Below are 112,729 nucleotides of genomic sequence, written 5' to 3'. Positions count from 1 at the left end.
GCGCGCAGCGATAATTATCGCCCGGCTGTGACGACATCCCGAATCCGGGTCACGGATCGCGATGACCCGGTTTTTACGTACAACGACCTTGGGCAGGCGGATCAATGGACGGTTGCGCGTTCGGCGCTGAACAACGCAGGGTCACGTTGGTTGCCCGTGCGCCACCCGGCGCTATATGCAGGCGAAGTCTTTACGACGTTTGCACGCAGTCACGGAATTAGGCTGAGCGCGCCAAAAGAAATCGGAGCCATCCCTGCGGACGCAACCCAAGTGGTCGCAATCCAAAGTGAACCCTTGACCGAAATGATGCGTGCGATGCTGCGGTATTCGACAAATATTACTGCCGAAGCCGCAGGTCTGACAGCGACGACGATGCAAACCGGGCAAAAATGGGGCTTGCGGGCATCGTCTGCACGCATGGCGCGCTGGGCCGGGCGACGGGCTGATGGAATTGCCCCTGTATTCGCCGATCATTCAGGGTTGGGCGATGCGGCGCGGGTGACACCTGCAGATATGGCGCAATTTTTAACCGCGCCTGATGTCGCCGAAACTTTGCATCCGATCATGAAAGATATTCCCGTCCGTGATCGCAACGGTGACGCGCTTGCCTCTGTGGCAGGTGCGGTGCAGGCAAAGACGGGTACGTTGAATTTCGTGTCGAACTTGGCTGGATATTTGCGTGCCCACGATGGGCGTAAACTGGCCTTTGTTATTTTTGCGTCTGATATGGTTGCCCGCGAAATTGGGAAGCTTGAAGGCAGTGAGCAGCCCAGTGGCGCGCGCAGCTGGAACCGCGCAGCGCATCGGCTACAGCATCGGATTTTGCGCTACTGGACGACGGGCGTTTAGATCGTCTGGTGCCGCGCACGTGCGCCGCGTTCAATTGCGGCGGCATGCAGCCGGTCAAGATCCAGTTCTTCGCGAATTTCTTCCAACATGCGGCCTTCTTGCTCGTCGATCAGCCCATCGGCCGCAGCAACATCGCATGACAGCGCATAAGCCGTTTCAAACAAGCGCTCAGGCAACGCATCGCGGATCAGGCCGAACAACGCCTCAAGCCCGTCTTCTTGCTCAAGTAGGTCAAATACCATCTTTGACATGCGTGGCAGGCGTTCAGGATCATACCCTGAAAACACGGGCAGCATGTTAATCGCATTGCTAATCTTGACCAATTCAGACGTGCGGATGTTTTCATCCGACGCAGAGACCGCAATCATCAGCGCGGCAAGCGCGTCTTGGGCTGTCATCGGGGCGTCATCGTTCATGCTGTTTCCTTTATCTATGTGACCCATTTATTGACGCTGCCGCGCTGTCGCAATAGGGAGAGCGCAAACAATGGCGCCATTGGGGTGCCGATCAGACGTGAGAAATATCATGACCAATATGCGCGACGCGGCGATGACATCCAAGGCTTGGCCCTTTGAAGAGGCGCGCCGTGTGCTCAAACGGTATGAAAAGAAGGAACCCGAGAAAGGGTATGTGCTGTTTGAAACGGGCTATGGCCCGTCTGGCCTGCCGCATATCGGCACCTTTGGTGAGGTAAGCCGCACAACGATGGTGCGTCGTGCCTTTGAGATGATTTCTGACATCCCGACGAAATTGCTGTGCTTTTCGGATGATATGGACGGAATGCGCAAAATTCCGGGGAACGTGCCGGACCCGGCCGCATTAGAACCGTTCATCCAAAAACCGCTGACAGCCGTGCCCGATCCATTTGGCACGCATGGCAGTTTCGGTGATCATATGAATGCGCGGCTGAATAATTTTCTGGACACGTTTGGGTTTGAATATGAATTCGCGTCGTCGACCGAATATTACCAGTCAGGCAAGATGGACGCGATCCTGCTGAAGGCTGCCGAAAAATACGATGACGTGATGGCGATCATGCTCAAATCATTGCGCGAAGAACGTCGCCAGACCTATTCGATCTTTTTGCCGATCAGCCCGACGACGGGTCAGGTGCTTTATGTGCCTATGAAAGAAGTCACCAAAGACGGCAACATCACGTTTACGGATGTTGATGGCACGGATGTGACGATGCCGGTCACTGGCGGGAACTGTAAATTGCAGTGGAAACCAGACTTTGGCGCGCGTTGGGCGGCACTTGGCGTTGATTTCGAAATGTACGGCAAAGACCATGCGACCAATACCGCGATCTACGGCGGGATTTGCCGTGCGTTGGGGGGGCGTCCACCGGAAAACTTTACCTATGAGTTGTTCCTTGACGCCGATGGGCACAAGATTTCCAAGACATCGGGTAATGGCCTGACGATCGACGAATGGCTGACCTATGCATCCACCGAAAGCCTGTCGTATTTCATGTACCTAAAACCCAAAACGGCAAAACGGATGCATTTTGATGTGATCCCCAAGGCTGTTGATGAATATCACCAACAGCTACGAGCCTACCCAGATCAAGATGACAAAGGCCAGTTGAATAACCCAGTTTTCCATATCCACGGTGATAACGTACCTGCCTCTGACATGGTTGTGCCATTTGCAATGTTGTTGAACCTTGCGTCGGTTTCGGGTGCGGAAGACAAAGAAACGCTTTGGGGCTTTATCCAGCGTTATGCGCCCGACGCGTCCGCTGAAAACAATCCGCAAATGGATCAGGCCGCGGGCTTTGCCGTCAGCTATTACAACGATTTTGTGAAACCGACCAAAACCTACCGTGCCCCAACCGATCAAGAACGCGCCGCAATGGAAGATATGGTCGCGCGGCTTAAGGTTTGGGATGGCGGGTTGGACGCCGAAGCTTTGCAAACGATGGTGTTCGCGGTTGGTAAAGATCATGAATTTGATCCGTTACGCAACTGGTTTACCGCCCTTTACGAGGTTCTATTGGGCGCGTCCCAGGGGCCACGTTTTGGTGGTTTCATCGCGCTTTACGGCGTTGAAGAAACAATCAAATTGATCGAAGCACAGCTCGCAGCCTGAATTTTATAAATACGATCTTAAAGGCCGGGTTCACGCCCGGCCTTTTTGCGTTGCGCGCCCCACCGTGACGGTGGTGTCAGGGCTACTTTAGCAGTTTCACATACCTCTTTGGCCGCGGTGCCGCATGACGCGGAACCCAATTGCACGCCCTGTCAGAGAAGGTTTTTCAATGAATAAAGCGATTACAGACGGAATTGTATTTCAACCGCTGCCGTTCTCGGCGGGGCTTGGTGTTTGGTCCAGCGGCGAAGGCACGCCGGGGTCTGACACCTATGCGATTAGCGGATCGGGCGTGTTTGTCGCTGCAGATGCGGATTTCGCAGGGTGTCTTGAGATTCTTAAGGTCGATCCGATAGCGCATGTGCGCTACATGACCGAAACGCCGATTCTGCCGGGCTGTTATTTGCGTGTGACGGCAAAGGTTAAAGCGATCTCTGGCCCGTTGGCAGGGGTGCGCGTGTCTGGTTGGGCGGGGGTGACCGGGGGCGCTGCTGCTGCGGGTCTGCCCAGCTACGGCCCCGAGGTGCAGCTAACGACATATGGCGAAGTGGTTGAAATCACAGCTATCATCGGCACAGGTGATCGGACAGGCGTGGACATGCTGTGGACGGGTGCAGATTATGGACATCTTGGGATTGATTTGACCGGGCCGACAGGGGGTGTTGTGCGCGTTGACGACATTCAGATCGAAGATGTCAGCGCGGTGTTCACCCGCGATCTTCTCGCGATTGTTGATGTGCTTGATTACGGCGCAAAGGGGGATGGGGTCACCGATGATAGCGCCGCATTTGAGGCGGCAGATACCGTTGCCGATGGCCGCACCGTCATGGTGCCACCGGGGAATTACCTGCTGCAAAACGACGTCACGATGGAAAACCATGTGAAGTTCGAAGGCCGGATCATTCAGGACCCGACTTACCGGTTCATCATGCAACGTGGCTATAATTACGATGCCTATCTTGATGCTTTTCAGAACGAAGAACTGGCTTTCAAGAAAGCCTATCAAGCGTTGATCAACTTTGCAGATCACGAATCGCTTGATCTTTGTGGGCGCCGTGTGGCCTTGACCGAACCCGTTGATATGCAGGCATGTGACCCGACGCGGCTTGAATATGCGACACGGCGGGTTGTGCGCAATGGGCAGTTCCAACCGGTGTCAGGTGCCGCTTGGGACACGGAAATTTTCACGTCAACCGCAAGCTATGCCGCCGTGAACGATTTGGAACTGACCAATGTCGTTGATATCGCCAATATTCCGGTGGGTTCATTGGTTTCCGGGAATGGTGTTGGGCGCGAAATCTATGTGAGCGCCGTTGACGTGCCCGGTCAAAGCCTGACGCTCAGCGCGCCGCTATATGATGCGGAAGGCAGCCAAAACTTCACCTTCACCCGCTTTAAATACCTGCTCGATTTTTCGGGCTACGACAAGCTGAACCAGTTCGTGTTGGATGACATCGAATTTCAGGGGTCTGGTATCGCGAGTGGGATCATGCTTGCCCCGGCTGGGCTGACGTTTCACCTGCGTGATTGCTTTGTGAATAAGCCCAAAGATCGTGGGCTTACATCGCCGGGGCGCGGGTGTCAGGGGATGATGATTGACCGTTGTCAGTTTATTTCAGACGAGCAATCCTTGCCCGTCGCGGCACGGGTCAGCATCGGGTTCAACGCCAATGCAAACGATGTAAAAATCCGCGATAACCGGGTCAACCGGTTTAAGCATTTTTGTATTTTGTCGGGGTCTGGTTCGTTGATTACAGCCAACCATTGGTTTCATGGTGACGATGAGGTTTTGGGCGTGCGCAAGGGTGGGGTGATCATCACATCACCGAACCCCAAAACCATTTTCACTGGCAACTACTGCGACAATAATTTCATTGAATGGACCAATGAACATAGCAGCGACCCGGCACTTGGTGTGCAGTTTTCCTTCGGCGGGCTGACGATTACGGGCAATATTTTCTTGACTAGCGATGTCGCGTCTTGGGCGAATTTTATTGTGATTAAACCTTACGGCCCGGGGCATTATATTAGCGGCTTTGCGGTCCTAGGGAATGTGTTCCGTTCGTCGAACGGCCAGATTGATCGGGTTGAACGGGTGGATACAACGTTTGCTGATCTTGATTATAGCCGGACGCGCGGGCTCGAATTTCGGGGTAATACGTTCCACAACGTGCATGAACCTGTGGCGAACCCGGTGACCTTGGAACATGACCAAGCCACTGAGGCGCTGACTTGGGTCATGGACACAGGTGCGGCGCTGCCGTTTGAAGGCCATGCGCTTTATGTGGATAGCGTGCTGCCTGATGGGGCAATCACCAATAGCGCGGGAACACGTATTCATGAATTGCCTTGGGCCGAGGGCGGGCAGGGGGCTGACAATCGAACGGTGCATCTGAATTGGGGAACCGCCGTCAAAGGACGTGCGCGCTATCATGTGCGGATGGATAACCCGTATTGATGGCATGATGTGAACGGGTTTCAGGGGGCGCATTTTGCGCCCCTATTGCGTTTTGGATGCCGTGCTGCCGCATTTTTGGGCGGTTGGGCTATTCCGCGTCAAAATTTGTGCGCTTTCGTGGCGTTTTGCTGGAAACTACTGCGTGATTTTTGGCAGTTTGAACGGCGAAAGATTAATCGTCGAGGCCAGCCCATTACCTATGCCGCCCAAATACACGCAGCCGACGCCGTGCCAACTGGCCCGCGCGCAAAGGGCGCATTGGTATTGACCGCGAAACGTCGCGGGGCCGAGACGGTGATTGCTGATTTACGGCAAGAAGGATCGCTCAAGGCGTTGTTTCCGCGTGTGCGCGGCGATGCACTGGACGCTGTGTTCCTAAATACAGCGGGCGGTCTGACAGGTGGCGATCAGATGCAGTTTGACGTGACCGCAAGCGCGGGCGCGCATATCACCTTGTCGTCGCAAGCCGCTGAACGCGGCTACCGTGCACACCCCGGTCAGATCGCGCAGTCAAAGGTCGCTTTGAACGTCGGATCAGGGGGGCGCATCGATTGGATCCCCCAAGAAACCATTCTGTTCGAAAGTGCGGCGCTTGACCGGCAGATGCATGTGCATCTGGCCGCGGACGCAACGGCACTTATTGTTGAACCTGTCATCTTTGGCCGCCCTGCAATGGGTGAAGATGTGCGGAACTTGCGTTTTACCGATCAATGGCGGATTTGGCGTGACAATAAATTGGTTTTTGCGGATGCGCTGCGATTGATTGGCGACGCCAAAACCCATCTGCAACGCCGGGCGATTGCAGGCAATGCCGGGGCAATGGCGACGATTGTCTTGGCGGGGCCGCAAGCGCAAAAACTTGATTTACCTGAAACCTGTGGCGCAAGTTTGATTGCAGATGATTTGCTTTTGGTGCGGCTTTTGGCCGAAGATGGGTTTGCGCTGCGCCGCATTCTAATTCCTGTTGTTGAGGCGCTGTCATGCGCGCCGATCCCCCGAGTTTGGAGACTATAGACCATGCAACTGACCCCGCGTGAAAAAGACAAACTATTGATCGCCATGGCGGCCGAGGTCGCGCGCAAGCGTCTGGCCCGTGGCGTCAAGCTGAACTACCCCGAAGCGATTGCGCTGATCACCGATGCCGTTGTCGAAGGCGCGCGTGATGGGCGGTCCGTCGCTGACATGATGCAGGCGGGTGCCGCTGTGATCACCCGCGATCAGGTCATGGATGGCATCGCCGAAATGATCCACGAAGTGCAGGTCGAAGCGACATTCCCAGACGGGACAAAATTGGTGACAGTGCATGACCCGATCCGTTGATTTTTTGAGTATTTTTAGCAAGATGATGAGAGGGGGAGCGCAATGAAACCCGGTGAATTGATCGTCGCAGAGGGCGATATTACATTAAATGCAGGCGCCGAAGTTGTGGTGATGGAAGTGGCCAATACAGGCGACCGCCCCGTACAAGTCGGATCGCATTTTCATTTTGCAGAAACCAACCCTGCGTTGGATTTTGACCGCGCAGCCGCACATGGCTTGCGTTTGGATATCGCTGCGGGCACCGCCGTGCGGTTTGAACCGGGGCAACGCCGCGAAGTATCACTGATCCCGATGTCCGGCGCGCGCCGCGTATTTGGGTTTAATGCAAACGTGATGGGGGATCTTTAAGATGCCAGCAGTAATTTCGCGCCGTGACTATGCGGCTATGTTTGGGCCCACAGTGGGCGATAAGGTTCGGCTTGCCGATACGGATTTGATTATCGAAGTTGAGCGTGATTTGACCGCCGAAGCTGCGGGTGCAGCTGTCACTGGCGGGTCGGGTGGCAACGCTTTGTATTATGGTGAAGAGGTCAAGTTCGGCGGTGGTAAAGTCATTCGCGACGGCATGGGCCAATCGCAAGCGACCCGCGCTGAAGGGGCCGTTGATACGGTCATCACCAATGCGCTGATCGTGGATTGGACCGGTATTATCAAGGCGGATGTTGGCCTAAAGGGCGGCGTGATCGTTGCTATCGGTAAGGCGGGTAATCCAGATACCCAACCGGGCGTGGATATCATCGTGGGCCCCGGAACCGAGGCGATTGCAGGCGAGGGCCGTATTCTGACGGCTGGCGGGATCGACAGCCATATCCACTTTATCTGCCCGCAACAGATTGAGGATGCGTTGCATTCCGGCCTGACCACGATGATCGGCGGCGGCACTGGCCCGGCGCATGGGACGCTGGCGACGACCTGCACGCCTGGGCCTTGGCACCTGGGTCGGATGATGCAGTCAGCTGATGCCTTTCCGATGAACCTTGCCTTCGCGGGGAAGGGTAATGCGTCTTTGCCTGCCGCATTGGAAGAACAAGTGTTGGGCGGCGCATCTTGCCTTAAGTTGCACGAAGACTGGGGGACCACCCCTGCGGCTATCGATAACTGCTTGTGTGTCGCAGACGCGATGGACGTGCAGGTGATGATCCACACCGATACACTGAATGAATCTGGCTTTGTCGAAAACACTGTGGGGGCCATGAAAGGCCGCACGATCCACGCCTTCCATACCGAAGGTGCCGGTGGTGGGCACGCGCCTGATATCATTAAAATTTGCGGTGAGGCGCATGTGCTGCCGTCCTCTACCAATCCAACACGGCCCTTTACGGTGAACACGGTGGATGAGCATCTCGATATGTTGATGGTTTGCCATCATCTTGATAAATCCATCCCCGAAGATGTCGCTTTTGCCGAAAGCCGTATCCGCCGGGAAACCATTGCCGCCGAAGATATTTTGCACGACATGGGCGCATTTTCGATTATCGCATCCGACAGCCAGGCGATGGGTCGCGTCGGTGAAGTGCTGATCCGCACGTGGCAAACGGCTGATAAAATGAAGAAACAGCGCGGTAGCCTGCCCGAGGAAACCGGTGATAACGACAACATGCGTGTGCGCCGTTATATCGCGAAATATACAATTAACCCTGCCATTGCGCATGGGATTTCGGCGCATGTTGGCTCAATCGAGGTGGGCAAACGTGCGGATCTAGTGCTGTGGAACCCCGCGTTCTTTGGAGTGAAACCTGAAATGATTCTGATGGGTGGCACGATTGTCGCGGCACAGATGGGCGATCCGAATGCGTCCATTCCGACGCCGCAGCCCGTTTACACGCGCCCGATGTTTGGTGCCTACGGCCGGTCGGTTGAAAATTCCGCAGTGACCTTTGTCAGTGCAGCGGCCCAAGACGACGGGTTGCGTGACAAACTGGGGCTGGCGAAACAAACATTGCCGGTGTCCAACACCCGTGGGATCGGCAAGCGTGATCTGAAACTGAACGATGCGATGCCACATATGGAAGTAAACCCCGAAACCTACGAAGTGCGCGCTGATGGTGAATTGCTCACCTGTGAACCGGCGAAAGAATTGCCAATGGCGCAGCGGTATTTCCTATTTTGATGTGGATGACGTTACGTCTGGGGGGCTTGATTGCTGCGATGCAGCATTTTAACATGGGTCTTAGGGAGGAAACCATCGCTTTGAATGAGGCACGATATGGCTTTCCAGACAGACAACACAATGATCACGAACCGCGAAATGGCGACCGAATTGGTCAAAGCCAGTGTGCGCGAAACGCTGCGCTTACCGCTGACGGCGGCGCGTTTTGTGTATCGACTAACGACGCGCAGATAAAATTACGCTACCTTTTGGCAAAACCAAAGGGGAGCGTTATGATGAAACATCTATTTTGCCTTGCTGCATTGGCTGGGCCCGCTTGGGCGGATTGCCCGGTCGCGGCTGATTTGGCGGCGGGGATCACGTTCCAAATGGGTCCGGACGTGTCAGAGACCTATCAAATGTTGTCCGCGGATCAGGTGGCGTTAACCAGTACCTATTCGGATGGCTATGTCTCGCGTGCGCTGCTGGGACAGGGCGTCTATTTGCTCGAATTTGTCGAAATCGACAATGGGGTTCCTGCGTTAGATACGCGGGTGGACTATGTGTTCAGCATCCTTCCCGATGAGATGCCGGCCCCTGAACCGGGCGGGGTCTTTTTAGGGCGTATGACTGTGTCTGACAGCGCGGGTACATATGAAGATAAGGTGGTCGCGCGCTGGGGTGCTCTTGAGCAGCGGACATATGGCGATTGTACCTATGATATGATTGCGGGCACGCTCGCTTCATCGGGCGATGGGTATCCTTATGAAGAGGGAATACACTATCTGCCAGAGCTGGGCATCGGGTATCTTGCCACTTATTTGGATGTCGAAACGGACGAGATGGATGTCTATGAGGTCACCGGCATTGTGCCGGTTGGAAAATAAACATGCAGGCGGTTGCCCATCACACACATCGTCATGCGCACGGCCCTGTCGCCGACAGTGTTTCGCTGACCTATGATGCGCGGCTTTTGCGGCGCAAGCGGTTGGTGACAACGGGCGGAGAGCCGTTTTTGGTTGATCTTGCCCAGACGACATCAGTTGATGCGGGCCATGTTTTTGTGCTGGATGACGGCCGTGAAATTGGTGTCACCGCTGCCGATGAACCGCTGATGCGGATCAACGGCGATTTGGTGCGGCTCGGCTGGCATATCGGCAATCGTCATGCGCCCTGTGCAATATTACCTGATGCGCTGGTTGTGCAGCGTGAAAAAGTCATGCGCGCGATGTTGGAACAATTGGGTGCAACTGTGACTGATTTTGACGGGCCGTTTACCCCCGAAGGCGGGGCATATGGGCATGGCCGCACAATGGGCCATGATCACAGCCATTCTCATGCACATTGATCACCTTTTAACTCTGACCCAATGGCTGTCACCCGCCTATCCAATTGGTGCATTTGCTTGGTCTCATGGGTTGGAACGTGCTGTGCAACGCGGCGATGTGGAAGGGGCGCAAGGTTTGCAAGACTGGTTGGTAGATGTGCTGACCCATGGGGCCGGGCGCACGGACGCGATTTTGCTTTGCGTGGCACATGGGGCGGATGATGTGACCGAAGTCGCAGCTCTCGCCGCGGTATTGGCCCCATCCCAAGAACGCCGGATGGAGACCATGCAGCAAGGGGCGGCTTTTGCCGCAACAACCCGTGCGGTCTGGCATTTAGACCTACCGGATATGGCGTATCCAGTGGCGGTTGGGCGGGCCGTTGGGCTGATGGGGGTGCCTGCTGCGCAAACAGCGCAGGTTTGGTTGCAATGCTTTGCGAGCAATCTGGTGCAGGCCGCGCAGCGGCTGATGCCGCTCGGCCAAACCGAAGGGCAGCGTATTTTGGCGGCACTCGCGCCGATCTGTCGCGATATAGGCATGCAGGCCGCGCATTCTGATCTCGGTGCGATTGGCTCATCAACCCTCGCTGTTGATATCGCATCGATGCAGCACGAAACCCAAAGCCCACGTATTTTTCGATCCTAAGTAGAAAGCCATCATCATGTCACCGCACGGACCATTGCGCGTTGGAATTGGGGGGCCTGTTGGGGCCGGTAAAACCACACTGACCGCCGCGCTTGCTAAAGCGCTGAAAGATCAGTTCAGCCTTGGTGTGATTACCAACGATATCTACACCCAAGAAGATGCCGAAGCCTTGATGCGCATGCAAATCTTGCCTGCTGATCGGGTTATGGGCGTCGAAACTGGCGGCTGCCCGCATACGGCGATCCGCGAGGATGCGTCGATCAACCTTGCCGCTATTTCTGAAATGCGCGCGCGTCATGCCGATCTAGAACTGGTGTTAATCGAAAGTGGCGGTGACAATCTGTCGGCGACCTTTAGCCCGGAATTGGCGGATGTGACGATCTATGTGATCGATGTGGCTGCCGGCGAAGAGATCCCGCGCAAGGGTGGTCCGGCGATTACGCGTTCGGATATTCTTGTGATCAATAAAACAGATCTGGCACCGCACGTCGGCGCCTCGCTCGATGTTATGGCACGGGATGCGGCCAAAATGCGCGGCGATCTTCCCGTTGTTTTTGCAAGCCTGCGCAATGGGCAAGGCGTTGAGGCGGTAATTACTCTGCTGCGCGAAATCGGGGGATTGTAGCGGTTGTCCATATATCCACTCTGATCGCCGGATCTTGATCTTCGGTCAACGATTGTACAGCCCCAACACTGATTGAGGTGCGGTCATTGAGGTGGAAAATCACTGCGGGGTTGATTTTGGCATAGGTGTTATCATTGCCACCTTGTCCGGTCTGCAATTGCGCCATGACTGTCCAGTGATCGTTAAAATGGTGGCCCCATGTGAGGTCCGCCTTCGCAAGCCAAGCTTGGTCAATCGTACCGTAAGTGGCGCTGGTATCAACAGTTAGCCACCCACTATCCAGCCCGCGTCCCCACGAAACACCGCCGCGCGTCAGATATTCAATGCCCCCAAATGCATCCATACGCCCGCCTAACCCGATTTGCGCCCCGAAAACATTATCGCCCGCAGGCTGCCCGATTGGAAAGCTGGCAAAGGCAACGGCGGATTGGGTGCCCTCAAGCACCGTCGCGTGATAGTCGATGCCTAGGGTAACTATGCCGTTCAACCCGTATTCGCCATAGAACGTCGGATCGAAATTCACCGGTGCTTGCGGGTTTTCCGAAAGCATAAAGCTTCCACCGCTTGCGAAGAACAGCTGACCTTTCTCACGCGCCCAAGGCCCGGCACAAAGCGGTGTGGCACATAGAATTGTAGATATGAGCGTAACCAATAAACGCATGCGCGACCCTTTACCTGCGCCAAGCCTGCGTTGTTGTGGTTAATTTCTAATTAAGATTGTTAGGCTCGGAAATCGGTGCGCGCCTGTGGAGAGGCTAGTCAAAAATATTACAAAACGCACGCCTCGCGGGTGTCAAGATTGACAAATTGCACATCGGGCTGGCTAGAAACCTTGGATTCCTGACCATTGTGATCATGATATGCGGCGGAGGGACTCGGCCGTGGGCTTGGGTCAAAAAACACGTCACTCGGGGGGAGATACCATGACCGATCAAACATCCAAGATGTATCCGCCGTCAGCGGAAATGGCTGCCAATGCGCATGCAGATAAGGCGACCTATGACGCGATGTACGCGCAATCAATTTCAGACCCCGAAGGTTTTTGGGCCGAACACGGCAAGCGTTTGGAATGGATCAAACCATTTACAAAGGTTAAGAACACCAGCTTTGAGCCGGGTGACATCGACATCAAATGGTTCGAAGACGGCACGCTGAACGTCGCCGCCAACTGTATCGACCGCCATCTTGAAACCCGTGGTGATCAAACCGCGATCATCTGGGAACCCGATAGCCCCGATGATGAGGCGCAGCACATCACCTACAAAGAGCTGTATGCGCGCACCTGCAAAATGGCGAATGTGCTCAAAGAAATGGGCGTCACTAAGGGCGACCGCGTTGTGCTCTATCTGCCAATGATCCCCGAAGCCGCCTATGCGATGTTGGCTTGTGCGCGGATCGGGGCGATCCACTCGATCGTGTTCGCCGGATTCTCTGCAGAAGCTTTGGGCGCGCGGGTCAATGCTTGTGACGCGAAAGTTGTGATTACATCTGACGGTGCGCCACGTGGTGGCCGTGTGACTAACCTCAAAGACAGTGTGAACCAAGCCTTGCTGCATGACTATCACGATGTGAAATGTCTTGTTGTCAAACGCACTGGCCAGCAAATTGCTTGGCGTGGGGAAGGTGATTACTGGCTGCACGAGATGGAAGAAAAAGTCAGCGCAGACTGCCCACCTGCTGAGATGAACGCCGAAGATCCGCTGTTCATCCTTTACACATCCGGATCAACTGGGCAGCCCAAAGGCGTTGTACACTCCTCCGGCGGCTATCTCGTTTATGCGTCAATGACGCAGCAATACACATTCGATTACCATGATGGTGACGTGTTCTGGTGTACCGCTGATGTTGGCTGGGTCACGGGGCACAGCTATATTGTCTACGGTCCGCTGGCCAATGGCGCGACCACGGTGATGTTCGAAGGCGTGCCGACCTACCCAGACGCGGGCCGGTTTTGGCAGGTTTGCGAAAAGCACAAGGTCAATCAATTCTATACCGCTCCAACGGCGATCCGGGCATTGATGGGACAAGGCACAAAATTCGTTGAAAAATACGACCTTTCTGATCTTAAAGTGCTGGGCACAGTGGGTGAGCCGATTAACCCAGAAGCTTGGAACTGGTACAATGATGTTGTTGGCAAAGGCATCGTGCCGATCGTCGACACATGGTGGCAGACTGAAACTGGCGGTCACTTGTTGACACCATTGCCGGGCGCAACGTCGACGAAACCGGGATCTGCGACTGTGCCATTCTTTGGCGTACAGCCGGTGATTTTGGAGCCCACGTCAGGCGAAGAAATTCACGACACCGCAGCAGAAGGCGTGCTATGCATGAAAGATAGCTGGCCCGCCCAAATGCGCACCGTTTGGGGCGATCATGAACGGTTCGAGAAAACCTATTTCAGCGATTACAAAGGTTACTACTTTACTGGCGACGGCTGTAAGCGCGACGAAGATGGATATTACTGGATCACTGGCCGGGTTGATGACGTGATCAACGTATCCGGTCACCGGATGGGGACCGCCGAAGTCGAAAGCGCACTTGTCGCCCATTCCAAAGTCGCTGAAGCCGCCGTCGTTGGCTATCCGCATGCGATTAAGGGGCAGGGGATCTACGCCTATGTCACCTTGATGTCGGGCGAGGAACCGACAGATGCGCTGCGCAAAGAACTGGAAGTCTGGGTGCGCGCTGAAATCGGCCCAATCGCCAAGCCTGACCTGATACAATGGGCGCCGGGGCTGCCAAAAACTCGCTCTGGCAAAATCATGCGTCGGATCCTACGCAAGATCGCTGAAAACGATCACGCAACATTGGGTGATATTTCGACGCTGGCGGACCCATCCGTGGTCGATGACCTGATCGAAAACCGGATGAACAAAGGCTAGCACCTGAGTCCAACAAATTCAGAAAGGCCGCGCAATTTGTTTGCGCGGCCTTTTGTTTTGCTTAGAAGTGGCCATGCCGTATTTCAATGAGCTATCGACCATAGCCGTGTTCGGCCTGTAATGCGCCCATTTCATCTATAAAACATGCGTTAATGCTATCAAATGTGCCTTCTTCATATCTGCGAAGATCTACAATATTGCGTGCAAGGTCCGCTTCGGCGCGGGGGCTGTTCCAATAGGTTTCATTCGGTATGATGCTCGTCCGTGGGCTTCGCATGGCGAATGGACCCATGGCATAAAGCATACTAGCGCCAACGGCGATACAGGTTTCAGAAGTTGAACCGCAATGGTTATCGCAAAACTGAGTTATCGGTGTCCATGAAGCAATTTGGCGACCCAATCGCGTGACGTCAGAAAGGCGTTCAATATCTTCTAGAATTTCACGTGGCGCAGGTGGCAACCAAACCATCTCGGATTGTTCGAAAATATCATTGTCAAGAATGCTTGTCGCAACACGTGCCGATCCAGCATATCGACCGGCATTTCCACTATTTGACTGATAAAGAGCCCAAAGCAGCAGCACATCGACTTCGGGTGGCAGCAGCGCGTCCATACCCTGGAGGGCTTCGATCAACGCGTCTGCCTCGCCTAGGTACAGCATGGATTGTGCCGCTAGAAGCGCGACTTCTATTTCGCCCGCGCTGATGAGGACCGATATTGCGGGGGCCTTTTCTCTGATCTGCGTGACCTGTAGGAGCGCAGTTGCCAATGGCTCGGTATCCTCTGCAAAGGTCAGCCATGATCTTCCCGAAAGGCCGCCCGGCGCTCTAAGTAGCGCGATGCGGTCAGCACGTTCCAGATCCGCAGTTACAGGGGAATGCAAGCCTCCTCTGGATGCAATCCCGGACAGCAGTATTTGTGCCGCTGGATTTTCCGCACGTGCCAGTACTGCCAGTGCTTCCAGTGCGATAAGGTCATCGCCGGCCAGCCAGCTATCAACGGCGGCAACAAATTCGGGCGCGTCCAAACCTGCAATAGGTGCGTTTTCGGCCGTGGCGGCTTTCGCAAAAAAATTGAACAAGTTATGGCGGCAAGAAAGCAATACAGTTTCATTTTTATCGACCTATTGAGCAGAAATGTATTTGCGATTTTTGCTACTTAAAGTGGAAACCGCAAGTGATAACACTTCAAAATGCGTTCGCGTTTGTAGGGTATTTGCAGAACCGCGAGCGCTCAGTCTTACTCGGCCTCAAATGCACCTATTTCACTTACCAGCAGCCTAACTGAAGATGATTTTTCGAGATCGAGAAACCAAAAACGGCCCGGCTTTGATCTCAAGCCGGGCCGCTTTTTTTCATTTTGATATGCTGCGCGCCTTAGTGCTCTTCTTCGGTGCTGTGGATTACAAGGTTTTCTAAGAATGCGATAAGCTCTTCTTGGTTCTCAGCGGGGAGTGCGACGTAGGCATCGCGGCTTTGTGCGCCTTCTCCGCCATGCAGCAAGATTGCTTCATTCAACGTGGTGGCGCGTCCGTCATGTAGCCATGGTCCTGTTGAACCAACGCTAGCAAGCGAGCGTGTCATGAACATTTCGGCACCGATCCCTAAGGGGGCAGATGGGTCTGCGAGGTCTGTGCCCATGTCGTGCCGTTTCAAATCAGTATACCAATTCACCACACCACGCCCCGATGCATCGCTCTTGATTGCGCCCAGATGATAGGCTTCGCCTGATGCCAGCGTGACCTGATTGTTTGGCGGGTCTGAGAGCATGTCGAACGACATCACCACATCAGGACGCAGCCCCCGATCCGCTGGATGCGAGCCATCTGGGAATGTGACGTCGTAGAAACCAGGGGTTTGGCTCGGTTCACGGAAAGTTGGATCGTTCAGGACCATTTCTTGAGTGTGGCAGCTGTTGCAGCCGACCGTTACAAAATGTTCCTGACCTGTCATGATTGCCGCCCGATCGTCCGCGGCCAAAGTCACTTGGCCGATATCGGCAAGCTCTATTAAGCTGGTTGGCCGTTCCAATGCGGCCATATAGATCGTCAATGCGGTGAGGTCGCCAACACTCAGTTCGTTTGTGACGCCGTCGAAATCGCCGTCAGCGTCGCCAACCATTTCAACGCCTTGCAGGCCCATTTCATTATGGGCTGCCCCACGGGTAAAGCTGCGCAGGGTTGCTTCGTTGCCTTTCCAGCCAAAGGGTTTGACTACAAGATCATCGTCCACCCCAGACAGGCCTGCGGTATTGATGGCGACAGAACATGGCGCTTCGGTCGTCCGTGTGAATTCCAGCGTGCCGAAGGTGACGCCCTTGGTGATCAGCACTGTCGTTGCACTGCCTTGTGTGCAGGCCTGCATCCGTCCTGCCTCGCGCTGCAGGTACAGATCGAGGCTCATTTCTTCGGCCAATCGTTGTGGGATAGCCAGCGCAAATAGCGGTGTGGTGTTGCGTTCTAGGTACTGTGACGGATCGCCTGTGTGTGCGGGGTCCAGTACCACGTTCAACGCGATCCCCCCTGCACCATTGGCCAATGGTGCGTTGTGGCAACCAATACACTGCGTCGAATTTGCACCGCCTTCGCGGGCCGGGAAATGCGTGGCCCATTCACCCGGTCCGTTTAAATCCGCGCGCGGGAACCGGCTGAACCGACGACCTTCGCCAATATTGGCCCCGACACCTTGGATGGCAGTAAAATCGGCTTCGGTCAGTTCATCGCCCATTTCAAACGCAAATTCAAAGGCGACATCACGCTGCCCATTGGCTACAAGGTCGTTAAGATAGAGCTGATCAATAGGCGCGAGCTCAAACTCTTCTTCACTTTCAGCGGCAACTTCGGCGACGGCTTCGATGGTTTCCGTTTCGGCGTCGATAGGGTGTTCAACATTCGCGGACGCGACAAATGCGGTCAAGTCGCCGGGTTGTGTCGTTTGAAAAAAAATGAATCCGCCCGCCAACAGGCCGACAAAGATCAGTGCTTTGATAATGTTCATTGTATTCTTGCGTCCCCAAAGAATCCTCTGATCTTAAGCAGATCACCATCGTACTGGTGCAATCAACGCGGATCTTTTCCGATAGCAGTTGTCGGCGTGAACTCGCCGCGATCAATCCTAAGTGGACTAATTATTAGTCGCGATTATTCAGAGTCGAGCAATTTCACCTCGCGCTGCGGGAACGGGATGCTGATGTTATTCTCAGCAAAAGCATCCCACAGGGCAAGAAACACATTGCCCCGGATATTGGTGAGACCGCCTGTTGGGTCGGTGATCCAAAACCGCAGAATGTAGTCGACCGAACTGTCGCCAAACCCGACGATATGGCAGACGGTTGGGCGCGAAGTCAGCACCCGGTCGACGCTTTGTGCGGCCGCGATGGCGATCTTGCGGACCTCATGTGGGTTGTCCGCATATGACGTTCCGAAATTGATATCGAGCCGCACAAATTCGTTGGAATGCGACCAGTTTACCACTTGCCCAGTGATCAGATCTTCGTTCGGGATCAGGTATTCTTTGCCGTCACGGGTGACAACAGACACATAACGCGCGCCAAGCGCGTTGATCCACCCAAAGGTTTCGCCAAGGCTGATTACATCACCCGGTTTGATGGATTTATCCAGCAAGATAATCACGCCCGACACAAGGTTTGACACGACCTTTTGCAAACCAAAGCCGAGGCCCACACCAATCGCACCTGACAGCACCGCAAGCCCGGTCAGGTCAATCCCAAGTGCTTGGACGCCGAAGTAGAATGCAGCGCTATAGATTACGATTTGTAGGCCCTTAATGATGAGCACCTGCATCGATGGGCTGATGTCAGGGTTGGCGCGCACCCGGTTCGCTGTCGTTGCCGTAAAGAACCGTGCCACGCTGATGAGCACACCAAGAATGACCAATGATTGCACTAGCAAGAGCATCGAAAACCTGATCTCGCCCACAGTGAACCCTGCGCTATTGAGCAGCCGTTCAGTGGGCGCAAGCAGCCCCAATATGCGCAGGCTGACATAGGTCCAAGCCCCATAGCGGACGGTTTTGCGTAATAGCGGACTCTTGATGAGCCGGGTGGCAAAGACAACCGCGAGCCATGCAAAAGCAAGCGTGCCAATGATCCCAAGCAGGTAACTGCGGCTGTTCCATGTGACCTCTCGCATCACAAATATGGTGAGCCAAATCAACGCCACAAAAAAGATCGCGCGCAGCCGTTGATTGATCACCACAAGAATACGAATACGCCATTTCGGCCAGTTTTCACGCGCGGCCATCCACGCCCTGATCCGCGGCCCTAGCGCGGCCCGAAGCACATGCGCCAAGACAAAAAGCCCAAGCGCGATCCCAAGCTGATAGATATTCCACGGGCGGATAAATCCGTCGGCAAATTGGCTGACATAGGCGAACAGATCGTTGCCAATTGTAAGAACCTGCTCCAACTGCGCATCCCCTGAAAGGCTGTCCGTTGTTTCTGGTCCGTCGCTATGCCCTGCCATGTCAATCTACCATGTTTTGCGCCAGTCTTGCACGCCATGGGCGGTCGGGCAAGCTGGGCAATGTTAAGGCTTGCTGTGTGACAAGCGTAAGGTTAACAAAAGCATAAAGTTATTCACCTATAGGGTGTTTTTATGTATATTACTTTGGCCGTATTGCTGGCGACCTTTGGCGTGATCATGTTGTCGGTAGAAGACGATGAAGATGATGAAACAGACGGCGAAATCACTGGCACAAGTGGCGCTGACGAAATTTCGGGGACCGACGGTGACGACATCATTCGTGGTTGGGCGGGCGATGACATAATTGACGGCGGGGCCGGTGACGACGAAATTCGTCCGGGCGAAGGCGACGATGTCGTTTATGGTGGTGACGGGCGCGATTGGATCATTGGCAGCCCCGGCAATGACGAGCTGTAGGCCAAGTTGGTGGCGACCGCGTGTTTGGTGGCGACGGTAACGATATCATCGACGGGGGCTATGGGTCTGATCGGCTTGGCGGGCAGGACGGAGATGACACCATTTTCGGCGGGTTTGATTCTCGTGACGAAGGTGGCGTGATTGTCCCCGCGTTGCAGGCGACAGATACGATCACTGGCGGCGACGGTGATGATACGATTTATATTTGGGGCGGCGATGGCACGGCTGACGGTGAGGATGGGTCAGACGATCTGGTTCTCGTGACCGGTTCAGCCTCATTGACTGCCGGCGCGGGCGATGGCGATGATTTCTATGTGCTGGCCAATGTCACCGATGATCAATTGACCTCTGCGACCATCGAAGATTTTGATCCAGGCCGGGATACGCTCACATTGACGTTGGATCATGTGCCAGAGGGCGGCACATTACCGGATGTCGATGTCACGTTGACGCAAACCACGGTCGATGGGGTGAATGGCGTTATGGTCGAAGCCGTTTACACTGGTTCTGGTGATGTCCCCGGTGATTTCGAAGGTGCGGTTGCTTTCTTGAAAGGTGTTACAACGGATCAGCTTGACGCAACGAATGTCTCGGTTGTTTCAACCGAAGAAGCTGACCTCTTCGATGCAGAGGCAACAATGGCTGCAATCGCCTGAATTTGACCGCCTGACCCTTGCGAGAAGGCGCTTCCATGTGTATTTGACCCGTTATGAAACAGGTTTTTGACATGGATGACCGTGCCCGGCTGCCTTGGCGGTTTTACGGCGCGAGCTGCACGATACTAGCTAAGGGTTAATCCCCTTGCCAATTCCGCACGCCTGAAGACATCTGAAAATTTGATACGGGAGAGGACAATGTCCCCCAAAACGCTCTATGATAAAATCTGGGATGCGCATGTCGCACACGAAGCTGACGACGGCACATGCTTGCTTTATATTGACCGCCACTTGGTTCACGAAGTGACCAGCCCGCAGGCCTTTGAAGGCTTGCGCATGGCTGGCCGCACAGTACGTGCGCCAGAAAAGACGATCGCGGTGCCTGATCACAACGTGCCGACGACATTGGACCGTGCGAATGCGGCCACAATGACTGAAGACAGCCGTATTCAGGTTGCCGCACTTGATACAAACGCCAAAGAATTTGGCCTGCACTATTACCCTGTGTCCGATGTCCGTCAGGGCGTTGTGCATATTGTTGGCCCTGAACAGGGGTGGACCTTGCCCGGCATGACGGTCGTTTGTGGGGACAGCCACACAGCAACCCACGGCGCGTTTGGGTCATTGGCACATGGGATCGGGACTTCCGAGGTCGAACATGTTCTGGCCACGCAAACGCTGATCCAGAAAAAGTCCAAAAACATGAAAGTTGAGATCACCGGCAAACTTGCGCCTGGTGTGACCGCCAAAGACATCACGATGGCTGTGATCGGCGAAACTGGTACTGCTGGCGGAACTGGCTATGTGATTGAATATTGCGGTGAAGCCATCCAAAGCCTGTCAATGGAAGGTCGGATGACGGTCTGTAACATGGCCATCGAGGGCGGCGCACGCGCTGGTCTGATCGCCCCCGATGAGACCACATACGCCTACTGTAAGGGTCGCCCACATGCGCCAAAAGGTGCGGATTGGGACGCGGCGTTGGAATATTGGAAAACGCTTTACACTGACGAAGGCGCGCATTTTGACAAAGTCCTGACCATCCGTGGCGAAGATATCGCACCACTGGTCACATGGGGGACATCACCCGAAGACGTGCTGCCGATCACTGGTGTGGTTCCTGATCCAAGCAGCTTTGAGGGCGGTAAAGCCGGGGCTGTGCAGCGTTCAATTGAGTATATGGGGCTGGAAGTTGGTCAAAAACTGTCCGACATCAAAATCGACACGGTGTTTATCGGCTCTTGCACCAACGGCCGGATTGAAGATTTCCGCGCTGCGGCCGCTGTGCTGAAAGGCAAAAAAATCAAAGAGGGGATGCGCGCAATGGTCGTACCCGGTTCTGGTCTGGTGCGTGCCCAAGCCGAAGAAGAAGGCATCGCCCAAATCTTTATCGATGCGGGATTTGAATGGCGGCTTGCGGGCTGTTCCATGTGCCTTGCGATGAACCCTGACCAATTGGCGCCGGGCGAACGCTGTGCATCAACATCCAATCGCAACTTTGAAGGCCGCCAAGGCTATCAAGGGCGCACACACCTGATGTCACCCGCAATGGCCGCAGCCGCTGCAATCACTGGTCACCTGACCGATATCCGGGAGATGAACTAATGGAAAAATTCACCACACTGAGCGGCATCGCTGCGCCACTGCCATTGGTCAACATCGACACCGATATGATCATTCCCAAGCAGTTTTTGAAAACCATCAAACGCTCGGGCCTTGGTGCGAACCTGTTTGATGAAATGCGGTTTGATCGTGACGGCACGGAAATCGCTGATTTTGTGCTCAACAAGCCACAGTACCGCGACGCGCAAATTCTTGTCGCTGGCGACAACTTTGGCTGCGGCTCGTCGCGCGAACACGCGCCTTGGGCGATTGCAGATTTCGGGATCACTTGCGTGATTTCAACATCGTTCGCAGATATCTTCTACAATAACTGCTTTAAGAACGGCATCTTGCCAATTGCGCTGTCACAAGAACAGGTGGATGTGTTGATGAAAGACGCTGAAAAAGGTTCAAACGCGCGGATCGAAGTTGATCTTGAAGCGCAAACCATCACGTCATCAGATGGCGATGTGTTTAGCTTTGAGGTGGATGCGTTCAAGAAACACTGCTTGCTTAACGGGTTGGATGACATTGGGTTGTCGCTCGAAAAAGTGGCTGCAATTGACAGCTTTGAAGCCACAGCAGCCGCAGAGCGCCCGTGGGTGTGATCCGCTTTTAATTGTTTTTGAAGAGGCCGCGAAACGTCGCGGCCTTTTCTATTTTAGAGACAATGCATGAATTTCATTGCATAATTCTTCAAATTCGTGACACTTCGTGGATAATGTGGTTTTTAGGGGCTTCTTACATGAATGCCCATTGGGACTGAGGCTTTTAAAAATATCCGCATGTACTTCGGATAGATACTATGTTGAAGTTGCATAATAAAATGCAATCTGCGTACAATACGTAGCGAGATTTAATCGCTAGATCTATGAGGGGATTGATCAGCGTGTTTACCCGCCTATCAGGTGCAATCATACGTGCCTTTATGGTCGTGATACTTGTCGTGATGCCCGCGCTTCTGCTGCCGCGCGACGCGCAGGACAATCTTCAAATCGTTGTGCTTTTTGCTATTTTCGCTGCAATCTTTACGATCGCTGAATATAGTTCTGCCAGTCCGAGCATCATTGAATTTCGTGAAGCGCCACCGTTTAATCGGGTGCGCTTTACAACCCTATTTGCCACAGTTCTGTGCCTGTCGATGGTATTTCGGGGTTATGTCAGCCCCTCGGGGATCACTGAGCTTTTTCAGCAAGCGGGGGCGGGCATCGGTGCTGCGGCTGATTTTCCCTATTCGCCAGTGCGGCTCATGGTTTTGATGTTGCCGCAAGATACCTCTGCGCAGATGGTGGCCCGTGTGCGTGACGGGGCTGGGCTAAGCTATATGATCTCGGCCTTTGCTATCATCTGGTTTGTGATCGTTTTAAGGCTGCAGCAATGGCCGCGCCGCGAAGGGCCGTTTAATGTTTGGGTAAACTTGCCGACCTTCAATTCGGCAGGCGGTGACGTTGTCGAACGGCTGGAGCGAGACGGCCGCATTAACGTTATATTAGGGTTCTTGCTGCCATTCTTGGTACCGGCTGTGCTCAAGCTCTTTGCGAGCTTTGGCACGCCTGTTCGTTTGGATGATATGCATACGCTGCTTTGGATGGTTGCCGCATGGGCCTTTTTGCCTGCAAGTATTTTGATGCGCGGCGTCGCACTCAGCCGTGTCGCGCAAATGATCCGTATGCAACGAAATGCGGCATCACAACGCACTGCCTCATCTGGGCATTATATGGGCTAACCCTGATTGGTTCGCCACAGGCGAGCCTTGCAGAAACGCTCCGCATTGCGACATATGCGGCCCCGCTCAGCCGTGCGGGCCCCGGCCTATTATTGCGTGACATCGAAAAAGGCGAAGACTCGCAAATCGCAGAAATTGCGCAGGTGATCACTGACATCGATCCTGACGTGCTTGTGCTGACCGATATTGACTACGACCGTGACGGTCTTGCGCTCGCGGCTTTTGCAGGATTGTTGGGGGCCGACTATGCCTATCAATTTGCGGGGCCCTCAAACGCTGGACTGCCGACAGGACAGGATCTTGATGGGAACAATCATCTGGGCGAGGCGCGCGACGCGCAAGGATACGGTACGTTTTCTGGCGACGGCGGAATCGCGATATTGTCGCAGTTTCCACTTGGGGAGGTGACGGATTTATCAGATATTCTATGGCGCGACCTGCCCGGCGCGACATTGCCGCCCATGCCTGCAGATGTAGCAGCGGTTCAGCGGCTTTCGTCAACCAGCCATTGGATTGTGCCTGTCATGTTGGCCGACGGCCCAGTGCATGTTTTGGCGTTCGCGGCGACGCCCCCGGTCTTTGATGGCCCCGAGGATCGTAACGGGCTGCGCAATCGGGACGAGCTGCGCCTGTGGACGCATGTATTTGACGGGGCTTACGGCCCGCCGCCCAGCAGCTTCGTGATTGCGGGCAATGCCAATCTTGACCCGTTGGCTGGCGATGGGTTGCGGTCTGCGATGGCCGCATTTTTGGCCGATCCGCGGCTGCAAGACCCCTTGCCTGGAATTGCCACTGCCGCGTGGTCTGATCGGCCAGAATTGGGGGCGCTGCGGGTCAGTTATGTGCTGCCCTCGCAAGATTGGAGAGTGGTTGACGCAGGCGTTTACATGCCTGCGCCTGATGACCCGTCACTGCTTGACCGGAGTTTGGGTGCGGGCCCTCATTGGCTCGTCTGGGTAGATATCGCGCGGTAAGCCCGCATACATGACGGTTGCAATATCCGTGGCTTTGAAATCCGGCAAAATACTGTTGAACTTCGTCGCCGAAACTTGATGGGGCATGGCGTAGAGATAACGCATTTCTTTCATTTCGCGCGCAAGCTCCCAAACGGGTGACAATAGTCGCATCACCCACCACGGAAATGTAGTCAGTTTAATGGATCGACCAACGTGAGTTTCGAGCGCGTCCTTTAACTGATCGTTTGTGAACGCATGTCCGGGAAACGGGATATCTTCAAAGGTATCCAACTGATGACGCTGCTCGGCGAGCATGACCGCCGCGCGGGCCCAATCAGGTGTGTAGCAATAGGCTTGCAACGTTGCGGGCGGTCCCATGCTTGTCAGTTTACTTTTGCGCATGGTTGCGACACTCATGATATCGCCATTGCCATTGGGGTCGATAAAGTTTCCAGCGCGTAGCAGGATCGTTTGCACGCCAGATTCAGCATATGTTTTTTCCATCGCGACCCGAATTTCACCTTTGCGCGTGTTTGGGCGGTGTGGGGTGTTTTCATCAAGCGTGCCAGGATTATCGCCAAAGTTATAGAGATTGGCCGGAACAATCACGGTCGCCCCACTGGCCTTTGCGGCTGTGATAACCTGCGCAGTTATCTGAGGGATGAGCAGTGACCAGTTGTGATAGTTGGGCGGGTTCAACCCGTTGACAATGACATCCGCGCCCATCGCCGCGCGGGTCATATCATCAGTTTTGCGGTCATATTGGCGGACACTCCACCCCGCATTTTCGAAAGCGGCGATCGACGTTGACTTTCCGCTGCCCAAATTGCCGGTATGGCTAACCGCCCATGCGGCGATGCGTCAGACCCCCCGGATAAGGCGGGTTTGGAACCTGTTAGAGCAAGGCTTGCGGCCCTTGGTATCTTGAACATTTGGTATGGGCGCGCTAGGCCTCGTGCAACTTATGCAACCAAGGACCAGACATATGGCAAACCCCTCCCTTTTGATCCTCGCCGGTGACGGCATCGGCCCCGAAGTTATGGACGAGGTGAAGCGCGTTATCGGCTGGTTTGGTGACAAACGCGGTGTGACGTTTGACGTGTCCGAGGACCTTGTCGGCGGCGCAGCCTATGACAAACACGGCGTGCCGCTGCACGACGACACAATGGCCAAAGCGCAAGAAGTTGACGCCGTTCTTTTGGGCGCCGTGGGCGGCCCGAAATACGACGACCTTGATTTCAGCGTAAAGCCGGAACGCGGCTTGCTGCGTTTGCGCAAAGAAATGGACTTGTTCGCAAACCTGCGCCCGGCGCAATGTTTTGACGCGCTTGCAGATTTTTCTTCGCTGAAGCCTGAGTTGGTTTCGGGTCTGGATATCATGATCGTGCGCGAATTGACTTCTGGCGTTTACTTTGGCGAGCCGCGCGGCATCCATATGGAAGATAACCTGCGTGTGGGCGTCAACACCCAGCGCTACACCGAAGCCGAGATTGAGCGCGGCGCGCGTGCAGCGTTTGAACTGGCGATGAAACGCGACAAACGCCTATGTTCGATGGAAAAAGCGAACGTGATGGAATCGGGCATTTTGTGGCGTGATGTCGTGACCGAAGTGCACGCAGATTACCCCGAAGTTGAATTGTCTCATATGTACGCTGACAACGGCGCGATGCAGTTGGTGCGCGCGCCTAAGCAGTTCGACGTGATCTATACAGACAACCTGTTTGGCGATATTTTGTCAGATTGCGCGGCGATGTTGACCGGCTCGCTTGGCATGTTGCCCTCGGCGTCCTTGGGTGTGCCAATGGCAAACGGGCGCCCAAAGGCGATGTATGAACCGGTTCACGGGTCAGCACCTGACATCACGGGCCAAGCTAAGGCTAACCCAATCGCGTGCATCTTGTCGTTCGCAATGGCGCTTCGCTATTCGTTCGACATGGGAACCGAAGCGGATCGTCTCGAAGCGGCGATCGAAACGGTATTGGCGAATGGCGCCCGCACAGGCGACCTGATGGGGCCAGAAGGCGGCACGCCGCTTTCGACCACGCAAATGGGTGATGTGATCTTGGAAGCGCTCGACGCGTCACTGTAACTAGCGGCGCATCGCCTAAGCCCCTTACGGGTTTGGACCGTCTTTTGCCCGCCCTTGTCGATTGATGCCCATATAGGCCGATCTTGACAGGGGCGGGCAATTTCTTTTTGTCTATACTTAACAACTGCCAGAAAGTTCCAAGATGTCCTCTAATGTCAAAGGCGCCCTTTTTGCGCTGATCGCCTTTGCGGTTTTTGCGACCCATGACGTGATTATCAAAGTTCTTGGAGCGACTTACGCACCATTCCAGATTGTGTTTTTTAGCGTCTTGCTTAGTTTTCCGTTGGCGACTGTGATGCTGATACGAGACACAACACCGGGGAATTTGCTACCGGCGCATCCTTGGTGGATGGCGTTGCGCACTGCGGCGGCCACGGTCACTGGTGTTTGCGCATTCTATGCGTTTTCGGTCCTGCCGTTGGCGCAGGTCTATGCAATTCTTTTCGCGACACCACTGTTAATCACGGTGCTTGCGATCCCTGTTTTGGGTGAGAAAGTACGGTTGCGACGCTGGCTCGCCGTACTTCTAGGTTTGGTTGGGGTTTTGGTTGTTTTACGCCCGGGAGATACAGACCTGACGCTTGGGCATCTCGCCGCGTTGGCGTCGGCTGTTGGCGGGGCGATTGCGTCAATCACTGTACGCAAAATCGGTGCCGATGAACGCCCGATTGTGATGATGATCTATCCGATGGTCGCGAACTTTGTTCTTATGGCCTGCACCTTGCCATTTTTCTACAAACCAATGCCGATTGAACACCTCGGGATGCTTGGGGTGATCGCACTGTTTGCGTGGGTCGCAAGTTTCTTGGTTATTTTGGCCTATCGCGCGGGCGAAGCCGCAATTATCGCGCCAATGCAATACAGCCAAATTGTTTGGGCGACTATATTTGGAATGCTGTTTTTCGAAGAAACACCCGATATTTATACGGGCGTTGGTGCCAGCATTATTATCGTCAGCGGGCTGTATATTGTGTTGCGCGAAAGCAGAGGGACCTCTGAAAACACCCCGGTTCTGCGCAATAGGTCGCGCAGTGTCACCGGGGCTGCCCCGCGTGTAAGCCTGTTTATGCGCGCGTTGGGGCAAACGCCGCCCCGTCAGGGCGACGTCAAGGAGTAGTTACTTGCGGTCTTCTGGCGGCGCAAAGCTGTCAGCGCTCGCGCGTGTCCAGCGTTCTTTATAGATGACTTCGTCGCTGCTATCGTCAAGCAAGAAACCGACGGGCAGATATTTGTAGACATCGTTTGCTTCGGTCATTTGCCCGTCACCGCGGCGCGTCATAAAGTGGTATGGTAAAAAATCGCAAGGATCGCTGAGCCCGGCGGCACCGGCCATTTCACCTAGTGCTTTCAACGTGTTGGCGTGGAAGCGTGCCACACGTTTTGCTTTGTCTCCAACATTCAACGCTTGCTGACGTAGGGGATCTTGGGTGGTGACACCAACGGGGCAGTGGTTAGTGTGACAAGCCTGCGCCTGAATACAGCCGATTGCAAACATATAACCGCGCGCAGAGTTGCACCAATCCGCGCCAAGCGACAAGGCGCGCGCGATGTCAAACGCACTGACGATTTTCCCTGCGGCACCGACCTTTATCTGGTCCCGGATACCCGCGCCGCGCAAAGTATTGTGAACAAATGTCAGCCCTTCGACCATCGGCATTCCGACATGATTGGAAAATTCAAGCGGGGCGGCACCCGTGCCGCCTTCGGTGCCATCCACGACGATGAAATCTGGAATAATCCCAGTCTCGAGCATGGCTTTGACCATGCACATAAACTCGCGGCGGTGGCCGATGCATAACTTAAACCCAACCGGTTTGCCGCCCGATTTTTCGCGTAAAAGCCCGATGAAATCCATCAGTTCAAGCGGTGACGAAAACGCGCTATGCGCTGCAGGCGACACGCAATCTACGCCCATCGGGATATCACGTGCTTCGGCGATTTCAGGTGTGATTTTGGAGGCGGGGAGCATCCCGCCATGGCCGGGTTTTGCGCCTTGGCTGAGCTTAATTTCGATCATTTTAACCTGATCTTTAGAGGCTTGCTTTGCGAATTTTTCGGCAGAGAACGACCCGTCGTCATTGCGGCAACCAAAATAACCCGACCCGATTTCATAGATCAGATCACCACCGGGCTCGCGATGGTAACGGCTGATACCACCTTCGCCAGTGTCATGTGCAAATCCGCCAATTTTTGCGCCTGTATTCAATGCCTGAATGGCGTTGGCCGAGAGCGACCCAAAGCTCATCGCAGAAATATTGTACAGCGACGCGCTGTAGGGCTGTTTACAGTCAGGGCCGCCGACGGTGACGCGAAAATCCGTATCGGTAAAATGCACGGGCTGGACTGAATGGGTCAGCCAAGAATATCCAGCTTCGTATACTTTTTCCTGCGTGCCAAATGGACGTTTATCTTCGGCTCCTTTTGAGCGTTGATAGACAAGCGAGCGTTGTTCACGGCTAAAGGGTTGTTCTTCTTGATCACTTTCGATCAGGTATTGCCGTATTTCGGGACGAATTTGTTCGAACAGATAGCGTAAATGCCCCAGCACGGGGTAATTGCGCAAAATCGAATGGTGGTTCTGACGCATGTCGCGGATACCGACAAGCGTCAGCGCCGCAAATATCACGCATAGAATAAACACCCAAGGGAACCAAAGCCCCAAGAAGAATGTGATCAACGTTAAGACGGCCACAACGGTAATCGTTGTATAACGCTGGAGCGTAATTATTTTCTGCACAACAAGTTCTCCCCATATTCACCAGAATACTTAGGTCGCAAAACTTGATTACGAAAGCGTTTCTTTGTGAAATTTAGAAGTTAGGCGTTACACCGGGTAGGTCGAGCGCCTTGATCAACTCGCGCAGTTCTTGGCGGGCCGCCACGTTTGAAATGTTCATCCCTTTGACCCCAATGTCGCGTAAATCCAGCAAGGTCAGTCCGCGCGGGAACAGTTCACGGAAAATGACCCGCTCGTTAAAACCGGGGGCCGTGCGGAACCCAACACGTTTAGCAAGTTTGGTAATGGCGCGTTGCATTTTTTCTTTGTTCACCATGGCTTGGGCGCCCATACGGTTGCGCACAACCACCCAATCAATTGGCTTTAACCCGGCCTGCGCGCGCAGTTGTCGCGCATTCCAGACCATTTCGGAATAGACTGATGGCCCGGTGATTTCGTCACCATCGCTATCGACATGCGCGAGCAGGTCAAAGTCAACAAAGCTATCATTCAGCGGGGTGATCAGCGTATCAGCAAGGCTATGCGCGACTTGGCTCAGCCGGGTGTGTGATCCCGGACAGTCGATCAAGATGAAATCATTGTCGGATTCCATTTCGGAAACCGCCATTGACAAACGATGGTCAAAGGCGTTTTCGCCGGGTTTCAAGCTGGTTTGATCGATTTCGGGTAGTTCGTGGTAACTGGGCGACGGCAGGTCTAACCCTTTCTGGGTTAGAAACTGCTGACGGTTCGCGACGTAGCGCCCAAGCGTTTTTTGCCGTAAATCAAGGTCAAGGGTCCCGACGCGGTGCCCCATACGCGCCAAGGCCGTCGCGACATGCATTGACACGGTAGATTTCCCCGCGCCGCCTTTTTCATTTCCGACGACAATTATATGTGCCACGCAATCTATCCCCACAGAATATGCTTTGGCACACTATATGCGGTGGGGATACGTAGGGGAAGTGATGAGGTGTGTGAATCTCGCTTTTACGTGCCGTGTCGGATACACATTGCAACGCGCCCTTGACAGAAGTGTTAACAAAGCCCATGTGCAGGGTAACCGATGCAAGCTGCCGCGTGAGCAGAGCGAGACGCATAGTCATTCGCAAGGCATCGTTAACTTCCAGGTTCCCACATCACGCAGGGGTCCCGCGCCAAATCGGCGCCCGGACGATGCGGTTCAGGCTGTCAGCATATGGCGCAACCTTGCTTTGGATTCACAGCGTTCGGCTGTGTGCCCATACCTTTGCGCGGGTTTTGACGATCCGCTGAACAGATAGGATATCCATCACATGGATTTTGATATGCTGGGGCTAGCGCCCCGCCTTGTAAATGTACTCAAAGAACAAGGGATCACCGATCCCACGCCCATTCAAACCCAAGCCATTCCGCATGCCATGAACGGCCGGGATGTGATGGGTTTAGCCCAGACGGGCACCGGGAAAACGGCGGCCTTTGGCCTGCCGATGATCAACGCACTGATGAAGGCAGGCGTTAAGCCAAGCCCAAAGACGGCGCGTGGGCTGATCCTTGCGCCGACACGCGAATTGGCCAAACAGATTTCCGAGAACCTGACCGCTTATACCAAAGGGAGCCACCTGAAAGTGGCGCTTGTGGTTGGTGGCGCTGGGATTTCGGCGCAAACCAAACGGCTTGCTGCGGGTGTTGACCTGCTGGTTGCGACGCCTGGCCGTTTGATCGACCTGATCGACCGCCGCGCAGTGCGTTTGGACGAAACAATTTACCTTGTTTTGGACGAAGCCGACCAAATGCTTGACATGGGCTTTATCCATGCGCTGCGCCAAATCGCGCCACTACTTGCCAAAGAGCGCCAGACGATGATGTTCTCGGCGACGATGCCGAAACTGATGTCAGAATTGGCGTCGACCTACCTTAAAGATGCGGTGCGCGTGCAGGTAAACCCACCGGGACAGGCGGCCAAGAAAATCGCGCAATCCGTGCATTTTGTGGCGCAAGCGGCTAAGACCGATTTGCTGATCGAGCTTCTGGACAAGCATCGCGATGAATTGGCGCTTGTTTTTGGGCGGACCAAGCACGGTTGTGAAAAACTGTATAAAGTCCTTGAAAGCAAAGGCTTTGCCGCCGCATCGATCCACGGCAACAAAAGCCAAGGCCAGCGCGACCGGGCGATCACCGCATTTAAATCCGGCAAAGTCCGGGTACTTGTGGCTACCGATGTCGCGGCGCGCGGGATCGACATTCCTGATGTGCGTCACGTCTACAACTATGACATGCCCAATGTTGCGGACAATTATGTTCACCGGATTGGTCGGACGGCACGTGCAGGCGCAGAAGGCTGCGCCATTGCATTGGTTGCACCCGACGAGATGATCGAGCTGCAAGACATCGAAAAAGTGATGAAGGAAACAATTCCGGTCGCTTCTGGGCGCCCGTGGGAAATCAAACCTGGTCAGAAAAAACGCCCTAACGGTGGTGGCGGTGGCGGCCGCCGTGGCGGCGGAGGTGGCGGTCGTCACGCAGGCGGTGGGAAACCCGGCGGCGGCAAGCCCGGTGGTGGGCGTCGGCGCAATGGCGGCGGCGGTGGCGGGCGTTCGCGCGCAGCCTAAGGAAAACTTCCGCCTCGGGATAATCTCGGGGCGGCTACCCGTATTTACGAAATGCTTCCATCTCAATCGCGAGTTTTGTGTGGAGTTCGGAGAGGACGAGCATTTCCTCTTTACGTGTGGCCATATCGGTCAGCGTTTTTAGGCGCTCTTGCGATGCAAGAATTTGTTGACGCAAGATTACAGCTGGTGATTTCGCGTCAGCCTCGCGCATGATTCGGTTTAGGACGGCATTTTGCGGATCATCCAAACCGGGCAGGGGCTTGCCTGCGCCAGTAAGATCGTCGAAATCACCGCGCTTTTCAGCATTTGTGACGATTTGATCGATGAGGCTGCTAAGTGGGTGGTGCATATGGGTCGCGAAGCCTGTTCTATTTACTCAGAGTATAAAGCAGATTTTTCGAAAATATGTTCGCTGAACTTTATTCTCTTTCTTGAAAGGAGATGCTTTAGTGATGGCATGATGGATTATTTAAATTCTGTCTTAAGCCTTGCAGTTCGGCAGTCGTTTTTCTTGTGGTTACTAATCCAGCCGTAGCATGCGTCGTACCTGCCGAAAACCCGATAGACCTCCGGCGCCTCCTTTCCGCTGATATCATTGTGAGTGGCCTTATCAAAGGCTATTCCTATGTCTACAATGTAGGTCAGTATGGTCCGCGGCGCTACGCCGTGATTGACTTCACGGCCTTAGAGAGCCTCAAAGGCAATGCGCCGTCCGAGATTTCGTTTGTTTGGAACCATTTGGATTTTGGCGACCAATTGGGATGAGGCACAGACCATAGAGCGCCGTCGATGCCCGGCGAATCCGTCTCAAACAGCTATGTCGTGGCGTTGGAAGGAAGGTTGCCATTTGTCCGTCCATTGATGCGTGGAAGTGGCGAAGAACAACCTACACAGGATCCACTCGACTTAACCGTTATGGATGAGCTCTGTGGCGGTGTATATCTATTCAGCGCGGATAGCGAAGCCGCAAGGGCGATAGAGTTTTCGTTTGCTGATGACGTGGATCGTGAAATTGAAGCGGATGTGTTGGAGCGTTATCTACGTATCAATGGTGGCTCATATTAATCAACAAGCAACGCAAAACGCCGCACATTTGCATGCGCGGCGTTTGGAATACGTAGGGTGGATCTTGATCCACCGCGCTGTTTAGAAGCCCAAACCAGCGTATTTGTTTTTGAACTTAGAAACACGACCGCCAGCATCCATCAGACGGGTTGAGCCGCCGTTCCATGCTGGGTGCACAGATGGGTCGATGTCGAGCGCCATTTGGTCGCCTTCTTTGCCCCAAGTGGATTTCATCTGAACCACTGTGCCATCGGTCATTTTGACGTCGATGAAGTGGTAATCGGGATGGATATCTTTTTTCATGACAGCAATCCTTACGCTTGGGCGCCCTTAGGCGCTTTGTAGTTGGTGACTTCTGCGATACGTGCGGATTTACCACGGCGCGAGCGCAGGTAGTAAAGTTTCGCGCGACGTACGCGACCACGGCGAACCACGGTGATGTTGTCGATGTTTGTTGAATGCAGTGGGAACACACGTTCCACGCCTTCACCAAAGGAAATCTTGCGAACTGTGAACGAACCAGCAATGCCTTTGCCGTTCTTACGGGCGATGCAAACGCCTTCGTAGTTCTGCACACGGGTACGTGTGCCTTCGGTTACTTTGTAACCAACGCGGATGGTGTCACCCGCTTTAAAATCGGGGATTTCTTTCCCCAGCGCAGCAACTTGCTCCGCTTCGAGTTGTGCAATCAGATCCATCTGACGGCTCCTTTGAAATACTTGCGGTTATCCGCAATGTTTGTTTGCGTGGCTCAGAGCTCTGCGTCGTTACCGGGTCCGCCTTTGCGCCCGCCAGAGATGCGTCATCATTGTTTATTGTGGTTGTCCGGTCCGACTGGTGAGTTAAGGATCAACGCAGACCCGCTCAAAACCCAGATGGTTCCATAAACCAACACCCGGAATCAGCAAGCCGACCGGGAATGGCTGCGTATAGGATGATAAGGGGGGGCGATCAAGGGTAAGAACGGACGGAGTTACTTCTTGCCCGCTAGCGTAAACCGGGAATAATGATGATCCGAACTAACCCAAAGCCAGCAACACCTAACCAAAAAAGAACAAACGCTACTTTTGAGGCCACGGTATCCGAAATAATTCTCGCAGGGGGCTGTATCCGCGTCATCAACCGTGAAGGTGGTCGCAGGCAGAAAGCCGTCATCGTCGCTATAAATATGAGTGCGGGCACGCCAATAGAGAGCGATGTCGCAAGTTGGCTATCTGGCGCAGACATTTCTTTCCACAAATTCGATTGGGCGGCTGCGCTCTTGGAAATTAAGTAAACCGAGCCAAGAAATACTATAACTATGAGATATGTTATTGCTTCAAATTTGGTAAATCTCTTAGGAAAATGCATAAATTTTCTTTGCTACTTTATTTGTATTTAGTTCATCTAATTCTTCTTATGCTGTTCCCACAAATCCGGCCGTCGCTCCTGCGTGATCTTCTCTGACATCTCGCGCCGCCATTGCGCAATCTTCGCGTGGTTGCCGGAAAGCAGCACTTCGGGGATCGCGTGGCCCTGCCATTCGGCGGGTTTGGTGTATTGCGGGTGCTCTAACAGGCCGTTGGAGTGGCTTTCCTCGACCGCGCTTTCGGCGTTGCCTAGTACGCCGGGCAGCAGCCGCACGGTGGCATCGATCATGGCTTGGGCGGCGATTTCACCGCCGGTCATGACAAAATCACCCAAGGAAACCTCTTGGATGCCAAAATGTTGTAAAATGCGCTCATCCACGCCTTCAAACCGACCGCATAACATGGTCACCCCATCCGTGCGCGCCCAGTTGCGGGCCATGTTCTGGTCAAACCGCTGTCCGCGCGGGCTGAGGTAGACCATTGGCATCACGCCTGTGGCCCCGGCGCGCGCATCCCTGATTGCAGCCTCTAGCACATCGGCGCGTAGCACCATACCTGCGCCACCACCAGCCGGGGTATCATCGACATTGCGATGTTTGCCGATGCCATATTCGCGCAGATCATAGGTTTGCATTTGCCAACGCCCGTCTTGTAACGCTTTTCCGGTCAGGCTTTCGCCCAAAACCCCAGGAAAGGCCTGTGGAAACAGCGTCAGGATTTGCGCGGTCCATGATCCGGCAAGTTCAGGCGTATCGGTCATCAGCTCACGGGGTTTCAGCGTGGGCCGGACGGAAATGCGACCAGCAGCTTTGCCAGCGGGTTTGGGGGGCGTTTGTTCAGACATAGGCAGGTTCTAGGGGATGACACCGTTCTGGGAAAGGGGCAACATTGGCCAGAGGGGTAATGGATGAGCACAGATTTCAACAGATTGCTGGATCGCGGGACCGAACAAAACGCCGCCATCGCGCGGTGGGATGCGGCGCAGGCGCAGAGCGCGTTGCTGCGACAAATCACGCGTGGCGCTTTGCTGGGTGCAAAAGCCCACACAGGCGTTTTCGCGGCAGTTTATCAAGGTGAACAGGTCGTTGTGCGCCATATCGCGCGACCGAACGCGCCTGATCTCGTGGCGAAGATGCAGAGCGATTTGGCTTTGGTTGGCCTGCAGATGTGCGCGGGCGATTGCCAGATTAATCAGCTCATTGCCGCAGACCCGCAGCATGGGGTTCTGGTCGTGTCGCGCGTGCCGGGGGTGCCTTATCATGGGGCGCTATTGGACCAAGCGGGACGTTGGCATGCGACATACGTTGGTCAACGCCGCGCAGAGGCACATCTTTCGGCGATGTATTGGCAAAAGAAGCTAAAGATGATCCCTCGCAATGGATTGGAAGGGGATGATTGGACGTTGGCGCAAGAGTTGCGCGAAGACCTGCGGTTTCAGACCCACGCGCTTAAAGGTGCCAGGATTTGTCGGGTCGCGGGGCATGGTGATTTCGCGCCGCATAATTTTCGGATCGAGTCCCGGGTGCTTTACGGGTTTGACACGGGCACGGCGGCCAAAGTGCCGCTGGCGCGCGAATTGGCCCATTTTTTACATCATGTTGCATTAAAATCTGAGGCAATATCCGGCGCGTTGGGGATTGAGGCCACGCAGGTGGCGGCTTTTGCGCAGGCTGCTGCCTTGCCCGAGGGGGAAGTCGATACGGTTTTGCGCTATTTTTATGGCTGGTATCTGTACCGGGCGTTTTTACGCTATGCACGCAATGCGGGGCGGCGCGAAAAGCTGCGCGCGCTTATTCAGCGGTATCTTGATCCGCTTGGGTAAACAGCCCTTCGGGCGGGTCAGCGATGATGCGGCCCGCAGAGAGATCAACGGTGGGCACGGCGGCTTTTGTGAAGGGCAGTAGGATTGTGTCAGATTGCCCCGGCACGATCAGTTCAAGCAGATCGCCCGCGCCATGGTCCATGACATTCTTAACGGTGCCCAATGTCACGCCGCCTGTATCCAGCACGGTCAGGCCGATCAGATCGGCATAGTAATACTCATCGTCAGGCAGCGACGGTAGCACATCCCGATCAGCATATAGGCTGAGGTTGCGCAGCGCGTCGGCGTCTTCTTTGGTGGTGATACCGTCGACGCGGGCGGTAAATCCGTTCTTGAGCTGACCGGTCAGAACCATCTGGTCAAAGGAACGGCCACGTTCGGTATAAAGTGGGGTGTAATCGGCGATTGCCGCGGGATCCGCGCAAAAGGACTTAAGACGGATTTCGCCTTTGACGCCAAAAGAGCCGCCAAGCGTGCCAACAATTACGCGGTCAGTCATTTGGGATATCCGATCTTATGCACATTTGTTGGGTCCATTGTCCGTTCGCGTTTTCGCAATTGGCCTGCACATTGCTGCGTTCAGTCATCACACCCGCAATAAAAGCAGCTGCGGTGAAAATCACAAGGCGAAGCAAACGAAACATGGCATTTCCCGAAAGGGAGAGGGTGTTGCCCGACACGATTGGCCGGGCAACAAAAACGTCTTACTCTTCAGCGGGTGCTGCTTCTTCGGCAGGTGCGTTTGCAGCTTCTTCAGCGGCTTTTGCTTTCTCGGCTTTTTCTTCAGCGCGGGCTTGTGCAGCCTTGCCTGGTGTACCCTTTTTCGGGTTAGAGCGGTCTTTCTTCGGCAGTTCACCTGCTGCTTCGAGCATACGTGATACGCGGTCAGTTGGTTGCGCGCCTTCAGACAGCCAGTATTTCACGCGGTCGATGTCCATTTTCACACGGTCTTCGCTGTCTTTTGGCAACATTGGGTTATATGTGCCCAGTTTTTCGATGAAACGGCCATCGCGTGGCATACGGCTGTCAGCCGCAACGATTGCGTAGTGAGGACGTTTCTTAGAGCCGCCGCGTGCGAGACGAATTTTCATAGCCATGGTGTAGTTCTCCTATAAATGGCAGGGGTTAGGTGGATTAAAATCCACCCTACGATTGGTGTTGTTTGTGGTGTTGGATCACTTCTTGAATAATGAAATTCAAGAATTTCTTGGCAAATTCCGGGTCAAGGTCGGCCCGGTTTGCAAGGTCGGTTAGCCGTGCGATCTGATGCTCTTCGCGTGTCGGATCGGATGGCGGAAGGTCATGTTCGGCTTTCAATTTACCGACGGCTTGGGTGTGTTTGAACCGTTCGCCTAATGTGTAGACAAGGATCGCATCCAAACGATCAATGCTTTCGCGGTGGCCTTTGAGGACCTCTGCGGCGCGTGTGGTGGCGTCAGACATTGGATGCTCCTTTCGTGTGGCGGTAAACAAGGCAGTTGTCACCTTTGGGTGTCGCCGCGTTTGGGTCGCGTACTGCGCCAAGCGATTCGGCGACACGGATGGACTCCGCGTTTTCGCGGCCGATATAGCTGACGATGCTTTGCAGCAGGGTTGTCGCGAATGTGTAATCGATCATCGCGCGGGCCGCTTCTTGTGCGATCCCGCGTCCGGTAAATCCGTCGAACAAGAACCACCCGCATTCGGGTTCAGGGAAGTGGGGCGGATGTACCAGCCCAGCACCTCCCGCAAATTTCCCGTTTTCCGTAATTGCGAGCGATCCAAAACCATAGAGCGCCCATGTGGCGATATCGTTGGTGAACCAATCCCACGCTTTGTCTTTGTTAATCGGCCCATCCATATGGACAGCGCGATCGCTGCCCATAAACGCGGCATAGGCGTCAAAATCGTCGCGGGCAAAGGGCCGTAGAACCAGTCGATCTGTGTAAAGCGTTGGGATCATGTGATAGCCCCCGCTGCTTGGGCGGTGGCGCGCGGGTCGTCAAAGCGCAAGTGGCGCATGATGATCACGTTTTGATCGTCGATCGTATCGCGCCGTTCCTCAACCGCGCCAAGCCGCGTGGCGAGTGCCAACGAACGTGTATTATTAGGTGCGATCAGCGAGATCAGTGGCTCTAGCCCCAAGACTTGGCCTGCCCATTCGCGCACAGCGCATGCTGCTTCAAACGCATAGGATTTGCCTTCGAACCCGTCAAACATGTGCCACGCCATTTCGGGTTGGGGCCAGTCGATGTGGTTCAAAATACCGACGCGACCTGTGGCCATGCCTGTTGCTTTTTCAGTGACGGTAAAGAACCCGTACCCGTGCCAGTTCCAATGGCCGATCCCAGCGAGAAAACCGCGCCATGCATCACGTGTCGAAACTGCCCCACCCACTGTTTCCATACGCACAGACCCAGTCGCCCATGCGGTGAATGCCGCAAGGTCGCGCTTTTGCGGGCCACGCAGGACCAGACGTGCTGTGGAAAGGGTGGGGGCGGGTGTCATCGTTTACTTTTTCTTCCCGAAACCGGACAAGCCAGGGGGCAGCCCCATGCCACCGCCAAGACCCGGCAGACCGCCGGGCATTTTACCTTGCAGGGCTTTGGCGGCCTCTTCCATGGCTTTGGCGTCGTTCATATCGGGCATTCCGCCACCGCCGGGCATGCCGCCGCCTTTGCCGAACATGCCTTTCATGGCCTGTTTCAGCATCCCGCCTTTGCCCATCTTTTTCATCATATCGGCCATTTGGCGGTGCTGTTTGACCAGCTTGTTTAGCTCTGACACCTCAAGACCTGCGCCTTTGGCGATCCGCTTTTTGCGGGACGCGGCCAGTAGATCGGGGTTGGCGCGCTCTTTCTTGGTCATCGAATTGATCAGTGCGATCTGGCGCTTAAGAATGCTGTCATCCATGCCAGCCGCGGCCATCTGCTTGCCCATTTTGGCCGCGCCGGGCATCATTCCCATCATGCCTTCCATGCCGCCCATTTTCATCATCTGTTCAAGCTGCATCTTGAGGTCGTTCATGTTGAAACGACCCTTTTGGAACCGCTTCATCATACGTTCGGCTTGCTCAGCCTCGATGGTTTCTTGGGCTTTTTCGACAAGTGCGACGATGTCACCCATGCCAAGAATGCGGCCCGCGATCCGTTCAGGTTCAAAGGTTTCGATCGCGTCCAGCTTTTCACCAACACCGACAAAGCGGATCGGTTTGCCAGTGATTGCGCGCATCGAAAGCGCTGCACCACCGCGCCCGTCACCGTCCATCCGGGTCAGGACAACGCCAGAGACGCCGATTTTATCGTCGAATTCTTGGGCGACATTCACCGCGTCTTGTCCGGTCAGGCCATCGACGACCAACAGGGTCTCGCGTGGGTTGGCGACATCACGTACTGCAGCCGCTTGGGCAATCAATTCTTGGTCAATATGCAGGCGGCCTGCGGTATCGAGCATATAGACATCATAACCGCCAAGGCTGGCTTGGGTCTTGGCGCGTTTGGCGATCGCAACCGGGTCTTCGCCTTTGACGATCGGCAATGTGTCGACGCCGATTTGCGCGCCCAAGATTTGCAGCTGCTCCATCGCCGCCGGGCGGTTCACATCCAATGATGCCATCAACACGCGTTTGCCTTCACGTTCTTTCAAACGTTTGGCCAGCTTTGCGGTGGTCGTGGTTTTACCCGACCCTTGCAAACCGACCATCAGGATCGGGGCAGGTGGGCTGTCGATTTTTAACGCGCCGGGGTCTTCGGAGCCGGTCAATACATGTTGCAGCTCGTCATGGACGATCTTAACGACCTGCTGGCCGGGGGTGATCGATTTGGTGACGGCTTGGCCGGTTGCTTTTTCTTGGACCGCTTTGACAAAGTCACGCGCGACGGGCAGCGAAACGTCGGCCTCAAGTAGGGCCACACGCACTTCGCGCAGTGCGGTTTTGACGTCGTCGTCAGAAAGCGCACCCTGTTTGGTGAGCTTGTCAAAGACGCCTGATAGGCGGTCGGATAGATTCTCAAACATAGGCCTTGGCCCCTCGCGTCGTTTCGGTTGCCTCGCGTATATAGGAACGCAAAGCTTAAAGCAGTAGCGCCCCCGTGGGCATTACCCAATGCAGTGCGCCCCCGTGGGCGCAACGCGCTGACGGAGGGCGATCCCCTAGAAATCGGGGACCGGAAAGCTGGCGCTATCCGGGTGTTGGGTGGCGTTTATGCTGCCGCGCGGTTCGTGTCAACATCCCGTGCCGCGCAAAGCCTGCGCCTAAGCTGCGACGGGTAGCAGATCCTTGGCCACATGGACTGTAATATCGTCAATCCCCACAAACCGCAGTACTTGGCGCAGGTGTGGTGTCGCAAAATCAAACGGCGCATCTATTGGGGTTCCGCCTGATGCAACGGCAACGATGGCTTTCTTCCCGTTGATCAAGCCAATTGGCCCGTTTTCGGTGTAAGAAAAGGTCACACCGGGGCGTGCGATCAGGTCGACCCATGCCTTTAGTGCGGCGGGCATGCCGAAGTTATAGATCGGCATGCCGATCACGACGATATCAGCGGCTTCAATCTCGGCGATTAAAATGTCGGATAGGGCAAGTGATGCTGTATCGGCGACCGAGCGATCCTCAGCAGGGACCAGTCGTGCGTTGATCCATTGGCTGTTCACCTGTGGCATTGGTGTGATTGCCAAATCACGTGTGATGATCTTTGTTGGCGAAAGGTCCGCGATGATTTGTGCTGTGGCGGCGCGGCTCACGGAGCCATCTGTTATGCCAGACGACGCGATGTGAAGAACTGTAGTCATGGGGTTTCCCTTTGGAATGAAATACGATGCATTGAGGTTATGCGCTTGCAAATTCGAACGATACACCCGATTGTGAACAATCACTGTTTGTCAGCGCACAGGAAATCCGATGGATAATTGGGACGAAATTCGTACGGCCTATCAGGTCGCACGCAAAGGGACGGTCAGCGGGGCTGCAGATTCGCTTGGGGTGCACCATGCGACGGTAATCCGCCACATCGATGCGCTCGAACAGCGGTTGGGTGTCAAACTGTTTCAACGCCATGCGCGGGGCTATACGGCGACGGAAGCAGGGCAAGACCTTTTACAAGTCGCACAAGCCACCGATGATCAGTTCACGCAGCTTGCGGGCCGGATCAAAGGGCAGGGCGAAGGCGTGTCAGGCGATTTGGTCGTCACATCGCTTGAAATGATGTCTGATATCCTGACGCCGATTCTTATTGGGTTTCAAACCAGCCATCCTGAGGTGCGTGTGCGGTTCCGCACGGGCGACCGCGTGTTTCGGCTTGAATACGGCGAGGCACATGTTGCGATCCGCGCAGGCCGGATGCCTGACGAGCCTGACAATGTGGTGCAACCGTTTGTTACGCAGGGCATGGTGCTTGTTGCTGCGGAACCCTATATCGCGAAATACGGGCTGCCAGAGGATATCGCTGCGTTCAAGGACCACTATTTCGTTGGCCCTGACGATGAAAAAAGCCGCGCACCTTTTGCAAAATGGATGCGCGAGAATGTCCCGACCAATCGGATAGTTTATCTCGCCAGCGAAAACCGACATATGCGTGATGCAGTTTTGGCAGGGGCGGGCATTGGCTTTGTGCAGCGCCACCTGTTGCAGCGCGACATTGGCTTGACAGAAGTAATTCCGCCTTCCAATGAATGGGAAACCAAGCTCTGGCTCGTGACACATGTTGATTTGCACCGGACCGCAAAAGTGCAGGCATTTTTGACCTATCTTAAGAACGAAATAAAAGGTCTTTCTGACGCATGACACCTACACATGCTGGGCATCTTGCGATGCTGCTGTTTTCTGTCTTGATTGCCGGTTCTTTTTCACTGGGTGCGCTTGCGGCCAATGATATTGCGCCGCTTGCCTTGAACGCGGTGCGGTTTTGGATCGCTTGCGTGATTATCGGCGTCGCGGCCTTGGTCACAACAGGAATCCCGCGCAGTGCTTTGTGTGCCCCTTGGCGCTATGTGATGCTCGCGGTCTTCTTTACCACCTATTTCGTGCTGATGTTTGAGGGGTTGAAAACTGCGGCGCCAGTCAGCGCGGCGGCCGTGTTTACATTGACCCCCATTTTATCCGCCGCCTTTGGCTGGCTTTTATTGCGGCAGGTTTTGACCGGGCGCATGGCGCTTGCGCTTGCAATTGGGGCCGCCGGTGCGGTCTGGGTGATTTTTCGGGCCGATATTGCAGCGATCCTACGGTTTGAGATCGGCAAAGGCGAAGCTATCTACTTCTGGGGCTGCGTCTCGCATGCGGTTTACACGCCTATGGTGCGTAAGTTGAACCGAGGCGAACCAACCTTGGTCTTTACCTTTGGGACGCTATTGGCGGGCGCAACGATCCTAACCGCCGTCGGATGGCGCGACCTGATGGCGACTGATTGGATGCAGTTGCCTGAGGTTGTTTGGGTCGCAATTATCTATACGGCGGTCGTCGCCAGTGCGATGACATTCACGCTGCTTCAGTTCGCGGCTCTGCGGCTGCCAAGTTCCAAGGTCATGGCCTATACTTACCTGACCCCATCATGGGTGATTGTTTGGGATATTGCGCTGGGCCATGCGGCGCCACCGGCGCTGGTCTTAGTCGGGCTTGGTCTGACAGTCGTGGCACTGGTGATGCTGCTGCGCGACTAGCTGTCACCCAACTCATTTGTCAAAAACACTTCAAATGCGTCCAAGTCGATCGCGCCCATCTGCCCAAAGGCTTGCATCCAGACAGAGGCTTCGCGCAACGCATCTGGTTCGAGTTTGCACCATTTCACCCGGCCACGCTTTTCTTGGCTAATCAGCCCGGCCGCTGTGAGCACGCCGAGATGTTTTGAAATCGCAGCGAGCGACATTTCAAATGGGTCGGCCACATCTGTCACGGCCATGTCATCTTCGAGCAACATCGCGAGGATGCTCCGGCGGGTGGGGTCGGCAAGGGCCGAAAATGCAAGATCAAGTTTGCTGTTCATAGCGCGATTAAGCGTGAACCTTGCGAAACGTCAACCAATTGGTTGAATGTTGTTTGCAGCTGGATTGCCTCGGGCCGCGCAAATTGACGCACCCAAATTTATAGATTTTCGTTTAAATACAGCATGGTAGTGCGCGCTCACGATTACTTGACTCTGTGCCGCCGCAGACCTAAACCATGGCCAACCTTCCGAGGGACCTTGAAATGCCTGATCAGGACCACGCAGAACGCCTTAAGGCGCTAGATGCAAAGATCGCAGCGCTCAAAGCGCCAGAGCAAGTCAAGGACCATTCAGAAGAACACTACTCCCAAGCGCAGCTTGCGTGGCGGATGGTGATAGAGCTCGTGGCTGGTCTTGGGATCGGCTTTGGCATCGGATATGGGCTGGATACCTTGTTTGGGACCATGCCAATTTTTCTGGTGCTGTTCATATTGTTTGGCCTCGCGGCTGGTGTTCTCACCATGATGCGATCAGCCAAAGAAATACAAACGAAGCAGCAACAAGCTGCGGAAGAAGAGGGTGACGCAAGTGGCGACTGAAACAGAAGCAGCTTCCGAAGGTGGTCTGGTCTTTCATCCGTTGGATCAATTCATTCCTACGTCCCTGTTCGGTGACGGTGCCGTGCATTGGTACACGCCTTCTAACCTGACATTGTGGTTGGCGATTCTTGTGCTTGCTGTTGTCGGCGTTTTCGTTTTGGGTAGCCGCGGTCGGGGCATCGTTCCATCGCGTATGCAATCCGTAGGCGAATTGATGTACGGCTTTGTTTACAAGATGATCGAAGACGTGACCGGCAAAGACGCCGTCAAATACTTCCCCTACATCATGACATTGTTCGTGTTTGTGCTGTTCGCCAACTACTTGGCGCTACTGCCAATGTCATACAGCCCGACATCCATGATCGCGATTACAGCGGTTCTTGGTTTTGGTGTCTTTATCGCCATCACGGTTCTTGGCTTTGTTAAGCACGGCGCGGCCTTCCTTGGTTTGTTCTGGATGAAAGACGCGCCGGGCTTCTTGCGCCCGATCATCGCGATCATCGAAGTTATCTCTTACTTCGTACGTCCGGTCAGCCTGTCCATTCGTTTGGCGGGTAACATCACAGCGGGTCACGTTGTGATCAAAGTTTTCGCAGGTTTCGCCGCGCTGACATTGGCGAGCCCTGCAGCGATCCTTGGTATTGTCGCCATCTACGGACTTGAGATCCTGGTGGCCGGTATTCAGGCGTATGTTTTCACGATCTTGACGTGTGTCTATCTAAAAGACGCGCTTCATCCCGCACACTAATCACCACAAGGGTGGGATGTCCTGCCCTTTACTAAACTTCCAATCGTAAGGAGAATTCTCATGGAAGGCGATATCGCAAGCATCGGTGCCGGTCTGGCAGCAATCGGTTCAGGCATTGCAGCCATCGGCGTAGGCAACGTTGCAGGTAACTACCTGGCAGGCGCACTGCGCAACCCATCAGCTGCTGCTTCGCAGACAGCGACACTGTTTATCGGCCTCGCATTCGCCGAAGCTCTGGGGATCTTCTCGTTCCTCGTCGCGCTTCTGCTGAAGTTCGCTTAAGAACAAGCCGTTATCCTTACGTCTGGTTGGTGCAGTGATCTGCGCCAGCCAGTAAAATCAAAAGGTATTCGGGGGCCACGATGGCAACAGACACACACGAAACCGTAGCAAGCGCATGCTTGGACTCGCACGGCGGTGCCATCGGTATGCCGCAGCTTTGCGGTGAATGGATTCCACACCAGATTTTCTGGCTTCTTGTTGCACTGGCTGCAACATTCTTTGTGATGTCACGCATCGCACTGCCCCGCATCGCTGCGGTTCTTGCAGAGCGTTCGGGCACAATCACAAACGACCTTGCCGCAGCAGAAGAGCTTAAGAGCAAAGCTGCCGAAGCCGAAGCTGCTTATGACAAGGCGCTTGTTGATGCACGTGCACAGGCCCAGCAGATCGTTGCTGAAGCCAAAGCAGAAATTCAATCAGAGCTGGACGTTGAGCTTGCAAAAGCCGACGCGCAGATTGCTGAAAAAGCAGCCGAAAGTGAAACGGCGATTGCCGAAATTCGCGACGGTGCTGTTAAATCGGTCACAGAAGTCGCCAAAGCAACAGCCAAGGAATTGGTTGCAGCAATGGGCGGTACAGCCGACGCAAAAACAATCACCGCTGCGGTGTCAGCTCGGATGAAAGGGTAGACCATGCGCTTTATATTTACCGCACTCCTCGCCCTGAGCGCATCACCTGCACTCGCGGCTGGCGGCGAATATGGTTTCTTTTCTTTAAGAAATACAGATTTCGTCGTGATCATCGCCTTTTTGATCTTGGTCGGCATCATGCTGTATCTCAAGGTGCCTAGCTCTGTCGGTGGCATGCTTGATAAGCGCGCTGTTGCGATTAAGTCCGAGTTGGACGAAGCCAAGGCACTGCGAGAAGAAGCACAATCTTTGTTGGCCTCATATGAGCGCAAGCAAAAAGAAGTCGCCGAGCAAGCGGAACGCATTGTCGCTTCTGCCAAGGACGAAGCGACCAATGCCGCCGCCGAAGCCAAGGCCGACATTGCAACGTCAATCACACGTCGTCTAGCAGCCGCTGAAGAGCAAATTGCAAGCGCCCAGGCTGCTGCCGTCAAAGACGTGCGCGATCAGGCGATCACGGTTGCGGTTGGCGCTGCCAAGGACGTGATTGCCAAGCAGATGGATGCAAAATCTGCCGGTTCATTGATCGATGATTCAATCGCGACGGTTGCCGACAAGCTGCACTAAGCGGCACCACATAACTGATTGAAAATCCCGGATGCCTGCCAGCATCCGGGATTTTTCGTTGACAGTCATGTGCGGCCCCGAAACAATTTGGCAATGCGGATCGCGGAAACAACACGATGACAGGTCTTTATCGGGCGCTTGGTGCGGTCGCCGCCTATTATGCTATCCTTGTTATTGCGACAGTGCTGCATTTTCGTATTGGTCAAGCACCGTCTGATACCGGCGCTGTATTGATGGCGCTCCTACCTGTGCAAATCGCGCTGTTTTTGCTCTGCGTGGTTGCTGTGCATCCGTTTGGTTGGCGCTCTGTTGGGTTTGGGCGATTTCGTCCAGCCGGGGCGATCTGGCTTCTGCCCTCGATTGCGGTAATGGCGCTAATGTTGGGCGCGCTCTTGCCGTATCTAAGCAGCATCACGATGCCGCCGCGTACGGTCATGCTGTTGCTCACGGTGCCGCTGCTCATCGGGATGACCGAGGAATTCATGTTTCGCGGTGTCCTATTGCGTGCCGCAATGACGCGATTACCGCTGTTTGGCGCGATGCTGCTGAGCGCTGTGCTATTTGCGTCTATGCACGGAATCATTGGGATCGGTGGCCAACCGGCATTGATCACCCTTCAGCAAATGGGCTTTGCGTTTCTTGTCGGGATCTTCTTAGCGCCAATCGCGATTGCGTCAGGTACGTTGTGGGTTGTGATCATCTGGCATGCGGCTTGGGATATGTTGGTTTACGCAAGTCAAATGGCGGGGATTGTGCACCACTTTGCGTTAATCGGAATCATGATCCAGACCTTGGTTTCTGTATGGCTTTGGGCGCGTTTGGTGCGTGCGGATCAGCGCGACACTTCGTGATCAAGCCGCTTTTGTGCAAAGGTTTCATTCCGGTCCGATTTCTGTTGGTCGGAAAGCGACCCTTCGACATAATTCAAATGCGCCTCTACTGCGGATCGCGCAGCAGCCGGATCGCGGGCCTGCAACGCTTCATTGATCGCCCGGTGTTGGCCAAGCAATGTGTCGCGAGTGGTGCGTTGTTTGAACATGACCGAGCGGTTGTAAAATACGCCCTCGCGCAGCAATTCATACATCGACCGCATCATGTGCAGCATGATGATATTATGGCTGGCCTCGATGATGGACAGGTGGAAATCCGCATCAAGAAACGCCTCGTCCGCCGGGTTCCGTTTTTCATGGGCGGCTTCCATTTTTTGAAAAATGGTGTTGATCAAGGCAAGATCAGTGTCGCTGGCAAGACGGGCCGCACGTTCGGCAGCAAGCCCCTCCATGTCGCGGCGAAAAGAGATGTAGTCAAACACGGCCTCAACATGGGTGGAAAACAGTGTCACAAGTGCGGGCGCAAAGGCCGAGCCAAGCACATCGGCGACATAGACACCTGCACCGGCCTTAGACGTTAGCAGGCCACGAGACTGAAGATCGGCCAAGGCTTCCCGCAGGGAAGGGCGGGACACACCCATGCGGTCGCTCAATTCGCGCTCTGACGGTAGCCGTTCACCGGGGCGTAAAATGCCTCGCAGGATCAACCCTTCGATTTGGCGAATGACGCCATGCGATAGTTTCTCTTGTTGTACCGGTTCGAATGGCATTGGCGCGGCCCCTGATGAATTGGTCAATTTATATGACCGGCCGGGCGATTTCACAACGAAAAAGGGGCCGCAGTTTTGCGACCCCTTTTCGAAGTGTGGGTAAACGTAGGTTTAGCTTGGCGTGATGATGATCTCAACGCGGCGGTTTGCGGCGCGGCCAGACGCGTTCTGGTTTGACGCAATTGGCTGATCTTCACCCGCACCGATGGCGCGAATACGTGAAGACGATACACCACCGCTGCGCAGTACACCGGCAACAGCCTGTGCGCGACGCTGTGAAAGGTCGAAGTTATAGGCAGCGGTACCAGTGTTGTCGGTGTGGCCGACCACGTTCACAGTTGTGTTCGGGTAGTTGTTCAGCGATTGCGCGACAATGCGCAGATCGGTTTGTGACGCGCCAGAAACCGCGGTGCTGTCAGTCGCGAACAAGATGTCTTGGGACAGGGTGACGATCAAATTATCGCCCTGACGTGTAACGCCAACACCGTTGCCAAGGCTCGCACGAAGCTCTTCGGCTTGCTTGTCCATGTTGTTGCCAATAGCTGCGCCAATGCCGGCACCAGCTGCTGCAGTCAAAAGGGCAGCGCGGTTGCGATCCGCGTTAGAGCGATCACGGTTGGTCAATAGGCCAGCCGCAGCACCCGCAGCAGCACCGATCAACGCGCCTTGCTGGGCGTTTTGGTTGCCATTGGGTGCGGTGCCGTCACAGGCGGTGACAAACATCAAAGCCGAAGCCGCGATCGCAAGAGGAAGTTTTGAAATAATCATCGTTTTGTTTTCCATTCGATATGGGTGCGCAAATTGCGCGTTCTGGATAGCCCAGCTTATGCGGTGATTGCCAGTGTTATCCAATAGCGTGCTTTGCATCGGACAGGATCCGCCTGTTTTTAGGCGCATTTTGAATCTGTGAGCGTTAGAAGCGTCACACTAAACTGAAACGAAAATTATTTTGGCGTTGTCAGAAGTGAATGAACCACGGTTGTGATGTCGCGCGCGACGTTTTCTCGGGTGAGCGCGTTTCTATGAATCCCGAACGCGCAAGACAGGATGAGATGCGTTAGCTCGCTCGGGTTCGTGTATCCTTCCTCGGAAAGCATGCCCTCGATCCGTTTGGCGACGTCTGTGTTCAGCTTTTCAAACGCCTCGCCTGCGTAAAGGACCTTGTCTTCCATCATCTGGGCGACGTGAGGGGATTGAAGCATATCGAAAACAACGCAGTATTTGGCCACCAAAGCGGCAGTGAGGCGGTCCTCAACGCTCCCTGATTTCGAAAACTTCTCGTCCATCAATGCCCGCAATTCATCCAGTATAGATGCAATCACAGCCTGAAAAATTGCGTTTTTGTCTTTGTAACGGCTGTACAGGGTCGGTTTGGCAATCCCTGCAACATCCGAAATGGCCGCCATTGTCGTCGCGCGCAGACCGCGTTCAAAGAATAGGGTCTTCGCAGCGCTGAGTATCTGATTTTGTCGTTGATCTATCATGGGGCCAACATCTGTTTCTCGCGCACTGGCGTCAATTGCAGAAAATAAATAGTGTCGGGTTGAAATTACGATATGAACGATTATTGTATGAATCGTAAAATTGGAGAATGAGATGAAAACGGTACTACTTACAGGCGTCACAGGCTTTCTGGGCGGCCATCTGGCGGTGGCTTTGCTGCGCGAAGGCTATAAGGTTCGCGGTAGCTTACGGACACCGTCACGCAGCGGCGCGACCGTCGAAGCCATCAAGGCCGCCGGTGGTGATGTCAGTCATCTTGAATTTGTAGAGCTTGATCTGACCAAGGATGCAGGCTGGGCCGAGGCCTGCAATGGCGTGGATTATTTGGTTCACGCGGCATCCCCTTTCGTTACGTCCATGCCCAAGGATAAGGCGGAACTGATCACCCCAGCGGTTGAGGGCACGCAGCGTGCGTTGACTGCAGCCCGTGATGCGGGTGTTGCAAGGGTCGTATTGACGTCATCTATCGCAGCGATTGTGCCGGGACGAGGCAAATCAGGGCCAAGTCATTTGGACGCCTCAGATTGGGCTGACCCTGTCGGAGGCGTGAATGCATATGTGGAAAGCAAAATTCGCGCTGAACAGAAGGCATGGGATATTCTTAAACCAGGCGCGACCAAGACAGAGCTGGCCGTGATCAATCCTGCCTTTATCGTCGGTCCATTGCTGGATTCTGATCCGGGAACGTCGGGTGCGCTGTTTCAGCGGTTCTTACGTGGCAAAGTCCCGGTTGCGCCGCATCTATATCTGCACTCGATTGATGTGCGTGATTTGGCGGATATGCATGTCGCAGCACTTACCGACCCTGCGGCCGCTGGCGCGCGCACGATCGCCAGCTTCGAATCGTATTCGATTATGCAGATGGCGACCTGCCTGAAAAAGCCGTTCCCAGCTTACAGCAAAAAGATGCCAAAGTTTCAGGCACCCAATTGGTTCATCCGGCTTGTCGCCTTGTTTGATGCGGACATGCGAGGAAGCCTCAAAGAACTGGGCTATAATCCGATCTTGGACGAAGCACCCGGTCGCGCGTTATTGGGCCGCGCGCCAATCCCCATTGCCGACAGCTATGTCGCGACAGCGCAAAGTTTGATTGATCGCGACTTGGTTTGATACACCAAGATTAAGGAATAGGGTGTGACTCACAGGTAAGGCGCCACGCCCCAACTCTTATTGGAAGGTGGTTATCAAGCAACACCCGAAACTGGCCCCCGGCGCAAGGAAGCGAAAGGTCACTTCGTCCCGGATGAGCAGACTTGTGTATTTTAAGTCCCTCGCGTTACCTAGGTTTTTGCCACAACGTTGAAAACCTTCCAGACGATTTCATAAAGCGACATCCGCCCGCGCAGATTCCCATGCAAGGATTGCGCGTTTTACTGGAAGGCCCCAGTGGTATCCGCCAAGCGCGCCGGATTTGCGGAGCGCACGGTGGCAGGGGATGAGCAGGCTGACAGGGTTGCGCCCAACGGCGGTGCCGACGGCGCGGACGGCTTTGGGGTTGCCGATAGATTGCGCGATTTCAGAATAGGTTGTGACATGGCCTGTAGGGATGCGCAGCAGGGCTTCCCACACTTTCAATTGAAACGGTGCGCCGATCATATGCAACTGCGTTTCGCCCGTCATGCCAAGGGCCGCCGTGGCCCAAACGCGCAAGATGTCTGAGTTTTCGAGAAAATTCGCGTTTGGCCAACGTGAAGCCATATCCGCCATTGCAGGGTCGGGTCCTGTTTCGCCAGCAAAGGCTAGCCCACATATTCCGCGGTCCGTGCCCATCACCAAAGCAGGCCCAAAGAGGCTATCAAACCACCCCCAATAGATCGTCAAATCCGCGCCGCCTTGGGCATAGTCGCCGGGGCTCATGGCCTCCCACCGGACAAATAAATCATGCAGGCGTCCACTGCCCGACAGGCCGACCGAATGCGCGGTATCAAGCATGGTGAACCGATCGCGCAGCAACGTTTTGGCGTGGCCGAGTATCAAGTACTGTTGGTAGCGTTTGGGCGATACACCTACCCATGTTGAAAACAGGCGTTGGAAATGCGCAGGGCTCATTTGCATATCGGCTGCGAGGTCCGCGAGGCTCAGCTGCGTTTCGCCAGCGGCGTCGATTACATCAATCGCGCGGCGCATGACCTGATAGTGGTAGGGTTCATTGTGTTCCATGGCTGCTAACCTAGGAAGAATACCACTCGAACGCGACCCGAATATTGCGCATCTGCGCCTTGCCCCTTTGGCCGTGGCAAGGCATACCCGGGCCATGGTAAAACAGCTTGATTATCACACAATCCGCGAGATTTTTACGCGCTTTCATACGGCCGAACCCGAACCCGAGGGCGAGCTTGAGCACGTGAACGTCTATACGTTGGTGGTTGCGGTGGCGCTTTCGGCGCAGGCCACAGATGTTGGGGTCAATAAGGCGACGCGCGAACTGTTCAAAATTGCGGATACGCCACAAAAGATGCTTGATCTTGGACTGGACGGCGTGACTGAGCACATTAAAACCATCGGGCTGTTTCGTCAAAAGGCGAAAAACGTCATTAAGATGAGCCAAATTTTGGTCGATGATTTCGAGGGCGTGGTGCCCAATTCGCGCGCTGCCTTGCAATCATTGCCGGGTGTTGGCCGCAAGACGGCTAATGTTGTTTTAAATATGTGGTGGCATCAACCTGCACAGGCGGTTGACACGCATATCTTTCGCTTTGGAAACCGGAGTGGTGTGGCTGTTGGCAAAGATGTCGATGCGGTTGAACGCGCGATTGAGGATCACATCCCCGCTGACTTCCAGCAGCATGCGCACCACTGGATGATTCTTCACGGGCGCTATACATGCGTCGCCAGAAAACCCAAATGCGCGGCCTGTTTGATCCGTGATCTCTGTTTATTCGAGGATAAAAACCTATGAAAAAGTTTCAAGTTGTCGGCATCGGCAATGCAATGGTCGATGTGTTGGCCCGCGCCGAAGACGCGTTTCTTGAAAAGGCCGGGATCGGCAAGGGCATCATGCAATTGATCGATATGGACCGGGCTGTGTCGCTTTATGCGCAGGTCGGTCCCGCCAAAGAAATCAGCGGTGGATCAGCGGCGAACACCATCGCGGGGATTGCCCACTTGGGCGGGCGGACGGCCTATGTTGGCAAAGTCAAAGACGACCAATTGGGTGCCATTTTTGCACATGATTTGCGCGCGCAGGGCGCCGTGTATGAAACGACCTTGGCCCCAAAAACTGAAGAGGCCGAAACAGGCCGCTGCATCGTGATCGTCACACCCGATGGTGAACGGTCAATGAATACCTATCTCGGGGTCACTGAATTCTTGTCGCCAGACGACATTGATGTTGCCCAAATGGCCGAAGCCGAATGGATTTATCTGGAAGGTTACCGATTTGACGGACCAGACAGCCATGCGGCCTTTGCCAAGGCGATTGACGCCTGCAAAGGGGCAGGGGGCAAAGTATCTATCACCCTGTCCGACCCGTTCTGTATTGATCGTCACCGCGACGCGTTTCGTGCCATGATCAAGGTTCATGTGGATCTGCTGTTCTGTAACCGCGCGGAAATGCTTTCCATGTACGAAACCGACGATTTTGATGCGGCCTTGGGTAAAGCCGCGGCCGAGGTCGCAATTGTCGCCTGTACGGATAGCGAAAATGGTGTGCACGTCTTGGCGGATGGGCAGCGTTGGCAAGTGCCGGCTGTTGCCACGCAGATCGTTGATGCCACGGGCGCGGGCGATTTGTTTGCAGGTGCGTTCCTTTGGGGGCTGACAAACGGTTACGACCTAGAGACCTGCGGTAAGATGGGCAACGTCGCTGCATCCGAAGTCATCAGCCACATTGGCGCGCGGCCCGAAGCAGACTTGAGCGCGCTGTTTTCTGATCACGGGCTAATCTAAAGCCGCCATACGAAACCAATTTGGGGCCGGGTGCAGCGATGCGTCCGGCTTTTTTTGTCGGTTTTATTATTCCGAGTAAAAAACTCGGATTGACATTGTTGATTGAATTGCTCAGGTAAGACGCACCACTCACGCCAGCGCCATGCAGGCAAGCAAACTGATCTACCGACCCAGAGGAAATCTCACATGACCCGCAACTATCTTCTTTCAACTGCGCTTGGCCTGTGCATCGCGACCCCGGCATTGGCTGTGGAAAAGGCTGATGTGTTGAACACATATGCCGATATCGCAGCGGCAGGCTACGACGATTCACGCATCACAGCTGTTGCATTGCAGGCCGCTGTGGACGCTTTGATCGCTGATCCATCCGCAGAGGCGCTTCAGGCTGCAAAATCGGCTTGGCTTGCGGCGCGCGTCCCTTACCAGCAAACCGAAGTTTTCCGTTTCGGCAATGCGATTGTTGACGACTGGGAAGGCAAAGTGAACGCTTGGCCGCTCGACGAGGGCCTAATTGATTATGTTGACCTGTCCTACGGTGGCGCGACTGACGAAAACCATTTTGCGGCTTTGAACGTGGTGGCAAGCCCTGCATTCACATTGTCTGGCACCGAAGTTGACGCCGCTGCAATCACACCCGAACTGCTCGCCGAAACACTGCACGAGGCGGATGGCGTCGAATCAAACGTTGCTACGGGCTATCACGCGGTTGAATTCCTACTTTGGGGGCAAGATCTGAACGGCCACGGCGCAGGTGCGGGCAACCGCCCATGGACAGACTACGCGGCTGGCGAAGACTGCACTAATGGCAACTGTGACCGTCGTGCGGAATATCTCAAAGCAGCCACTGATTTGCTGGTGTCTGACCTTGAATGGATGACCGCACAATGGGTTGACGGCGGCGCTGCACGCGCAGAGCTGACAGAAACAGACGCGACAGGCATTTCCGCAATGCTGACAGGCATGGGGTCACTTTCTTACGGTGAAACTGCTGGCGAACGTATGCGGCTTGGCCTGATGCTGAACGATCCAGAGGAAGAGCATGACTGCTTCTCTGACAACACGCACAACAGCCACTACTACGATGGTTTGGGCATCCAGAACGTCTATTTGGGTGAATACATCCGCGTTGACGGCACATTGGTTTCTGGCCCATCACTGTCTGACTTGGTCGCAGAAACAGACGCCGCATTGGACACGGAAGTGCAAGCAAAACTGTCTGCAACTATGTTGGGACTTGGCCGGATCAAATCGGCTGCCGAAGCTGGCTTTGCATACGACCAAATGCTGGAACGCGGCAACGCAGCCGGTGAAGAACTTGTTATGGGTGGCGTCAACGGTCTGATCGACCAAACACGGTCGTTTGAACGTGTGGTTGCTGCACTTGGCGTTGATCAAATCGAATTTGAAGGCTCTGACAGCCTCGATTCACCAGAAGCTGTTTTCGAATAGAAACGCAGTTTAAATCAGATTAGTCTGGGGCGGTACTCTGCAAGGGGTGCCGCCCTTTTCCGTCGGAGCCAACATGCCCAAGACACCAAACCCCTGTATCGATGTGTGTAAGTTCAAACGCGAAGGGCATTGCATTGGATGTTCAATGACCAAGGCGCAGAAATCGATCTATAAGGGGCTGAAAAAAGATGGTCAGCGGGCAGGGTTCGTGACCATGCTGATGGCGCAACAAAACGTCATGGGCAAATACGCTGGGTGGCGCATTGCCTACGCTAAAAAATGCACGAAAAAAGGCGCCGAAGCGCCTTTTGACCTCACGAATGAAACGATTGATTAGGCGAGATGCGACCGCAAGAACCACGCGAATTTTTCGTGGGTTTGTCCGCGCGCGATGCACAGGTCTTCTGTCAACGTATCGCCGTGTGATGACGCAAGTTCGCCGCATCCGGCCAATGTTGCGGCCAGCGTTTCTTGGGCCTCAAGCATCATTTTGATCATTTCTTCCGCCGAAGCAGTGCCCTCGAATTCGGAAACCTTTGAGCGTTTGATCATGCCGGACAGCGTGCCTTCGGCATGTGCGTCGATGGCTTTGATCCGTTCAGCAAGATCGTCTTGCGCGACGAAGTGATCTTCGTACATTTTTTGGAACAGATCGTGCAGCGGACCGAATGCCATACCTGTCACGTTCCAATGGAAATTTTGTGCAAGCATCGTTGCAACCGCAGTTTCGGCAACAGTTTGGTTCAGCGCTTCAGCGATGGCTGCTTTGGCGTCAGTGCTCAGCGTGATAGCTGTTTGAGTCATGTCAGACCCTCCTGAAATACGAAAAATGGCGCTGGCTGGCGAAAAGCTGGCTTGCTTATCACCTTATTTACACCACTAACCCCGAAAGCCAAGAAGTTTTTAGAATAATTCTAAACTTTAGGGAATTGCTCGGATATTCCACGGATAAGAAAACCGATATTTCGTTGGTGTTCATGGGGCACACGCGACCGGATCAAAAACGCAAAGCTATCACCGTCGCCGCGTTTGATCGCGCTGAGCGCCTGTACGAGCCACGCTTCATCAAACGAGATCTCCGCTGTTCCGGGCCGAAAGAACGTCGTTGCCCGCGACGTGGCCTGACGCAAACCTTTGATCAACGCACGCGCATGCGCATCGCGCGCGGTTTCTGGCTGGGTGGAAAGTAGCGCGCAGGCTTTAAACAAATCCATTTGCGCGGCAACCCGGCATTCCAAAGCGACGACGCGGAGCGTATTAAGAACGTCGCGCCATTGTGTCGTCATATCTGGCTGCTGGGCCGATCCTTCTGTCGAAGGTCGTGCCATCATGTCGCAGCTTAACATCAGGTTTGCCATAAAAAGTGACTCGCGCATTTCGTATTCTGACTATAACTATCGGAAATATTCCGAGCAAGAAAGACACCCCGTGCGAAATCGTGCAAATATTCTAAGGCTGGCTCTCATTTGCTTGCCAATCGAGGTCTATGCAGACGTCCTGGATGAGCCGCATTTGAACATTGTGCCGCGCACTGCTGCAGAACAAGCGCGCATTGACGCAGTTACAACGCCGACCACTGATTTCACGGCACCGTCAGCGTTTGAGGAAAACCCAGGTGGGGCGGCAACCGTGCGTGCACGCAGTGACGCAAATGCATTTTCGCAGCCATCGGGCAACATCAGTTTTGAGGACGAGCTTACGTTTAAAGTGGGCAACGGTTTTTTCCGTAAGCTTTGGGTCTCTTCGCCGTCGTCCACGCTGGCCTCTGACGGGCTTGGACCGCTTTACAATGCGCGGTCTTGCCAGCGCTGCCACATCAAAGATGGCCGTGGACATACGCCCGCGAATGCGGAAGATAGTGCTGTTTCCTTGTTTCTGCGTGTGTCAATTCCCGGTGGATTTGATGCAAAAACGGCTGATATTGATGACTACATTGCGACTTTGCCAGACCCAACCTATGGGCGTCAGTTACAGGATTTCGCTGTGCAGGGGCACCCGGCGGAATATCGGCTGGATGTGACTTATACTGAGCAACCGACCACAATGGCGGGCGGCGAAATCGTATCCCTGCGCGCGCCGACATATACGGCCGCGGATCTCGGCTATGGCCCGATGCACCCTGATGCGATGATCAGCCCCCGTGTTGCACCGCAGATGATCGGGCTGGGCTTGCTAGAGGCGATCCCAGCTGCGGATATTTTGGCAAACGCAGACCCCGAAGATGCGGATCGTGACGGCATATCAGGACGTGCAAACATCGTTTGGTCATTGGAGTTTGATCAACCTATGCTCGGGCGTTTCGGGCTAAAGGCAGGGACGCCAACGGTGCGCCATCAATCGGCAGCCGCTTTTTCGGGCGATATCGGGATTTCCTCACCACTTTTCCCAAATGGTGCGGGCGAATGCACGCCGGCGCAGCAAGATTGCCTGACCGCGCCGCATGGCGATGGGGATGTCCGCGTTACCGAAGTTGATGCAATTGGGATGGATTTGATTACTTTTTACAGCAGCAATCTTGGCGTCCCCGCGCGCCGGGATGTTGGTGATCCGCAGGTTTTGCGTGGCAAAGAGCTGTTTTATCAAACTGGCTGTATTTCTTGTCATACCCCAAGTTTCGTAACCCATCGTCAGGAACCTGAAACCGCGCAAAGCTTTCAATTGATCTGGCCTTATTCCGATATGTTACTACATGACATGGGCGAGGGGCTGGCTGATCAACGCCCCGAAGCCCGCGCGACCGGGACCGAATGGCGCACGCCGCCCCTATGGGGGATCGGGTTGACTGAACAGGTCGGCGGCCACAGTAATTTCTTGCACGACGGCCGCGCGCGCAACCTGACGGAAGCGATCCTCTGGCATGGGGGCGAAGCACAGGCTATGCGTGACACAGTGATTGAAATGTCCAAGCACGACCGCGACGATCTGATCGCATTTCTGGAGAGCCTATGAAACGACTATTGTTAGCATTTTCGGTAACCATGTTGGCGACCGGGGCACCAGCGCAAACGTTACCTGATTTGACCTCTGCGGCGCTCGATACGCATATCTTGCCCGGATACGAACGGCTTGCGGCGCAAGCACAGGTTCTCGCGGATGTGGCGCAGGATGATTGCGATGCGGAATCGCCCGTACTGACGGCAGCATACGGCGACGCGTTTGATGCCTGGATCGGGGTCAGCCATATGCGTTTCGGCCCGTCAGAAGTCGACGACCGCGCCTTTGCATTGGCGTTTTGGCCGGACAGTCGGGGTGTGACCCCGCGGTCATTGTTAACCTTGATCAGTGACGAGGACCCGATTGGGTTGGATGCGGCTGCCTATGCCGATGTTTCAATTGCAGCGCGCGGGTTCTATGCGCTTGAATTTCTACTCTATGATGATGCGGTCGCGACGGCTGGCAGTGACAGCTATCGCTGCGCGTTGATCCAGACGGTCACAGCGGATATTGCCACACTCACCCAAGCGATTGATGCGGAATGGCGTGATAGCTACGCCGATCTTTTACGCCACCCCTCTGACACGGGCATTTACCGGACCGACGAAGAAGCCGCACAAGAGCTGTTTAAAGCGGTTTCAACGGGGCTTGAGTTTCTGGGAGACACACGGCTTGGTCGCCCCTTAGGGACATTCGACCGCCCGCGTCCAACACGGGCCGAGGTTTGGCGTTCTCAGCGGTCTCAGCGCCATGTCACGCTTTCACTTGCGGCGCTGCGTGAATTGGCGCTTGTTCTGTCCGCCGATGATGTACAGGTGCACGGCGCGTTGGGGAATGCGTTTGATCGGGCGCAAGATCGGATCACGCGGATCGATGATCCAGCGTTTGCGGGGGTTTCTGATCCGTCCGGGCGATTTGTCATCGAAGTTCTTCAGCAAGAGATATCGGCGATCCGCACGGTGGTGCGCAATGATCTGGGGCCAAAGCTAGGCGTTGTGGCCGGGTTTAACGCGTTGGATGGCGATTAAAATGACCAGCAGACGGCAGTTCTTGGCTGGGCTTTTGGCGACAGGATTGGTGCCAAAACCAACTTGGGCGGATGCAGGATCGCCGCAGTATCTTTCGGCGGGGGCGTTGTCGGATGGATCATATGTGTTGTGCGGCATTGGCGCACCGAATGATGTCTTGTTTCAAATTCCGCTGCCCGCACGCGGGCATGCCGCTGCGGCCCATCCAACACGGCCAGAGGCCGTCGCTTTTGCCCGCCGACCAGGCACATTTGCGATTGTGATCGACTGTGCGACAGGCATGGAAAAATCCAACATGGCCGCCCCAGAGGGCCGCCATTTTTACGGGCACGGCGCGTTTTCGGCGGACGGCCATTGGCTATTCACGACAGAAAATGACTTTGAGGCTGGGCAAGGCCGGGTTGGTGTTTGGGATGTGCAGGCGGGCTACCGCCGGGTCGATGAATTCGCAAGCGGCGGCGTCGGCCCACATGAAATCAAACGAATGCCTGGCACGAATACTTTGGTCATCGCAAATGGCGGGATTGATACGCATCCCGATAGTGGGCGTACCAAGCTTAATATCGCGACGATGGAACCGAATCTTACCTATATCCAAGACGGGCAAATCGTTGATAGCGTCGCGCTTTCCCATGACCTGCACAAAAATTCTATCCGCCATATTGATATCGCGGATGGGCAGGTTGCCTTTGGGATGCAGTGGCAAGGCGATGGGGAGCAGAATGTATTGGCCGGGCTGCATCGGCAAGGTGGGGCGATCAACCTGCTGACGGCCCCCACCGCACAAAGCCGCCAGATGCGCGGCTACGTTGGAAGTATCGCGTTTTCGCGGGGGGGTAAACATATCGCGCTGACCTCGCCAGTTGGCGGCGTGACGCAAGTGTACGACGTCGCGACAAATATGCTCAGCCATCAATTCATAGCGCCGGATGCGGGCGGGGTTGCCGCACGTGGTGCCGGGTTTATCATCACCAACGGGCAAGGCCAGTTGGGACAGATTGATCAAGGCGCGCTGCACATCGGGGCCGGCGTTTCGCTTGCTTGGGACAATCATATTGTGCCGGTCGGCGTATAATATGCAATAAAGATCAGGTGGTGCGCTTGCTTTGATCTGCATGCATGACTAGATCAATCGTTGCCGTGGACGCGCTTGTGTGGCATGAAATAAAAAAATAAACTGAACGAAAGGGTTTAGGTCGTGACAGACTATACCTCCCGCCGCACAATGATGGTCGACACGCAGGTGCGCCCTTCAGATGTGACCAAGTTCCCGATCATTGATGCGATGTTGGCTGTGCCACGCGAAAAATTTGTGCCGGACAGTATGCGCGAGGCTGCATATGTCGGTGAAAACTTGGATATCGGCGGCGGGCGTACCCTGCTTGAGGCGCGCACATTCGGAAAAATGCTTGATGCGCTTGATATTCAGCCGCAGCACTTTGCCTTGGATTTGGCCTGTGGGCTAGGGTATTCCACCGCGATTTTGGCGCATATGTGCGACTTTGTTGTGGGCGTCGAAGATGATGAAGCCCGCGCCGAAGAGGCGCAAACCTTGCTATCTGCCCAAGGGATCGACAATGCGGCTGTGATGTCTGGCGCATCGGCGGCTGGCTCCGAGAAATCCGGCCCTTACGATATTATCATCGTGCAAGGCGCGGTCGAGACTGTGCCTGATACGGTAATCGCGCAGCTACGCGAAGGTGGGCGGATCGCTTGTATTTTCGCTGAAGGCAGCCTTGGGGTCGTGCACGTTGGCTATAAGTTGGATGGTGTCATGAACTGGCGGTTTGCATTTAACGCGAGCGCGCCTGTTGTTGCGGGCTTTGAAAAAACGGCAGAATTCGCGCTTTAGTGCGCTTCTATATATTCGGGCGCGATGCGCGACAAATAAAGTGAGTAAGAACCCATGATGAAACGCAATCGTTTTGCTGCGCTCGCAGTTATGACTTCAGTTGTTTTCGGGTCTGCCGCAAGCGCAGAAACGCTGTCGGCGGCGCTGACCGCAGCTTACAACAATTCTGGTTTGCTTGAACAAAACAGGGCGCTGTTGCGGGCCGCTGATGAAGATGTGGCACAGTCTGTTGCCGCAACACTGCCGGTGATCGCTTGGTCTCTTTCGGCGTCAAGTACGGCCAGCGGGTCCTTGACGGGATCGGATCGCATAATCACTAACTCGGGACTGGCCGCAATCAGTGGCAGTCTGACCCTATACGATGGCGGGTTGAACCGGCTCTCTATCGACGCCCAAAAAGAACTGGTGCTCAGCACGCGCCAGACATTGCGCGGCATTGAGCAAGATGTGCTACTGCGCGCTGTGCAGGCCTATATGGATGTGCGGCGCAACCAAGAATTTGTGCAGCTTCGTGAAAGCAATGTGCGCGTGATTACACAAGAATACCGCGCGGCCCAAGATCGGTTTGATGTCGGTGAAGTCACGCGCACTGACGTCGCATCGGCCGAAGCGCGGCTTGCCGCGGCACGCAGCCTGTTAGCGGCTGCACAGGGTGCTTTGGTACAGTCGATGGAGGAATATAACGCGGCAATCGGTCATATGCCGGGAAGTGCGCCAGCGGTTTCCCCAGCCCCCGTATCGCAAACTGTCACGCAGGCAAAAGAATTTGCGGTGCGCAACCATCCCAGCGTGCTTGAAGTGCAGCATTCTGTTGCCGCAGCAGAGCTGAACATCCGTCGCGGCGAAATTGCCGTCGTGCCGACAGTGGAACTTGATGGGTCAATCTACACCGATGAAGAAGGCAATGATGGCGGATCAATTGAGCTGAGCATCGGCGGTCCCATCTATTACGGTGGTCAAATTGCAAGTGTGATGCGCCAATTGATCGCGAATCGTGACGCTGCCCGCGCTGGTCTTTATGTCACGACGGCCGCCGTCGAGCAGCAGGTCGGGAACAGCTATGCATCGCTGCAGATCGCACAGGCCTCGCGGCTTTCGTCCGATCAGCAGATCAGCGCCGCGCGCGTCGCGTTTGAAGGTGTGCGTGAAGAGGCGACCTTGGGATCACGCACCACGCTTGAGGTGTTGAACGCCGAGCAAGAGCTTCTGGATGCGCAAGCCAGCCGGATTTCGAGTCAAGCAGATGAGGTGATTGCATCTTATGCGGTTTTGGCCGCGATGGGACTGTTGACCGCAGAGCATTTGCGGCTTCCGGTACAGCAATATGATCCGACTGAATACTACAATTTGGTTAAGGATTCGCCGGCGCTATTGTCCGAACAAGGCCGGTCACTTGACCGCGTGTTGCGCGCGATCGGCGAGGAATAAGCTAATAGTTGTTTAACGCCTCGTTATCAGTTAACTTTTTAAGTGTAGATACGGAACGAGGGTGACAACATGTCCAACACGGCACGCACAGGAAATGTTGACGATGCATTGCTGAAGTCTGTGCGCAATCTTGTGTCTGTTCGTACAGGCGAAGAGCCTGCGCCAAGCGGCGTCGTTGAACGTTTGGTTCTGACGCCTGCGCTTCGCGTTGATACGCATGCAGACGCATCTGAAGCTGCCGTTACACCTGAAATAGAAGATGAATCCACGTTCCGTCACGCGGATGAGGTCAGCAAAATCCTCGTTTTGGATTCGGCCAAACGCTCGGAGCGCGCCGGGCTAGAGGCAACGATTGCTGAGCTTGAAGCGGCGGTCACGTCACAAGCCGAAGACTGGGAAGCGGACGAAGGCGAGAACCTTGATGAAACTGAATGGGCGGCAGCGGCATTTCAGTCGCGGCTTGTTGATTCGTCATCACTGGCAGAATATTCGCCAATCATGCGCGAAGCACTGGGGCTTGAGCAGGATGTCGCTGATGCAGGTAGCCCGGCTGTCGGGATCGATGAAGAGGCATTGCGCGGGTTAGTTGTCGAAATCGTGCACCAGGAATTGAGCGGCGAATTGGGTGAACGGATCACTCGCAACGTCCGTAAATTGGTTCGCCGCGAAATTAACCGCGTGTTGGTGAGCAAGGGACTCGACTAAATCGGGCCTGCAAGGTCAATCAAAAGATTCAAATCCATATGTGTTTCTAGATGGTCCGCTAGCGCGTCTAACGTTTGTTCAAGACCCTGCGCATAGTTGTGGTCTTCGACTGGTTTTCCTAGACCTGCCAAAAAGGCGGTGCGGAACTGATCTGCCGCAAACAAACCATGCATATAACACCCTTTGATCTGCCCGTTTGCGGATGCGGCGCCTTCCGCGCGCCCCTCAAGCGACAGCCAGGTGCGTTCACAATCTGGGCCACCGGTTTCGCCGATGTGGATTTCATAGCCGTGGACGGTGTCCCCGGTAGGAAGATAGGTCGCTTGGGACAACGCGAGCCGTTTGTGTGGCTTCATAATTGTCTTAACATCAAGCAGGCTTAGCCCTTTGACCCGGCGAGGCGGACCTTCGATCCCGTCATCGTCAAAAATGTCAGTGCCCAACATCTGATAGCCGCCGCAAATCCCCAAAACCTGCCCGCCGCGCCTGACGTGGGCTTGCAGATCGATGTCCCAGCCTTGCGCCCGAAAGTCTGCCAAGTCTGCGATTGTGGATTTTGAGCCCGGAATAATGACCAAATCAGCGTCACCGGGCAGGGGACGGCCCGGTTCGATAATTTCGACGCTGACTCCGGGGGTTGCCGAAAGAGGATCAAGATCATCGAAATTGGCAATTCGGTTCAAACGAGGCACCGCGATTTTGATCCCGTCACCTTTGTGGCTGGCGATATCCATGACGTCTTCAGCAGGCAGGCGCCAGGCATCCGCAAACCATGGGATCACTCCAAGATCGGCCCATCCGGTGCGGGCAGCGATTGTGTTCATGCCTTCCGCAAACAGGCTGGTGTCGCCGCGGAATTTGTTGACTGCAAATCCTTTGATCCAGGCGCGGTCGTCTTCGGGCAAAACCACATGGGTGCCAACCAATTGCGCTATGACCCCGCCGCGATCAATATCGCCTACCAGTACCACGGGAACGCCTGCCGCAGCGGCAAACCCCATATTCGCGATATCGCCTTTGCGCAGGTTAACTTCAGCGGGGCTGCCTGCGCCTTCGACGATGACCAGATCACGCCCAGCGCCGATGCGTGCAAAGCTTTGTAGCACGGCAGGCATGAGCTTGGCCTTTTGGCTGCCGTAATCGCGTGCCCTGAGCGTGGCATAGCGCTTGCCCTGTACGATCACCTGTGCGCCGGTGTCAGTTTCGGGTTTGAGCAAGACAGGGTTCATGTCCACGAGCGGTTCTAACCCGCATGCAAGCGCCTGAAGCGCCTGTGCGCGGCCTATTTCACCACCATCAGCGGTGACGGCGGCATTGTTGGACATGTTTTGTGGCTTAAACGGCGCGACAGACAGCCCGCGTCTGACACAGGCGCGCGCGATGCCCGCGACCACCATGGATTTACCGACGTTAGATCCGGCCCCTTGGATCATGATTGCTTTGGTCATTGCGCCCCACTTTCATCGCGACACTAGGGATAGGAAAATGCCGGGGAAAGCCACAAACGAAAACGCAGCCCCAAAGGGCCGCGTTTTCATAAAACGTTTACCTAGGCAAGTGTATTGGCTAGGCAGCGCGTGCTTCCTGTTCGGCCGCGTTGCGACGTTCGCTTTCTTCACGTGACAGGGCAACAGAGGTGCGCACACCCTTGCCGACAAAGTCCATCAAGCCGCTGACAACGCGCTCGTTCGGGTCAATCCCCGCGCAAGACAGGACTTCGCGTCCGTCGCGTGATCGTGCCCAACGGGCGATTTGTTCGGGGCCGTTGCCATATTTTTTGTCATCGGCAATCGCGTCATCAAGCGCGGCAAGCACAACAGCGGCGAATAATTTGCGTGCACGGTTACCTTGTTCGTTGTTGAAGGCGGTACCGTCGACGAAATCTCTCATCATGCTTCCTTTATTTTGCTCTTGTAGTTCCCGAGTGAGGGGCAATATGCATGTTTGAACCCGATTCGGGGGCTCTCTTTTGGAATGGCAGCCATGCAATTTTTGCATGGCTAAGAGTGCCGTTCGCCTGATCTTGCCAGCTCACCGCCCACGATATATAGGCCTTGTTGAACACCAATCAACCTTTCTAATCGCGAAGTGAAGTCTTAGATGCCTAAAATTAACGGTAATGAAATCCGTCCCGGCAATGTGTTGGAACATGAAGGTGGTCTTTGGGCTGCTGTCAAAATTGACCACGTGAAACCCGGCAAGGGCGGCGCTTTTGCACAGGTGGAACTGAAAAACCTGCGCGACGGCCGTAAGTTGAATGAACGCTTCCGCTCTGCCGATAAGGTTGAACGCGTCACGCTTGAACAAAAGGACCAACAGTTCTTGTTCGAAGCCGATGAGATGCTGACGTTTATGGACACGCAAACCTATGACCAGATTGCATTGCCTGCGGATATTCTTGGGGACCGTCGTCCGTTCTTGCAGGACGGCATGACTGTTAAAATCGAATATTACGGTGAAGAAGCATTGAACGTGACCTTGCCGCAAAAAGTCGTCTGCAAGATTGCCGAAACAGAGCCGGTGGTCAAAGGCCAGACAGCTGCGAACAGCTTTAAGCCTGCGACTTTGGACAATGGCGTGCGCGTGATGATCCCGCCATTCGTCGGCCAAGACGAAAGCATCGTCGTCAACACAGAGATTTTCGAATACGTCGAACGCGCGTAACGCGTCGGGCGAACGAAAGATCAAAGGCCGCCAATTTGGCGGTCTTTCTTGTTTTAGCGATGAAAGTTCCCATTCTTGGGGCAAGAAACAGCAGGAAGGGCTGTCGTGAAAAAAGATACGGTTCCCCGCAAAGCGACACTTGATTTACAACCTTTGGCCAAGGCGTTTGACCAGAGCTTTGCGCAAAGCGGGTTGGTCTCCGCGGGCTTTGGGTTTCAGCAAAGCGACGATGCCCCGCAAATTTATGTGGGTGGCACCCAAAGCACGACCGATGCAACCCCGGTATCTGTTGGTGCGGCTTGGCACATCGGATCAATTACAAAGACCTTTACCGCCGTGCTGGCGTTCATGTTGTCCCAAGACGGGCTGATCGACCTTGATGCCCCGGTGAAAGACTATCTGCCCGAATACGCCGCGGATATGGATCCGAGCTGGCGTGAGATCACGCTGACCCAAGTTCTGTCGCATCGGGCAGGTCTACGTTCGAATCCGGACCGGGCAAGCATGCGGGCGCTTTATGACGGGGCGCTTGATCAGTACCAATTTTTGTCGGCGTGTTGGCGTGCCCCATTGCCCCAAAATCCCGGCACATTTCTATATTCGAATATTGGGTACATCTTCGCGGCCCATGTGATGGAGACTGTATCTGGGCAATCTTGGGAAGATTTGCTGCGCGATCGGATTATTGCGCCGCTTGGTCTGGCGTCATTCGGGATCGGACCACCCGCTGATATTTGCGGGCATCGATCCGTTCTGGGGCTTTTTAAGCGCCCCCTTGCGCCCGATGCGCGCATGGCCGACAACCCTGCGCTTTTCTCGCCTGCCGGGCGGATGCATCTGTCGATTCCTGATATGTTGATCTGGGGGCGGTTCTTGCTGACAGCACATCGTGGCGAAACCGCTTTGCTCCAGGCTTCTAGCGTTCAACGCATGATGGATACCGGCGACGGTGACTATGGGGCGGGTCTTATGCGGTTTCAGATCCCGGGCACGGATCAAATTGCTTGGGGGCATGATGGATCGAACCGTCTGTGGTACGGGCTTTTGGCGCTTGTGCCCGAGAAGGATGCGGTCGCGTTTGTGATTAGCGGCGAAGGCCGCATCAACAAAGTTGCCAAGCTTGGCGTTGCCTTATTGGATACCGCGCTTGCTGTTAAGGCGTGATCTTGGCCGTTGCGGCTGTCAAAGGACCAATGGCGCGGTCAAAGCGTAGATAGGCAATCGCGTAGTCCCCGGACTGCGTGAAAAGCGTTCCAACGGTTTTGCCATCTGCATTTACGATCTCCGTTCCTATGGGGGCGGCGCCATCAATGCTAACCCCCGCAAGCCCTTTGCGCAGCGCGGTTTTATGTTTCATCCGAGCGATGATCTCTTGGCCGACATAGCAGCCTTTTTTGAAATCGACGCCATTAAGCCGCTCAAACCCGGCCTCAAGAACATACGTCTCTGGTGTCAGTTCTATTCCAGTTTGCGGGATCATATGGGCAACGCGCAAGGCGTCCCAATCGGTGGCGTCACTGACGTCCGTCTCACTATAGGCGCGCCAGCCCAAGTCGGGATGCCGGGGGTCTTGCAATGCGTTTTCAGGGGCGGGGCCAGTCCCGCGTGACGCGATCAATGCGGTTTCTTCAATCGTTACGGCCGCGCGCAAGCGGTACATCATCAGGCGTTGCGCGAGCGTTGGCGCGTGGCTTTTCGCGACATCGATCAGCAACCGGTCTTCTTGGCCGATCACAAAGAAATCCGCGATGTATTTTCCCTGCGGGGTCAAAAGCGCGGCGTAGATGATGCCACCTGTGGCTTTTTCCACGTCATTGGTAATCAGCCCTTGCAGGAATGACACGCGATCAGCCCCGCCGATAGAGAGTATAGTGCGGTCAGTCATGATCGTCGCTTTTCTCTTGAGAGAATTGTAAGTGGTACAGGTCGGCGTAGATACCGCCGCGTGCGATTAGCTCGTCATGGGTGCCTTGATCAACAGCGCGACCATGATCCATCACCACGATCGAATCCGCGTTGCGCACAGTTGATAGGCGGTGCGCAATCACCAGTGTTGTGCGCCCGGTCGAAAGCTGTTCAAGCGCTGATTGGACAATGGCCTCTGATTTGGTGTCCAGCGCGCTTGTTGCCTCGTCGAGCAGCAAGATCGGTGTGTCGCGCAATAGCGCGCGCGCGATCGCGACACGTTGGCGTTGACCGCCCGACAGGTTCGATCCGCGCGGGCCTGCAGGGCTGTCCAGCCCGTTTGGCAGCATGGGCAAGAAATCACTGATATGGGCTGCATCAAGAACCGCTTTTAGGCGCTCGTTGGACACGTCTTCGCGGCCAAGTAGAATGTTATCGCGCAAGGTTTCATCAAAAAGTGCCGCGTCCTGGGCGACAACCGAAAATTGTCCGCGTAGATCTGCGAGGTCAAAATCTTTGATCTCAGTTCCGGCGATGGTGACACTGCCCGATGTGGGTTCAACAAGCCGGGTCAACACGTTAAAGATTGTGCTTTTTCCCGCGCCGGATGCCCCGACAAGCGCGGTGGTTTTCCCTGCCTTTGCGACGAAACCAGTACCGCGCAGCACCGGCAGCTCTCCGTAGTGCATATTCACGGCATCAAGCACAATTTCAGGGCAGCCCGCAGTGACAGTTGCGGGGGCCTTTGGTGATACTATCGATGGTTTGAGGTTCAACACCTGCTGAAGACGCTCAACGCTGGCTGCGGCCATTTGCCATTGACCGCTCATTGCGCCAAGGCGGCGCAGCGGGTCAAATGCGAGCGACATTGACGTAAAGAACGCCATAAACTCACCATTGGTTTTTTCGCCCGCCATGATCTCGGTGCCACCATATAGCATCACGCCCATAAACCCGATCCCGGTCATCACATCAATAAGCGCAGGAACGGTGGCTTGCCCTGCGGCGGTGCGGACGTTGGCTTTGATGGCCTCTTTGATCAACCGACTGTAACGATTTCCTTGATATTCTTCGAGCGCGTTCAGCTTGATCGGGTTGATGCCGTGGAATACTTCGTCCAAGCGGGTGGAAATTTTTCCAGCGATTTCACGCGCGTGGCGGGCGCGCCTGCGGATATAAGATTGCACCATCAGCGAAGGCATCACCAGTATCGGGATGCCGACTACAGCGATCAACGTCCATCGCCAGTCGAGCCACATTGCAAAGCCAAACAAGCCAATCAGTGAAACTAGGTCACGACCAAGCGCGGTGATAATGCCGCTCCAGATGGAATTAATCGAGCTGACATCGCCTTGGACCCGTTCGATCAGTTGGCCCGGAGGATGAACCGCGTAAAATGCGCTGTCGAGCGTCATCATATGGCGCAGCAGATGTTTGCGCATGCTCGCCGCAGTCAGTTGCACGATTAGCGCCATTAACAATTTCTGAGCACTAGACGTAATTGCGCGAACAATAAAAATGCCCAAAACCCCAAATGCCACAAAGTACAGGGCTTTTACATCGCCCGCAGTGAACACATCATCAAACATCGGCAGGATCATCCGCGGAATCACCGCGAGCATGGAACCTTCGATCATCATGAAAAAAATCGCAGCCACCAAAAGCCACTTGTGCGGGCGCAGATAATCTTTCCACAGCCACCAAAATAGCGTGAGTGTAGATTGCGATTTGCTAGGGTCTATAGGGGGGAGAGGCGCGGCCATCGCGTGTCCTTTAGATCATGTTCATGCACGTCTAATCTTAAATAGGGGGGCGGGGCAAGTTCGCTAGACTTGACGCCGCTTAACTTGGGCGTACTGTCGGCCAGTAACCACTATCGAAAGCACTCCCATGTCTCTGTCTTACGGTCGCCAATATCTGGCGATTCCCGGTCCCTCGGTGATTCCTGATTCTGTCTTGCAAGCGATGCACCGCGCGTCGCCCAATATCTATGAAGGCGAATTGCATGATCTTACGGCGAGCCTGATCCCGGATCTGAAATATGTTGCGATGACCGACCACAATGTCGCGATATACATCGGCAACGGGCATGCCGCCTGGGAGGCCGCGTTGGCCAATGTCGTGGCCCCCGGCGATACGGTGCTTGTACTTGCAACCGGTCGCTTTGGCATCGGTTGGGGGGAAATGGCCGAAGGCGTTGGCGCGCAGGTCGAGATCATGGATTTTGGTGCGCAAACGGCCATCGATTTGGCCCGCGTCGAAGAGGTCCTTGCCGCCGATACCGCTGGCCGGATCAAAGCAGTCATGGCCGTTCATGTTGATACGTCCACAAGCATAAAAAATGACATCGCGGGGCTGCGGGCGGTTATGGACCGCGCTGGGCATTCTGCGCTTTTGATGGCCGATTGTATCGCGTCGCTAGGATGCGACCGGTTTGAAATGGATGCTTGGGGTGTCGATGTCATGGTGTCGGCCTGCCAAAAAGGGCTGATGACGCCTGCCGGGATCAGCTTTGTGTTTTTTAACGACAAGGCAGAAGCGGCACAAAGCGCCACGGTATCCCGCTATTGGGATTGGCGCCCGCGTATCAAGCCAGAGGTCTACTATCAGTATTTTGCAGGCACCGCGCCAACGCATCACCTGTACGGGTTGCGCGCAGCACTTGACCTGATCAAAGCCGAAGGACGCGACGCCGTCTTTGCGCGGCACGCTAAAATCGCGCAAGCCGTCTGGGCCGCGATTGACGTCTGGGGTGCCGATGGGCCGATGGCGCTGAACGTGGCCGACCCTGTACAGCGGTCCCATGCCGTAACATCGGTTGCAATGGGATCATCCGCAGCAAAGGACCTGCGCCGCTGGACCGAAGAGAAATGCGGGCTAACGCTTGGGATCGGCTTGGGGCGTGACCCGGAAGAAGATTACTTCCGTATCGGCCACATGGGGCACCTAAGCGGGCATATGATTATGGGTGCGCTGGGGGCGATCGACGCCGGGCTTAAAGCACTCAACATCCCGCACGGACGCGGTGCACTTGATGCGGCGTCAGAGGTAATTGCGACCGCCTAAGTGAGGTGCAGCTTCATTTTGCTATTTTGAGTTGAACTGGGTACGCTTCATTTGTGACGTGCTTGTTCAGCGAGGGGTAGTGAGTTGGAAGTTTTACTAGCAATCGGATTGTGCGCGGCGTTCTTTTGGATATTGGCGGGTCGCAAAAATAAACATGGCCCGCCACCCACTTCGCGCAGGGTGCCGCCCAAAGTGCGGCCCGTACAAAACCGCGCCCCATTTCAGGCGAAAACCGCGCATAAAGTATCACCCGGATATACTTTGCGTGGGAAGGCTTATGTTGTTGATGGCGACACTGTGGTCATTCAGAAAAAGCAGATACGCCTCTACGGAATTGATGCACCCGAAATGGACCACCCTTATGGTAAAAAGCCAAATGGGCCTTGTTTAACATGTGCAAGGGGCATGTTATTCGGGCGGATATAAGTGAAACCGACGCCTATGGGCGCAATGTTGCGCGCTGCTATCTCGAAGATGGTCGCGATCTATCTGAAGAAATGGTCAAACAAGGGTTGGCGATTGACTGGCCAAAATTTTCGGGTGGTCGTTACGCGTCCCATGAGGTCACTGATGTGCGTAAAAAACTTTGGCTCGCGGACGCGCGCCAAAAAGGCAGAATGCATGTCTGGGAAGAGTATGAAGCGCGGCAAAAGAACCGCGCTGAATCACTAGACTAACCCCGCATCACGCCCAGCGCCCTTGGCAACGCCGCTGCAAACGCATCCATTTCCTCGGACGTTCCGCAGCTGACCCTGATGCAGCGGTCTTGCGGGGCGACGAAGGGCATCCGTACGAAAATGCCTTCGGCGATCAGGGCCGCCAGCACGCGCCGCGCGAAATCGCCGTCTTGGCCGCAATCAACGGCGACAAAGTTCGTGGCTGACGGCAGGCTTGTCAGCCCGTTGTCACTTACGATTTGTGCGATACGGGCGCGTGATTGCGCGATTTCAGCCGTGACATGGGCAAGCCAACCTTGATCTTCCAGCGCAGCAAGCGCCCCCGCCTGTGAAATCCGTCCCATGCCAAAATGATTGCGGACCTTGTTGAAGGCGTCAATCACTTCGGCTGCGCCAATGGCATAACCGACGCGCGCACCCGCCATGCCATGTGCCTTTGAAAACGTGCGCATCCGGATCAGGTTCGGATTGTCGATCTGCATTGAGGGGGCGGTGCCGTCGGGGGCCATTTCGATATAGGCTTCGTCAAGCACGAGTAATGACCCGTCAGGGACATCATCGATCATCCGGTCGATCACGTCTGCGCTGTGCCATGTCCCCATCGGGTTGTCGGGGTTGGCGATATAGATCAGCTTGGCGTCAACCTCGCGGGCCTTTGCGATCAGGGATGCCGGGTCTTCATGGTCATCGACATAGGGCACTTTGTGTAGCACCCCGCCAAAACCCGCGACGTGGTAGTTGAACGTGGGGTAGGCCCCGTCGGAAGTCACTACCGCGTCACCTTGTCCAACATAAAGCCGCACAAGCACGCCAAGCAGCGTATCAATGCCTTCGCCAACCATGATGTTTTCGGGTGCTACACCGTGATGCGCGGCCAAGGCGGCGCGCAGGTCATGGCTCTCGGGGTCGGCGTACTTCCAGACCTCTGACGCGGCTTTTTGCATTGCGGCGATTGCGCGGGGCGAAGGGCCGAACGTGTTCTCATTCGCACCTAGGCGGGCGATGAACGGCTTGCCGTTCGCGCGTTCAGCGGCCTCTGGGCCGACGAACGGAACAGAGGCAGGCAATGATTGGGCGAGGCGGGTCAGTGCAGGTTTTGTCATGGGCGCTAGATAAGCCGGGGCTTGAAACCAATGCAATCGTGATTATCTGAGAATTATTCGCAACAAGGGGGGTATAAGATGAAGTTATCACGCCGCGGGTTCCTCGCTAGCACAGGCGCAGCCGTCGCTATGCGCGCCGCCCCACAGATTGCCAGCAAGACTGGTGGCCGCAGGGTATTGACGTTGGTCTATGATAAAGGGCTGGGGATGATGCGCGCGGTTGAGCGGGTGGTGCGCTAGGTACAGCTGTATTCCAGATACTTTTGAACATATTGAACGAAGATACAGAATTAGCTGTCGATCCACAGCGGAACAATGATCTCGAAGCAGCGCGCTGAAGTGACGGGTAATTTGTAAGTAAAAAACAACCTAGTCTCACCGTTGCCCGTGTTGTCATGCTCGGATGCGACAACCAAGTCATCTGAATCGTAAAGCTGACAAATAACCATTTCTCCAAACTGGGTGTCGGGAATAACTATTTCGTAAGGATGTACCAATATCTTTGGATGTGATCTGAGTTCCACGTCATGAATTTCTTCATAGACGATCCCATCAGAGGATGGATCGTCAAAACCTCCTCGGTATTGAGCCAGTGCTGCGCCACTCGAAGCTGAAAAAAAGTACTAACACCACAGTTGACAGGAGGGTTCGAGAATTCATTTCTACACCGGTCGATTTGAAAGTGCTCGCCACATTTCGGCGAGCACTTTTAGTTTCACCCAATCTCTTTCAACCGCGCGATTGCCGCCTTGATCTGCGCTTCTTCGCCTTCGCGTAGGCTCAGATTTTCTTTGGCTTCGGCCACAACCTCATCCGGGGCGGAGGCCACGAATTTAGGGTTGCCCAGCCGTCCGCGCAAACCGCCCAGTTCTTTGGCCAGCTTTTGCAGCGTCTTTTCTAGCCGTGCGATTTCTTCGGGCACGTCGATCAGATCGGCGAGCGGTAGGCCGAATGTGCCGCCCTCCATTGGGATCGTGACGCAGCCCTTTGGGAAGGCGTCGACAGCTGTCAGGCTTTCGATCCGTGCGAGCCGTTGGATCAGCACATGGTTGTTGTCCCATGCGGATTGGCCTTTTGCGTCGAGTCCGGTCACGACCAGCGGCACCTTGGCACCCGCAGGAACGTGGCTTTGCGCGCGGGCAGAGCGGGTGTTGTCGATTAGGTCGATCACCCAGTTCATTTCGCGGTCTGCGTCTGCATCGACTAATTCCGCCGCCGTGTAGGTCGGCCAATCGGCGTGGACCAGCATTTTAGCACGGCTGTCGGCAAGGCCCCAAAGTTCTTCGGTGATGAACGGCATGATCGGGTGCAGCAGGATCAGGCATTGGTCCAGTACCCAGCGCAGGGTGGTTTGGGTTTCGAGTTTAACTGCTTCGTCATCGCCTTTAAGCAGTGGTTTCGCGAATTCGAGATACCAGTCGCAGACCTTGCCCCATGTGAAGGCATAAAGCGCGTTGGCCGCGTCGTTGAAGCGATAAGCGGTAAGTGCTGCATCAACCTCTTCACGGACTTTTGCGGTTTCGCCGATGATCCATTTGTTCAGCGTGGTGTTTGGTTGCGGCAAAGCGGCGTCACCGGGGTAAGGGACTTGATAATCCGGGTGCACAGCCAACCCAAAGGCATTCCAAAGTTTGGTGCCAAAGTTGCGGTAGCCCTTGATCCGGTCTTCTGAAATTTTCAGCACGCCGCCAAGTGCACCCATCTGCGCGTTTGAGAACCGCAGCGCGTCCGCACCGTATTCATTGATCATGTCCAGCGGGTCGATGACGTTGCCCTTGGTCTTGGACATTTTCTCGCCCTTTGCGTCACGCACAAGCTGGTGCAAATAGACGGTGTGGAACGGGTCATCTTTCAGGACGGCTTGCGACATCATCATCATCCGGGCAACCCAGAAGAACAGGATGTCTTGGCCAGTGATCAACACGTCACCGGGGAAATATTTCATCGCGTCGTTATCTTCGGGCCAACCGAGCGTACCGAAGGGCCAAAGGCCAGACGAGAACCACGTGTCGAGCACGTCAGGATCGCGCCAAACGGGGAATTCCAGTTTGGTCGGATCTTGCGTGACGTTATACGCGGCAAGCCCCGCTGAGAAACGATCAATCGCTTCGGCTTTATCCGCAACCTCGACCACCGTCGCATGGCTGATGGGGCTAGGAGTATCGGCATTGTCAAAGACGAAGGCTGATTTGACGCTGTCGAAATCGGTTGCGCAATGCATGACGGTGCCGCGATGGACGATACCATCCAGAAGCAGGCCAAGGATTTCAACCTCATCCAGATCGCCAGACGGGTTGTGTTCATCTTCAACCCCAAGGTCGAGCCCATACCAAACCGGGATTTGATGCCCCCACCAGAGTTGTCGCGAGATGCACCAAGGTTCGATGTTCTCTAACCAATGGTAAAATACTTTTTCGCCTGATTCAGGCATGATTTTGGTCCGACCTGTTTTCACCGCGTCCAGCGCAGGGCCGACGATTTTATCGGTGTCGACGAACCATTGGTCGGTCAGCGCAGGCTCGATTACGACCTTTGACCGGTCGCCAAACGGCTGCATGATTTTCTTGGCTTCGACAAATGGCACGGTCTCGGTCACTTCGACCTTATTGCCATCTTCGTCTTTTTCAGTGCGGGTCACATCGTGCATGACCGCGTTGCCTTCGGCAGTAATATCTTCAACGACCTTTTTACGCGCCTCAAAACGGTCCAGCCCGCGGTATTCCTCGGGGACCATGTTCATCGCGGCGATCATTGCCTCGTCGAATTCCTGTTCGCCGTTAGCAATGGCTTGGGCGGTTGCGGCTTCTTCCACATAGGGCGCGCCGTCGGAGCGCATCGCGCCTTTCGTATCCATCAAGGAATACATCGGAATGCCGCCGCGTTTGGCGACTTCATAGTCGTTGAAATCATGCGCGCCGGTGATTTTCACCGCACCAGACCCGAAATTCATATCAGGGTAAGGGTCGGTGATGATCGGGATCAGGCGGCGCTGTTCCTTGGGGCCGACAGGAATTTCGCATAGCTTGCCAACAATCGGGGCATAGCGTGCGTCATCTTTATGCACGGCAACCGCGCCGTCACCCAACATGGTTTCGGGGCGCGTTGTTGCGATTGAGATATAATCGCGGGTCTCGCGGAGGGTGACGTTGCCGTCTTCGTCTTTTTCGACGTATTCATAGGTTTCACCACCCGCGAGCGGATATTTAAAGTGCCACATATGGCCGTCGACTTCGATGTTTTCGACCTCAAGATCGGAAATCGCTGTTTCAAAATGCGGGTCCCAGTTGACCAGACGTTTGCCGCGATAGATCAGCCCGTCGTTGTACATCTGCACAAAAACTTTCAGCACGGCATCGTGAAAATTGCCGGGCCTTTCGCTTGCGGGTGCGCTTTCGGCACCGGACATGGTGAATGCGGACCGTGACCAGTCCATACTATCGCCCAAACGACGGGCCTGCTGTTCGATGACGCCGCCTTTGTCGCCTTTCCATTCCCAGACTTTTTCAAGAAACTTTTCGCGGCCCAATTCCGTGCGCTTAGGCTGACCTGTCGCGGCAAGCTCTTTTTCGACCATCAATTGCGTCGCGATGCCCGCGTGATCAAGTCCGGGCTGCCACAGCGTGTCGTAGCCTTGCATCCGTTTCCAGCGCGTCAGGATATCCATCAGCGTGTGGTTAAACGCGTGCCCGACGTGCAAATGGCCCGTGACATTGGGTGGCGGCAATTGAATACAAAAGGTTTCATCGCGGCTGGCGTTTGCGCCTGCCTTAAATGCGCCCGCGTTTTCCCACATCTCGTAGATGCGTGCCTCGGCGGTTTTTGCGTCGAATGTCTTGTCCATGGCCATTGTCACGTTCCCAATATTCTTTGGAACCGAATACCCAATGGCTGGGTCAAGGGAAAGGGGCTATAGCTGGTTATAGATGCTGACGGCCAATTGGTTGAGCGCGTCACGGTCCACATCACCGACAATCGCATAGCTTAGGTTTGCGTCTTCCCAGTAGAAACTGCCAGTTTCGCCGGTTTGGTTGTAGTTAAACGATGCCAATTGCCCGGTGGCCCCTTGCACGGCGAACAGGGTGATACGCTTGCCGCCTGCGTCTTCATACATGAATTGTGCGGCGGGGCCTTCTGTCGCGGACACCAAGCGCCCGCCGACAAGCGTAAACCCATTTGCGGTCAGGTCGGGGGCTTGAAGCGGTTCGCCCACGCGGTTGGAGAGCCAACGTACAAGCGTTTCTTCTTCAGAGGCTGCGACCTCAACGGGCCGGTGCGGATCGATGCTATAGATGGCGTGGGCTTGCACGGCTTCTTGGACAAGGCTGGCCATCAAGAGGGGATCGGTTTGATTGCCGCGGGCGATCCAGCCGCCGGTCATGCCTACGGCCAGCATTGCGATGGATGCTGCAATGGCGGACCATGACAGCCCGGTCGGCGCATTGATGTTGGCTGGCTCCGCCGGGAACGCAGGCATCACCGGCGGGGTATCGCGCGCGGGGTACAGCGCATTGATCGCATCGTTTTGTTGTTCCCACGCGGTTACATCGTCCAGCGCATCGGGGTTTTCGTTCAAATAGGCCTCGACCAAGGCCATATCCGCATCATCCAACTGCCCGTCCACAAAGGCGTGCAGCATGTCGGCTGTGATTTTATCGTTCAACGCGCTCATGATACTGGGCTTTCAACTGGTTGCATTGCCGCCTTGAGTGCGGCGCGTGCACGCCCCAAACGAGACATAAGCGTCCCGATAGGAATATCCAATGTTGCGGCCGCGTCCTTATAGCTGAGTCCACCGACCACCACACTAAGCAGGGCTTCGCGTTGCTCTTCGGGCAGGGTGGCCATCGCACGTGCTGTTTCCGCAAGCGCAAGTTGGTCATCTAGCGTATCAGCGGCGGGCACCGTTTGCGCAATATCCTCAAGCGGCGCAGTCGCATGACGGCGTGCAGGCGCGCGCAACTGCGTCCGGTATGTATTCAGCAAGACCTTCATTGCCCAAGCTTTGACCGTGCCAGTGGGTTCCCACATCGCACGTTTGCGCCAAGCCCGTTCAACCGCGTCTTGCAAAAGATCATCCGCAGCGTCACGGTTCCGGGTCAACGCAAATGCGTAGCGCCACAGATCCGGCATGCAGTCCGAGATTTGCTGTTGAAAGTTGCTCATCTTGGGGGCGTGCATCCGTGACCAATTGCTGTCCCGGCCGACCGTAGCGGCCGGGACGCGATAGGTAAAGCTGTTCGGGCCTAAGGGCGCGCAAGATGCCAATTCCCGCCGACGCCGTCGCCTGTTGTGTCGCCCGGAGCGCGGTCATTCACCCAAAGGTACAGCGGTTGGCCGTCATAGGCCCATTGCATGCTACCATCATTACGGGTGATCACAGTAAACGCGTCTGATGCTGTCGCATCCGCTGCTGCAGCCAGTGGCGGCCAGTTGACGGCACAGCCGCCGTTACATGCGGATGTCGTGGCCGTGTCTGGGTCAAATGTATACAGGCTCATGCCGTCTGCATTTGTCAGAATGCCGTTTGTGTCGATAGCTGGCGCGCTTGCATGGCCCGCTGCATATGCGTCATCACATGCGGCAAGACCTACGATTGTTGTCAAAGCAAGAATAGAAAGTTTCATAAAAATACTCCGGTTTTGTTTGGTGTCGCTGCCGGCCTATCCGGTCAGTTACTATACCAATGCGCGAAGGCCGGGTTTTAATCCCGAGATTTGAATTTTTTTCGCACAAAGCTGTCTATGGACATCGCACGACGCGTGTTTAGGGTAGTGCGCAGAACGCCAAAATCGGGATCAAGCGGATGGAAAAATTCGGAAAAAGCCAATCGGTAAAGCGGGTCGAAGATGTGCGGTTCGTGACCGGGCATGGCCGCTATATCGATGACATCGCGCCGCAGAACGCGCTTTACGCATATTTTTTGCGGTCATCCGTTGCACATGGTGTGATTGCCGCGCTTGATCTTGACGACGCGCGGGATATGCCCGGTGTGCAGTTGATTGTCACGGTAGATGACTTGATCGCGGCAGGTGTCGAAATTGGTCTTGGAGCAGCAGTTGTCAAAAATCGCGATGGCACGCGCGGCGCAAAACCTGTGCGACCGATACTCGCGCAAGGGCGCGTGCGCCACGTCGGCGAGGCGATTGCCATGATCGTCGCGGATAGTTTGGCCGAGGCCAAGGATGCGGCAGAGGTCATCGGGCTTGAGATTGACGATTTGCCCGTGCATGTGGATTTGGTGGCTGGGGGCGATGCGATCCATGCAGAGGCACCCAAAAACCAAGCATTCGATTTTGGTTTGGGCGATGAGGCCGCGACTAAAGCAGCTATTGCCAGTGCGGCACATGTGGTCACGACAGACGTTGTCGATAACCGTATCATCGTGAACGCAATGGAGCCGCGCGGGTGTTTTGCTGAGGTCGTAGATGGTCGTTTGCATCTGGCCTTTGGCGGGCAAGGCGTTTGGGGGCTCAAAAATGATCTGGCGATGCACTTTGGGATGGATAAAGCTGATATTCGTGTGACGAACCCGGACGTCGGGGGGGGATTCGGGATGAAAGGCATGCGCTATCCTGAATATTTCGCGGTCGCCCATGCTGCGCGCGTGTTGGACCGACCTGTGCGCTGGATGTCCGAGCGGACAGAGGCGATGTTATCCGATAATGCGGGCCGCGATTTGACCACAAAGGCGACACTGGCGTTTGATGGAAACTACCGCATTGTGGCCTATCACTTGGATACAGTCGCGAATATGGGGGCCTATAATTCGGGTTATGCTCAGCCGATCCAGACCGAACTGTTTTCCAAGGTCCTGATGGGCACCTATGATGTGCAAACCGCCTATATGGGCTGCATTGGGGTGTTCACAAATACGACCCCTGTGGATGCGTATCGTGGTGCGGGGCGCCCCGAAGCAATCTTTGTGCTAGAGCGCGCGATGGACGAAGCCGCGCGTCAAATGGGTGTTGATCCTTGGGCCCTGCGCGAAAAAAATTTCATCAAACCGGATCAATTTCCCTACACATCTGTAACTGGCGTGACCTATGACGTGGGTGATTTCGCAAAGGTGCTGCACCGGGCCGCGTCTGTGGCTGATCGCGACGGGTTCGCCACCCGTAAAGCTGCCAGCGCGGCCAAAGGGCTTCTGCGTGGGCAGGGGCTTTGTTACTATATCGAAAGCATTTTGGGCGACACCGAAGAAACCACAAAGGTCGCATTCACGGATGATGGGGCGCTTATTTTCGTTGGCACCCAATCCAATGGGCAAGGGCATGAAACTGTCTATGCACAGTTCCTAGCGGATCAAACGGGAATCCCGGCGGATCAGATCACAGTGGTGCAAGGCGATAGCGACCAAATCGCCAAAGGTGGCGGCACAGGTGGGTCACGTTCGGTGACGGTGCAAAACACCGCGACTTTGGCAACGGTCGGGGTGATCATCGACGCGTTCCGCGCGTTCTTGGCGACGGACCAAGGCGTTGACGCCACGGTTATCAGTTTTGATGATGAAAGGTTCCGTATCGCAGGATCAAACCTGACACCAACGATGCTTGAAGTCGCTGAAATGGCCCGTGATGCCGGGCGCGATGATTTGTTGACGCATACGGCGACAATTGATCTCGAAAACCGGAGCTTTCCAAATGGGGCGCATATTGCAGAGGCCGAGATTGACCCTGAAACCGGCGTTGTCGCTGTCGATCGTTACACAGTGGTCGATGACTTTGGGAATTTGATCAACCCGATGCTGGCAGAAGGCCAAGTCCACGGCGGCGTCGCCCAAGGGATCGGGCAAGCGCTGACAGAACGGGTGGTGTTTGACGAAACTGGGCAATTGTTGACCGCAACATTTATGGATTACGGGATGCCGCGCGCGGATGACATTCCGATGATCCGTTTTGCGACGGAAAGCACGCCTTCACTGAACAACCCGATGGGGATGAAAGGCTGTGGCGAGGCAGGTACCGTTGGGGCGCTGGCGGCCGTGGCGAATGCGGTTGTGGATGCGCTGTGGGATGTTGGGGTGCGGCGGGTCGATATGCCCTTTACGCCACACCGAATCTGGAAAGCCATCGTAGAGGCAAAGAAAAACAGTGCAGCTGCGTGATTGGCTTTTTGGGCTTTTCGGGCGGCGTGCGCGCACCGAAGAAGGGGGCATTCGCGGGCGTGGGCCTGCGACCCATGTCGTTGTGCTTGATGGGACGCGGTCGTCACTTGAGCCAGGATGCGAAACCAATGCTGGGATCACATTTAAGCTGCTCAACGAGGTCAGCGCGCGCACCAATCTGACCGTCTATTACGAAGCGGGCATTCAATGGCGCGACTGGTCGGGTACATGGGATGTGATCACGGGCAAGGGGATCAACCGGCAAATTAAACGTGCTTATGGCGTGATCGCGTCGCGGTATCGGCCCGGCGATAAGATCATTCTGGTCGGCTATTCGCGCGGCGCTTATGCTGTGCGTTCGCTCGCGGGGGTGATTGACGGTATTGGGTTGCTCAAGCCGGAACATGCAACGGTGCGCGGGGTACGCCAAGCCTACCGGCATTACCGCAACGGCGATACGCGCCCAGTAGCGGCGCGATTTCGCGAACTTTACTGCCATGACGATGTGAAAATCGAAGCGGTTGCCGTTTGGGATACGGTCAAAGCGCTGGGAGTGCGGTTGCCAATCTTATGGCGTTGGACGCCCACACAGCACGGGTTCCATAACCATGCGCTAGGCGCGCATGTGTTGAACGGGTTTCATGCGCTGGCGTTGGATGAACGCCGCATGGCTTACGCGCCGGTGATGTGGCAACGACCGGACGATTGGCTCGGTCATATGGAACAGGTCTGGTTTCGCGGAAATCACGCGGACATTGGCGGGCAGGTGGGTGAACACCCGCAGGCGCGACCTTTGGCGAATATACCACTGGTTTGGATGCTTGATCGGTTGTCAGATTGTGGCGTGCCTTTGCCCGACGGCTGGCGGGTACGGTTCGCGCAAGACGTGGATGCCCCGTCGATTGGCCATTGGCGCGGCTGGTCAAAGGTGTTTCTGGCGCGCCGCAAACGTGTGGTCGGGCGGTGCGCCTCGGAACGGTTGCACGAGACGATTGCGCCGGCTGCTTTAGCCGGGGTTGAACTGCATGATCAGGCAAGTAGTTGACCCGGTTGCATAAAGCTTGCCATCCGCGACGCCTTTGATTTCACCATGCGAAACCCCGGTGGACCGCCCCGCGTGATCCAAAATCCCGGTAGCAATGATTTCCATGCCGATAGGGATCGCGCGGATCAGGTTCACCTTATACTCAAGGGTTGTATAAACCGCACCCTTTGGCACAGCGGTCATCACTGCGCAGGCCATACAACTGTCAAGCAGGGTCCCGTACCAGCCGCCATGTACGCCGCCCATCGGATTTGTGTGCTGATACTCTGGACGGCCACGAAATGTCACTTTACCCGGGGAAACAGTATCAAGTTGGTAATTCATGCCCCGCGCAATCGGCGCGCCTAGGCCGGGTTCGGTAAGCATTGTCTGAAGATATTCCAACCCCGACATGGATAGCATCCGGTCGCGGTCGGGCAGGGTATAGGGGGTAGTTGTCATCAGGGCCTCGGGCGTTGTTCGGCCTAAGGCTGACGTTTTAAGCGACGTTCTGCAAGCTCGCTTTTGGGGTCACACCAAGCGCATGGCAGACATCGCGGGTTAATTCAGGACGGTTGAGCGTATAGAAATGCATGTGTTCAACGCCGCCTTGGCGCAGGTCATCGCATAGTTCTGTTGCAAGTGCTGTTGCCAATAGATCCGTCGTGCCGTCGCGTGTCGCGTTTTCAAAGGCGTCCGTGACGACCTGTGGGATCGTAGTGCCGCACATCTTGGCAAAGCGTTGGGTGCCCGCCCAGTTTTCAATCGGCAAGATACCGGGCAAGATAGGGGCGTCGATACCCGCCTTTACACAGGCATCGCGAAACCGGAAAAACGTGTCGGCCTCGAAGAAAAACTGCGTGATCGCTGATGTCGCGCCTGCATCGATCTTGCGTTTCAGAAACGCGATGTCAGCGGCTTGGTCTACGGCTTCGGGGTGCTTTTCGGGGTAGGCGCCAACGCGGATGTTAAATTTACCCGTGTCTGCAAGCGCGCCGATCAATTCAACAGAGCTTGCAAAACCTTCGGCATGCGGGGTGAACCCATCTGCTCCTTTAGGAGCATCGCCGCGCAGGGCCACGATTTCGCGCACACCTTCTTGTGCGTAGCCTTCGGCGATCTCAAGCGTTTCTGCTTTGGTTGCGTCGACACATGTCAAATGCGCGGCCACGTTCAGACCGCTGGTCTTATGGATGGTGCCCACAGCCTCGTGCGTCAGCTTGCGGGTCGTGCCGCCTGCGCCGTAAGTCACGGATACAAATGTCGGATCAAGAGGAGCGAGCGTGTTCACACAATCCCAAAGCCGGAACGATGCCGCGAGCGATTTGGGCGGGAAGAATTCGAATGAAACAGTTGTATTTGACATGGGCGGACCTCTCTCTTGTGCTGGTTGTATCGCAGCTTTATTAACATGAGGCAAATTCATAACTTTCACCACGATCATGAGGGCGGTTCATATGCATATCGAATTCCGGCATTTACGGACCATCAAAGCCATCCATGATACCGGGGGGCTGGCCCGCGCGGCGGAACAATTGCACATCACGCAAAGCGCGCTGAGCCATCAGATCAAAGGGATCGAAGATCAGGCGGGAGTCGAATTGTTCGTGCGCCGCTCTAAGCCCTTGAAACTGTCTGCCGCCGGGATGCGGATGCTGGCCACCGCCGAGACGATATTGCCGCAAGTTGCTGCGCTTGAAGCCGAATTTTCAGGGCTGATCCAAGGCAGCGCAGGGCGTTTGCATATCGCCATCGAGTGCCACGCCTGTTTCGAATGGCTATTCCCGGTGTTGGAACAATTCCGCAAAGCGTGGCCAGAGGTTGATGTCGATATCCGGCCTGGTCTTGCCTTTGACGCGTTGCCAGCCCTGCGCAAAGAAGAGGTCGATTTGGTCGTCTCATCTGACCCTGAAGACCTGCCCGAGACTGATTTCACTCCGCTTTTTGACTATGAACCTGTGTTCGTCGCCTCATCGGCGCACCCGCTGGCGCAAAAGGACGTGATTGAAGCCGAGGATTTTCAAGGCGAAACCTTGATCACATATCCCGTTGAACGCGCGCGGCTTGATGTGTTTTCAGAGCTTTTGACCCCCGCGGGGATAGAGCCGGGATCGGTGCGGCAGGTCGAACTGACGGCTGTGATCTTGCTGTTGGTTGCGTCAAACCGCGGCGTGGCCGTGCTGCCCGATTGGGTGGTTAGCCAAGTGCGCTATAACTCGGATTACGTCACGCGGCCGCTGACCAAGACAGGGATCACAAAGCGGCTTTATGCGGCGACGCGGTCTGATGATACGCAGCGCCCCTATATGGCGCATTTGATCCGGCTCGCGAAACAAGAGGCTGTTAAGCTGCAGCGCCGTTAACGGGTTTGCCGAATTGCGGCTTTCCCCCTTGTTCTGCGCGTCATGACGGCCTATACGCCGCGCTTGATCCCGAACCCGGAGAAGTCCAATGGCTGGCAGTGCAAACCTGAACGTGATGATGAAAACCGCCCGTAAAGCAGGGCGCGCATTGCTCAAAGACTTTGGTGAAGTTGAACAATTGCAGGTCAGCGCCAAAGGCCCCGGCGATTTTGTGAGCCGCGCCGACCGGACCGCCGAAGAAACCATTCGCGAAGAATTGCTACATGCCCGCCCGACCTATGGGTTCTTGGGTGAAGAAGGCAAGGAAATCGAAGGCGCTGATCCAACCCGTCGCTGGATCGTTGATCCGCTTGATGGCACCACAAATTTTCTGCATGGTCTGCCGCATTGGGCTGTGTCGATCGCACTTGAACACAAAGGTCAGATCGTGGCGGGTGTTGTCTATGACCCTGCTAAGGACGAAATGTTCTATGCGGAAAAAGGCGGCGGTGCCTGGCTGAACGAAACCCGCATGCGCGTGTCTGGCCGTCACCGGATGATCGAAAGCATCTTTGCAACTGGCCTGCCATTTGCAGGCCGCGCTGACCTGCCAGAAACCCTACAAGACCTTGCACGTATTTTGCCTGCCTGTGCGGGTGTGCGTCGCTTTGGGGCTGCAGCGCTTGATTTGGCCTATGTGGCTGCGGGCCGCTATGACGGATTTTGGGAACGCAAATTGCACATCTGGGATATCGCCGCAGGCCTGATCATCGCGCGCGAAGCGGGGGCGATGATCGAACCGATCCGCCCGGACGGTGATATCTTGGCAGACGGCGAAGTCATTTGCTCAAACGAGCCGATCTTTGACAGCTTCGCAAAAGTTATCCGTAAGGCTTAACGTTTCACCACCGGAATATTGCTGCGCTTATATTGGGTTTCCGGGTGATCCGGGTGCCCCTCTGTGCGTTTCCAGAACCCGGTGTTGCCGATCTTGAACCAAAACGGAAGCATCAGCACGAACCCGGCGACAAACCCACCAGCATGCGCCCAATGCGCCACGCCGCTGCCGCCAGCGGCACTGTTCAGCCCGTTAAAGATTTGCACCCCAAACCAGAACCCAAGCGTGATCCACGCGGGTAACGGGAAGATGCGGAAAAAGACAATGAAGAACACGAAGACATCGACGCGCGCCTTGGGGAACAGCAAGATATAGCCGCCCATTACCCCCGCAATCGCCCCCGATGCACCGACCATTGGCACCAGTGACAGCGGTTCTGACGCGTATTGCGCCAGCCCCGCCGCGATTCCGCAGAGTAGGTAATAGATCAAGAACGGCACATGGCCGAGCTTGTCTTCAAGATTATCCCCGTAGATCCACAAGAACAGCATATTGCCTGCAAGATGCATAAAGCCGCTGTGCAAAAACATGTAGCTGATCGGCGTCGTTAGCCCGTTGCCCGCGTAAAGCCGTGCAGGGATCAGCCCGTATTCCGCAAAGATGCGGTTAATTTCCCGGTCGGTTTGTAGTGCGTAGCTGCCAATAAAGATCAGGATATTCAAAAGAATAAGCGCGATCGTGACATAAGGGACGCGTTCAGATGGGTTGTGGTCGCGGAATGGTAAAAGCATACCGCGACCGTGATTTATGTCGGGCGCGGGGTCAAGCGGTTGCTTGATCTGCGACAGCCGCCAAAAGCGCTGCATTGCCCCCTGCTGCGGTGGTATCAATGCACACATGGCGTTCGTGCATCACATGCGCGGTGTCAGGCATACCGGTGATGAGCGCGGTGATCGGGCCGCTTCGTTTAGACAGCGCTTTTTCAATCGCGCGACCTGTGTCGGTATCGCCCCACCACAAGACGCCAGCGATTGGGTTCAGTGTGGATAGCGCGACAGGGGCTATTTGTCCTTCTGAACTGACCCCAATCCCACCTAACGCAGTCACCTCCGCGACCTGCGCCAAAGCCACCGCTTCGCCCGGTCCCATGCACAGAACCGGACCGCGTGGGCGCAAGCTATGACGGTTGGATTCGCCCGTTGGGCCAGGCAGATCGGTCGCGGGTTTGGGGGCAAGCGGTTGCACGGCGTCCAGCCTTGCCTGCAATGCACGCATATCTGTATTTTCTTTCCAACGTTCAGACGACATTGGCGCAGGGTTTGCGATGAAACGTGGCAGATAGTGCGGACCGCCTGCCTTGGGACCCGTCCCAGAAAGCCCTTCGCCACCAAAAGGTTGACTGCCAACCACCGCACCAATTTGGTCGCGGTTCACATAGATATTGCCAGCTTTAACGCGTTCGACGATGGTCTGTACCCTGTCATCAATACGTGTGTGCAGGCCGAAGGTCAGACCGTAGCCCGTTGCGTTGATCGTATCGATCACAGCATCCAATTCCTCGGCCTTGAAGGTTGCGACATGCAGTACTGGGCCAAAGATTTCACGAGCCATATCGGTGATGCTATTCACGCGTATGGCCGTCGGCGCGATGAAATGTCCGGTCGACGTCGGGGCGCTGATTTGATGGATCACGCGGCCTTCGGATTGGGCTGTGGCAATGTGATCTGCGATGGTCTTATGGGCGGGCGCATCAATTACCGGGCCAAGATCTGTTGCCAGCACCCATGGATCGCCAACCGTCAGTTCATCCATCGCGCCTTTGAGCATCTTTAGCAAAGGCTCCGCAATATCTTCTTGAACATATAGACACCGCAACGCTGAACAACGCTGACCGGCGGACCTGAATGCACCATTCACAATATCCCGAACGGCGTGTTCGGGCAGGGCGGTGCTGTCGACGATCATCGCATTCAGCCCGCCGGTTTCTGCGATTAACGGCGTGCCGGGGGCGCAGTTCGCAGCCATCGTCGCGCGGATTTTGAGGGCGGTTGCGGTAGACCCGGTAAAGGCCACGCCATTCACGCGCGCATCACAGGTCAGCGCCGCGCCAACGTCTCCGCCGCCGGGCAAAAGCTGCAAAGCTGAAACAGGCACACCCGCCGCATGGAGTAGCTCTACGGCGTAGGTCGCGATCAATGGCGTTTGTTCGGCAGGTTTCGCAAGGACCGCATTGCCAGCCGCCAGTGCCGCCGCAATTTGGCCGGTAAAAATCGCCAGCGGAAAGTTCCACGGGCTGATACAAGTCCACACCCCACATGCTTGATTTTCGTCACTGGCTTGGGTGGCGTAGTAGCGCAAGAAATCTACGGCTTCGCGGAGTTCTGCAACAACGTCGGGCATGGCTTTGCCAGCTTCGCGCGCGAGAATGGCGAATAGCTCCGCTGCGTTGGCCTCGTAGGCATCGGCTACTGCGGTGAGGGCTGCTGCACGGGTCGCAGAATCAGCCGTCCAAGGAGTTGCCGCAGTCAGCGCGGCGTTGATCGCGGCGGGGCCTGCGGGTACGACTTGACCGACAATATCGCCAACGCGCGCTGGGTTGATGACGGGCTGCACCGCGCTTTTTCCATCCACCGCACCCGCAAGGATTGGATGCCCGTTGAACACCGCAGATTGAAATGATGTGCGCGCGGCATTTAGATCGTCCAGCGTGGGGCGATGGGTCAGGTCCCACCCCTTTGAATTGACACGCGCCGGCTGGAAAATATCGGGCCCTTTGGGCAGCACGACGCCGGTGCCGATAGCGTCAAATGGGCAGGCTGCGACAGTTTCAGGGGCAACATCTTCGTCAACGATTTGGTTCACAAAGCTAGAGTTCGCGCCGTTTTCAAGCAAACGACGAACCAGATAAGCCAGCAGGTCTTCGTGTGCGCCAACAGGGGCATAAATCCGGCAACGGGTGCCTTGCGCGTTCAGAACAAGCGTGTGGAGGGTCTCACCCATGCCGTGCAGGCGTTGGAATTCGAAGGTGTCCGCAGATTTGCCCATCGTGCGTGCCAAATCCAGCACAGCCGCCACTGTGTGCGCGTTATGTGTCGCGAACTGCGGGTAAATCCGATCAGTCATGCCCAGCAATTTGCGGGCATGACTGATATAGCTGATGTCTGTATGCTGTTTGGCCGTGAAAACAGGAAAGCCATTCATGCCTTCGACTTGGGCGCGCTTAATCTCGGCGTCCCAATAGGCACCCTTGACCAGACGGACCATGATTTTGCGGTCCAATTGGGTCGCGACAGCATGTAAATGGTCGATCACCAATGACGCACGTTGGCCGTAAGCCTGCACAACCACGCCGAATCCGTCCCATCCAGCCAGCGCAGGTTCGGCCAGCACAGCCGCGATCACGTCCAGCGACAGGGACAGGCGGTCGGCTTCTTCTGCGTCAATGTTGAACCCCATGCCCGCGGATTTCGCGAGCATCGCCAGCGCACGCACGCGCGGCACCAATTCGACCATTACACGATCCTTTTGCGCGACCTCGTAGCGCGGATGCAAAGCGGATAGTTTTACCGAAATACCGGGGTTTTGTGCCACGCTGTCATAGGTGCAATGATCTGCAATCGCTGATATCGCCCGCGAATAGGCAAGATGGTAGGCGCGGGCGTCAGCCTCGGTGCAGGCCGCTTCGCCGAGCATGTCATAGCTATAGGTGAAACCTTTTTCTTGCATGCCCACGGCCCGTTTCATTGCCTTGGTGATGTCTTCGCCTAATACAAACTGACGCCCCATTTCACGCATGGCGCGGGCGACGGCAGTGCGGATGACAGGTTCGCCCAAACGTTTGACGGCGCTGCGCAAATGCCGGGTGACGCCGGGCTTATCATCGTCCAAAACGCGGCCCGTCAGCATCAATGCCCAAGTTGAGGCATTTACCAGTGACGACGCCGAATGGCCAAGGTGCTTACCCCAATCTGATGGCGCGATTTTATCTTCGATCAAGGCATCGATGGTCTCGGCGTCAGGGACGCGCAAGAGCGCCTCAGCCAAGCACATTAGGGCGATTCCTTCATCCGTGGACAGGCCGTATTCGGCAAGAAAGACTTCCATTAGGCCGGGTTCGGTACTGCCACGGATATCACGGACAAGGTCGGCGGCATTTGCGCAAATACGTGCGCGGTCTTGGTGTGTCAGCGCTGCGGCTTGCGCCAACGATGCAACTGCATCGGCTTCATTGCGGTACATTGCGGCGTCTAGTTGCTGGCGCAGATCGGATTCGGTTTGTGACATTTGCGTGCTCCTTGTCGGCCAGGGAATCTTACGCCATTGCGAGAAGTCTATTTGGTTGGTAATTTGAAAAATGATAGGCGATTAACCTGAAGGTGAACTATATGGCGGACAATATGATTTCAGATATCGACCAGTTCGACCGAAAAATACTTGATGTCCTTGCGATAGAGGGGCGGGTCAGCGTTACCGAATTATCGCGACGAATCGGCCTGTCGAAATCACCGACTCAGGCGCGGCTTAAACGGCTTGAAGATAGCGGCATTATTCGCGGCTACCGCGCATTGTTTGATCCCATTCGCTTGGGGCGCGATCATGTCGCCTTTGTCGAGGTGAAGCTGAGCGACACGCGCGAAAATGCCTTGGCGGCGTTCAATGCGGCGGTCATGCGCGTTCCAGAGATCGAACAATGCCATTTGATTGCAGGTGCATTCGACTATTTGTTGAAAGTGCGCACATCGGGAATGATGGGGTACCGTGCTGTTTTAGCAGAGAAAATTTCGACGTTGCCGCATGTTGCGAACACTTCGACCTATGTTGCGATGCAAGCCGTCAAAGAAGAAGGGCTTTCACCGCTTGCCCCGCGCGACATGTCCGCATAGGAATAGCACCGTGCCCGCGTGGTGGAATGGTAGACACATGAGACTTAAAATCTCCCGGCTGTATGGCCGTGCCGGTTCGAGTCCGGCCGCGGGCACCACTTAATCACTGAAATTGGACCGTCTACTGGCCCAATTTCGCGTGGACCTCGTCAAGGTCGATATCGCCGATCGGCATTTTGTTGGCAGGGTTTTCGAAATCGTATTTGAAGATACGGAAGTCTTTTTTGTACATTTCATAGACCAGATGCATCGACAGGTCGTCAAAATAGTCTGCAACAGGATGCGCGCGTTTGGGGCCGTGACCTTCGCTTTCGTTGAAGCGCGGGATCGTTTCAAGATCAACGGCATGCGGCGTTTCGATTTCATCCAGCACGGATTGCATGCCGTCGTTAAACTTTTCGGTCCAGAAGATATTGTCGTAGCGGCCACCGTTTACGATATAGGTCGCGATATGGCCGGACATGGCAGACCAATGAATGTCAGGGTCCATCGGACGGCGCCAACGGATGGTGTCGCGCGCGAACAGCAGAAAACGCCGAAAGCTTTTGATCTGATCAAATTCAAATCCCGTGTCAGGGTCGCCAACTTCGATCCCGTATTTCTGGGTCAGCAGTGGAACGAGATTGCCACGGTAATATTTTCCGTTGCGCTGAATGCCGCAGATTTTGTCGAAGAATGATGATAGAATGCGGGTGTAAGGATTGCGCACACAGGTAAACGCATAGCTTTGATGTGCGGTCACGTTTTGGGTGATCAGTGCCTTGCTGTCGTCCAATGCCCATTTATGCATACCGGATTTTGCATCATGGATATCGCCGTCAAAAAATTCGCCATGATCGGAATAATACATGATTTGCCCGATGGTTGAGCATGCGCATTTTGGGACAACGCGGTAGACGACGCTTTCGCTGGTGGTCATCCAGGTTCCGGGGAAACTCGCCAATTGTGGCCTCCTTTGCGTAATGTCGCCGTCGTTTTTCCTTTAAGAGCAAAGAAACACCGTTTATTCAATGTCTGATCGCGGCAAGTCGCCGGAAACATCAATTTGTCCGCAGGGGGCACCCAACACAGATGGCAAGAATCGCCTTTATCCTTCTTTGCCACAAGAACCCCGATGCGATTGTGCAGCAAGCGCTGCAATTGACGGCGGCGGGCGATTATATCGCAATCCATTTTGATGCTTCGGCCAATGCAGAGGATTTTGCGACCATTCAGACCGCCTTGCTCAATAACCCAAATGTCGTCTTTGCCAAGCGCCGGATCAAATGCGGATGGGGCGAATGGAGCCTTGTGCAGGCGACCCTTCATGCCGTTGAGGCGGCGGTTGATGCATTCCCGCGCGCGAGCCACTTTTACATGGTTTCGGGCGATTGCATGCCGATCAAATCCGCCCAATATGCGCATGAATTTTTGGACCGCCATGATTGCGATTTCATCGAGAGCTTTGATTTTTTCGACAGCGATTGGATCAAAACGGGGTTCCGCGAAGAGCGTCTGATCTACCGTCATCATTTTAATGAGCGCACGCAGAAGAAGCGGTTTTACACGTCATTGGCGCTGCAGCAGAAATTTGGGATCACGCGTGATACGCCCAAAGACGTGCAAATTATGATTGGCAGCCAATGGTGGTGTCTGCGGCGGCGCACTGTTGAAGCACTGCTTGATTTTACCCGTGTCCGCAAAGACGTAATGCGTTTTTTCCGCACGACTTGGATCCCCGATGAGACATTTTTTCAAACTCTTGTGCGCCATCTGGTGCCGGGGAATGAGATTGAAAACCGCACGCTTACATTTTTGATGTTCACCGATTACGGGATGCCGGTGACGTTCTATAACGATCACTACGATCTGTTGTTGGGGCAAAGCGGCTTATTCGCACGCAAAATTAGTGCAGAGGCGTCCAATCTACGCTCTGAACTCGGCGCGCTCTATGTCAGTGACCGCACAGATTTCGTGATCACCGACGAAGGGCGGCGGCTGTTTCAATTCTTGACCGGACGTGGGCGCATTGGTCGCCGGTTTACGCCGCGCTTTTGGGAACGCGAAACGACATTGGGGCGCAACCGCGCGCTGATGATTGTAGCCTGCAAAAAATGGCATGTCGCCAAGCGGTTGGTTGCAAGCATTCGCGAACATACCGATATTCCGGCGGTCGAATATTTGTTCAACGAAGACGCGACCCCGCTGCCCGATTTAGGTGGCATTGAAACGACGGTACAAAAACGAGGGCGGCACAGGCGCGCCTTTTTACGGATGTTGTTTGATCATAACAAAAGTGATCGTTTGGTGATTTGTCTCGATACCGCCGATATCGACCTGATGCGCGATTTCTTTGCGGATCGTGCGGATGTGCGTTTGCTCGAAATTGCCTGTGAATTCGATGATGATTATTTGGCGGGCCATGCGAAACGCGTTGGATTGGCTGGTGCACAAAGCAGCGAAGCAACCGTCGCACGGCTTCTGCCCACTATTCGCAATGACATTGTGCATGAGCGCGATAATATCCGCGACGCGGATTTTGCCGGTGCTGCACGGATCAGTGAAACTGCAACGATCGCCGAAAACGCCGCTGCCCTTGCCCAATTCTTGCGCGTCGATATGGATACCGCACGCGCGCTTGCTGAAACCCCCCATCTTTTTGTTGATTGAGGCCACCCATGGATTACGCATACGACGACCAGAATATTTTCGCCAAGATTTTGCGGGGCGAAATTCCGAATAAGACTGTGTTTGAAAATGAACACGCTTTGGCATTTCATGATATTCAGCCGCAGGCTGCCGTGCATGTGCTGGTGATCCCCAAGGGGCCATATATGAGTCTTGATCACTTTGCCCGCGATGCATCCGCAGCCGAACAGGCTGGGTTCTTTCACGCAATTTCCGCTGTGTGCGACCTGATGCAGTTAGACGAAGGGTTCCGCGGCATCTCGAACACCCGCGTGCATGGCGTTCAGGATGTGCCGCATTACCACATGCACATTATCGGCGGGCAACAGCTTGGCCGCATGTTGTTGGACTGATCGCTGACCCTATGTTGAGGACGTGAGCGATAGAAACACGTCCTCAAGGTGCGCTTCTTGGGTCTTGACGTCTTTGATCGTGATCCCGGCATCGCGCAAAATATGCAACACCGCATCAGCGGGGGTCGTTGTGCTTTGGTAGGTGAAACTTAACGTGCCATTGGGGTGCTTTTTGCCAGAGATTTGCGGCGGCAGTTCCGGCAATTCCGCAGGCCCATCCGGCGTGATCACGAGTGTTTTACGATCTAGATGCCCCAAAAGGTTTGCGGTGCTATCGCGCACGACCACTTCGCCATGGTTGATGATCGCGATATCGTCGCACATGGCTTCTGCTTCTTCGAGATAATGGGTTGTGAGAATCACGGTCATCCCATCATCATTCAATTTGCGCACGTTTTGCCACAGCATATTGCGCAGCGCGATATCGACGCCTGCTGTCGGTTCATCCAACACAAGGATTTGCGGCGAATGCACAAGCGCCTTGCCCAAAAGCAACCGGCGGCGCATCCCACCTGAAAGCGATCTGGAGTAGGCGTCCGCCTTATCGGTCAATCCGATCAAATCTAGAATCTCTGCCGTTCTGCGCTGCGATTTTGGCACGCCATAAAGACCTGCTTGAACGTCGAGCGATCCGGCGGGCGTAAAAAACGGGTCAAGATGGGGTTCTTGCGGCATAATTCCAATCGAGGCGCGCGATTGGCGCGGGTTTGTGTCTTGGTCAAAGCCCCAAATCTTGACGCTGCCCGCCGATTTGACCACCAATCCGGCTAGAATATTGATAATCGTCGATTTTCCAGCCCCATTTGGCCCCAAAAGCCCGAAAATGGACCCGCGTGGGATATTCAAATCAACCCCTTTCAACGCCTCTTTGGCAGGGCTGCGCCCGGTGGCGGCGTAGGTTTTCTTGAGCCCTGAAATTTCTATGGCGTTGTCGGTCATGCTGGTCTTTCCCCTGCGCGTCTCGTGCGGTATGTATCACGTGATCTAAGGCCCACCGCGGCCCGCAGCAAGCACACAGGTGACACTATGACCACGCCAGCCCCAGAAATCCGGATTGTTAACGACTGGCGCATTGCCTGTGATGGCGGCGAAGGTGGGCTTGGTCACCCGCGTGTCTGGCTACAAATCCCGCATGAGGTCGGCTATGTCGAATGCCCCTATTGCGATGCAAAAATCGTGCATGCGGATTACGAAGGCAAAGTATGACCGCTTTGACGCGTGTCGTTATTTCGAGTGATCATGCTGATATCCCGTTGCGTCGAACCATTGTCGCGCACGTTAAAGCCGCTGGATGTGAAGTGACCGATATTGGACCAGAGACGGGTGTGAGCGCAGATTATCCCAAACATGGTCAAGCGGCTGCGCAGTTGGTTGCTGCGGGGGATTGTGCTCGGGGAATACTCATCTGTGGCACCGGACAAGGTATTATGATGGCTGCCAATAAGGTTGTGCGAATCCGCTGTGGCGTCTGTTCGGATTCGTTTTCGGCGCGTATGATCCGTGCACACAACAATTCGAATATGTTGTCGATTGGTGCACGCGTCGTCGGCGTTGGACTTGCGCTTGATATCGTGGATACGTTTTTGTCTACGGAATTTGAGGGCGGTCGCCATGCCGTACGTGTCGATATGATCGAGCCACACTCTTAAGCGCTGGAAGCACGCGCGCGTTCATGACAAAACTATCCCTGACGCAACGCAGGGAACGGTATCATGACGCAGCAATTTGGTAAGGGACACCATCTTCATCTCATCGACGGCTCGGCGTTTATTTTTCGTGCCTATCATGCGCTTCCGCCGCTGACGCGCAAATCCGATGGGTTGCCTGTAGGGGCCGTGTCGGGCTTTGTGAATATGCTACAGCGTTACGTCGAAACCAACACGGGGCCAGATGCCGCGACCCATGTGGCGGTTATTTTTGACAAGGGCAGCCATACGTTCCGCAATGAAATGTATGACCAGTACAAAGCCAACCGCGACGCGATGCCCGAAGATTTGCGCCCGCAGATGCCGCTGACGCGCGATGCGACGCGAGCGTTCAACATCGCCTGCGAGGAAATCGAAGGGTTTGAGGCCGATGATATCATCGCGACACTTTCCCATCAGGCGCGTGATGCGGGGGGGCGCGTGACAATCCTGTCGTCGGACAAAGATCTGATGCAGCTGGTCGGTGGCGGGGTTGAGATGCTCGATCCGATGAAGAACAAACGCATTGATTCTGACGGCGTTGTCGAAAAGTTTGGGGTCGGCCCGGAGCGCGTTGTCGACGTGCAGGCGCTTGCGGGTGATTCCGTTGATAACGTGCCGGGCGCGCCAGGCATCGGTATTAAAACCGCAGCCCTTTTAATCAATGAATATGGTGATTTAGAAACATTGCTGGACCGCGCGAGCGAGATCAAGCAGCCCAAACGCCGTGAAAGCCTGATCGACAACCGTGCACAGATCGAACTGTCCAAGAAATTAGTGCAGCTCGATTGTGGCATGGATTTGCCGTTTGGTCTTGATAGCCTTGAAATGCGCGAACCTGACGCGGACACGCTTTTGGGATTTCTGACGCAGATGGAATTCCGGACTATCGTTAAACGCGTCGCAGATAAATTGGGGGCCGAGGCACCTGCTATCGCGGCGCCCGCGCAAACCACACAAGCCGCAGCGCCAGAAGCGGTGCCGTTTGACCCTGACAGCTATGAATGCGTATCGGATGCGGCGGCGTTGCAGGTCTGGATCGATCGAATTTATGCGCGCGGTTACGTCGCTGTGGATACCGAAACGACAGGCTTGAACGAAATGGTCGTTGATTTGGTTGGAATTTCGCTATGTGTTGAGCCGGGGCAGGCCTGCTATATTCCGCTAGGTCATAAAGCGGCGGCGGCAGATGATCTGTTTGGTTCTGACGATGTTGCCGAAGGGCAAATGGATATGGCGCAATGCCTTGCGCTGCTCAAACCCGTGCTCGAGGATGAAAGCATCCTGAAAATCGGTCAGAACATGAAATATGATGCCAAGATTTTTGCGCGTCAGGGGATTGCGATTGCCCCAATCGATGACACGATGTTGATGTCATATGCAACGAACGCGGGCGTGCATAACCACGGGATGGATGTGCTATCAGATCGCTATCTAGGGCATACGCCGATTCCGATCAAACCGCTGCTTGGTACCGGAAAGTCGGCGATTACATTTGACCGGGTTCCCGTTGCAGATGCAGTGAAATACGCCGCCGAAGACGCCGATATCACCCTGCGCCTATGGCAACAGTTCAAACCGCAATTGCACGCCAAACAAGTCACCACGGTCTATGAAACGCTTGAACGGCCCTTGGTGCCAGTGCTTGCGCAGATGGAGATGCACGGCGTGCAGGTGGATCGCGATACGCTGTCACGCATGTCAAATGCGTTTGCGCAGAAAATGGCAGGTCTTGAAGACGACATTTACGAAATGGTCGGCCATAAGTTCAACGTCGGATCACCCAAACAATTGGGCGAGATCATGTTTGACGAAATGGGGCTGGAAATGCCAGATGGTAAGGCCCCATCAAAAGGTAAAACCGGGGCCTATTCGACAGGCGCGACCGTGCTCGAAGACTTGGCCACGATCCATGATTTGCCGCGCCGTATTCTGGATTGGCGTCAGCTGTCCAAGCTGAAATCGACCTACACCGACGCGCTGCAAGAGCACATTAATCCCGACACGGGCCGCGTGCACACGTCCTATTTAATCACGGGCGCCAACACGGGGCGTTTGGCATCAAAAGAACCGAACTTGCAAAACATCCCGGTTCGGTCCGAAGATGGCAGACGTATCCGTGAGGCGTTCGTCGCGGCCCCCGGCAATGTGTTGGTCAGTCTTGACTATAGCCAAATTGAGCTGCGTATTCTGGCCCATGTCGCGGGGATTGATGCGCTCAAACAAGCGTTCCGCGACGGGATCGATATTCACGCGATGACCGCGTCTGAAATGTTCGACGTGCCGCTGGATGAGATGACGCCAGATATCCGACGTCAGGCCAAAGCGATTAACTTTGGTGTGATTTACGGAATTTCCGGCTTTGGTCTGGCGCGCAACCTGCGTATTCCGCGTGGCGAGGCCCAAGGGTTCATCGACCGCTACTTTGAACGCTTCCCCGGAATTCGCACCTATATGGATGATACGGTCGCTTTCGCCAAAGAACATAACTATGTGCAAACGCTGTTTGGGCGCAAAATCAACACACCCGAAATCAATGCTAAGGGACCCCACGCAGGGTTCGCCAAGCGCGCTGCAATCAACGCGCCGATCCAAGGGACAGCCGCCGATGTGATCCGCCGCGCGATGATCCGGATGCCTGATGCGATTGCAGACCTGCCCGCCAAAATGCTGCTGCAAGTCCACGATGAATTGATCTTTGAGGTCGCCGAAGACAGTGCCGCGCCGCTGATCGACGTGGCACGCGACGTGATGGAAAACGCCAGCGATCCGGCGGTGAAGCTTGACGTGAAACTATCGGTGGACGCAGGGCAGGGGGCAAACTGGGCTGAGGCGCATTGATGTAGCGTTCACTACTAGGTCCGCTCTGCGGGACTTAGCTGCCGTTCAAAGGCTGACACTGGATGTTCGCTTTTCACCTAAACTCAGAGGCGATCCAATCCACGATCCGGCTGATGTGGTGCTCGCCAACATGATCCTTTGACCAGGAAACATAAAGCCCATCGTCCGACGGTTCCGGATCAACCCAAATCTCCACAAGGCGTTTTGACGACAGGTCGTTTTCGATCATGTAGGTCGGCGCGATGGCAATCCCATGGCCGCAGATGGCTGCGTCCAGCGCCAAAGCAGATCGGTCGAAGTTGAGCAGCTTGTGCACGTTTCCATAGCCTGTCGCCTCGATCAGCTTTTCCCAACGCCGATGCGCGTCCTGAAGTAGAGGCAGCGTCAGTAATGTTTCCAGTCCCATGGGCCAGTCAGGCCGCAGAAAGTCGGGGCTGCATACTGCAACAAGCCGAATGTCGGTCAGTCGACGTGATCGGTGGGCGAGGTTGGGGTCTTGTTCACTTCCTGGCCACAGCGCGATTTCATTTCGACCAAGGCTGCGCGACAGTATCTGCTCATGAACTTCTGTCTTCAGCGAAAGTTTCGGGAATGCAGTTGCAAAGGCATCCATGCGCGGCATCAGCCATTTTGTGGCTGTAGAAGACCCGAGGTGAAGGGTAACATGATCGTTCTCTTCGCCGATACTGACCAATGCCGTTTCCAGAACCGCAAGAGCGTCGGTGACGCCAGCGTGGCAGCGTTTGCCTTCAGCAGTCAGAGACACCCCGCGCGCGCCGCGCTTCAGAAGAACCACGCCAAGGTCGATTTCAAGCTGCTTGATCCGTTGGGAAACGGCACCGCGCGAAAGGTTCAGCTCGTCCGCAGCGCGTTGCAGGTTGCCGTGTGATGCCGCGATCGCGAACACGCGCAGTGCATTTAGATTTAGCTGTCTCATTCAATAGGCCCAAGGCGATAGATTTTCTAAACGCTGGTGAAAATTTCCCGCTTTGTCAAATCTGTATGGCTGGTCGATACAGACAACGAAGCAAGAACCAGCCCTTTTTGAGGAGAACCCACACATGTCCCAGATCATCCGGCCAGCAACACCTGACGACATACCGCGACTAGTTGATCTACTGATGCTGGACGCTGAGAAGCGTTATGCAGAGGATGGCATCCTTTGGAAGATGGCAGAGGATGCACCGGCCCAGATCGAGAAGGCTCTGACATTCGCGCTGACCGCTGAACAGCAACCCTTCCGCCAGATTTGGCAGGTCGCGGATGATGACGGTTGGATCGGCGGTGTCGTTCATTCGATGCTACTGCCGGTGCCACCGATCTATGGAGGATCAAGCGGTGAACCCGGCCTCATTTTGCCCGACTCATACGCCGCACCGGATGCGCCTGATAGCACGGTCAATGCTTTGTTGGTTGCGGCTGAAAAGGCCCTTCAAGAAGCCGGTGCCAGGATTATTTTGTCGTCCTATGTGACGGGAGAGGATTGGCGGAAATCGCTCGAGGCTGCGAATTACGATCCTTTGACGCTCTATCTGTCCCGCACTGATCTCGGCGATCAGGGAACGCCTTCAGTTGTCCGGCAAGCGACAGAAGAAGATGTTCCTGGCATCGTCATGCGCAGCGCTGAGAACCGGCAAGTTCTTTTCGACATCGACCCCTTCTGGGAAATAAATCCCGAAGCCGGTTCACGCTTCTCAGCCTGGATGACGCGCAGCCTCACGCTGCGAGATCGCGATATGATGGTCATGGGCGAACATGACGAGCTGGAAGGCTACGTTATCGCACAGCCTGCCTCGCGCCTGCACTTTCCGCCTGCCCATGACATCACCGGGACAGGTGTGATCGACGATTACTACCACCTGGAACTAGCCGACCCGGCATACCTTAGGGATGGCAGCGAAGGCGCAACCGCGCTTCTGCGCGCCGCCGAAGCCGCTCTCGCGAACCGAGGCACGGACGCTGCCTTTGTCGTTTGCCCCGCCGGATGGCGCTCCAAGATCGAAATGCTGGAAGCTGCCGGTTACGAGACTGCAATGCTTTGGTCTATCAAGCGGTAGCGCTAACCAGTTACCGGCCATTCGTCCCGTCCGCAGCATTGGTCAAAGTGGGCTCGAAGCCCACTTTCGCCGCACCTGCATCCAGATCGAGACATAAAAAACGCCGTCGATGTCTGCTAAGCGGACTTTCAGGACCTTCATCGCAGTTGAACCAATGGCCGCTGTCGGCGGATTTGGGCTGCTGTTTGTGGGGGGTATCCGAGGGAATATCTTGCGTCTATTTGCGCAATTATTGACCTTGCTCGATTTCTAGGTAGCCAGCACAGCCCTATGTGATTTTACGGGGCGTGTGCGTCAATGAGACAATCTAGAAATGTTTCGGCTTTTCGGTCAGCTCGGTGGCGTTTTCGCGTAATTGCGGCGAACGGTACCGCATAAGAGACATCCTCCGTAAAGAGTGGCCAGAACTTTGATCGACCTCCGATACCATGGATCACGTGATCTCCTAGAATTCCAAGATAACGTCCGGACTGAACCAACAGAGCCAGCGCCTCTTCATCTCTCACGCTCGCTGCGCGTTCCAACCCGAGCATATTGGTCACCCGCATGTTTGGTGAGTTGAACGAATATCCTGCGTACTTATGCGCAGCTAGTGTGGTCTTCGGGTCAAGGCCACGGGTATCGCGACCAAAAAGCGGGTGCCCTTTTGCGCAATACAGATTCATTTTTGCTGAATAAATTTCGGTGTACGTCAGCATCGACGACGTCTGATAAATTGGCATGACCGCAAGGTCGAGCGACCCGTTTAAAATATTAGCCTCAAGCGCTGTCAGCGTGTCCAATGAGATTTCCAGAGACACGTTTGGTGCAAGCTCATCAAATTTCTCAATGGCCTTGTCTATTTGGGCGTTGGGGTTAGCTGACGATTGATCATATAGCCCAAAGCGGATGGTGCCGGACAACGTGCTTTGAATCGCGTCAACACCGGACCGGAATTCGTCGATCTGAGTGAGCAGATGTGTCGTCAACTTGAGGACCTGTTCTCCTTCAGGTGTGAGGCTAAAACCTGAGGGTCCGCGATTGCACAACCGCAGCCCAAGCCGTGCCTCCAGATCGGAGATATGGCGCGAAATTGTGGATTTCCCAATATTTAGTTCAAGCTCAGATGCGGCAATCCCGTTGCAGGCCGAAACGACCACGAAGACGCGCAACAACCGGATATCAACGTCTCCCAGAGACTTGAGAATCGCCTGTTTTGCCAACTCTAGGTTTCCTTTTTATGAAACCCTAATAGGAAAGGTTGCGCATTACCAAACCAAATTTATCAACTAGCATGAAGTCAGTGATCAGAAAAACGACTTCCTGACGCGTTCGTAGCACGCATCACAGGAGGCTAATAGCAACCAACAATGAGGAAATTATGTCTTTGAAACCTCCACTAATGGAACTACCGATCGAGACCGCCGAAAAGGGTTTTTACTCTGGCTTCAGTATGAGTGTCGCGGTGGTATCTAAAATTATCATTGCTTCGTTGGTCATATGGGCCATCGTTTTCCCAGAGCAAGCGGGTAGCGTTCTAAATGCAATCAACAGCTTCATTTTGGCCAATACCGCCTATTGGTACATCTGGATCGTAGCGCTGTTCTTTTTCACTTGCGCCATTCTGGCAATCATTCCTGCGACCGGTAAGCTGAAGCTGGGCGTCGAAGATGACGTACCAGAGTTCGCGCGTTTCTCATGGTTTGCCATGATGTTCGGTGCCGCAATCGGCGTTGGCATGTTGACGTGGGCGGTTGCTGAACCAGTCTATCACTTCCAAAACAACCCTGACGTGATCGCAGGGACTGCCACAGGGTCGGCGCAGGACAATGTGATCAACGCCTATAAGTGGTCCAACCTCCACTGGGGTTTCGGGGCTTGGGCTTGTTATGGTCTCACAGGTATGGCGATGGCGTTTTTCAGCTACCGTCGCGGTCTGCCACTGACGGTTCGCAGCTCACTCATTCCTATTTTCGGCAAACATCTTTCGGGCCCACTGGGTAACGTGATCGACATTGTTGCTGTTGTTGCAACCATTCTGGGCGTCGCACAGGCCCTCGGTTTTGGTGTTGAACAGTTTGTCTCCGGCATGACCCGGATTGGCATTGGTGGTTTGACAGATGCAGAAACGGGGACGTCGAACACTCTCGGCATTCTGGTATCCATTACCATCATCATGGTCGCATCTACCGCATCTGCGTTGTCCGGTGTTGGAAAAGGGATCAAGATCCTGTCCAATATCAACATGATCCTGTCCATCTTCCTGCTCGGCTTCTTCTTAATTTTTGGATCCACTTTCTTCGGTTTGAACGCGCTCGTCATGGGCTTTATTGACTACATCGTGAATCTTCCGACGCTGCTGTTCCAAGTGTTCCGCTCGGACGGGGTTGAAGGGTCTGTAGCCACAAATCAGGAAAACTGGCAGGGTGCATGGTCTGTATTCTACTGGGCGTGGTGGGTTGCATTCGCTCCGTTCGTTGGCTTGTTCCTGGCACGTATCTCCAAAGGTCGCTCCATTCGTGAGTTCGTCCTTGGTGCGATGGTTATGCCCGCGATCATGTGCTTCATCTGGTTCAGCTTTGCCGGTGGTACAGCAATCGACCTGACGTTAAACGGTGATGCGGGCGATGTGATTTTCTCTGCACCGGACGGTGACAAGATATTTGCAATGGTCATCTATATGCTGGGTGCAAACCTAGGCTGGGTCATGTCAGTGCTCATCGTTGTTCTGCTGCTGACCTATCTGGTGACAACAGCCGACTCTGCAGTGCTGATCGTCAATACGATCAATGCAGCGGGAGACGAAGGTCCAAAAGCACGTCCACATATCTACTTCTGGGGCGTTGCTCTGGGTGGTGTGGTCGCAGCGCTGCTGATTGCAGGCGGACCCGGTGGTGGGCTTAAGGCCATCCAAACAGCGATGGTTATTGGAGCATTCCCGTTCTCTATTGTGATGGTGCTTCAGTGCGTTTCACTCGTGAAAGCGGTTTGGAACGATACGAAGCGCAACAACGCAGGCATCCAGTCCACGACCGATGCCGTTGGGATTACTTCGCCAGCCGAATAACACTGACCGGGCACGCTTTTGGGTGCCCGGCATTTCTTCCCTCAAACCCAGAAAAGCACGTGAAGCTGTCATCCGTGTATCACGCAGCTTCGGTCAGAGTGGGCTCAAACCTGCCGTTCGCTGCGTTTGCAAAGCCATCGATCCCGGTACGTCAACATACCGGGATCGATTTTGTTTAGTTGACGGATTTCGCATCCACGAGGTTCGCGTCTTTTTTACCGCCTGCCGCGATTTCGATCTGGCGCGGTTTGAGCGCTTCGGGGACTTCGCGGGTCAGGTCGATGTGCAGCATGCCGTTTTCATGGCTGGCGCCCGTCACGCGGACGTGGTCGGCGAGATGGAAGCGACGTTCAAACGCGCGGGTGGCAATGCCGCGGTGCAGATATTTGCGTTCCGCCTCGTCTTCGGCCTTGCGGGCAGTGACATGGAGCGAACGATCTTTGACCTCAATCGCGAGGTCATCATCGCCAAACCCGGCAACGGCAATTGAAATGCGCCAGCCGTCATCGGCCGTCTTTTCGATATTGTAAGGGGGGTAGCTGTTGGTGCCGGCGTCGCTGGAGATTGCGCGATCCATCAGGTCTGCAATTTGGTCGAAACCAACGGTGGCACGGTATAGTGGTGTAAGGTCAAAACTACGCATAATAGGTCATCCTTTATCAAGCGATAACAAGTGTGAAGCCTTCCCAATGGGACAGGCCGGTTTGTCCAAGACCCATCATTGGCGCCTTGGTACATTTGATGTGGGGATGCTGATTTAGGGTTTCAAGCCCCTAGTTCACGCTAATGAACTTGGCGCCCGTATCATTGCGTTCACCTATTGAAATGATGCGCTGTGTGCCGCCGGGAAGCGCCGGACCGATGGTTGAAAAATGCGCCATAAGGACTGAAAGCGGCCCGTCAAGCGAGGTCCCAAGCGACACTTTCTGCCCATCAATCTGCGCCATTGCAGATACAACAGAGGCAATCCGGGTTTCCCCATCGCGCACGGTGAATACGGGCGCGCCGCTGGACCCAAAATCCACATCGCAGGTCATCACAATCACCCCGGTTTGACGCCCCAAGACGCTACAGACTTCTTGCAGGCTGGGCAGGTTTTCACGCCCGCGCCCGTAGGAAACTACCCCAATTTCATCACCCGTGAGCGGCCGTGTGGCGATCAAATATGGTCGTATCCGCGTGTTTTGGATCGGGCGTTCAAGTTCAAGAACAGCAATATCGACGGCGACTTCGAGCGGCGCGAATGTATCGCCGTTTGGATCGTAGTCAGGGTGTGGGATGGCGCGTCTAATCGCGCGTGTCGCGGACGCGCGCCCGTCGCGCAGCCCTGCCAAAAATTCGAAACGGTCACTGTCGATCGGCGATCCATCCTCATCATACAGGCAGTGTGCCGCCGTTAGGATCAGGCTTTCCCGAATCAAGGCGGCGGTGCAAAACCCTTTGCCTGCAATATCAAGTCGGCCTACGGCCTCCCAACCTTGGCTGTCTTGGCGGGTTTCCAGGCTGACAAGCTCTGTTTCTTCAGCGTGCACAGGCATCGTGGCCGCACAGAGCCAAATTGCAATGATCAGAAAATGCCGCATGTCGTCCCTACCGTTTGATCTAGCTTCCCGCAGAGTTGCGGCAGCAATATGGCATTAGCGCAGGATTGGCACCTTCATTTTCGTATTTCTTTCGGTATCAAGCGCTGGTGGTTTCGGCCCGCCCGTCGCCCAATCAAGCAGTTCTACCGTATGCACAATTGGCACTTCGGTGGCGCTGCCAATTTGCATCATGCAGCCAATGTTGCCTGCTGCGATGATATCAGGCGTCAGCGCTTCGAGCGTGTCGACTTTGCGTGATTTAAGCTGCGTTGAAATCTCAGGCTGCATCAGATTGTACGTGCCCGCTGATCCGCAACACAGATGGCTGTCCGCGGGTTCCAAAACAGTAAACCCGGCGTTTTTCAATAGGGTTTTGGGATGGGATTTGATCTGTTGCCCATGTTGTAGCGAACAGGCTGCATGATAGGCGACTTTGGTGTCTTTGTGATCGCCTTTGGGCAGGTCCAGTTTCATCAACACTTCGGACACATCCATCGCGATCGCACTGACCCGTGCGGCATCAGCGGCCAAAGGACCATTGCGGAACATATGCCCGTAGTCTTTGACTGTGGTGCCGCAGCCAGAGGTATTGATCACAATGGCATCAAGCCCTTGGTCCATTTCACGCCCCCATGCGCGAATGTTCTTGGCCGCCGCCGCGTGGCTTTCGGTTTCCTTGCCCATGTGATGGGTCAGCGCACCACAGCAGCCTGTACCGCTCGCCACCACAACTTCGGCCCCCATGCGGGTGAGCAACCGGATGGTCGCGTCGTTGATATCAGTATTCAGCGCCTTTTGCGCACAGCCTGTCATCAGCGCGACGCGCATCTTTTTGGCCTGCGCCGGAAAGACCTGTGGATCATCGTTGCGGCTGACGGGGGGGATGGTCTTTGGGGCCATGGCGATCATGGCGCGCAGGCGTGGATCGGGCATGAACCGCCCAAAGGGGCGTGCGATTTTGGCCCCCAGCAGTGCCACACGAAACCGCGTCGGATAGGGCAATATGCGCGCGAGCACCCACCGCAATGCGCGATCTGACCACGGACGGTTGTAATGTTCTTCGATATAGGCACGGGCATGGTCAACCAAATGCATATAATGCACACCAGAGGGGCAGGTGGTCATGCAGGCCAGACAAGATAGACAGCGGTCAATATGTTTGACCGTTTTCGCATCAGGCTTGCGGTTGTTCTCAAGCATATCTTTGATCAGGTATATCCGCCCACGGGGGCTATCTAATTCGTCACCAAGTACTTGGTAGGTGGGGCAGGTGGCAGTACAAAACCCGCAATGCACACAGGCCCGCAAGATTTCATTGGCCCGCGCTGTACCCGGATCGGTGAGCTGTTCTGGTGTGAATGTTGTTTGCATCAGGCCATCAACCCTTTGTTGAGAATATTGCGGGGGTCGAATTTAGCGCGTAATCCGGCGCTAATCGTTGCGATTGGTGTTGGTTCGGGGTGGAACACCGGCGCGTCGCCTGCACCGCGGATGCGTGTTGCATGCCCTTTGAAGTCACCTAATTTCGCGCGCAGATCGCCACCGTCGGTTAATGCCCAAATCAGCCCGCCGCCCCAATCATATTGTACGGCCGTTGCATCTAACTTGGCCACAATATCGGCAGCGTCAGACGGTTTGACCGATATGCGCCAGACATCTCCGGGCTGATCTGAGAACGCAGTCACATCGCGCACCCATTTCCAACCTTTATGCGTGCCGTAACCATCGTCCGTTTCGCCGATCTGCACTGTGGTATCGCCGAAGGGTTTCAGCAGATCGCGCAGGCGGTCTGCGCGGTACTTGACCGATGCGTCGAACCCTTCAATCCGGATCATGGTGATCGGATCGCCTTGTATGCTTTGCGGCAGGTGTGCCGCACCTGTGACCTCGAAGGGAGAGCCAAGCGCGGCTGACATCGCTTTGATCGCAAGCGCATCATTCAACCCATGCAGCATCACGCAGCCCGTTTGGGCGACGTTTGGCAGCACCTTCAACGACACTTCGGTCAACACACCCAATGTGCCGTAGGCGCCTGACATCAGCTTCACGAGATCATAGCCGGTTACGTTTTTCATCACGCGGCCACCGTTTTTGACGATATTGCCCGCCCCATCAACAAAGCGCACACCCAGCAAGAAATCGCGGCACGCCCCAACAGATATGCGGCGCGGTCCCGAAATATTGGCGGCGACAATACCGCCAATGGTCGGCTCGCCTGTCGAGCCTAAAAGCGCGCGATGATCCATCGGTTCAAAGGCAAGTCGCTGGTTCTCGGCAGCAAGGGCCGCGTTAATCTCAGACAGGGGTGTGCCGGCCTTTGCGACAATCGTCATCGCGCCGGGTTCATAAAGGGTGATGCCCGACATAGCGCGCATGTCAACTTTGTCGCCTGCGACATGGGCATAGCTACGCGTGCCGCCGCCTTGAATGCTCAGAGGCCCCTGTGCGTCTTTGATCAGCTCAGAAAGGTCTTGTTCGGTCTGGGGTGTCATATCAGTGATCTCCGGCCGCGCGGCGGGCTTCAGAACTATCTAGCGGGAACACTTTGGCCGCGTTCAGCAACCAAGCGGGGTCAAACACGTCTTTGACGGCCATCTGTGCCTCAAGATCAACCGGGTAGTATTGCGTGTGCATCAGATCCCGTTTTTCGATACCCACACCATGTTCGCCGGTCAGGCAACCGCCGACCTCAACACAGAGTTTGAGGATATCAGCACCAAATGCCTCGCAAAGTTCAAGATCGCCGGGCTTATTGGCATCGAACAAGATCAGCGGGTGCATATTGCCATCGCCCGCGTGGAACACATTGCCGACGCCCAGCCCGTACTCCTTGGACATCTCGCCGATTCGGCGCAGCACATAGGGCAGTTGCGACACCGGGATCGTGCCATCAAGGCACATGTAGTCATTGATCTGCCCCATCGCGCCAAAGGCCGATTTGCGGCCCAGCCAAATGCGCGCCGCCTCATCCGCTGATTTGGCTTCGCGCAATTCAACCGGGTTATGTTTGGCGGCAATTTCCATGATCAGGGCCAGTTGCGCGTCAATTTCCGCATCTGATCCTTCGACCTCGACAATGAGCAAAGCTTCGCACATCGGATAGCCCGCCTTGGCGAAAGCTTCGGTCGCCTCAATACAGGGACGATCCATGAATTCGATCGCAACAGGCAAAACGCCCGCTTTGATAATGTCTGTGACAACCTGGCCTGCGACCTCGTTGCTATCATAGCCCATCAGCACAGGGCGCGCGCCTTCGGGTTTGGGCAGGATGCGCAGGGTGGCTTCGGTGACAACGCCTAACTGGCCCTCTGATCCGCAAATGACGCCGAGCAAGTCCAACCCGCCTGCATCCATATACGCGCCGCCGATGTCCACAATACTGCCATCCATCATGACCATCGTCACGCCCAGTAGGTTATTCGTGGTCACCCCGTATTTGAGACAATGCGCACCGCCCGAATTCATCGCGATATTTCCTGCAATGGCGCAGGCCAATTGGCTAGACGGATCAGGCGCGTAGAAGAACCCGTCTTCTTCTACAGCGCCGGTGACCGACAGATTGGTCCGGCCCGTCTGCACCGTGATATAGCGGTCTGGATAGTTGGTTTCGATCACGCCGTTCATCTTGGCCACGCCAAGGATCACGCAATCGGCGGTCGGTAGCGCCCCCCCAGCAAGTGATGTGCCCGAACCGCGCGGAACGACGGGCACGCCCATATCGTGGCAAATCTTCATGACCGCCGCGACCTCTTGGGTATTTGCAGGTAACACAGCACAAAGCGGCGGGCAGCGGTAAGCGGTCAATGCATCGCATTCATAGGCGCGGGTTTCGGCCACATCGGAAATCACCGCGTTTTCGGGCAAAACGGCCTGCAAACGGCTAACAATTTGATCCTTTCGAGACAGGACGCTGGCATTCGGGGCTGGCATTTTCATGGCGGTTCTCCATATTTGGTAAAAATATATTACCAATTTTTCTATATGGCAAGTGGATAGCCGACTGGCTAAACAAGACCTATGGAATTAATTGAACATCTTGGGCTTTTGACCCTGTGGGATTGGGGCGCGGCGGCATTTATCGTGGTGGGCTGGCTTGTGATCGGATCGTTGATTGATCGCTCGGGCGGGAAACGCCCGTCGGTAACTGTGTTGATGTCCGCGCATCGGCGCGAATGGATGAAGGTGTTTGTGACCCGAAATCCGCGTATTTATGACAGCCAAATCCTTGCAAGTCTGCGTCAAAGCACATCGTTTTTCGCATCAACCTGTTTGCTTGCAATTGGCGGTGTGCTTGCACTGATCGGGAATACTGATCCGTTGCGCGGCGTGGCGCTCGAAGTTACCGATGCGCCTCTGCCGGTTGTTGTGTGGCAGCTAAAGCTGGGGCTTGTGGTTTTGTTTTTGGCCAATGCGTTTCTGAAATTCGTTTGGTCAAACCGCGTGTTTGGCTATTGTGCGGTTGTCATGTCCGCTGTGCCCAACGACCCGGACGACCCGATCGCTTATCCACGCGCGGCACAGGCGGCTGAGCTCAACATTCGCGCGGGCGTTAATTTTAATCGCGGGCTGCGGGCGATGTATTTTGCATTGGCGGCGCTTGCGTGGTTGCTGGGGGCATTTGCACTGATTGGCGCGACGATAATTGCCTTGGGCATCGTCTGGTCACGCGAATTTGCATCAGTTCCGCGCAGTATTCTGCTAAACGAGACGACATGATGAAATATGCACTGATTCCCATTTTCGCAGCATCCGCCGCATTGGCGGATCCGCCCCAAATCACTGATGTCACCATTTCTGGCGACCGCGTGTCCGTCTCAATCCTGCACCCCGATACCGGGTGGGACCACTATGCCGACGGTTGGGAAGTGCTTGACGCCGACGGCAATCGGATCGGGTTTCGTGAATTGGCGCATCCGCATGTCAATGAACAGCCGTTTACGCGTTATCAAAGTGGGATCGTGATCCCTGAAGGTGCAACATCCGTGTTTATCCGCACCCGGTGTAGCGTTGATGGCTGGTCTGAAGAGCTGTTCGAAGTTGCCTTAGACGACTAACGCCGCCCTTCGCGTAGCCAAGCGCCAATGCTCAGCAATGCGGCTAACAATAGCCATGCCCAAGCAGGCAAAACAGGTGTGATGCTGATATCCGCGGTTTGATAGGCACCGCGTGGTGTAATCCCGATCCAGCCGCGCCCGTGTGCGGGGCGTCCGGCGCGGACCGTGCGGATGCTGATATCGCCATCCGAAATTGTCAGGGCGCCGCCACCGGATGATGCAATAATAGGATCAAGCGTTTCGGGTGAAGCAATCGTTTGTTCGAATTCGCGCGGCGCTGCGGGGCCAAGTGCAATCACAGTTGTTTCGGTCCCATCATCCAAACGGTACAGCCCAATTTCTGGGCCATTCCAAAGTGTTTCAAACCGCCCCGGTGAGACTTGTTCCAACGTCAATACGGTCTGCGTTCCGTCGGGGTGGGTGACAGTGACATCATCGACGTTTTCATTCAGGGTGCGCCGGATGATCCGCATGGTTTGGCCGCTTGGCTCTACCCAAAGCGATTCTTCTTCCAGTTCGGGTTCTTTCATCATCCAATGGGCAAGGCGGCGCAGCAGTTCGAGCTGCGGCCCGCCCCCTTCAAACCCACGATCCCAAAGCCAGCTGTGGTCTGACGCGATCAGTGACACACGACCTTCGCCAATACGGTTCAGGACAAGCAGTGGGCGATTATCAAGCCCCGACATGACGGTTATTGCGTCCTGCGGAACAAGCACATCTACCAATCGGAACCAACGCCCCCAACCGGGGCCATCGCCGGTGGGGTTTGGCGAAAGATCCGCAAGCCCTTCGGTCACGGGGTGACGTTGGCCGATGTCGGTAATTTGTGGGGTAAAGCCTTCTTCAAAAACGCGCGCGGTGGGCGCGCCGGGTAGAATTTGCCCCAGCGGTGATCGATAGATGCTTTCCGCGCCACCATATTCCGGGCCAGAAGACACCAGAACCGCGCCGCCTTGTTCGACATATTCGCGGATGTTGTTGAAATAGTCGCCGGGCAAAATGCCGCGACGCCTGTAACGGTCAAAGATAATCAGATCAAAATCATCGATTTTTTCCAAAAACAATTCACGGGTTGGAAAGGCAATCAGCGACAATTCGTTCACCGGCACCCCATCTTGTTTTTCGGGGGGGCGCAGGATGGTGAAATGCACCAGATCAACGGTCTGATCCGACTTAAGCAGGTTGCGCCACGTGCGTTCGCCTGCGTGTGGCTCGCCTGATACCAAAAGAACGCGCAAGCGATCACGCACACCGTTGATTTGCACAACGGCGACATTGTTGCGCGCGGTCAGTTCGCCTTCAGCTTCGGGGATTGAAAACTGCACGACATTCATGCCGCCGTGTGGCAATTCAAATGGGATTTCAATATCTTGCCCGACGGGAATGGGCAGGCTAATCGCTGGGTCGCCATCGACAGCGATCGACAGTTCAACCGCTTGGGTTGCGGGTGCGGCCCCTTGATCATCAATGCGCAATGTCAGGGTGACCTGTTCGCCCAGAATCGCAAAGGCAGGCGCTTGCGATACCACAAGCCGCCGATCCCAATCATCTGGTTGTCCGCTCAACAGCAGATGCATCGGTGCGGGCAGGCGGGGGGCGCGTTCAATATCATGCAACCGTCCATCACTGATCAAAATCACACCTGCGATACGGCCTTGCGGTTCTTCGGACAACGCTTGGGTCGTTGCGGTCATCAGCGCGGTGCCGATGTCATCTTCACCATCGGCAACCTGAACGACCCGCAGTTCTGTATTATCAAGTCGGGCAATCTGCGCTGTAATATTCGCGAGCGCTGCATCATTTTGCGAAGGGCGATCTGCAATCCTTTGGCTCGCACTTTCGTCGATAACGGCCAAAACAATATCGGATAGTGGGGCGCGGTCTTCTTGCTGCACGGATGGCCCCGCGATGGCGCAAAGTAGTACAATTGCTGCCACCCCGCGAAGCCACCGCCCCGGTAGGCCCCGCCAAAGCGCAAAGGCAATGCCAAGCGCCACAAAGGTCGCGATGCCGATCAGCGCAGGCATTGGGATAAGCGGGTTAAAGATTAGTGTTTGTGTCATTGGCCCAACCGATCTAGCAGGTCCGGCACATGGACTTGGTCAGATTTATAGTTCCCAGTCAGCACATGCATGATCACATTGACGCCAAATCTAAAGGCGATTTCGCGCTGCTGTTCACCGGCTTGCCCGCGCCCGACTGGTAGCATGGCGGCGCCGTTTTGCGTCACGGCCCATGCGGCCGCCCAATTGTTGCCGCCGATGATGACAGGGGTCACACCGTCGTTGAGGTTGCGAAAAGGCATGCCTTCGGTTTGAACCGCGTCAATTGGGGCCGCTTCGACCCAGATATCACGGCTTGCGTAGCGCCCTGGGAAGTCTTGTAGCAAATAAAATGTGCGCGTCAGTACGTGGTCAGTGGGGACCGGCTCAAGCGCTGGAATATCCAACGACCGCGCGATGGCTTGCAGTTTGCGCCCCTCGGGGGAACCCGACCCGAACCGCGCGGTATCAGCGTCGCGTGTGTCAAACATGATCATCCCGCCAGATCGCAGGTAGCGGTTCAGTTTTGTGTAGGCCGCTTGCGATGGCAGCGCTTGATCAGCTGTGATCGGCCAGTAAAGAAACGGAAAGAACGCGAGTTCATCGGTCTCTAAGTTCACGGCAAGGGGCGCGGAAGGTTCAATTGAAGTGCGCCGAAACAGCGTTTGCGACAGGCCCAAAAGACCCGCGTGGGCGACTTCGTCGACGCTTTCGTTGCCCGTGATAACATGCCCAAGCACCACTTGCGAGGTTGCGCGCAAGGCAAATGCATCGTCTGTTTGGGCCTGTGCGTCGGGTGCGGCGATGACCAAAAGCGCGAGCAGGGCAGCGACATCCGCGCGCGGACCACGCAAGCGGCCCCCAACGGCAAGCGATGCGACCACATCAATTATCAACATCAAAAGTGCGGCCGTGAGCAACCAGCCTTCGAGCGCAGTTTCGCGGAGCGCAGTCATGCCTTCAACCGCGATGTGCGACGGCCAGCTCGCGGGGGCCAATAGAGTGTCGGGACCGATGACATTCACAGCCAATTGCCGCTCAGCGCCTGCATAGAGGCCGGGTAGCAAGTTGGGCCCGGGCACAGCGGCCGCCAAGGTTTCGCCTGCCACGCCCGGCAATGTGCTTGCGTCTTCAAGCTGTCCGTAGGCGTTTAAAACCTTGCTTGGCAACCATGTTGTGCCTGCCAATTCCGCGGCTTCGCGCGTGGATGGGCGGGTCGATACCGCCATGCGTTCCAGCATTTGCACAAATAGGCCAGATAGGGGCAGGCTGGACCATTCTGCATTTGCGGTCACATGGAATAAGATAACTTGGCCGTCGCCGACCCGTTTACGCGTGACCAACGGGGTACCGTCGGCCAGTTCTGCAATGACCCTTGCGGCCAGTGTCGGATCGGGTTGCGCCATGACTTGGCTAGTGACGCTGACATCGTCGGGCACGGGCAGGCCGAAAAATGGGCTTTCGGCGTCGAATGGGGCAAGGGCCTTGGGCTCTCCCCAGCTCATTGCGCCGCCAACGGTGCGGCCACCAGACCGCAAACGCACAGGCAAAAGCGGGTCTTCTGTACTGCGTCCCAAATCGCTCGCGGCAAGGCGCGGGCCTGCAAAACGCACCAACATGCCGCCGTCGTTCATCCATTCCAGTATGGCGTCAGTTTCGTCGCCGCTAAGGGTCGCGACATCCGCCAGAATGATCACATCCGGATTGGCAAGAAGGATGTCGGAAATAGTGCCGTCAATCAGGTCTGCGGTGGGTTCGAGGGCCTCGCGCAAGTAATAAAGCGGCGACAGAAGCTCTAGCCCTTCGCGCGCGCCTCCTTGTGCGATCAAAGCAACTTCGCGCCGTTTGAGCGCGTCATCTGTCAGGCTCACAGCACCCGCTGATTTGGTCCCATCGATTGAAAACCGCGTGATCCGGTTGCGTAATTCGGGGGGGAGGATCATCGCGGTTTGCGCGTCGGATTCACCTGCGGCAAAGCTAAGCGGGACGCTGGCAAGTGGCCGCTCAACGCCTGCAGGGTCGCGGCCTGTGGCGGTGATTTGCGTCTCAAAAGCGGCACCAACTGGCGTGCGCGTCGCACTGACGATCACTTCGCCACCCTCAAAGGTTGCAGGGCGTATGCCGATGGTCTGTTGCGGCGTTTGAAAGACGGTCACGCTGCCCGCATTTTCGAATTGCATAAGTAGCGCGTCGCGCCCATCGAAATCAATCCCGTCTGACAGCCAATAGGTTTCAAATGCCCCTGATTGGGTATCGAAATAGGCTACCGGATCAATTGGTTGCCAAGGTTGCGGGGTCAGATTTGGTAGTCGGTTTTGCCAGTCACTTGGGGCGGCGAAGGGCAGGCCGCCTGCGGGCAGATCGGTCAAGATCACCACAGCGACACGGCGATCCGCGACAGCGGCTTCTGACAGCAATGTGTCAACGCGTGACATTTGTTGCGCCCAACGCGCGGCCCCGGCCCATGTGCCGTCCACCGCGATCACGAGATCACCGTTACCACCGCGCGCGGCTTGTGGGTTCAAAACGGGCCCGGCGAACCCAATAATTATTGCGGCCATTGCGGAAAGGCGCAGCAAAAGAAGCCACCAAGGCGTGCGATCAGATTGGCTGTCTTTGTCGGCCAGACCCAACAAAAGCGCGACGCCCGGAAACTGTCGCCGGATCGGTGCAGGTGGCACCGCGCGCAAAAGCACCCAAAGAATTGGCAATGCGGCAAGCGCTACCAGCAACCAAGGTGCTGTAAACCCGATAGGACCCAGCGCCATCATGCCTGCCGCTCCAGCGCGCCATAAAGCCAAAGGAGCGCGGCCGTCGCCGATTGTCCGGTATGGTGCGTGCTAAATTGCCAGCCGGTTGTGCGGGCAAGCATCGCAAGACGATCTTTACGTTCCGCTAACCGATCAAGATAGCGGGCTTTAAGATCGC

Annotated in this window: 113 protein-coding genes, 1 tRNA gene and 2 pseudogenes (2 of these 116 cut by a window edge); 65 read left to right on the top strand and 51 right to left on the bottom strand. The window is 55.3% G+C overall.

All coding sequences use genetic code 11. The features are described 5' to 3' along the window. Window positions 1-849, top strand: partial view of a D-alanyl-D-alanine carboxypeptidase/D-alanyl-D-alanine endopeptidase gene (dacB, locus tag DS901_RS14895; protein ID WP_258546749.1) — the 3' portion only. It extends 618 nt beyond the left edge of the window; the window shows 849 of its 1,467 coding nt (coding positions 619-1,467); its start codon lies beyond the left edge, outside the window; the stop codon is at window positions 847-849. Here the strand turns inward: dacB and DS901_RS14890 are convergent. Then, window positions 846-1,265 carry a tellurite resistance TerB family protein gene (locus tag DS901_RS14890; protein ID WP_113777706.1) on the bottom strand — a complete coding sequence of 140 codons (420 nt, stop codon included), beginning with the start codon at window positions 1,263-1,265 and terminating at the stop codon, window positions 846-848. The genes dacB and DS901_RS14890 overlap by 4 nt on opposite strands. 109 nt (window positions 1,266-1,374) lie before the next feature. Here DS901_RS14890 and DS901_RS14885 point away from each other — a divergent pair, with 109 nt between their 5' ends. The 11 genes from DS901_RS14885 to ureG all read left to right on the top strand — a co-directional run bounded on the left by DS901_RS14885 (window position 1,375) and on the right by ureG (window position 11,405). Beyond that, entirely contained in the window at window positions 1,375-2,940 is a 1,566-nt protein-coding gene (locus tag DS901_RS14885) for a lysine--tRNA ligase (RefSeq protein ID WP_113777705.1), read from the top strand. A gap of 169 nt (window positions 2,941-3,109) precedes the next feature. Then, a complete protein-coding gene (locus DS901_RS14880; RefSeq protein ID WP_113778051.1) occupies window positions 3,110-5,398 on the top strand; it encodes a glycosyl hydrolase family 28-related protein in 2,289 nt (762 codons plus the stop codon). Between the two features lie 264 nt (window positions 5,399-5,662). After that, on the top strand, window positions 5,663-6,412 hold the full coding sequence (locus tag DS901_RS14875) for an urease accessory protein UreD (protein WP_258546748.1): 750 nt from the start codon (window positions 5,663-5,665) through the stop codon (window positions 6,410-6,412). A 3-nt stretch (window positions 6,413-6,415) separates the two neighbouring features. After that, entirely contained in the window at window positions 6,416-6,718 is a 303-nt protein-coding gene (locus DS901_RS14870; protein WP_113777704.1) for an urease subunit gamma, read from the top strand. 42 nt (window positions 6,719-6,760) lie between these two features. Beyond that, window positions 6,761-7,066 carry an urease subunit beta gene (locus DS901_RS14865; protein ID WP_113777703.1) on the top strand — a complete coding sequence of 102 codons (306 nt, stop codon included), beginning with the start codon at window positions 6,761-6,763 and terminating at the stop codon, window positions 7,064-7,066. Between the two features lies 1 nt (window position 7,067). Continuing rightward, a complete protein-coding gene (gene ureC, locus DS901_RS14860) occupies window positions 7,068-8,828 on the top strand; it encodes an urease subunit alpha (RefSeq protein WP_113777702.1) in 1,761 nt (586 codons plus the stop codon). A gap of 96 nt (window positions 8,829-8,924) precedes the next feature. Further along, complete coding sequence (locus DS901_RS18815) at window positions 8,925-9,062, top strand: hypothetical protein (protein WP_181820887.1); 138 nt, start codon at window positions 8,925-8,927, stop codon at window positions 9,060-9,062. Window positions 9,063-9,100: 38 nt separating this feature from the next. Then, complete coding sequence (locus DS901_RS14855) at window positions 9,101-9,694, top strand: hypothetical protein (protein WP_147249945.1); 594 nt, start codon at window positions 9,101-9,103, stop codon at window positions 9,692-9,694. Between the two features lie 2 nt (window positions 9,695-9,696). Then, window positions 9,697-10,155, top strand: a complete 459-nt coding sequence (locus DS901_RS14850) for an urease accessory protein UreE (protein ID WP_113777700.1) — start codon at window positions 9,697-9,699, stop codon at window positions 10,153-10,155. Further along, a complete protein-coding gene (locus DS901_RS14845; protein ID WP_258546747.1) occupies window positions 10,103-10,780 on the top strand; it encodes an urease accessory protein UreF in 678 nt (225 codons plus the stop codon). Before DS901_RS14850 ends, DS901_RS14845 begins: the two co-directional genes overlap by 53 nt. 16 nt (window positions 10,781-10,796) lie before the next feature. After that, entirely contained in the window at window positions 10,797-11,405 is a 609-nt protein-coding gene (gene ureG, locus DS901_RS14840) for an urease accessory protein UreG (RefSeq protein ID WP_181820886.1), read from the top strand. Here the strand turns inward: ureG and DS901_RS14835 are convergent. Continuing rightward, window positions 11,374-12,066 (bottom strand): hypothetical protein, encoded by a 693-nt coding sequence (locus DS901_RS14835; protein ID WP_113777698.1) that lies wholly within the window; start codon window positions 12,064-12,066, stop codon window positions 11,374-11,376. The two genes, ureG and DS901_RS14835, sit on opposite strands and share 32 nt — an antisense overlap. 262 nt (window positions 12,067-12,328) lie before the next feature. Between DS901_RS14835 and acs the strand changes: the two genes are divergently transcribed. Further along, window positions 12,329-14,287 carry an acetate--CoA ligase gene (gene acs, locus DS901_RS14830; RefSeq protein WP_113777697.1) on the top strand — a complete coding sequence of 653 codons (1,959 nt, stop codon included), beginning with the start codon at window positions 12,329-12,331 and terminating at the stop codon, window positions 14,285-14,287. A gap of 91 nt (window positions 14,288-14,378) precedes the next feature. Here acs and DS901_RS14825 read toward each other — a convergent pair whose 3' ends face one another. The 3 genes from DS901_RS14825 to DS901_RS14815 form a co-directional block, all read right to left on the bottom strand. Continuing rightward, window positions 14,379-15,368, bottom strand: a complete 990-nt coding sequence (locus tag DS901_RS14825) for a hypothetical protein (protein ID WP_113777696.1) — start codon at window positions 15,366-15,368, stop codon at window positions 14,379-14,381. Between the two features lie 295 nt (window positions 15,369-15,663). Then, entirely contained in the window at window positions 15,664-17,283 is a 1,620-nt protein-coding gene (locus DS901_RS14820) for a di-heme oxidoredictase family protein (protein ID WP_113777695.1), read from the bottom strand. A 143-nt stretch (window positions 17,284-17,426) separates the two neighbouring features. Continuing rightward, window positions 17,427-18,770, bottom strand: coding sequence for a mechanosensitive ion channel family protein (locus tag DS901_RS14815; protein WP_113777694.1), 1,344 nt, complete (start codon window positions 18,768-18,770; stop codon window positions 17,427-17,429). A 132-nt stretch (window positions 18,771-18,902) separates the two neighbouring features. Here DS901_RS14815 and DS901_RS14810 point away from each other — a divergent pair, with 132 nt between their 5' ends. The 6 genes and pseudogenes from DS901_RS14810 (at window position 18,903) to DS901_RS14780 (ending at window position 24,145) form a co-directional block, all read left to right on the top strand. Further along, window positions 18,903-19,187, top strand: a complete 285-nt coding sequence (locus tag DS901_RS14810; RefSeq protein WP_113777693.1) for a calcium-binding protein — start codon at window positions 18,903-18,905, stop codon at window positions 19,185-19,187. 11 nt (window positions 19,188-19,198) lie between these two features. Further along, window positions 19,199-19,843, top strand: a pseudogene (locus tag DS901_RS14805) (calcium-binding protein); the annotation flags it as partial. A gap of 198 nt (window positions 19,844-20,041) precedes the next feature. Continuing rightward, the gene (gene leuC / locus DS901_RS14795) at window positions 20,042-21,448 is read left to right on the top strand and encodes a 3-isopropylmalate dehydratase large subunit (protein ID WP_113777691.1); all 1,407 of its coding nucleotides are present in this window, start codon (window positions 20,042-20,044) and stop codon (window positions 21,446-21,448) included. After that, window positions 21,448-22,053: a 3-isopropylmalate dehydratase small subunit gene (leuD, locus tag DS901_RS14790; RefSeq protein ID WP_113777690.1), complete on the top strand. Its 606-nt coding sequence runs from the start codon at window positions 21,448-21,450 to the stop codon at window positions 22,051-22,053. The genes leuC and leuD overlap by 1 nt, the downstream gene beginning before the upstream one ends. A 263-nt stretch (window positions 22,054-22,316) precedes the next feature. Further along, window positions 22,317-23,171, top strand: a complete 855-nt coding sequence (locus tag DS901_RS19050) for a hypothetical protein (protein ID WP_258546746.1) — start codon at window positions 22,317-22,319, stop codon at window positions 23,169-23,171. A 92-nt stretch (window positions 23,172-23,263) separates the two neighbouring features. Continuing rightward, on the top strand, window positions 23,264-24,145 hold the full coding sequence (locus DS901_RS14780) for an endonuclease/exonuclease/phosphatase family protein (RefSeq protein ID WP_258546771.1): 882 nt from the start codon (window positions 23,264-23,266) through the stop codon (window positions 24,143-24,145). Here DS901_RS14780 and DS901_RS14775 read toward each other — a convergent pair. Then, window positions 24,080-24,868: an epimerase gene (locus DS901_RS14775; protein ID WP_258546745.1), complete on the bottom strand. Its 789-nt coding sequence runs from the start codon at window positions 24,866-24,868 to the stop codon at window positions 24,080-24,082. The two genes, DS901_RS14780 and DS901_RS14775, sit on opposite strands and share 66 nt — an antisense overlap. 79 nt (window positions 24,869-24,947) lie before the next feature. Here DS901_RS14775 and DS901_RS19045 point away from each other — a divergent pair. The 3 genes and pseudogenes from DS901_RS19045 to DS901_RS14760 form a co-directional block, all read left to right on the top strand. Beyond that, window positions 24,948-25,055: pseudogene (locus DS901_RS19045) on the top strand (LysR family transcriptional regulator); the annotation flags it as partial. Between the two features lie 57 nt (window positions 25,056-25,112). Then, the gene (gene leuB, locus DS901_RS14765) at window positions 25,113-26,216 is read left to right on the top strand and encodes a 3-isopropylmalate dehydrogenase (RefSeq protein ID WP_113777687.1); all 1,104 of its coding nucleotides are present in this window, start codon (window positions 25,113-25,115) and stop codon (window positions 26,214-26,216) included. A 142-nt stretch (window positions 26,217-26,358) separates the two neighbouring features. Further along, complete coding sequence (locus DS901_RS14760) at window positions 26,359-27,333, top strand: DMT family transporter (protein WP_113777686.1); 975 nt, start codon at window positions 26,359-26,361, stop codon at window positions 27,331-27,333. On the opposite strand, the gene DS901_RS14755 is transcribed toward DS901_RS14760, so the two are convergent. Both DS901_RS14755 and DS901_RS14750 read right to left on the bottom strand, forming a co-directional pair. Continuing rightward, a complete protein-coding gene (locus DS901_RS14755; protein ID WP_113777685.1) occupies window positions 27,334-28,953 on the bottom strand; it encodes an FMN-binding glutamate synthase family protein in 1,620 nt (539 codons plus the stop codon). Window positions 28,954-29,026: 73 nt separating this feature from the next. Next, on the bottom strand, window positions 29,027-29,836 hold the full coding sequence (locus DS901_RS14750) for a division plane positioning ATPase MipZ (RefSeq protein WP_113777684.1): 810 nt from the start codon (window positions 29,834-29,836) through the stop codon (window positions 29,027-29,029). Between the two features lie 391 nt (window positions 29,837-30,227). On the opposite strand from DS901_RS14750, the gene DS901_RS14745 reads away from it, so the two are divergent. Beyond that, window positions 30,228-31,523 carry a DEAD/DEAH box helicase gene (locus DS901_RS14745; protein ID WP_113777683.1) on the top strand — a complete coding sequence of 432 codons (1,296 nt, stop codon included), beginning with the start codon at window positions 30,228-30,230 and terminating at the stop codon, window positions 31,521-31,523. 34 nt (window positions 31,524-31,557) lie between these two features. Here the strand turns inward: DS901_RS14745 and DS901_RS14740 are convergent, their stop codons facing one another. Next, window positions 31,558-31,872, bottom strand: coding sequence for a J-domain-containing protein (locus tag DS901_RS14740; protein WP_113777682.1), 315 nt, complete (start codon window positions 31,870-31,872; stop codon window positions 31,558-31,560). A gap of 248 nt (window positions 31,873-32,120) precedes the next feature. Here DS901_RS14740 and DS901_RS18810 point away from each other — a divergent pair, with 248 nt between their 5' ends. Together DS901_RS18810 and DS901_RS14735 are read left to right on the top strand one after the other, a co-directional pair. Further along, entirely contained in the window at window positions 32,121-32,288 is a 168-nt protein-coding gene (locus DS901_RS18810) for a hypothetical protein (RefSeq protein ID WP_181820885.1), read from the top strand. A 24-nt stretch (window positions 32,289-32,312) separates the two neighbouring features. After that, on the top strand, window positions 32,313-32,588 hold the full coding sequence (locus tag DS901_RS14735) for a hypothetical protein (RefSeq protein WP_113777681.1): 276 nt from the start codon (window positions 32,313-32,315) through the stop codon (window positions 32,586-32,588). Between the two features lie 81 nt (window positions 32,589-32,669). On the opposite strand, the gene rpmE is transcribed toward DS901_RS14735, so the two are convergent. From rpmE to trmD, 3 genes are all read right to left on the bottom strand, one after another. Continuing rightward, window positions 32,670-32,891 carry a 50S ribosomal protein L31 gene (rpmE, locus tag DS901_RS14730; protein WP_090199856.1) on the bottom strand — a complete coding sequence of 74 codons (222 nt, stop codon included), beginning with the start codon at window positions 32,889-32,891 and terminating at the stop codon, window positions 32,670-32,672. Between the two features lie 11 nt (window positions 32,892-32,902). Further along, entirely contained in the window at window positions 32,903-33,286 is a 384-nt protein-coding gene (gene rplS, locus DS901_RS14725) for a 50S ribosomal protein L19 (RefSeq protein ID WP_113777680.1), read from the bottom strand. Between the two features lie 688 nt (window positions 33,287-33,974). After that, on the bottom strand, window positions 33,975-34,781 hold the full coding sequence (gene trmD, locus DS901_RS14715; protein ID WP_113777678.1) for a tRNA (guanosine(37)-N1)-methyltransferase TrmD: 807 nt from the start codon (window positions 34,779-34,781) through the stop codon (window positions 33,975-33,977). Window positions 34,782-34,844: 63 nt separating this feature from the next. Here trmD and DS901_RS14710 point away from each other — a divergent pair, with 63 nt between their 5' ends. Continuing rightward, complete coding sequence (locus DS901_RS14710) at window positions 34,845-35,759, top strand: hypothetical protein (protein ID WP_113777677.1); 915 nt, start codon at window positions 34,845-34,847, stop codon at window positions 35,757-35,759. Here DS901_RS14710 and rimM read toward each other — a convergent pair. From rimM to DS901_RS14675, 7 genes are all read right to left on the bottom strand, one after another. Next, on the bottom strand, window positions 35,728-36,258 hold the full coding sequence (gene rimM / locus DS901_RS14705) for a ribosome maturation factor RimM (RefSeq protein ID WP_113777676.1): 531 nt from the start codon (window positions 36,256-36,258) through the stop codon (window positions 35,728-35,730). The two genes, DS901_RS14710 and rimM, sit on opposite strands and share 32 nt — an antisense overlap. Window positions 36,259-36,463: 205 nt before the next feature. After that, window positions 36,464-36,856, bottom strand: a complete 393-nt coding sequence (gene rpsP, locus DS901_RS14700; protein ID WP_181820884.1) for a 30S ribosomal protein S16 — start codon at window positions 36,854-36,856, stop codon at window positions 36,464-36,466. A 49-nt stretch (window positions 36,857-36,905) separates the two neighbouring features. Beyond that, entirely contained in the window at window positions 36,906-37,202 is a 297-nt protein-coding gene (locus tag DS901_RS14695; protein ID WP_113777674.1) for a chorismate mutase, read from the bottom strand. Continuing rightward, window positions 37,195-37,701, bottom strand: a complete 507-nt coding sequence (locus tag DS901_RS14690; protein ID WP_113777673.1) for a GNAT family N-acetyltransferase — start codon at window positions 37,699-37,701, stop codon at window positions 37,195-37,197. The genes DS901_RS14695 and DS901_RS14690 overlap by 8 nt, the downstream gene beginning before the upstream one ends. Beyond that, window positions 37,698-38,246 carry a GNAT family N-acetyltransferase gene (locus DS901_RS14685; protein ID WP_113777672.1) on the bottom strand — a complete coding sequence of 183 codons (549 nt, stop codon included), beginning with the start codon at window positions 38,244-38,246 and terminating at the stop codon, window positions 37,698-37,700. The genes DS901_RS14690 and DS901_RS14685 overlap by 4 nt, the downstream gene beginning before the upstream one ends. A gap of 3 nt (window positions 38,247-38,249) precedes the next feature. Then, the gene (gene ffh, locus DS901_RS14680; protein ID WP_113777671.1) at window positions 38,250-39,755 is read right to left on the bottom strand and encodes a signal recognition particle protein; all 1,506 of its coding nucleotides are present in this window, start codon (window positions 39,753-39,755) and stop codon (window positions 38,250-38,252) included. 237 nt (window positions 39,756-39,992) lie between these two features. Further along, entirely contained in the window at window positions 39,993-40,529 is a 537-nt protein-coding gene (locus tag DS901_RS14675) for an FMN-dependent NADH-azoreductase (protein WP_113777670.1), read from the bottom strand. A 109-nt stretch (window positions 40,530-40,638) separates the two neighbouring features. Here DS901_RS14675 and DS901_RS14670 point away from each other — a divergent pair, with 109 nt between their 5' ends. Continuing rightward, complete coding sequence (locus DS901_RS14670) at window positions 40,639-41,520, top strand: LysR family transcriptional regulator (protein ID WP_113777669.1); 882 nt, start codon at window positions 40,639-40,641, stop codon at window positions 41,518-41,520. After that, entirely contained in the window at window positions 41,517-42,392 is an 876-nt protein-coding gene (locus DS901_RS14665) for a DMT family transporter (RefSeq protein ID WP_113777668.1), read from the top strand. The genes DS901_RS14670 and DS901_RS14665 overlap by 4 nt, the downstream gene beginning before the upstream one ends. Here DS901_RS14665 and DS901_RS14660 read toward each other — a convergent pair. Next, window positions 42,389-42,715: an ArsR/SmtB family transcription factor gene (locus tag DS901_RS14660; RefSeq protein WP_113777667.1), complete on the bottom strand. Its 327-nt coding sequence runs from the start codon at window positions 42,713-42,715 to the stop codon at window positions 42,389-42,391. The two genes, DS901_RS14665 and DS901_RS14660, sit on opposite strands and share 4 nt — an antisense overlap. Window positions 42,716-42,918: 203 nt before the next feature. Between DS901_RS14660 and DS901_RS14655 the strand changes: the two genes are divergently transcribed. From DS901_RS14655 to DS901_RS14630, 6 genes are all read left to right on the top strand, one after another. Beyond that, window positions 42,919-43,254 carry an AtpZ/AtpI family protein gene (locus tag DS901_RS14655; protein ID WP_113777666.1) on the top strand — a complete coding sequence of 112 codons (336 nt, stop codon included), beginning with the start codon at window positions 42,919-42,921 and terminating at the stop codon, window positions 43,252-43,254. Next, on the top strand, window positions 43,244-44,002 hold the full coding sequence (locus DS901_RS14650) for a F0F1 ATP synthase subunit A (RefSeq protein WP_113777665.1): 759 nt from the start codon (window positions 43,244-43,246) through the stop codon (window positions 44,000-44,002). Before DS901_RS14655 ends, DS901_RS14650 begins: the two co-directional genes overlap by 11 nt. Before the next feature lie 60 nt (window positions 44,003-44,062). Continuing rightward, the gene (locus tag DS901_RS14645; protein ID WP_045996757.1) at window positions 44,063-44,284 is read left to right on the top strand and encodes a F0F1 ATP synthase subunit C; all 222 of its coding nucleotides are present in this window, start codon (window positions 44,063-44,065) and stop codon (window positions 44,282-44,284) included. Between the two features lie 80 nt (window positions 44,285-44,364). Beyond that, window positions 44,365-44,913: a F0F1 ATP synthase subunit B' gene (locus DS901_RS14640; RefSeq protein WP_113777664.1), complete on the top strand. Its 549-nt coding sequence runs from the start codon at window positions 44,365-44,367 to the stop codon at window positions 44,911-44,913. Between the two features lie 3 nt (window positions 44,914-44,916). Further along, the gene (locus tag DS901_RS14635; RefSeq protein ID WP_113777663.1) at window positions 44,917-45,480 is read left to right on the top strand and encodes a F0F1 ATP synthase subunit B; all 564 of its coding nucleotides are present in this window, start codon (window positions 44,917-44,919) and stop codon (window positions 45,478-45,480) included. Window positions 45,481-45,596: 116 nt separating this feature from the next. Next, complete coding sequence (locus tag DS901_RS14630) at window positions 45,597-46,331, top strand: CPBP family intramembrane glutamic endopeptidase (RefSeq protein WP_113777662.1); 735 nt, start codon at window positions 45,597-45,599, stop codon at window positions 46,329-46,331. Here the strand turns inward: DS901_RS14630 and DS901_RS14625 are convergent. From DS901_RS14625 to DS901_RS14615, 3 genes are all read right to left on the bottom strand, one after another. After that, window positions 46,313-47,080 carry a FadR/GntR family transcriptional regulator gene (locus DS901_RS14625; RefSeq protein WP_113777661.1) on the bottom strand — a complete coding sequence of 256 codons (768 nt, stop codon included), beginning with the start codon at window positions 47,078-47,080 and terminating at the stop codon, window positions 46,313-46,315. The genes DS901_RS14630 and DS901_RS14625 overlap by 19 nt on opposite strands. 111 nt (window positions 47,081-47,191) lie before the next feature. After that, a complete protein-coding gene (locus DS901_RS14620) occupies window positions 47,192-47,848 on the bottom strand; it encodes an OmpA family protein (protein WP_113778047.1) in 657 nt (218 codons plus the stop codon). 176 nt (window positions 47,849-48,024) lie between these two features. Next, a complete protein-coding gene (locus DS901_RS14615) occupies window positions 48,025-48,564 on the bottom strand; it encodes a TetR/AcrR family transcriptional regulator (protein ID WP_113777660.1) in 540 nt (179 codons plus the stop codon). A 112-nt stretch (window positions 48,565-48,676) separates the two neighbouring features. Between DS901_RS14615 and DS901_RS14610 the strand changes: the two genes are divergently transcribed. Continuing rightward, the gene (locus DS901_RS14610) at window positions 48,677-49,693 is read left to right on the top strand and encodes an NAD-dependent epimerase/dehydratase family protein (protein ID WP_113777659.1); all 1,017 of its coding nucleotides are present in this window, start codon (window positions 48,677-48,679) and stop codon (window positions 49,691-49,693) included. 210 nt (window positions 49,694-49,903) lie between these two features. Here DS901_RS14610 and DS901_RS14605 read toward each other — a convergent pair whose 3' ends face one another. Then, window positions 49,904-50,743: a methylated-DNA--[protein]-cysteine S-methyltransferase gene (locus DS901_RS14605; RefSeq protein ID WP_113777658.1), complete on the bottom strand. Its 840-nt coding sequence runs from the start codon at window positions 50,741-50,743 to the stop codon at window positions 49,904-49,906. A 94-nt stretch (window positions 50,744-50,837) separates the two neighbouring features. Here DS901_RS14605 and nth point away from each other — a divergent pair, with 94 nt between their 5' ends. The 4 genes from nth to DS901_RS14585 all read left to right on the top strand — a co-directional run bounded on the left by nth (window position 50,838) and on the right by DS901_RS14585 (window position 54,257). Continuing rightward, window positions 50,838-51,482: an endonuclease III gene (gene nth, locus DS901_RS14600; RefSeq protein WP_113777657.1), complete on the top strand. Its 645-nt coding sequence runs from the start codon at window positions 50,838-50,840 to the stop codon at window positions 51,480-51,482. Further along, window positions 51,479-52,471, top strand: coding sequence for an adenosine kinase (locus DS901_RS14595; RefSeq protein ID WP_113777656.1), 993 nt, complete (start codon window positions 51,479-51,481; stop codon window positions 52,469-52,471). The genes nth and DS901_RS14595 overlap by 4 nt, the downstream gene beginning before the upstream one ends. A 186-nt stretch (window positions 52,472-52,657) precedes the next feature. Then, window positions 52,658-53,920 carry an imelysin family protein gene (locus DS901_RS14590; RefSeq protein WP_113777655.1) on the top strand — a complete coding sequence of 421 codons (1,263 nt, stop codon included), beginning with the start codon at window positions 52,658-52,660 and terminating at the stop codon, window positions 53,918-53,920. A gap of 73 nt (window positions 53,921-53,993) precedes the next feature. After that, on the top strand, window positions 53,994-54,257 hold the full coding sequence (locus DS901_RS14585; protein WP_113777654.1) for a DUF1289 domain-containing protein: 264 nt from the start codon (window positions 53,994-53,996) through the stop codon (window positions 54,255-54,257). On the opposite strand, the gene DS901_RS14580 is transcribed toward DS901_RS14585, so the two are convergent. Together DS901_RS14580 and DS901_RS14575 are read right to left on the bottom strand one after the other, a co-directional pair. Then, entirely contained in the window at window positions 54,254-54,724 is a 471-nt protein-coding gene (locus DS901_RS14580; protein ID WP_113777653.1) for a Dps family protein, read from the bottom strand. The genes DS901_RS14585 and DS901_RS14580 overlap by 4 nt on opposite strands. 110 nt (window positions 54,725-54,834) lie before the next feature. After that, window positions 54,835-55,296: a hypothetical protein gene (locus tag DS901_RS14575; RefSeq protein WP_258546744.1), complete on the bottom strand. Its 462-nt coding sequence runs from the start codon at window positions 55,294-55,296 to the stop codon at window positions 54,835-54,837. A 70-nt stretch (window positions 55,297-55,366) separates the two neighbouring features. Here DS901_RS14575 and DS901_RS14570 point away from each other — a divergent pair, with 70 nt between their 5' ends. From DS901_RS14570 to DS901_RS14545, 6 genes are all read left to right on the top strand, one after another. After that, a complete protein-coding gene (locus DS901_RS14570; RefSeq protein ID WP_404932355.1) occupies window positions 55,367-56,869 on the top strand; it encodes a di-heme oxidoreductase family protein in 1,503 nt (500 codons plus the stop codon). Next, the gene (locus DS901_RS14565; RefSeq protein ID WP_113777650.1) at window positions 56,866-57,882 is read left to right on the top strand and encodes an imelysin family protein; all 1,017 of its coding nucleotides are present in this window, start codon (window positions 56,866-56,868) and stop codon (window positions 57,880-57,882) included. The genes DS901_RS14570 and DS901_RS14565 overlap by 4 nt, the downstream gene beginning before the upstream one ends. 1 nt (window position 57,883) lies before the next feature. Further along, the gene (locus DS901_RS14560; RefSeq protein ID WP_113778046.1) at window positions 57,884-58,957 is read left to right on the top strand and encodes a DUF1513 domain-containing protein; all 1,074 of its coding nucleotides are present in this window, start codon (window positions 57,884-57,886) and stop codon (window positions 58,955-58,957) included. A 150-nt stretch (window positions 58,958-59,107) separates the two neighbouring features. Further along, window positions 59,108-59,734 (top strand): protein-L-isoaspartate O-methyltransferase family protein, encoded by a 627-nt coding sequence (locus DS901_RS14555; RefSeq protein ID WP_113777649.1) that lies wholly within the window; start codon window positions 59,108-59,110, stop codon window positions 59,732-59,734. A 54-nt stretch (window positions 59,735-59,788) separates the two neighbouring features. After that, complete coding sequence (locus tag DS901_RS14550; RefSeq protein ID WP_113777648.1) at window positions 59,789-61,162, top strand: TolC family outer membrane protein; 1,374 nt, start codon at window positions 59,789-59,791, stop codon at window positions 61,160-61,162. Between the two features lie 69 nt (window positions 61,163-61,231). Next, on the top strand, window positions 61,232-61,867 hold the full coding sequence (locus DS901_RS14545) for a hypothetical protein (protein WP_113777647.1): 636 nt from the start codon (window positions 61,232-61,234) through the stop codon (window positions 61,865-61,867). On the opposite strand, the gene DS901_RS14540 is transcribed toward DS901_RS14545, so the two are convergent. Continuing rightward, the gene (locus tag DS901_RS14540; RefSeq protein ID WP_113777646.1) at window positions 61,864-63,315 is read right to left on the bottom strand and encodes a cobyric acid synthase; all 1,452 of its coding nucleotides are present in this window, start codon (window positions 63,313-63,315) and stop codon (window positions 61,864-61,866) included. The genes DS901_RS14545 and DS901_RS14540 overlap by 4 nt on opposite strands. 118 nt (window positions 63,316-63,433) lie before the next feature. Then, a complete protein-coding gene (locus tag DS901_RS14535; RefSeq protein ID WP_090199793.1) occupies window positions 63,434-63,757 on the bottom strand; it encodes a DUF6280 family protein in 324 nt (107 codons plus the stop codon). Window positions 63,758-63,967: 210 nt separating this feature from the next. On the opposite strand from DS901_RS14535, the gene efp reads away from it, so the two are divergent. Both efp and DS901_RS14525 read left to right on the top strand, forming a co-directional pair. Next, on the top strand, window positions 63,968-64,531 hold the full coding sequence (gene efp, locus DS901_RS14530; protein ID WP_113777645.1) for an elongation factor P: 564 nt from the start codon (window positions 63,968-63,970) through the stop codon (window positions 64,529-64,531). A 105-nt stretch (window positions 64,532-64,636) separates the two neighbouring features. Next, window positions 64,637-65,695, top strand: coding sequence for a serine hydrolase domain-containing protein (locus tag DS901_RS14525; RefSeq protein ID WP_181820883.1), 1,059 nt, complete (start codon window positions 64,637-64,639; stop codon window positions 65,693-65,695). Here the strand turns inward: DS901_RS14525 and ygfZ are convergent. Both ygfZ and DS901_RS14515 read right to left on the bottom strand, forming a co-directional pair. After that, entirely contained in the window at window positions 65,685-66,416 is a 732-nt protein-coding gene (ygfZ, locus tag DS901_RS14520; protein WP_113777643.1) for a CAF17-like 4Fe-4S cluster assembly/insertion protein YgfZ, read from the bottom strand. The two genes, DS901_RS14525 and ygfZ, sit on opposite strands and share 11 nt — an antisense overlap. Then, window positions 66,409-68,199 carry an ABC transporter ATP-binding protein gene (locus tag DS901_RS14515; RefSeq protein WP_113777642.1) on the bottom strand — a complete coding sequence of 597 codons (1,791 nt, stop codon included), beginning with the start codon at window positions 68,197-68,199 and terminating at the stop codon, window positions 66,409-66,411. Before DS901_RS14515 ends, ygfZ begins: the two co-directional genes overlap by 8 nt. A gap of 127 nt (window positions 68,200-68,326) precedes the next feature. Between DS901_RS14515 and DS901_RS14510 the strand changes: the two genes are divergently transcribed. After that, window positions 68,327-69,502: a pyridoxal-phosphate-dependent aminotransferase family protein gene (locus DS901_RS14510; RefSeq protein ID WP_113777641.1), complete on the top strand. Its 1,176-nt coding sequence runs from the start codon at window positions 68,327-68,329 to the stop codon at window positions 69,500-69,502. 392 nt (window positions 69,503-69,894) lie between these two features. Continuing rightward, window positions 69,895-70,179 (top strand): thermonuclease family protein, encoded by a 285-nt coding sequence (locus tag DS901_RS14505; RefSeq protein WP_258546743.1) that lies wholly within the window; start codon window positions 69,895-69,897, stop codon window positions 70,177-70,179. Here DS901_RS14505 and DS901_RS14500 read toward each other — a convergent pair. Continuing rightward, complete coding sequence (locus DS901_RS14500; RefSeq protein WP_113777639.1) at window positions 70,176-71,282, bottom strand: pyridoxal phosphate-dependent aminotransferase; 1,107 nt, start codon at window positions 71,280-71,282, stop codon at window positions 70,176-70,178. The two genes, DS901_RS14505 and DS901_RS14500, sit on opposite strands and share 4 nt — an antisense overlap. Before the next feature lie 78 nt (window positions 71,283-71,360). Between DS901_RS14500 and DS901_RS14495 the strand changes: the two genes are divergently transcribed. Next, window positions 71,361-71,522, top strand: coding sequence for a Tat pathway signal protein (locus DS901_RS14495; RefSeq protein WP_113777638.1), 162 nt, complete (start codon window positions 71,361-71,363; stop codon window positions 71,520-71,522). Window positions 71,523-71,997: 475 nt separating this feature from the next. On the opposite strand, the gene DS901_RS14485 is transcribed toward DS901_RS14495, so the two are convergent. From DS901_RS14485 to DS901_RS14470, 4 genes are all read right to left on the bottom strand, one after another. Beyond that, the gene (locus DS901_RS14485; RefSeq protein WP_113777636.1) at window positions 71,998-75,129 is read right to left on the bottom strand and encodes a valine--tRNA ligase; all 3,132 of its coding nucleotides are present in this window, start codon (window positions 75,127-75,129) and stop codon (window positions 71,998-72,000) included. A gap of 60 nt (window positions 75,130-75,189) precedes the next feature. Next, window positions 75,190-75,951 (bottom strand): anti-sigma factor family protein, encoded by a 762-nt coding sequence (locus DS901_RS14480; protein ID WP_113777635.1) that lies wholly within the window; start codon window positions 75,949-75,951, stop codon window positions 75,190-75,192. Continuing rightward, window positions 75,948-76,445, bottom strand: coding sequence for an RNA polymerase sigma factor (locus tag DS901_RS14475; RefSeq protein ID WP_113777634.1), 498 nt, complete (start codon window positions 76,443-76,445; stop codon window positions 75,948-75,950). The genes DS901_RS14480 and DS901_RS14475 overlap by 4 nt, the downstream gene beginning before the upstream one ends. Window positions 76,446-76,525: 80 nt before the next feature. Continuing rightward, a complete protein-coding gene (locus tag DS901_RS14470; RefSeq protein WP_113777633.1) occupies window positions 76,526-76,906 on the bottom strand; it encodes a COG4315 family predicted lipoprotein in 381 nt (126 codons plus the stop codon). A gap of 179 nt (window positions 76,907-77,085) precedes the next feature. Between DS901_RS14470 and DS901_RS14465 the strand changes: the two genes are divergently transcribed. Continuing rightward, a complete protein-coding gene (locus tag DS901_RS14465) occupies window positions 77,086-79,386 on the top strand; it encodes a xanthine dehydrogenase family protein molybdopterin-binding subunit (protein ID WP_113777632.1) in 2,301 nt (766 codons plus the stop codon). Next, window positions 79,373-80,431 carry a DUF2235 domain-containing protein gene (locus DS901_RS14460; protein WP_113777631.1) on the top strand — a complete coding sequence of 353 codons (1,059 nt, stop codon included), beginning with the start codon at window positions 79,373-79,375 and terminating at the stop codon, window positions 80,429-80,431. Before DS901_RS14465 ends, DS901_RS14460 begins: the two co-directional genes overlap by 14 nt. Here the strand turns inward: DS901_RS14460 and DS901_RS14455 are convergent. Together DS901_RS14455 and metF are read right to left on the bottom strand one after the other, a co-directional pair. Continuing rightward, complete coding sequence (locus tag DS901_RS14455; RefSeq protein ID WP_113777630.1) at window positions 80,393-80,872, bottom strand: PaaI family thioesterase; 480 nt, start codon at window positions 80,870-80,872, stop codon at window positions 80,393-80,395. The genes DS901_RS14460 and DS901_RS14455 overlap by 39 nt on opposite strands. 37 nt (window positions 80,873-80,909) lie before the next feature. Further along, window positions 80,910-81,776, bottom strand: coding sequence for a methylenetetrahydrofolate reductase [NAD(P)H] (metF, locus tag DS901_RS14450; RefSeq protein WP_113777629.1), 867 nt, complete (start codon window positions 81,774-81,776; stop codon window positions 80,910-80,912). A 91-nt stretch (window positions 81,777-81,867) separates the two neighbouring features. Between metF and DS901_RS14445 the strand changes: the two genes are divergently transcribed. Together DS901_RS14445 and DS901_RS14440 are read left to right on the top strand one after the other, a co-directional pair. Beyond that, a complete protein-coding gene (locus DS901_RS14445; RefSeq protein WP_113777628.1) occupies window positions 81,868-82,773 on the top strand; it encodes a LysR family transcriptional regulator in 906 nt (301 codons plus the stop codon). 88 nt (window positions 82,774-82,861) lie between these two features. Next, window positions 82,862-83,650: an inositol monophosphatase family protein gene (locus tag DS901_RS14440; protein ID WP_113777627.1), complete on the top strand. Its 789-nt coding sequence runs from the start codon at window positions 82,862-82,864 to the stop codon at window positions 83,648-83,650. On the opposite strand, the gene DS901_RS14435 is transcribed toward DS901_RS14440, so the two are convergent. After that, the gene (locus tag DS901_RS14435) at window positions 83,647-84,381 is read right to left on the bottom strand and encodes a rhomboid family intramembrane serine protease (protein ID WP_113778045.1); all 735 of its coding nucleotides are present in this window, start codon (window positions 84,379-84,381) and stop codon (window positions 83,647-83,649) included. The genes DS901_RS14440 and DS901_RS14435 overlap by 4 nt on opposite strands. 31 nt (window positions 84,382-84,412) lie before the next feature. Next, window positions 84,413-87,874 carry a bifunctional proline dehydrogenase/L-glutamate gamma-semialdehyde dehydrogenase PutA gene (putA, locus tag DS901_RS14430; protein WP_113777626.1) on the bottom strand — a complete coding sequence of 1,154 codons (3,462 nt, stop codon included), beginning with the start codon at window positions 87,872-87,874 and terminating at the stop codon, window positions 84,413-84,415. A 101-nt stretch (window positions 87,875-87,975) separates the two neighbouring features. On the opposite strand from putA, the gene DS901_RS14425 reads away from it, so the two are divergent. Beyond that, complete coding sequence (locus DS901_RS14425; protein ID WP_181820882.1) at window positions 87,976-88,473, top strand: Lrp/AsnC family transcriptional regulator; 498 nt, start codon at window positions 87,976-87,978, stop codon at window positions 88,471-88,473. 12 nt (window positions 88,474-88,485) lie between these two features. Next, window positions 88,486-88,571 (top strand) — tRNA-Leu (locus DS901_RS14420). Window positions 88,572-88,594: 23 nt separating this feature from the next. Here the strand turns inward: DS901_RS14420 and DS901_RS14415 are convergent. Continuing rightward, window positions 88,595-89,392: a sulfotransferase family protein gene (locus tag DS901_RS14415; protein ID WP_113777625.1), complete on the bottom strand. Its 798-nt coding sequence runs from the start codon at window positions 89,390-89,392 to the stop codon at window positions 88,595-88,597. A gap of 152 nt (window positions 89,393-89,544) precedes the next feature. Here DS901_RS14415 and DS901_RS14410 point away from each other — a divergent pair, with 152 nt between their 5' ends. Together DS901_RS14410 and DS901_RS14405 are read left to right on the top strand one after the other, a co-directional pair. Next, window positions 89,545-91,122 carry a DUF5928 domain-containing protein gene (locus DS901_RS14410; protein ID WP_113777624.1) on the top strand — a complete coding sequence of 526 codons (1,578 nt, stop codon included), beginning with the start codon at window positions 89,545-89,547 and terminating at the stop codon, window positions 91,120-91,122. Between the two features lie 8 nt (window positions 91,123-91,130). Continuing rightward, window positions 91,131-91,493: an HIT domain-containing protein gene (locus DS901_RS14405; protein ID WP_113777623.1), complete on the top strand. Its 363-nt coding sequence runs from the start codon at window positions 91,131-91,133 to the stop codon at window positions 91,491-91,493. Between the two features lie 9 nt (window positions 91,494-91,502). Here DS901_RS14405 and DS901_RS14400 read toward each other — a convergent pair whose 3' ends face one another. After that, on the bottom strand, window positions 91,503-92,432 hold the full coding sequence (locus tag DS901_RS14400) for an ABC transporter ATP-binding protein (RefSeq protein WP_113777622.1): 930 nt from the start codon (window positions 92,430-92,432) through the stop codon (window positions 91,503-91,505). Between the two features lie 87 nt (window positions 92,433-92,519). Here DS901_RS14400 and DS901_RS14395 point away from each other — a divergent pair, with 87 nt between their 5' ends. From DS901_RS14395 to polA, 3 genes are all read left to right on the top strand, one after another. After that, window positions 92,520-92,699 carry a zinc-finger domain-containing protein gene (locus tag DS901_RS14395; RefSeq protein ID WP_113777621.1) on the top strand — a complete coding sequence of 60 codons (180 nt, stop codon included), beginning with the start codon at window positions 92,520-92,522 and terminating at the stop codon, window positions 92,697-92,699. After that, window positions 92,696-93,142 (top strand): ribose 5-phosphate isomerase B, encoded by a 447-nt coding sequence (gene rpiB, locus DS901_RS14390; protein ID WP_113777620.1) that lies wholly within the window; start codon window positions 92,696-92,698, stop codon window positions 93,140-93,142. Before DS901_RS14395 ends, rpiB begins: the two co-directional genes overlap by 4 nt. A gap of 63 nt (window positions 93,143-93,205) precedes the next feature. Further along, window positions 93,206-96,019, top strand: a complete 2,814-nt coding sequence (gene polA / locus DS901_RS14385) for a DNA polymerase I (protein WP_113777619.1) — start codon at window positions 93,206-93,208, stop codon at window positions 96,017-96,019. Between the two features lie 73 nt (window positions 96,020-96,092). On the opposite strand, the gene DS901_RS14380 is transcribed toward polA, so the two are convergent. Further along, the gene (locus DS901_RS14380) at window positions 96,093-96,956 is read right to left on the bottom strand and encodes a LysR family transcriptional regulator (protein WP_113777618.1); all 864 of its coding nucleotides are present in this window, start codon (window positions 96,954-96,956) and stop codon (window positions 96,093-96,095) included. A gap of 124 nt (window positions 96,957-97,080) precedes the next feature. On the opposite strand from DS901_RS14380, the gene DS901_RS14375 reads away from it, so the two are divergent. Then, window positions 97,081-98,076 carry a hypothetical protein gene (locus DS901_RS14375; protein ID WP_113777617.1) on the top strand — a complete coding sequence of 332 codons (996 nt, stop codon included), beginning with the start codon at window positions 97,081-97,083 and terminating at the stop codon, window positions 98,074-98,076. Window positions 98,077-98,354: 278 nt separating this feature from the next. Here the strand turns inward: DS901_RS14375 and DS901_RS14370 are convergent, their stop codons facing one another. Further along, a complete protein-coding gene (locus tag DS901_RS14370) occupies window positions 98,355-99,278 on the bottom strand; it encodes a LysR family transcriptional regulator (protein ID WP_113777616.1) in 924 nt (307 codons plus the stop codon). A gap of 158 nt (window positions 99,279-99,436) precedes the next feature. Between DS901_RS14370 and DS901_RS14365 the strand changes: the two genes are divergently transcribed. Next, the gene (locus DS901_RS14365) at window positions 99,437-101,122 is read left to right on the top strand and encodes a BCCT family transporter (protein WP_113777615.1); all 1,686 of its coding nucleotides are present in this window, start codon (window positions 99,437-99,439) and stop codon (window positions 101,120-101,122) included. Window positions 101,123-101,297: 175 nt separating this feature from the next. On the opposite strand, the gene DS901_RS14360 is transcribed toward DS901_RS14365, so the two are convergent. The 5 genes from DS901_RS14360 to DS901_RS14340 form a co-directional block, all read right to left on the bottom strand. After that, entirely contained in the window at window positions 101,298-101,765 is a 468-nt protein-coding gene (locus tag DS901_RS14360) for an Hsp20 family protein (protein WP_113777614.1), read from the bottom strand. A gap of 130 nt (window positions 101,766-101,895) precedes the next feature. Continuing rightward, window positions 101,896-102,705, bottom strand: a complete 810-nt coding sequence (locus DS901_RS14355) for a trypsin-like serine peptidase (protein WP_113777613.1) — start codon at window positions 102,703-102,705, stop codon at window positions 101,896-101,898. A 54-nt stretch (window positions 102,706-102,759) separates the two neighbouring features. Further along, window positions 102,760-104,076 carry a glycolate oxidase subunit GlcF gene (glcF, locus tag DS901_RS14350; RefSeq protein ID WP_113777612.1) on the bottom strand — a complete coding sequence of 439 codons (1,317 nt, stop codon included), beginning with the start codon at window positions 104,074-104,076 and terminating at the stop codon, window positions 102,760-102,762. Next, the gene (locus tag DS901_RS14345) at window positions 104,076-105,197 is read right to left on the bottom strand and encodes an FAD-binding protein (RefSeq protein WP_113777611.1); all 1,122 of its coding nucleotides are present in this window, start codon (window positions 105,195-105,197) and stop codon (window positions 104,076-104,078) included. The genes glcF and DS901_RS14345 overlap by 1 nt, the downstream gene beginning before the upstream one ends. A 1-nt stretch (window position 105,198) precedes the next feature. After that, on the bottom strand, window positions 105,199-106,641 hold the full coding sequence (locus DS901_RS14340) for an FAD-linked oxidase C-terminal domain-containing protein (RefSeq protein ID WP_113777610.1): 1,443 nt from the start codon (window positions 106,639-106,641) through the stop codon (window positions 105,199-105,201). A gap of 81 nt (window positions 106,642-106,722) precedes the next feature. Here DS901_RS14340 and DS901_RS14335 point away from each other — a divergent pair, with 81 nt between their 5' ends. Together DS901_RS14335 and DS901_RS14330 are read left to right on the top strand one after the other, a co-directional pair. Then, the gene (locus tag DS901_RS14335; RefSeq protein ID WP_113777609.1) at window positions 106,723-107,421 is read left to right on the top strand and encodes a DUF599 domain-containing protein; all 699 of its coding nucleotides are present in this window, start codon (window positions 106,723-106,725) and stop codon (window positions 107,419-107,421) included. Then, window positions 107,421-107,759 carry a hypothetical protein gene (locus tag DS901_RS14330; RefSeq protein WP_181820914.1) on the top strand — a complete coding sequence of 113 codons (339 nt, stop codon included), beginning with the start codon at window positions 107,421-107,423 and terminating at the stop codon, window positions 107,757-107,759. Before DS901_RS14335 ends, DS901_RS14330 begins: the two co-directional genes overlap by 1 nt. Here DS901_RS14330 and DS901_RS14325 read toward each other — a convergent pair. The 3 genes in view from DS901_RS14325 to DS901_RS14315 are tightly spaced (each overlapping or abutting the next) and all read right to left on the bottom strand, a layout consistent with a single transcriptional unit that may run on beyond the window. Further along, entirely contained in the window at window positions 107,756-109,822 is a 2,067-nt protein-coding gene (locus tag DS901_RS14325; RefSeq protein WP_113777607.1) for a hypothetical protein, read from the bottom strand. The two genes, DS901_RS14330 and DS901_RS14325, sit on opposite strands and share 4 nt — an antisense overlap. Beyond that, window positions 109,819-112,572, bottom strand: a complete 2,754-nt coding sequence (locus DS901_RS14320; protein WP_113777606.1) for a DUF4159 domain-containing protein — start codon at window positions 112,570-112,572, stop codon at window positions 109,819-109,821. The genes DS901_RS14325 and DS901_RS14320 overlap by 4 nt, the downstream gene beginning before the upstream one ends. Then, a protein-coding gene (locus tag DS901_RS14315; protein ID WP_113777605.1) for a DUF58 domain-containing protein crosses the window boundary here: on the bottom strand, window positions 112,569-112,729 show its final stretch. Its footprint extends 709 nt past the window's final position; the window shows 161 of its 870 coding nt (coding positions 710-870); its start codon lies off the right edge, out of view — the gene reads right to left on this strand; the stop codon is at window positions 112,569-112,571. Before DS901_RS14315 ends, DS901_RS14320 begins: the two co-directional genes overlap by 4 nt.

It is taken from the genome of Loktanella sp. D2R18 (assembly GCF_003318235.1).
Taxonomy (GTDB): domain Bacteria; phylum Pseudomonadota; class Alphaproteobacteria; order Rhodobacterales; family Rhodobacteraceae; genus Yoonia.
This window is presented reverse-complemented; position numbering and strand designations above follow the sequence as displayed.

What these genes read in the sequence shown, in the direction of transcription:
- DS901_RS14890 (WP_113777706.1), bottom strand. Translation starts at nt 1,265, where the DNA reads ATGAACGATGACGCCCCGATGACAGCCCAAGACGCGCTTGCCGCGCTG.
- DS901_RS14885 (WP_113777705.1), top strand. Translation starts at nt 1,375, where the DNA reads ATGACCAATATGCGCGACGCGGCGATGACATCCAAGGCTTGGCCCTTT.
- DS901_RS14880 (WP_113778051.1), top strand. Translation starts at nt 3,110, where the DNA reads ATGAATAAAGCGATTACAGACGGAATTGTATTTCAACCGCTGCCGTTC.
- DS901_RS14870 (WP_113777704.1), top strand. Translation starts at nt 6,416, where the DNA reads ATGCAACTGACCCCGCGTGAAAAAGACAAACTATTGATCGCCATGGCG.
- DS901_RS14865 (WP_113777703.1), top strand. Translation starts at nt 6,761, where the DNA reads ATGAAACCCGGTGAATTGATCGTCGCAGAGGGCGATATTACATTAAAT.
- ureC (WP_113777702.1), top strand. Translation starts at nt 7,068, where the DNA reads ATGCCAGCAGTAATTTCGCGCCGTGACTATGCGGCTATGTTTGGGCCC.
- DS901_RS18815 (WP_181820887.1), top strand. Translation starts at nt 8,925, where the DNA reads ATGGCTTTCCAGACAGACAACACAATGATCACGAACCGCGAAATGGCG.
- DS901_RS14855 (WP_147249945.1), top strand. Translation starts at nt 9,101, where the DNA reads ATGATGAAACATCTATTTTGCCTTGCTGCATTGGCTGGGCCCGCTTGG.
- DS901_RS14850 (WP_113777700.1), top strand. Translation starts at nt 9,697, where the DNA reads ATGCAGGCGGTTGCCCATCACACACATCGTCATGCGCACGGCCCTGTC.
- DS901_RS14845 (WP_258546747.1), top strand. Translation starts at nt 10,103, where the DNA reads ATGGGCATGGCCGCACAATGGGCCATGATCACAGCCATTCTCATGCAC.
- ureG (WP_181820886.1), top strand. Translation starts at nt 10,797, where the DNA reads ATGTCACCGCACGGACCATTGCGCGTTGGAATTGGGGGGCCTGTTGGG.
- DS901_RS14835 (WP_113777698.1), bottom strand. Translation starts at nt 12,066, where the DNA reads ATGCGTTTATTGGTTACGCTCATATCTACAATTCTATGTGCCACACCG.
- acs (WP_113777697.1), top strand. Translation starts at nt 12,329, where the DNA reads ATGACCGATCAAACATCCAAGATGTATCCGCCGTCAGCGGAAATGGCT.
- DS901_RS14820 (WP_113777695.1), bottom strand. Translation starts at nt 17,283, where the DNA reads ATGAACATTATCAAAGCACTGATCTTTGTCGGCCTGTTGGCGGGCGGA.
- DS901_RS14815 (WP_113777694.1), bottom strand. Translation starts at nt 18,770, where the DNA reads ATGGCAGGGCATAGCGACGGACCAGAAACAACGGACAGCCTTTCAGGG.
- DS901_RS14810 (WP_113777693.1), top strand. Translation starts at nt 18,903, where the DNA reads ATGTATATTACTTTGGCCGTATTGCTGGCGACCTTTGGCGTGATCATG.
- leuC (WP_113777691.1), top strand. Translation starts at nt 20,042, where the DNA reads ATGTCCCCCAAAACGCTCTATGATAAAATCTGGGATGCGCATGTCGCA.
- leuD (WP_113777690.1), top strand. Translation starts at nt 21,448, where the DNA reads ATGGAAAAATTCACCACACTGAGCGGCATCGCTGCGCCACTGCCATTG.
- DS901_RS19050 (WP_258546746.1), top strand. Translation starts at nt 22,317, where the DNA reads ATGAGGGGATTGATCAGCGTGTTTACCCGCCTATCAGGTGCAATCATA.
- DS901_RS14775 (WP_258546745.1), bottom strand. Translation starts at nt 24,868, where the DNA reads ATGACCCGCGCGGCGATGGGCGCGGATGTCATTGTCAACGGGTTGAAC.
- leuB (WP_113777687.1), top strand. Translation starts at nt 25,113, where the DNA reads ATGGCAAACCCCTCCCTTTTGATCCTCGCCGGTGACGGCATCGGCCCC.
- DS901_RS14760 (WP_113777686.1), top strand. Translation starts at nt 26,359, where the DNA reads ATGTCCTCTAATGTCAAAGGCGCCCTTTTTGCGCTGATCGCCTTTGCG.
- DS901_RS14745 (WP_113777683.1), top strand. Translation starts at nt 30,228, where the DNA reads ATGGATTTTGATATGCTGGGGCTAGCGCCCCGCCTTGTAAATGTACTC.
- DS901_RS14740 (WP_113777682.1), bottom strand. Translation starts at nt 31,872, where the DNA reads ATGCACCACCCACTTAGCAGCCTCATCGATCAAATCGTCACAAATGCT.
- DS901_RS14735 (WP_113777681.1), top strand. Translation starts at nt 32,313, where the DNA reads ATGCCCGGCGAATCCGTCTCAAACAGCTATGTCGTGGCGTTGGAAGGA.
- rpmE (WP_090199856.1), bottom strand. Translation starts at nt 32,891, where the DNA reads ATGAAAAAAGATATCCATCCCGATTACCACTTCATCGACGTCAAAATG.
- rplS (WP_113777680.1), bottom strand. Translation starts at nt 33,286, where the DNA reads ATGGATCTGATTGCACAACTCGAAGCGGAGCAAGTTGCTGCGCTGGGG.
- trmD (WP_113777678.1), bottom strand. Translation starts at nt 34,781, where the DNA reads ATGTCTGAACAAACGCCCCCCAAACCCGCTGGCAAAGCTGCTGGTCGC.
- DS901_RS14710 (WP_113777677.1), top strand. Translation starts at nt 34,845, where the DNA reads ATGAGCACAGATTTCAACAGATTGCTGGATCGCGGGACCGAACAAAAC.
- rimM (WP_113777676.1), bottom strand. Translation starts at nt 36,258, where the DNA reads ATGACTGACCGCGTAATTGTTGGCACGCTTGGCGGCTCTTTTGGCGTC.
- rpsP (WP_181820884.1), bottom strand. Translation starts at nt 36,856, where the DNA reads ATGGCTATGAAAATTCGTCTCGCACGCGGCGGCTCTAAGAAACGTCCT.
- DS901_RS14695 (WP_113777674.1), bottom strand. Translation starts at nt 37,202, where the DNA reads ATGTCTGACGCCACCACACGCGCCGCAGAGGTCCTCAAAGGCCACCGC.
- DS901_RS14690 (WP_113777673.1), bottom strand. Translation starts at nt 37,701, where the DNA reads ATGATCCCAACGCTTTACACAGATCGACTGGTTCTACGGCCCTTTGCC.
- DS901_RS14685 (WP_113777672.1), bottom strand. Translation starts at nt 38,246, where the DNA reads ATGACACCCGCCCCCACCCTTTCCACAGCACGTCTGGTCCTGCGTGGC.
- ffh (WP_113777671.1), bottom strand. Translation starts at nt 39,755, where the DNA reads ATGTTTGAGAATCTATCCGACCGCCTATCAGGCGTCTTTGACAAGCTC.
- DS901_RS14675 (WP_113777670.1), bottom strand. Translation starts at nt 40,529, where the DNA reads ATGACTACAGTTCTTCACATCGCGTCGTCTGGCATAACAGATGGCTCC.
- DS901_RS14670 (WP_113777669.1), top strand. Translation starts at nt 40,639, where the DNA reads ATGGATAATTGGGACGAAATTCGTACGGCCTATCAGGTCGCACGCAAA.
- DS901_RS14665 (WP_113777668.1), top strand. Translation starts at nt 41,517, where the DNA reads ATGACACCTACACATGCTGGGCATCTTGCGATGCTGCTGTTTTCTGTC.
- DS901_RS14660 (WP_113777667.1), bottom strand. Translation starts at nt 42,715, where the DNA reads ATGAACAGCAAACTTGATCTTGCATTTTCGGCCCTTGCCGACCCCACC.
- DS901_RS14655 (WP_113777666.1), top strand. Translation starts at nt 42,919, where the DNA reads ATGCCTGATCAGGACCACGCAGAACGCCTTAAGGCGCTAGATGCAAAG.
- DS901_RS14645 (WP_045996757.1), top strand. Translation starts at nt 44,063, where the DNA reads ATGGAAGGCGATATCGCAAGCATCGGTGCCGGTCTGGCAGCAATCGGT.
- DS901_RS14640 (WP_113777664.1), top strand. Translation starts at nt 44,365, where the DNA reads ATGGCAACAGACACACACGAAACCGTAGCAAGCGCATGCTTGGACTCG.
- DS901_RS14635 (WP_113777663.1), top strand. Translation starts at nt 44,917, where the DNA reads ATGCGCTTTATATTTACCGCACTCCTCGCCCTGAGCGCATCACCTGCA.
- DS901_RS14630 (WP_113777662.1), top strand. Translation starts at nt 45,597, where the DNA reads ATGACAGGTCTTTATCGGGCGCTTGGTGCGGTCGCCGCCTATTATGCT.
- DS901_RS14625 (WP_113777661.1), bottom strand. Translation starts at nt 47,080, where the DNA reads ATGCCATTCGAACCGGTACAACAAGAGAAACTATCGCATGGCGTCATT.
- DS901_RS14620 (WP_113778047.1), bottom strand. Translation starts at nt 47,848, where the DNA reads ATGATTATTTCAAAACTTCCTCTTGCGATCGCGGCTTCGGCTTTGATG.
- DS901_RS14615 (WP_113777660.1), bottom strand. Translation starts at nt 48,564, where the DNA reads ATGATAGATCAACGACAAAATCAGATACTCAGCGCTGCGAAGACCCTA.
- DS901_RS14610 (WP_113777659.1), top strand. Translation starts at nt 48,677, where the DNA reads ATGAAAACGGTACTACTTACAGGCGTCACAGGCTTTCTGGGCGGCCAT.
- DS901_RS14605 (WP_113777658.1), bottom strand. Translation starts at nt 50,743, where the DNA reads ATGGAACACAATGAACCCTACCACTATCAGGTCATGCGCCGCGCGATT.
- nth (WP_113777657.1), top strand. Translation starts at nt 50,838, where the DNA reads ATGGTAAAACAGCTTGATTATCACACAATCCGCGAGATTTTTACGCGC.
- DS901_RS14595 (WP_113777656.1), top strand. Translation starts at nt 51,479, where the DNA reads ATGAAAAAGTTTCAAGTTGTCGGCATCGGCAATGCAATGGTCGATGTG.
- DS901_RS14590 (WP_113777655.1), top strand. Translation starts at nt 52,658, where the DNA reads ATGACCCGCAACTATCTTCTTTCAACTGCGCTTGGCCTGTGCATCGCG.
- DS901_RS14585 (WP_113777654.1), top strand. Translation starts at nt 53,994, where the DNA reads ATGCCCAAGACACCAAACCCCTGTATCGATGTGTGTAAGTTCAAACGC.
- DS901_RS14580 (WP_113777653.1), bottom strand. Translation starts at nt 54,724, where the DNA reads ATGACTCAAACAGCTATCACGCTGAGCACTGACGCCAAAGCAGCCATC.
- DS901_RS14575 (WP_258546744.1), bottom strand. Translation starts at nt 55,296, where the DNA reads ATGCGCGAGTCACTTTTTATGGCAAACCTGATGTTAAGCTGCGACATG.
- DS901_RS14565 (WP_113777650.1), top strand. Translation starts at nt 56,866, where the DNA reads ATGAAACGACTATTGTTAGCATTTTCGGTAACCATGTTGGCGACCGGG.
- DS901_RS14560 (WP_113778046.1), top strand. Translation starts at nt 57,884, where the DNA reads ATGACCAGCAGACGGCAGTTCTTGGCTGGGCTTTTGGCGACAGGATTG.
- DS901_RS14555 (WP_113777649.1), top strand. Translation starts at nt 59,108, where the DNA reads ATGATGGTCGACACGCAGGTGCGCCCTTCAGATGTGACCAAGTTCCCG.
- DS901_RS14550 (WP_113777648.1), top strand. Translation starts at nt 59,789, where the DNA reads ATGATGAAACGCAATCGTTTTGCTGCGCTCGCAGTTATGACTTCAGTT.
- DS901_RS14545 (WP_113777647.1), top strand. Translation starts at nt 61,232, where the DNA reads ATGTCCAACACGGCACGCACAGGAAATGTTGACGATGCATTGCTGAAG.
- DS901_RS14540 (WP_113777646.1), bottom strand. Translation starts at nt 63,315, where the DNA reads ATGACCAAAGCAATCATGATCCAAGGGGCCGGATCTAACGTCGGTAAA.
- DS901_RS14535 (WP_090199793.1), bottom strand. Translation starts at nt 63,757, where the DNA reads ATGAGAGATTTCGTCGACGGTACCGCCTTCAACAACGAACAAGGTAAC.
- efp (WP_113777645.1), top strand. Translation starts at nt 63,968, where the DNA reads ATGCCTAAAATTAACGGTAATGAAATCCGTCCCGGCAATGTGTTGGAA.
- ygfZ (WP_113777643.1), bottom strand. Translation starts at nt 66,416, where the DNA reads ATGACTGACCGCACTATACTCTCTATCGGCGGGGCTGATCGCGTGTCA.
- DS901_RS14515 (WP_113777642.1), bottom strand. Translation starts at nt 68,199, where the DNA reads ATGGCCGCGCCTCTCCCCCCTATAGACCCTAGCAAATCGCAATCTACA.
- DS901_RS14510 (WP_113777641.1), top strand. Translation starts at nt 68,327, where the DNA reads ATGTCTCTGTCTTACGGTCGCCAATATCTGGCGATTCCCGGTCCCTCG.
- DS901_RS14505 (WP_258546743.1), top strand. Translation starts at nt 69,895, where the DNA reads ATGTGCAAGGGGCATGTTATTCGGGCGGATATAAGTGAAACCGACGCC.
- DS901_RS14500 (WP_113777639.1), bottom strand. Translation starts at nt 71,282, where the DNA reads ATGACAAAACCTGCACTGACCCGCCTCGCCCAATCATTGCCTGCCTCT.
- DS901_RS14495 (WP_113777638.1), top strand. Translation starts at nt 71,361, where the DNA reads ATGAAGTTATCACGCCGCGGGTTCCTCGCTAGCACAGGCGCAGCCGTC.
- DS901_RS14485 (WP_113777636.1), bottom strand. Translation starts at nt 75,129, where the DNA reads ATGGCCATGGACAAGACATTCGACGCAAAAACCGCCGAGGCACGCATC.
- DS901_RS14480 (WP_113777635.1), bottom strand. Translation starts at nt 75,951, where the DNA reads ATGAGCGCGTTGAACGATAAAATCACAGCCGACATGCTGCACGCCTTT.
- DS901_RS14475 (WP_113777634.1), bottom strand. Translation starts at nt 76,445, where the DNA reads ATGAGCAACTTTCAACAGCAAATCTCGGACTGCATGCCGGATCTGTGG.
- DS901_RS14470 (WP_113777633.1), bottom strand. Translation starts at nt 76,906, where the DNA reads ATGAAACTTTCTATTCTTGCTTTGACAACAATCGTAGGTCTTGCCGCA.
- DS901_RS14465 (WP_113777632.1), top strand. Translation starts at nt 77,086, where the DNA reads ATGGAAAAATTCGGAAAAAGCCAATCGGTAAAGCGGGTCGAAGATGTG.
- DS901_RS14455 (WP_113777630.1), bottom strand. Translation starts at nt 80,872, where the DNA reads ATGACAACTACCCCCTATACCCTGCCCGACCGCGACCGGATGCTATCC.
- metF (WP_113777629.1), bottom strand. Translation starts at nt 81,776, where the DNA reads ATGTCAAATACAACTGTTTCATTCGAATTCTTCCCGCCCAAATCGCTC.
- DS901_RS14445 (WP_113777628.1), top strand. Translation starts at nt 81,868, where the DNA reads ATGCATATCGAATTCCGGCATTTACGGACCATCAAAGCCATCCATGAT.
- DS901_RS14440 (WP_113777627.1), top strand. Translation starts at nt 82,862, where the DNA reads ATGGCTGGCAGTGCAAACCTGAACGTGATGATGAAAACCGCCCGTAAA.
- DS901_RS14435 (WP_113778045.1), bottom strand. Translation starts at nt 84,381, where the DNA reads ATGCTTTTACCATTCCGCGACCACAACCCATCTGAACGCGTCCCTTAT.
- putA (WP_113777626.1), bottom strand. Translation starts at nt 87,874, where the DNA reads ATGTCACAAACCGAATCCGATCTGCGCCAGCAACTAGACGCCGCAATG.
- DS901_RS14425 (WP_181820882.1), top strand. Translation starts at nt 87,976, where the DNA reads ATGGCGGACAATATGATTTCAGATATCGACCAGTTCGACCGAAAAATA.
- DS901_RS14415 (WP_113777625.1), bottom strand. Translation starts at nt 89,392, where the DNA reads ATGACCACCAGCGAAAGCGTCGTCTACCGCGTTGTCCCAAAATGCGCA.
- DS901_RS14410 (WP_113777624.1), top strand. Translation starts at nt 89,545, where the DNA reads ATGGCAAGAATCGCCTTTATCCTTCTTTGCCACAAGAACCCCGATGCG.
- DS901_RS14405 (WP_113777623.1), top strand. Translation starts at nt 91,131, where the DNA reads ATGGATTACGCATACGACGACCAGAATATTTTCGCCAAGATTTTGCGG.
- DS901_RS14400 (WP_113777622.1), bottom strand. Translation starts at nt 92,432, where the DNA reads ATGACCGACAACGCCATAGAAATTTCAGGGCTCAAGAAAACCTACGCC.
- DS901_RS14395 (WP_113777621.1), top strand. Translation starts at nt 92,520, where the DNA reads ATGACCACGCCAGCCCCAGAAATCCGGATTGTTAACGACTGGCGCATT.
- rpiB (WP_113777620.1), top strand. Translation starts at nt 92,696, where the DNA reads ATGACCGCTTTGACGCGTGTCGTTATTTCGAGTGATCATGCTGATATC.
- polA (WP_113777619.1), top strand. Translation starts at nt 93,206, where the DNA reads ATGACGCAGCAATTTGGTAAGGGACACCATCTTCATCTCATCGACGGC.
- DS901_RS14380 (WP_113777618.1), bottom strand. Translation starts at nt 96,956, where the DNA reads ATGAGACAGCTAAATCTAAATGCACTGCGCGTGTTCGCGATCGCGGCA.
- DS901_RS14375 (WP_113777617.1), top strand. Translation starts at nt 97,081, where the DNA reads ATGTCCCAGATCATCCGGCCAGCAACACCTGACGACATACCGCGACTA.
- DS901_RS14365 (WP_113777615.1), top strand. Translation starts at nt 99,437, where the DNA reads ATGTCTTTGAAACCTCCACTAATGGAACTACCGATCGAGACCGCCGAA.
- DS901_RS14360 (WP_113777614.1), bottom strand. Translation starts at nt 101,765, where the DNA reads ATGCGTAGTTTTGACCTTACACCACTATACCGTGCCACCGTTGGTTTC.
- DS901_RS14355 (WP_113777613.1), bottom strand. Translation starts at nt 102,705, where the DNA reads ATGCGGCATTTTCTGATCATTGCAATTTGGCTCTGTGCGGCCACGATG.
- glcF (WP_113777612.1), bottom strand. Translation starts at nt 104,076, where the DNA reads ATGCAAACAACATTCACACCAGAACAGCTCACCGATCCGGGTACAGCG.
- DS901_RS14345 (WP_113777611.1), bottom strand. Translation starts at nt 105,197, where the DNA reads ATGACACCCCAGACCGAACAAGACCTTTCTGAGCTGATCAAAGACGCA.
- DS901_RS14340 (WP_113777610.1), bottom strand. Translation starts at nt 106,641, where the DNA reads ATGAAAATGCCAGCCCCGAATGCCAGCGTCCTGTCTCGAAAGGATCAA.
- DS901_RS14335 (WP_113777609.1), top strand. Translation starts at nt 106,723, where the DNA reads ATGGAATTAATTGAACATCTTGGGCTTTTGACCCTGTGGGATTGGGGC.
- DS901_RS14330 (WP_181820914.1), top strand. Translation starts at nt 107,421, where the DNA reads ATGAAATATGCACTGATTCCCATTTTCGCAGCATCCGCCGCATTGGCG.
- DS901_RS14325 (WP_113777607.1), bottom strand. Translation starts at nt 109,822, where the DNA reads ATGACACAAACACTAATCTTTAACCCGCTTATCCCAATGCCTGCGCTG.
- DS901_RS14320 (WP_113777606.1), bottom strand. Translation starts at nt 112,572, where the DNA reads ATGATGGCGCTGGGTCCTATCGGGTTTACAGCACCTTGGTTGCTGGTA.